Annotated in this window: 74 protein-coding genes, 1 tRNA gene and 1 pseudogene; 30 read left to right on the top strand and 46 right to left on the bottom strand. The window is 70.9% G+C overall.

Annotation, left to right across the window (positions count from 1 at the left end):
- Positions 1–365: 365 nt before the first annotated feature.
- Positions 366–674, bottom strand: a complete 309-nt coding sequence (locus ACFSOX_RS19480) for a hypothetical protein (RefSeq protein WP_378479483.1) — start codon at positions 672–674, stop codon at positions 366–368.
- Between the two features lie 133 nt (positions 675–807).
- Here ACFSOX_RS19480 and ACFSOX_RS19475 point away from each other — a divergent pair, with 133 nt between their 5' ends.
- The 4 genes from ACFSOX_RS19475 (at position 808) to leuD (ending at position 3006) form a co-directional block, all read left to right on the top strand.
- Entirely contained in the window at positions 808–1236 is a 429-nt protein-coding gene (locus tag ACFSOX_RS19475; protein ID WP_378479482.1) for a metallopeptidase family protein, read from the top strand.
- A gap of 126 nt (positions 1237–1362) precedes the next feature.
- Positions 1363–1809, top strand: a complete 447-nt coding sequence (locus tag ACFSOX_RS19470; RefSeq protein WP_378479481.1) for a DUF6152 family protein — start codon at positions 1363–1365, stop codon at positions 1807–1809.
- 20 nt (positions 1810–1829) lie between these two features.
- Positions 1830–2288 (top strand): DUF6644 family protein, encoded by a 459-nt coding sequence (locus ACFSOX_RS19465; protein ID WP_378479480.1) that lies wholly within the window; start codon positions 1830–1832, stop codon positions 2286–2288.
- Positions 2289–2400: 112 nt separating this feature from the next.
- Positions 2401–3006, top strand: a complete 606-nt coding sequence (gene leuD, locus ACFSOX_RS19460) for a 3-isopropylmalate dehydratase small subunit (RefSeq protein ID WP_378479479.1) — start codon at positions 2401–2403, stop codon at positions 3004–3006.
- Between the two features lie 178 nt (positions 3007–3184).
- Here leuD and cysK read toward each other — a convergent pair whose 3' ends face one another.
- The 3 genes from cysK to ACFSOX_RS19445 all read right to left on the bottom strand — a co-directional run bounded on the left by cysK (position 3185) and on the right by ACFSOX_RS19445 (position 6897).
- On the bottom strand, positions 3185–4174 hold the full coding sequence (cysK, locus tag ACFSOX_RS19455) for a cysteine synthase A (RefSeq protein ID WP_378479478.1): 990 nt from the start codon (positions 4172–4174) through the stop codon (positions 3185–3187).
- 280 nt (positions 4175–4454) lie between these two features.
- On the bottom strand, positions 4455–5930 hold the full coding sequence (locus tag ACFSOX_RS19450) for a M48 family metalloprotease (RefSeq protein ID WP_378479477.1): 1476 nt from the start codon (positions 5928–5930) through the stop codon (positions 4455–4457).
- 67 nt (positions 5931–5997) lie between these two features.
- Positions 5998–6897 carry a thermonuclease family protein gene (locus tag ACFSOX_RS19445; RefSeq protein ID WP_378479476.1) on the bottom strand — a complete coding sequence of 300 codons (900 nt, stop codon included), beginning with the start codon at positions 6895–6897 and terminating at the stop codon, positions 5998–6000.
- A gap of 215 nt (positions 6898–7112) precedes the next feature.
- Here ACFSOX_RS19445 and ACFSOX_RS19440 point away from each other — a divergent pair.
- Positions 7113–7189: transfer RNA gene (locus ACFSOX_RS19440), tRNA-Arg, on the top strand.
- Between the two features lie 40 nt (positions 7190–7229).
- Here the strand turns inward: ACFSOX_RS19440 and ACFSOX_RS19435 are convergent.
- From ACFSOX_RS19435 to ACFSOX_RS19425, 3 genes are all read right to left on the bottom strand, one after another.
- The gene (locus ACFSOX_RS19435; RefSeq protein ID WP_378479475.1) at positions 7230–9263 is read right to left on the bottom strand and encodes a DEAD/DEAH box helicase; all 2034 of its coding nucleotides are present in this window, start codon (positions 9261–9263) and stop codon (positions 7230–7232) included.
- 209 nt (positions 9264–9472) lie between these two features.
- Positions 9473–12724, bottom strand: coding sequence for an efflux RND transporter permease subunit (locus ACFSOX_RS19430; protein WP_378479474.1), 3252 nt, complete (start codon positions 12722–12724; stop codon positions 9473–9475).
- A complete protein-coding gene (locus ACFSOX_RS19425) occupies positions 12721–13932 on the bottom strand; it encodes an efflux RND transporter periplasmic adaptor subunit (protein ID WP_378479473.1) in 1212 nt (403 codons plus the stop codon). Before ACFSOX_RS19425 ends, ACFSOX_RS19430 begins: the two co-directional genes overlap by 4 nt.
- 290 nt (positions 13933–14222) lie before the next feature.
- Between ACFSOX_RS19425 and ACFSOX_RS19420 the strand changes: the two genes are divergently transcribed.
- From ACFSOX_RS19420 to ACFSOX_RS19380, 9 genes are all read left to right on the top strand, one after another.
- Positions 14223–15323 (top strand): YeiH family protein, encoded by a 1101-nt coding sequence (locus tag ACFSOX_RS19420; protein WP_378479472.1) that lies wholly within the window; start codon positions 14223–14225, stop codon positions 15321–15323.
- A 66-nt stretch (positions 15324–15389) separates the two neighbouring features.
- Positions 15390–15848, top strand: coding sequence for a cupin domain-containing protein (locus ACFSOX_RS19415; protein WP_378479471.1), 459 nt, complete (start codon positions 15390–15392; stop codon positions 15846–15848).
- A gap of 190 nt (positions 15849–16038) precedes the next feature.
- Entirely contained in the window at positions 16039–18054 is a 2016-nt protein-coding gene (locus ACFSOX_RS19410; protein ID WP_378479470.1) for a tetratricopeptide repeat protein, read from the top strand.
- A gap of 187 nt (positions 18055–18241) precedes the next feature.
- Positions 18242–19429, top strand: coding sequence for an ABC transporter substrate-binding protein (locus ACFSOX_RS19405; RefSeq protein WP_378479469.1), 1188 nt, complete (start codon positions 18242–18244; stop codon positions 19427–19429).
- A gap of 260 nt (positions 19430–19689) precedes the next feature.
- Entirely contained in the window at positions 19690–20019 is a 330-nt protein-coding gene (locus ACFSOX_RS19400) for a metal-sulfur cluster assembly factor (RefSeq protein WP_378479468.1), read from the top strand.
- A gap of 328 nt (positions 20020–20347) precedes the next feature.
- A complete protein-coding gene (locus tag ACFSOX_RS19395; RefSeq protein ID WP_378479467.1) occupies positions 20348–21508 on the top strand; it encodes an acyl-CoA dehydrogenase family protein in 1161 nt (386 codons plus the stop codon).
- Positions 21509–21646: 138 nt separating this feature from the next.
- The gene (locus ACFSOX_RS19390; protein ID WP_378479466.1) at positions 21647–21922 is read left to right on the top strand and encodes a DUF3551 domain-containing protein; all 276 of its coding nucleotides are present in this window, start codon (positions 21647–21649) and stop codon (positions 21920–21922) included.
- 179 nt (positions 21923–22101) lie between these two features.
- Positions 22102–22383 carry a DUF3551 domain-containing protein gene (locus ACFSOX_RS19385; protein ID WP_378479465.1) on the top strand — a complete coding sequence of 94 codons (282 nt, stop codon included), beginning with the start codon at positions 22102–22104 and terminating at the stop codon, positions 22381–22383.
- 34 nt (positions 22384–22417) lie between these two features.
- Positions 22418–23233: an alpha/beta hydrolase gene (locus ACFSOX_RS19380; RefSeq protein WP_378479464.1), complete on the top strand. Its 816-nt coding sequence runs from the start codon at positions 22418–22420 to the stop codon at positions 23231–23233.
- A 135-nt stretch (positions 23234–23368) separates the two neighbouring features.
- Here the strand turns inward: ACFSOX_RS19380 and ACFSOX_RS19375 are convergent, their stop codons facing one another.
- From ACFSOX_RS19375 to purE, 5 genes are all read right to left on the bottom strand, one after another.
- Complete coding sequence (locus ACFSOX_RS19375; RefSeq protein WP_378479463.1) at positions 23369–24214, bottom strand: tetratricopeptide repeat protein; 846 nt, start codon at positions 24212–24214, stop codon at positions 23369–23371.
- A gap of 291 nt (positions 24215–24505) precedes the next feature.
- Complete coding sequence (gene rpsU, locus ACFSOX_RS19370; RefSeq protein WP_378479462.1) at positions 24506–24811, bottom strand: 30S ribosomal protein S21; 306 nt, start codon at positions 24809–24811, stop codon at positions 24506–24508.
- A gap of 607 nt (positions 24812–25418) precedes the next feature.
- Positions 25419–25892, bottom strand: a complete 474-nt coding sequence (locus ACFSOX_RS19365; protein WP_378479461.1) for an NYN domain-containing protein — start codon at positions 25890–25892, stop codon at positions 25419–25421.
- A 49-nt stretch (positions 25893–25941) separates the two neighbouring features.
- A complete protein-coding gene (locus tag ACFSOX_RS19360; RefSeq protein ID WP_378479486.1) occupies positions 25942–27036 on the bottom strand; it encodes a 5-(carboxyamino)imidazole ribonucleotide synthase in 1095 nt (364 codons plus the stop codon).
- Positions 27036–27533, bottom strand: coding sequence for a 5-(carboxyamino)imidazole ribonucleotide mutase (gene purE, locus ACFSOX_RS19355; protein ID WP_378479460.1), 498 nt, complete (start codon positions 27531–27533; stop codon positions 27036–27038). Before purE ends, ACFSOX_RS19360 begins: the two co-directional genes overlap by 1 nt.
- A 190-nt stretch (positions 27534–27723) precedes the next feature.
- Between purE and ACFSOX_RS19350 the strand changes: the two genes are divergently transcribed.
- Entirely contained in the window at positions 27724–28461 is a 738-nt protein-coding gene (locus ACFSOX_RS19350) for a GGDEF domain-containing protein (protein ID WP_378479459.1), read from the top strand.
- Between the two features lie 4 nt (positions 28462–28465).
- Here the strand turns inward: ACFSOX_RS19350 and ACFSOX_RS19345 are convergent, their stop codons facing one another.
- On the bottom strand, positions 28466–28669 hold the full coding sequence (locus ACFSOX_RS19345) for a YdcH family protein (protein WP_111358688.1): 204 nt from the start codon (positions 28667–28669) through the stop codon (positions 28466–28468).
- A gap of 289 nt (positions 28670–28958) precedes the next feature.
- On the opposite strand from ACFSOX_RS19345, the gene ACFSOX_RS19340 reads away from it, so the two are divergent.
- On the top strand, positions 28959–29135 hold the full coding sequence (locus ACFSOX_RS19340; RefSeq protein ID WP_378479458.1) for a YdcH family protein: 177 nt from the start codon (positions 28959–28961) through the stop codon (positions 29133–29135).
- A 172-nt stretch (positions 29136–29307) separates the two neighbouring features.
- On the opposite strand, the gene ACFSOX_RS19335 is transcribed toward ACFSOX_RS19340, so the two are convergent.
- A complete protein-coding gene (locus tag ACFSOX_RS19335; RefSeq protein WP_378479457.1) occupies positions 29308–29991 on the bottom strand; it encodes a PadR family transcriptional regulator in 684 nt (227 codons plus the stop codon).
- A gap of 157 nt (positions 29992–30148) precedes the next feature.
- Here ACFSOX_RS19335 and ACFSOX_RS19330 point away from each other — a divergent pair, with 157 nt between their 5' ends.
- Together ACFSOX_RS19330 and ACFSOX_RS19325 are read left to right on the top strand one after the other, a co-directional pair.
- Complete coding sequence (locus ACFSOX_RS19330) at positions 30149–31168, top strand: Bug family tripartite tricarboxylate transporter substrate binding protein (RefSeq protein WP_378479456.1); 1020 nt, start codon at positions 30149–30151, stop codon at positions 31166–31168.
- 390 nt (positions 31169–31558) lie between these two features.
- Positions 31559–32593 carry a Bug family tripartite tricarboxylate transporter substrate binding protein gene (locus ACFSOX_RS19325; protein ID WP_378479455.1) on the top strand — a complete coding sequence of 345 codons (1035 nt, stop codon included), beginning with the start codon at positions 31559–31561 and terminating at the stop codon, positions 32591–32593.
- Between the two features lie 250 nt (positions 32594–32843).
- On the opposite strand, the gene ACFSOX_RS19320 is transcribed toward ACFSOX_RS19325, so the two are convergent.
- The gene (locus ACFSOX_RS19320; protein WP_378479454.1) at positions 32844–34472 is read right to left on the bottom strand and encodes an acyl-CoA synthetase; all 1629 of its coding nucleotides are present in this window, start codon (positions 34470–34472) and stop codon (positions 32844–32846) included.
- A 139-nt stretch (positions 34473–34611) separates the two neighbouring features.
- The gene (locus ACFSOX_RS19315; protein ID WP_378479453.1) at positions 34612–35379 is read right to left on the bottom strand and encodes a sulfite exporter TauE/SafE family protein; all 768 of its coding nucleotides are present in this window, start codon (positions 35377–35379) and stop codon (positions 34612–34614) included.
- Positions 35380–35749: 370 nt separating this feature from the next.
- Between ACFSOX_RS19315 and ACFSOX_RS19310 the strand changes: the two genes are divergently transcribed.
- Positions 35750–37690 (top strand): propionyl-CoA synthetase, encoded by a 1941-nt coding sequence (locus ACFSOX_RS19310; RefSeq protein ID WP_378479485.1) that lies wholly within the window; start codon positions 35750–35752, stop codon positions 37688–37690.
- 201 nt (positions 37691–37891) lie between these two features.
- Here the strand turns inward: ACFSOX_RS19310 and ACFSOX_RS19305 are convergent, their stop codons facing one another.
- The 21 genes from ACFSOX_RS19305 to ruvC form a co-directional block, all read right to left on the bottom strand.
- On the bottom strand, positions 37892–39094 hold the full coding sequence (locus tag ACFSOX_RS19305) for a low temperature requirement protein A (RefSeq protein WP_378479452.1): 1203 nt from the start codon (positions 39092–39094) through the stop codon (positions 37892–37894).
- Between the two features lie 142 nt (positions 39095–39236).
- Positions 39237–40265 (bottom strand): DUF4424 domain-containing protein, encoded by a 1029-nt coding sequence (locus ACFSOX_RS19300; protein WP_378479451.1) that lies wholly within the window; start codon positions 40263–40265, stop codon positions 39237–39239.
- Positions 40266–40452: 187 nt separating this feature from the next.
- Entirely contained in the window at positions 40453–40812 is a 360-nt protein-coding gene (locus tag ACFSOX_RS19295) for an AzlD family protein (RefSeq protein ID WP_378479450.1), read from the bottom strand.
- The gene (locus tag ACFSOX_RS19290) at positions 40796–41602 is read right to left on the bottom strand and encodes an AzlC family ABC transporter permease (RefSeq protein ID WP_378479449.1); all 807 of its coding nucleotides are present in this window, start codon (positions 41600–41602) and stop codon (positions 40796–40798) included. Before ACFSOX_RS19290 ends, ACFSOX_RS19295 begins: the two co-directional genes overlap by 17 nt.
- A 144-nt stretch (positions 41603–41746) precedes the next feature.
- Positions 41747–43672: an ATP-dependent zinc metalloprotease FtsH gene (gene ftsH, locus ACFSOX_RS19285; protein ID WP_378479448.1), complete on the bottom strand. Its 1926-nt coding sequence runs from the start codon at positions 43670–43672 to the stop codon at positions 41747–41749.
- A 175-nt stretch (positions 43673–43847) separates the two neighbouring features.
- The gene (gene tilS / locus ACFSOX_RS19280) at positions 43848–45083 is read right to left on the bottom strand and encodes a tRNA lysidine(34) synthetase TilS (protein WP_378479447.1); all 1236 of its coding nucleotides are present in this window, start codon (positions 45081–45083) and stop codon (positions 43848–43850) included.
- Complete coding sequence (ybgF, locus tag ACFSOX_RS19275) at positions 45067–46134, bottom strand: tol-pal system protein YbgF (RefSeq protein WP_378479446.1); 1068 nt, start codon at positions 46132–46134, stop codon at positions 45067–45069. Before ybgF ends, tilS begins: the two co-directional genes overlap by 17 nt.
- Positions 46135–46323: 189 nt before the next feature.
- Positions 46324–46818, bottom strand: coding sequence for a peptidoglycan-associated lipoprotein Pal (gene pal / locus ACFSOX_RS19270; protein WP_378479445.1), 495 nt, complete (start codon positions 46816–46818; stop codon positions 46324–46326).
- Between the two features lie 463 nt (positions 46819–47281).
- Positions 47282–48616, bottom strand: a complete 1335-nt coding sequence (tolB, locus tag ACFSOX_RS19265; protein ID WP_378479444.1) for a Tol-Pal system beta propeller repeat protein TolB — start codon at positions 48614–48616, stop codon at positions 47282–47284.
- Positions 48617–48733: 117 nt separating this feature from the next.
- Entirely contained in the window at positions 48734–49705 is a 972-nt protein-coding gene (locus ACFSOX_RS19260) for a hypothetical protein (protein WP_378479443.1), read from the bottom strand.
- Between the two features lie 4 nt (positions 49706–49709).
- Complete coding sequence (tolR, locus tag ACFSOX_RS19255; RefSeq protein ID WP_378479442.1) at positions 49710–50156, bottom strand: protein TolR; 447 nt, start codon at positions 50154–50156, stop codon at positions 49710–49712.
- A gap of 132 nt (positions 50157–50288) precedes the next feature.
- Positions 50289–50981, bottom strand: a complete 693-nt coding sequence (gene tolQ, locus ACFSOX_RS19250) for a protein TolQ (RefSeq protein WP_111359639.1) — start codon at positions 50979–50981, stop codon at positions 50289–50291.
- A 489-nt stretch (positions 50982–51470) separates the two neighbouring features.
- Positions 51471–51887, bottom strand: coding sequence for a DUF2852 domain-containing protein (locus ACFSOX_RS19245; protein ID WP_378479441.1), 417 nt, complete (start codon positions 51885–51887; stop codon positions 51471–51473).
- A 512-nt stretch (positions 51888–52399) separates the two neighbouring features.
- The gene (locus ACFSOX_RS19240; protein ID WP_378479440.1) at positions 52400–53071 is read right to left on the bottom strand and encodes a TetR/AcrR family transcriptional regulator; all 672 of its coding nucleotides are present in this window, start codon (positions 53069–53071) and stop codon (positions 52400–52402) included.
- 79 nt (positions 53072–53150) lie between these two features.
- Entirely contained in the window at positions 53151–53615 is a 465-nt protein-coding gene (ybgC, locus tag ACFSOX_RS19235; RefSeq protein WP_378479439.1) for a tol-pal system-associated acyl-CoA thioesterase, read from the bottom strand.
- A 100-nt stretch (positions 53616–53715) separates the two neighbouring features.
- Entirely contained in the window at positions 53716–54585 is an 870-nt protein-coding gene (locus ACFSOX_RS19230) for a DUF6869 domain-containing protein (protein WP_378479438.1), read from the bottom strand.
- Between the two features lie 140 nt (positions 54586–54725).
- Positions 54726–54947, bottom strand: coding sequence for a type II toxin-antitoxin system HicB family antitoxin (locus ACFSOX_RS19225; protein ID WP_378479437.1), 222 nt, complete (start codon positions 54945–54947; stop codon positions 54726–54728).
- Positions 54947–55996 (bottom strand): Holliday junction branch migration DNA helicase RuvB, encoded by a 1050-nt coding sequence (ruvB, locus tag ACFSOX_RS19220; RefSeq protein WP_378479436.1) that lies wholly within the window; start codon positions 55994–55996, stop codon positions 54947–54949. The genes ACFSOX_RS19225 and ruvB overlap by 1 nt, the downstream gene beginning before the upstream one ends.
- A 301-nt stretch (positions 55997–56297) precedes the next feature.
- Positions 56298–56741, bottom strand: a complete 444-nt coding sequence (locus tag ACFSOX_RS19215) for a cytidine deaminase (protein ID WP_378479435.1) — start codon at positions 56739–56741, stop codon at positions 56298–56300.
- Complete coding sequence (gene ruvA / locus ACFSOX_RS19210; protein ID WP_378479434.1) at positions 56738–57355, bottom strand: Holliday junction branch migration protein RuvA; 618 nt, start codon at positions 57353–57355, stop codon at positions 56738–56740. Before ruvA ends, ACFSOX_RS19215 begins: the two co-directional genes overlap by 4 nt.
- A 142-nt stretch (positions 57356–57497) precedes the next feature.
- The gene (gene ruvC, locus ACFSOX_RS19205; RefSeq protein ID WP_378479433.1) at positions 57498–58019 is read right to left on the bottom strand and encodes a crossover junction endodeoxyribonuclease RuvC; all 522 of its coding nucleotides are present in this window, start codon (positions 58017–58019) and stop codon (positions 57498–57500) included.
- A 202-nt stretch (positions 58020–58221) separates the two neighbouring features.
- Between ruvC and ACFSOX_RS19200 the strand changes: the two genes are divergently transcribed.
- Positions 58222–60033 carry a GGDEF domain-containing protein gene (locus tag ACFSOX_RS19200; protein WP_378479432.1) on the top strand — a complete coding sequence of 604 codons (1812 nt, stop codon included), beginning with the start codon at positions 58222–58224 and terminating at the stop codon, positions 60031–60033.
- 314 nt (positions 60034–60347) lie between these two features.
- Here ACFSOX_RS19200 and ACFSOX_RS19195 read toward each other — a convergent pair.
- From ACFSOX_RS19195 to dctP, 4 genes and pseudogenes are all read right to left on the bottom strand, one after another.
- Positions 60348–61670, bottom strand: a pseudogene (locus tag ACFSOX_RS19195) (malonyl-CoA decarboxylase); the annotation flags it as partial.
- A 370-nt stretch (positions 61671–62040) separates the two neighbouring features.
- Positions 62041–63366 carry a TRAP transporter large permease gene (locus ACFSOX_RS19190; protein ID WP_378479431.1) on the bottom strand — a complete coding sequence of 442 codons (1326 nt, stop codon included), beginning with the start codon at positions 63364–63366 and terminating at the stop codon, positions 62041–62043.
- The gene (locus ACFSOX_RS19185; protein ID WP_378479430.1) at positions 63363–63887 is read right to left on the bottom strand and encodes a TRAP transporter small permease; all 525 of its coding nucleotides are present in this window, start codon (positions 63885–63887) and stop codon (positions 63363–63365) included. The genes ACFSOX_RS19190 and ACFSOX_RS19185 overlap by 4 nt, the downstream gene beginning before the upstream one ends.
- Before the next feature lie 85 nt (positions 63888–63972).
- Positions 63973–64980, bottom strand: coding sequence for a TRAP transporter substrate-binding protein DctP (dctP, locus tag ACFSOX_RS19180; RefSeq protein ID WP_378479429.1), 1008 nt, complete (start codon positions 64978–64980; stop codon positions 63973–63975).
- 176 nt (positions 64981–65156) lie between these two features.
- Between dctP and ACFSOX_RS19175 the strand changes: the two genes are divergently transcribed.
- The 4 genes from ACFSOX_RS19175 to ACFSOX_RS19160 all read left to right on the top strand — a co-directional run bounded on the left by ACFSOX_RS19175 (position 65157) and on the right by ACFSOX_RS19160 (position 69504).
- Positions 65157–65852, top strand: a complete 696-nt coding sequence (locus tag ACFSOX_RS19175; RefSeq protein WP_378479428.1) for a substrate-binding domain-containing protein — start codon at positions 65157–65159, stop codon at positions 65850–65852.
- A gap of 227 nt (positions 65853–66079) precedes the next feature.
- On the top strand, positions 66080–67291 hold the full coding sequence (locus tag ACFSOX_RS19170) for an MFS transporter (RefSeq protein WP_378479427.1): 1212 nt from the start codon (positions 66080–66082) through the stop codon (positions 67289–67291).
- A 290-nt stretch (positions 67292–67581) separates the two neighbouring features.
- Positions 67582–68499: a tRNA glutamyl-Q(34) synthetase GluQRS gene (gene gluQRS, locus ACFSOX_RS19165; protein WP_378479426.1), complete on the top strand. Its 918-nt coding sequence runs from the start codon at positions 67582–67584 to the stop codon at positions 68497–68499.
- A 66-nt stretch (positions 68500–68565) separates the two neighbouring features.
- Positions 68566–69504: an efflux RND transporter periplasmic adaptor subunit gene (locus ACFSOX_RS19160; RefSeq protein ID WP_378479425.1), complete on the top strand. Its 939-nt coding sequence runs from the start codon at positions 68566–68568 to the stop codon at positions 69502–69504.
- 241 nt (positions 69505–69745) lie between these two features.
- Here the strand turns inward: ACFSOX_RS19160 and ACFSOX_RS19155 are convergent, their stop codons facing one another.
- From ACFSOX_RS19155 to ACFSOX_RS19145, 3 genes are all read right to left on the bottom strand, one after another.
- Positions 69746–71905: an AsmA family protein gene (locus ACFSOX_RS19155; protein ID WP_378479424.1), complete on the bottom strand. Its 2160-nt coding sequence runs from the start codon at positions 71903–71905 to the stop codon at positions 69746–69748.
- Between the two features lie 249 nt (positions 71906–72154).
- Positions 72155–73894, bottom strand: coding sequence for a hypothetical protein (locus ACFSOX_RS19150; RefSeq protein WP_378479423.1), 1740 nt, complete (start codon positions 73892–73894; stop codon positions 72155–72157).
- Positions 73895–74039: 145 nt separating this feature from the next.
- Positions 74040–75662, bottom strand: coding sequence for a B12-binding domain-containing radical SAM protein (locus tag ACFSOX_RS19145; RefSeq protein WP_378479422.1), 1623 nt, complete (start codon positions 75660–75662; stop codon positions 74040–74042).
- Positions 75663–76011: 349 nt separating this feature from the next.
- On the opposite strand from ACFSOX_RS19145, the gene ACFSOX_RS19140 reads away from it, so the two are divergent.
- The 5 genes from ACFSOX_RS19140 to ACFSOX_RS19120 all read left to right on the top strand — a co-directional run bounded on the left by ACFSOX_RS19140 (position 76012) and on the right by ACFSOX_RS19120 (position 84133).
- A complete protein-coding gene (locus ACFSOX_RS19140; protein ID WP_378479421.1) occupies positions 76012–77595 on the top strand; it encodes a caspase family protein in 1584 nt (527 codons plus the stop codon).
- A 526-nt stretch (positions 77596–78121) separates the two neighbouring features.
- Complete coding sequence (locus ACFSOX_RS19135) at positions 78122–80083, top strand: outer membrane beta-barrel protein (protein ID WP_378479420.1); 1962 nt, start codon at positions 78122–78124, stop codon at positions 80081–80083.
- Positions 80084–80543: 460 nt separating this feature from the next.
- Complete coding sequence (locus ACFSOX_RS19130) at positions 80544–81218, top strand: OmpA family protein (RefSeq protein WP_378479419.1); 675 nt, start codon at positions 80544–80546, stop codon at positions 81216–81218.
- 307 nt (positions 81219–81525) lie between these two features.
- Entirely contained in the window at positions 81526–83622 is a 2097-nt protein-coding gene (locus ACFSOX_RS19125; protein WP_378479418.1) for a caspase family protein, read from the top strand.
- 103 nt (positions 83623–83725) lie between these two features.
- Positions 83726–84133, top strand: coding sequence for a hypothetical protein (locus ACFSOX_RS19120; RefSeq protein ID WP_378479417.1), 408 nt, complete (start codon positions 83726–83728; stop codon positions 84131–84133).
- A gap of 107 nt (positions 84134–84240) precedes the next feature.
- On the opposite strand, the gene ACFSOX_RS19115 is transcribed toward ACFSOX_RS19120, so the two are convergent.
- Together ACFSOX_RS19115 and ACFSOX_RS19110 are read right to left on the bottom strand one after the other, a co-directional pair.
- Positions 84241–84519, bottom strand: coding sequence for a hypothetical protein (locus ACFSOX_RS19115; protein ID WP_378479416.1), 279 nt, complete (start codon positions 84517–84519; stop codon positions 84241–84243).
- A 139-nt stretch (positions 84520–84658) separates the two neighbouring features.
- Positions 84659–85705: a S1C family serine protease gene (locus ACFSOX_RS19110; protein WP_378479484.1), complete on the bottom strand. Its 1047-nt coding sequence runs from the start codon at positions 85703–85705 to the stop codon at positions 84659–84661.
- A gap of 356 nt (positions 85706–86061) precedes the next feature.
- Here ACFSOX_RS19110 and ACFSOX_RS19105 point away from each other — a divergent pair, with 356 nt between their 5' ends.
- Positions 86062–87084 (top strand): Gfo/Idh/MocA family protein, encoded by a 1023-nt coding sequence (locus ACFSOX_RS19105; RefSeq protein ID WP_378479415.1) that lies wholly within the window; start codon positions 86062–86064, stop codon positions 87082–87084.
- The last annotated feature ends 88 nt before the right edge of the window (positions 87085–87172 follow it).

Raw genomic sequence — 87172 nt, 5'->3', positions numbered from 1 at the left:
CCCGGTCGGATCGAGCGCCCCGCCCCGCTCACGCCTCCCAAAACAAACACTGCCGTAGACAGGGCCATGTCCTGCCCGTCGGACGCGCGCTGGTCGAAGCCCGCGGACGGCGACGTCGCCGACCGCCGGTCGTCCCCGATCGGGCATGCCCGCGGTCCCGAGCCCTGACCCGTCATCGCGAGGAGTCCCGCGAAGCCGCGACTCGAAACCGGCGACGTCGCGTCGGCCGCACGACGTGATCCGTGCGCAGGGCCGGAGCGTCGTTGGTCCCGGCAAGCCGCTTCCCTTTTCCTCAAGGCGATCGCGTCGCGCGTGCGGAACACGGCGCGGCCGCGGAAGTCGGCCCGCCCGACCGGACCGACGGCTCAGCGATAGCCCCACCGGCAGCGCATCTTCGGCACGATCGCGCTGCCGCTCGGCCGGTTCTCGACGTCGAGCCAGTCCTCGCAGATGCGCACCAGCGGACGCCGCGGCGTCACCTCGAGCCGGGTCGGGACGCCGGCCGCGCGCCGCGCGCGGGTGACCTCGCGCTCGTCGGTCGCGGGTGGGGTGTAGTAGCCGCCGGACTGCGCCGCGGCCGTGCCGCCGCGCGACCCGAGCAGGTCCGGCACGGCGATCCCGACCAACACGACGCCGAACGCGATCATTCCGGCCGATACGCGGGTGATGCGCATGTCCGCCCTCCTGTCCCCGTCGAAACCTCGCGCAACCGCGCGCGCCGTGTCAATCTGGGGCGACGAAGATGTGGCGCCTGTGCCCGGCGCGCCGCATCACCGCGCCTCCCTCGTCCGATCCGGCAGCTTCGAGATGAGCAAGTCCCCCCTGTCCGATCCGCTCGCCTGGCGATCCGTCGCGGCACCGTCGCTGGCCGAATTCGAGATGATGGCGCGCGACGTGTTCGCGCGCCTGCCGGCACAGTTCCGCGCCATGTGCGAGGGATTGGTCATCCAGGTCGACGACTTCCCGACCGACGAGGTTCTGGACCACATGGGGCTGGAGAGCGAGTTCGATCTCCTCGGCCTGTTCCAGGGCATCGGCCTGCCGTTCCGCTCCGACAGCGCACCCGTCCAGATGCCGAACATGATCTGGCTCTACCGCCGGCCGATTCTCGACTACTGGGCCGACCACGAGGAGACGCTCGGCGCCATCGTGGCGCATGTGCTGGTGCACGAGATCGGCCACCATTTCGGCCTCTCCGACGACGACATGGCGGCGATCGAGAAGGCGGCCGGCTGAGCCGCGCGTCGCTGCGGGACGGCGCGGCGCCTCGTGGCGTGTCGCTGCGGGGGCTTCCGTCGCCGCCGTCCGCTCCCCATCTCGAAGCGACCCCCGGCGCCGTGGCGCCTTCGACGGAGACCAACCATGCCCCCGATCGCCCGCCTGCGCGCCCGCGCGTCGTCGACCCGCCCGTGGTCCGCGCGCCCGTGGTCCGCGCGTTTCTGGTCCACGCGCTCCTGGTCCACGATCGCCGCCGGCGCGCTCCTCGCCGGCCTCGTGCTGATGGCGCCGCCGGCGCTCGCCCATCACGGCTGGGGCTCCTACGACGCCGACAAGCCGATGACCGTGGAGGCGACCATCGACGAGGTCACGATCGGTAACCCGCACGGCAGCCTGTTTCTCGTGCACGACGGCAAGCGCTGGGAGATCGTGCTGGCGCCGCCCTCGCGCATGAACGCGCGCGGCGCCACGGCCCAGGTGGTCGCCAAGGGGCGCCCCGTGAAGGTCCACGGCTATCCGCGTCGCGACGGCACGGCCGAGATCCGGGCCGAATGGATCGAGATCGACGGCAAGCGCTACGAGCTGCGCTGATCGGCACCGACGCCGCCGACGTGACCGCGCTCTGGGCCGCGCTGGAACAATCCGGCCTCGCCGCGCAGGTGCGCGAGTCGACGATCCTGTATCCGGCCGCCAACGTCCTGCACGTGCTCGCCGTGCTGGTGTTCTTCGCCTTGGTCGCGGCCATGGACCTGCGCATTCTGCGCGTGCTGCGCGGTCCGCCGCCGGCCGACGTGATCGCACGCCTGCGACCGGCCGCGACCGGCGCTCTCACCGTGATCGTTGCCACCGGGGTGCTGCTGCTGCTGCCGGAGGCGACCCGGATCGTCCGGAATCCGGCCTTTCTGGCCAAGCTCGCCGTGATCGGCCTCGCCGTCGTCAATCTCGTCGCGAACGATCTCGCCCTGCGGCGCGGCGCCGACCGCTCGGTCGCCGTGCAGGCGACCGCCGGCGTGTCGCTCGTCTCGTGGCTCGTGGTCGCGGCCCTCGGCCGGCTGATCGCCTATGTCTGAGGCGTCCGCCGGCGCCGCGCCCTGCGGCCGGCCGCCGGCTTGACCCAGGGCCGACGAGCGTCCATCAAGCAGGCCGCATCCGTCGAATAGCCACGATCGCAGGACGACCCGCATGGACAAGTTCACGGTTCTCGAAGGCATCGCCGCGCCGCTGCGGACCATCAATGTCGACACCGACGCGATCATCCCGAAGCAGTATCTCAAGACCATCAAGCGCACCGGCCTCGGCGCCGGCTTGTTCGCCGAGAAGCGCTTCCGCGACGACGGCACCGAGAACCCGGATTTCGTGCTGAACAAGCCGGCCTATCGCAAGGCCACGATCCTGGTCGCCGGCGACAATTTCGGCTGCGGCTCGTCGCGCGAGCACGCGCCGTGGGCGCTGCTCGACTACGGCATCCGGGCCGTGATCTCGACCTCGTTCGGCGACATCTTCTACAACAATTGCTTCAAGAACGGCGTGCTGCCGATCCGGGTGTCGCCCGAGGAACTGGAGAAGCTGTTCGACGACGCCGAGCGCGGCGCCAATGCGCGGCTCACGATCGATCTGGAGAAGCAGGAGATCCGCGGTCCCGACGGCGGCTCGATCCGCTTCGACATCGACCCGCACCGCAAGCACTGCCTGCTCGAAGGCCTCGACGACATCGGCCAGACGCTGGAGAAGGCGAGCAAGATCGCCGGCTTCGAGGGCAAGATGAAGGAGCTGCGCCCCTGGGCGTGACGCCGCGGGCGTGATGGGCGTGACGCCGCGGGCGTGAGCGCTCTCGCGCGAGATCACGGTCCGGGTGAGGGGGCCGAGGCAAGCCAACCGGCGCCGTAAACCCTCACCCCGGAGCGCGCTGACACGCGCCCGGTCCCTCCCCCTCGGGGGGAGGGCGTCGCCTGCGCCAACCGGCTGATCACAGCCCTTCGAACAGCGCGGTGGACAGATAGCGCTCGGCGAAGGACGGCAGCACCGTCACGATGGTCTTGCCGGCGAACTCCGGCCGCGCCCCGATCTTGAGCGCCGCCGCGACGGCCGCGCCCGACGAGATGCCGGCCGGGATGCCCTCGTAGCGGGCGAGCGCGCGGGCCGTCTCGAAGGCGGTCTGGTTGCCGACCGTCACCACCTCGTCGATCACCGAGCGGTCGAGCACGTCCGGCACGAAGCCGGCGCCGATGCCCTGAATCTTGTGCGGGCCCGGCTTGCCGCCGGACAGCACCGGGCTGTCCTCCGGCTCCACCGCGATGATCTTCACGGAGGGTTTGCGGGCTTTCAGCACCTGGCCGACGCCCGTGATGGTGCCGCCGGTGCCGACGCCCGACACGAAGGCGTCGATGGCACCGCGGGTGTCGTTCCACACCTCCTCGGCCGTGGTGCGGCGGTGGATGTCGGGGTTCGACGGGTTCTTGAACTGCTGCGGGATGATGGCGTTCGGCGTCTCGGCCGCGAGCTCGGCGGCACGGGCGACGGCGCCGCTCATGCCCTGTGCGGCCGGTGTCAGCACCAGCTCGGCGCCGAGCAGCGCCAGCATCTTGCGGCGCTCGATCGACATCGACTCGGGCATCACCAGGATCAGCCGGTAGCCGCGCGAGGCGGCCACGAAGGCGAGCGCGATGCCGGTGTTGCCCGAGGTCGGCTCGATCAGCACCGAGTCGGGCGTCAGCCGGCCCTCCGCCTCGAGGGCGTCGATCATGGCGACGCCGATGCGATCCTTGACGCTCGCGATCGGGTTGAAGAACTCGAGCTTGGCCAGGATGGTGGCCTTGACGCCCTGGAGCTGCGGGAGGCGGTCGAGCCGCACCAGCGGCGTGTCGCCGATCGTCTCGGTGATCGAATCGTAGATGCGTCCGCGACCCGCGGTCCGGAACTCGGACGACGACTCCGGCTTCAGCGCGGCTTCGGCCATGGCAGTTCTCCACTGGACAGTTCGAACGACGATGTCTCGGTGTGCGGGCCGCCGGCCCGGCACTTCGACAGCCTGGATAGAATAACGATCCTGCCGCGACAATCTGCGGACCGAAAAACGAAAAATCCTGCTCCGCCGCGCGAGGGGCAGGGGATTTCGGTCTCGCCGGGCGGGGCTCGGCAGACGATTGTCCCGCCCCTCCGAAACGCCTGCGCGGCGCACTCGGATCCGCCCGGACGGCGCGGTCCCTCGGAACCCGCCGACGGGCGCCGGCACGGTGCTACTCGACGACGATCTTGACCTTGTCGCCCGGCTTCACCGTGTCGGTCGGCCCGAGCCCGTTGAGGACGCGGAAACGCTCGACCTGGCGGTCGAGCAGGGCCATGCGGCCGGCGAGCTTGTCCACCGTGTCGCTCGGCCGCACCGTGACGACGCGCAACCGCAGCGGTCGCGCGTTGCGCGCCTCGGCGAGCGACAGCCGGCGGATCGAGCCGACCGATTCGCGGAACGCCCGGTCGATCTCCGGCGTGCGCGTCTTGCTCGCGAAGACGAAGCGGTAGACCTCGGCGCCGTTCTTCACCAGCACGATGCGGAAGAACCACGGGTCGCCCTTGGCGGTGGCCGTCACGGCTTCGAAGCCGCCGGCCGAGGTCTCCTCGACCGAGCCCGGCTCGATGTTCTCGATCCAGCCGGCGTTCAGGTAGCCGGTCAGGCTCTGGTCCGCCGCCGGCCGCACGATGTCGAGCCGCAGCGCCTGGTCGCCGCCGGCGCGGCTGCCGAGCACGGCCTGCGCCGTGTTCTCCAGCGTGAAGCCGTCCGGCGCCGTGAAGGCGAAGCCGAGCTTCGGGTGGATGAACCGCCGGCCCCGCACGAACCCCTCGATCGGATCCTCGCCGTAGACGAGACCGTCGATCGCCGCCAGGAAGGCGTCGCGGTCGCGCGATCCGGCGGGGTGCTGGCGGGCGTTGGCGAGCGCGTTCTCGATGCGCTCCGGAGTCGCCGGATGCGACGAGAGGAAGTCGAGCGAGCGCGGGTCGCTGCCGCTCGCCGAGCGCAGCGCCGAGAAGCGGCCCATCGCGGCGAGGATGCGGGGGGCGCCGTGCGGGTCGTAGCCGGAGCGTGACGCGATGCCGACCCCGATGCCGTCGGCCTCGAACTCCTGGGCGCGCGAGAAGCTCGCGAGCGCCAGCTTGGTCTTGGCGAGCGCCAGCGCGCCCGTCGTGTCGGTCGGGTCGGCGGCGGCGCTCGCCATCGCGACGCGGCGCGCCTGGTCCTCGCGGATCGCCGCGTGGCGGGCCAGCACATGCGCCATCTCGTGCGCCAGCACGGCGGCGACCTCGGAGGTGTCGTTGGCCAGCCCGATCAGCCCACGGGTGACGTAGAGATCGCCGGTCGGCAGCGCGAAGGCGTTGACGGCGGGCGAGTTGAGGATCGTCACCTTGTAGCGCAGGTCGGGCCGCTCGGAGGCGGCGACCAGCTTGTCGACCAGGCCGGCGAGCGTCGCCTCCAGCTTGGCGTCCCGATAGGCGCCGCCATAGGAGGCGAGGATGCGGCGGTGCTCGCGCTGCGCCGGGGTCAGGGGCTCGGCGACGGCGGCGCGGCGCGGCTGCGCCGTGCTGCCGGTCTGGTCGTCGAGCGTCGCGATCCAGGACGAGCAGCCGGGCAGCGCGAGGCCGAGCAGCAGCGCCGCGACGAGCCGCGCCCGCGCGCCGCGCCACCGAGCCGAGTTCCGGCCGCGGATTTCGTCCGACCTCACCGCTCCACCCCTGTGACACGGCCCCCGCCGTGCCGCGTCATCGTATACCGCCGTCCCGCGGCCGATTTTATGGCCCCATCCGGGGCGGTCGCGGGCGGTCCGGTCGCCGCTCCGGCGCCTCGTGCATCCCGGGCGCATCGCCTCCGGGCGCGTCGAGCGCCAGCTGCTCGGCCCGCAGGATCTCGATGCGCGGTCCGCCGCCGCGCTGCTCCACCACGCCGCGCACCTCGACCCGGCGGCCGGCGAGCCGGCCGGGGACGAGCCCCGCTACGGCGAGCGTCCGCTCGATCCGCTTGGGGATCGTGGCGGCGAAGCCCTCCGCCCAGCGACGGCCGAAGTTCAGATAGATCGTCCCGCCGCTCTCGCGGACCGAATCGACCGGCCCGACCACCACGGCGAAGCGACCGCGCCGCTTCAGAATTTCCGCCGGCTGCGCAGCCGGCACCGCAGCATAGACGGGGTCGGCCCACAGGCCAAGATTGGCGGCCCGGGCGGCCCGCTCGGCCGCCCGCAGGGCCGGCCGGCAGGCCTCGTCCTCGACCCGGGCCGCGACCCGGGCATGGCCCTGCGCCAGGAGGGCGAGCTGGAGCGTGCCGAGCCGGAGCGGGCCGGGTGGGTCGCCCGCGACCGTCACCCAGGCGACCGTCCGGCCCCAGCGGTCGGGAATCGGCGTTCCTTGCGCCAGGACGACCGGGCGGCCCTCGACCAGGCCGGCGAGGGCGGCGCGCGCCGTCCGGCCGGCCGGCGTGTCGGCGGACGCCGGCGCGAGCCCGGCGAGCAGCACCTCGCGCCCGTCGGCGAGCAGCAGCGTTCGTGCGTCCGGCACGGCGGCGACGGTCGCCCGGGCGACGGTCGCGCCGGCGCCGGTGGCGGGCTCGATCTCGGCGAGGCCGCAGGAAAGGCCGGCAGGCTCGGCGACGGCCGGCGCCGGGCGGACCGCCGGGACCATCGCGAGCGCCGAGGCCATCGCGAGCGCCGCCAGGGCCGCCGTCGCAGCCCGGGCCGACGGTCGCGGCCGTGGACGAGGCAGGGGCACGCGCGGTTGCTCCGTGATCGGGGACGCCGTGCGGCGGGGCGCGTGCCGGCCTCGCATCGCCGTTCGCCGCGCCCCTCCGGGACGCATCGCCACGCCGCATCCGGCAGGATGCACGCCGCCTGCGATTATGCTAGTCGGGGGCCGACGGTCCCGTAGCTCAGCCGGATAGAGCAGCGGTTTCCTAAACCGAAGGTCACAGGTTCGAGTCCTGTCGGGACCGCCACCGGCCGGCGAGAATTCCTTTGGAGGATCCCCCTGACGGCTCAGGCGCGGTCGCGCTGGCCTGTCGGCTTGCCGACCGTGCGCCGCGCGGCTTTGCCGCCGCGGGCGGGCTTGCTCTTGCCGGGGCGGAACGGCTTGTCCTTTCGGAACGGCTTCTCCTCGCGGAACGGCTTCGCCTGCCGCGACGTCTGGCCTTTTCGCGACTCTCGGCGCCACGGCGTCTCGGCGCCTCGCGGCGTCGTCTCGGGCGCGGCCGGGCCGTCGGCGGACGGCGCGGGCTCCATCGCCCCGCGCGCGTGGCGGGATCGGTCGGCGCACCGAGGTCTGCCGCCGTGCGGCCGGGTCCGGCCGGCGGGCCGGTCGGGCCGTCCGGAGAAGGCCTGCGGGCCGTCGGGCAGCGGCTCGAGGCGGATGTTCGATTCCTTGTCGGGCCGGGCGATGGCGGCGGCGAACAGCTCGGCGGCGTCGGCGGAAATCTCGAATTCGCTGTGGCTGTCGCAGATCCGGATGGCGCCGACGGCGCGCTTGTCGATGCCGCCACGACGGCAGATCATCGGCAGCAGCCAGCGCGCTTCGGCGTTCTTGTCGCGCCCGACGCTGGCCCGATACCAGACGCTGCCGCCCGCGAGGCCGGCGTGCCGCCTCGGCCGGGCGTCGATCGGATCCCATGCGGTGTCGGACGCGTCGGCGTGCGCCCCGGCCATGCCCGCGGGCGCATCCCTCCACGCCTCGTCGCGATCACGCCGCGACCGGCCGGCGCGCTCGCCGGGGTCGACGATGTCCTCGGGGGAGGGCAGGCCGGCGCGAAGAATCCGGGCCAGTGCGGTCGCGAGCTGCTCGGGGCTGCGCTTCGCGAGCAGCGCCTGCGCCCAGAGCAGGTCGTCCTCGCTCGGCTCCTCGGCGAGCCTGGCGTCCTGCAGGACGCGCTCGAGGTCGAGCCGGCGGATCTCCTCCGGCTGCGGCGCGCTGCCCCACGTGGCGTCGATGCCGGCCTGGAACAGCATCGTCTCGACGCGGCGGCGGCGGGCGTTCGGCACCAGCAGGATGCTGACGCCCTTGCGGCCGGCCCGGCCGGTGCGGCCCGAGCGATGCTGAAGGACGGCCGGATCGTTCGGCAACTCGGCGTGGATGACGAGGCCGAGATGGGGCAGGTCGATGCCGCGCGCCGCGACGTCGGTGGCGACGCAGACGCGGGCGCGCCCGTCGCGCAGCGCCTGCAAGGCGAGGGTCCGCTCGTTCTGGGCCAGCTCGCCGGACAGCGCGACCACCGAGAATCCGCGTTCCAGCAGGGCCGCCTGCAGGTGCCGCACGGCGTTGCGGGTGTTGCAGAACACGAGCGCGCCCGGCGACTCGAACCAGCGCAGCAGGTTGACGACGGCATGCTCGACGTCGTGCGCCGCGACCCGGACGGCGCGGTACTCGATGTCGGCATGCCCGCTTTCGTCGCCGGCGACGTCGATGCGCACGGCGTCCTTCTGAAATTGCCGGGCGAGCGCGACGATGCCACGCGGAAGAGTCGCCGAGAACAGCAGCGTGCGGCGGCTGTCCGGCGTGGACTCGAGGATCAGCTCCAAGTCCTCGCGAAAGCCGAGGTCGAGCATCTCGTCGGCCTCGTCGAGCACCACGGCCTTCAGGCCCGAGATGTCGAGACGGTGCCGCCGTAGGTGGTCGCACAGCCGCCCCGGCGTTCCGACCACGATGTGGGCGCCCTCGGCCAGCTCGCGCTGCTCGCGGCGCGAGTCGGTGCCGCCGACGCAGGAGAGGACGCGGGCGCCGGTGTGGCCGTAGAGCCAGGCGAGCTCGCGCTGCACCTGCAAGGCGAGCTCGCGTGTCGGCGCCACCACCAGAGCGAGGGGGGCGGCGCCGGGCTCGAAGTGCTCCGCGTCGCCCAGCAGGTCGTCGGCGATCGCCAGCCCGTAGGCGACCGTCTTGCCGGAGCCGGTCTGCGCCGACACCAGGAGATCGCGGCCGACGGCGTCGTCGGCCAGCACGGCGGCCTGCACCGGGGTCGGATCGTCGTAGTTGCGCGCGGCGAGGGCGCGGGCGAGCGGCGGACGGGTCGGCAGGAATGTCACGGGAGGTCGGACCTGGGTTGGATAGAGGCCGCGGGCGGCTCGGCGGTGGAGGAGCGAGCCGGTTGGATCGCGCGACATCGGCGATCCGAGGTGGCGATCCGAGGCGGCGACGTGGGTCGGCAGCCGTCGCGTTGGAGGGGCGGCTGCTCGCCGGGCGCCCTTGTAGCAGGCCTCGGCCGTGTCCGCCACGTCCGCCGCCGCCCGCCTCGCTACGGGGTCGTCGCGCCGGTGGACGCCGCCGCACCGGGCGCCCGGATCGAGGTCGCTTCCGCCGCCGCCGGCACGTCGTCCTGCGGGCCGGAGGTGAGGAGGCGGCCGAGCCGGCGTCCGAGCGTCTTCTGGAGGTCGTCCATCAGCGTGAACACGCTCGGCACCACGACGAGGCTCAAGAGCGTCGAGGTGATCAGGCCGCCGATCACGGCGACCGCCATCGGGGCGCGGAAGCCACTGTCGACGTCGAGGCCGAGCGCCACCGGGATCATGCCGGCCGTCATGGCGATGGTCGTCATCACGATCGGCCGCGCACGCTTGTGGGCGGCGTCGAGGAGGGCCGCGTCGCGCGGCATGCCGGCCCGGATCGCCTCAATGGCGTATTCGACCAGCAGGATCGAGTTCTTGGCGACGATGCCCATCAGCATCAGGACGCCGATCACGGCCGAGATCGACAGCGCCTTGCCGGTGACGAGCAGCAGCGTCATGGCGCCGCCGACCGCGAGCGGCAGCGCCATCATGATGGTGAGCGGCTGCATGAAGCCGCCGAACAGCACCACCATCACGACGTAGACGAGCAGCACGCCGGCGCCGAGCGCCACCGCGAAGCTGACGAACAGCTCGACCATGATCTCGGCGTCGCCGGTCTTCTGCTCGCGCACCGAGGCGGGCAGCTCGCGCATGATCGGCAGCGCGTGGATCTGCGTGAGCGCCTGGCCGAGCGGCAGGCCGTTGAGCTCCGCCTCGATCGCCGCCTTGCGGGTGCGGTCGAGCCGCTGGATGGTCGCCGGGCCGCTGGCGAGCCTGATCTCGGCGACCGCCTTGAGCGGCACGCTGGCGCCGCTGGTGGTGGAGACCCGCAGGGTCTCGATGGTCGGCAGGCTCGCCCGCGACGCCGGGTCGATCTGCACCCGGATCGGGATCTGGCGGTTCGGCAGGTTGAACTTGGCGAGGTTCTGGTCGGCGTCGCCGAGCGTCGCGATGCGGGCCGTGGCGGCGATCGCGGCGACCGAGACGCCGAGCTCGGCGGCGCGCTCGGGCATCGGCACGATCTGGATTTCGGGTCGCCGCAGGCTCGCCGTCGAGGCGGCGGTCGGGAACGACGGCAGCGTGCGCATCTGGCGCTCGAGCGCGGTGGCGGCGCGGTCGAGCTCGACCGGGTTGTCGCCGACGAGCGTGATCGTCACCTTGGCGCCGCCCATGCCGTCGGCGCCGAAGCGGAAGCGGGTGCCGGGAATCTCGGCGAGCAGCGGCCGCAGCGCCGTCTCGATCTGCTGCTGGGTGAGGGGGCGCGAATCGGCTGGCACGTAGTTGATGTAGACGATGGCGTTGCGCGGATCGCCGCCGACCGAAGGGGCGCCCGGCCCCTGGCCGGCCGCCGCGACGCCGATCGCGGCGAACACGCTCGTCACGTCCGGCCGCGCCTTGGCGATGTCGGTGACGCGCTTCACCACGGCCTCGGTCTGGGCCAGCGTCGCGCCCGGCGGCAGCTCGACGCCGAGCGCCGAGCGGCCGGTGTCGCGCGCCGGCATCAGATCGGAGGGTACGAGCGGAATGAGCGCGATCGAGCCGGCGAAGATCGTGAGCGCGCCGATCACGGTGAGCCAGCGGTGTCGGATCGAGGCGGCGAGGAAGCGCAGATAGGTGCGCATCACGATGCCGTCGCGCGGGCCCTTCTCAGGCTTCACCTTGAGAAAGTAGGCGCCCAGCAGCGGGGTGAGCATGCGGGCGACGACCAGCGAGAACAGCACCGCGACCGACACGGTGACGCCGAACGGGAAGAAGAACTGGCCCGGGATGCCGGGCATGAAGGCGACCGGCACGAACACGGCCACGATGGTCAGCGTCGTCGCCACCACGGCCAGCCCGATCTCGTCGGCGGCGTCGAGCGCCGCCCGGTACGGCTTCTTGCCGTCGCGCATGTGGCGGACGATGTTCTCGATCTCGACGATCGCGTCGTCGACCAGGATGCCGACGACCAGCGACAGCGCGAGCAGGGTGACGCCCGACAGCGCGAAGCCGAACGCCTTCATCACGAAGAAGGTCGGGATCAGCGACAGCGGCATGGCGAGCGCGGCGATGAAGGTCGCCCGGAAGTCGCGCAGGAACAGGAGCACGACCAGCACGGCGAGCGCCGCGCCCTCGACCAGCGTCTCGATGGCGCCGCGGTAGGATTCTTCCACGAACCGCACCGTCGACGACACCCGCCGGATCTCGACGCCGGGCGTCGCCTGCTCCAGCGCCTCCAGCCGGGCCGCCACCTTCTTGGCGACATGCACCTCGCTGGATCCGACGGTGCGCAGCACCTCGAAGGCGACCACGGGCTGGTTGTCGAGCTTGGCCGACTGGCGCTGCTCTGCCGCCGTGTCCTCGATCGTGCCGAGCTCGGAGAGGCGCGCCTTGCGGCCGCCCGGCAGCGTGATCAGGCGGGCCCGCAGGTCGTCGACCGTCTCGGCGCTGCCGACCGTGCGGATCGACTGCTCGCTCGCCCCCAGCGTGCCGCGCCCGCCGGGGCTGTTGAGGTTCTGGTTGCGGAGCTGCGTGTGGACGTCGACGGCCGTGATGCCGAGCGCGACGAGCCGGGCCGGATCGAGCTCGATCCTGATCTCGCGGTCGACGCCGCCGACCCGGTTGACCCGGCTGACGCCGGCGATCGACAGGAGCGCGCGGGCGACCGTGTCGTCGATGAACCAGGAGAGCTGCGCCGTCGACATCGCCGGCGCCCGCACCGTGTAGGTGACGATGGCGCCGCCCGAGATGTCGACCCGGGCGACGATCGGCTCGAGAATGTCGGCCGGCAGGGTGGCGCGGGTCTGGGTGACCTTGTCGCGCACGTCGTTGACGGCGCGGTCGACGTTCTTGCCGATGTTGAACTCGACCACGGTGTTCGAGGCGCCGTCGTAGACCGTGGAGGTGATGTGCTTGATGTCGCCCAGCCCGGCGACCGCGTCCTCGATGCGGCGCGTCACCTGCGACTCGAGCTCGGCCGGCGCGGCGCCCGGCTGCTGCACCGTGACCACCACGGCGGGCAGGTCGATGTCGGGATTGTTGTTGATGCGCAGGCCCGGATAGGCGACGAGGCCGGCCATCGTCAGCACGACGAACAGCACCACGGTGGCGACCGGGTGGCGGATCGCCCAGGCCGAGATGTTGTTGCGGCCGTGGACCACCGCCCGCGCCGGGCGGGGCGCGGCCGGATCGCCCGTCCCGGGATCGCCCGTCCCCGCGTCGTCGTTCGGCGGCGTGCTCATTCGGGCGGGCGCGCGTCGGCGCTGTCGATGCGGACGAGGTCGCCGTCGTTGAGGAAGCCGGCGCCGGCGAAGACGATGCGCTCGCCGCGCCCGAGGCCGCCGCGCACCTCGACCCAGCCGTCCTGGCGGGTTCCGGTGTCGAGGAGCTTCACGGCGACGCGGCCGTCCGGACCGACCGCGAAGGCGGCCGGCCGGCCGTCGCGGAACACCAGCGCCTCCTGCGGCACGGCCAGCACCTCGGCGCTGCCGGTCACGATCTCGGCATTGGCGAACATGCCGGGCTTGAGCCCGCTGTCGGCGGGCAGCGCCACGTAGACGGTGCCGAGCCGGGTCGCCGGATCGACCACCGGCGCGACCAGCCGGACGCGCCCGGCCACCACGGTGTCGCCGTGCACGACCTTCACGGGCTGCCCGACCGCGACGCTCGCGAGATCGAGCTCGGGCACCTGCGCCTGCAGCTCGACGCGGCCGTCGCGGATCATCTTGAACAGCTCGGCGCCGACGCTCGACACGGTGCCGACCAGCGCGGTGCGCTTGGCGACGATGCCGTCGGTCGGCGCCCGCACCACGGTCTGGGCGATGCGGGCCTTCACCTCGTCGCGCTGCGCCCGGATCATGCCGAGCCGCGCCTCGGTGGCGCGCGCCGTCATCTGGCGCTGCTGGAAGGTCGCCTCGGCGATGTTGCGGCCGGCCTGCAGCTCCTGGGCGCGGCGCAGCTCCGCTTGCGCGTTCAGGGCATTGGCCTCGGCCTCCAGGGCGGCGGCCTCGTACTGGGCGTGCTGCGCCTGCAGGATCGCATCCTCGAACCGGGCCAGCACCTGGCCCGCCGTCACCCGGTCGCCCTCGTCGACCGTGACCTCGACGATGCGCAGCCCGGCGATCTCGGCCGCGACGGTGAGCGGCTGCCAGGCGGCGACCGAGCCGGTGCCGACCACGCTGCGGGTGATGCGCCGCGTCTCGACGCCGGCGACCGAGACGGTGAGGGCCGGCCGCGCCTCGGCGCGGGCCGGGACGGCCGTCGAAGACTGCGCCGGCGCGGAGGCGGGCGCGGCCGCATAGGCGGCGAGGCCGGCGGCGATCAGCACCAGCGGCAGCGCGATCGTCACGGTGCGCCAGTGCCGGCGTGCGCCGGCCGGTGCGGGGATGCCGTCCGTGTGGGAGTTGGCGTCGGCGCCGGTCGGGCGGTCGGTCGGAAATCGCTCGGTCACGTCGAAAATCTCTGCTGGTCCCGGCCGGTCGGGGCCTGGTCGCCCACGCCGGGACATACGCCCGACCAAACCATCCAAAATTGTGTCGATTCGACGGTGCAGGCCGCCGATTCGGGACCGTCTTCGAGCGGGCGGAGCTGCGTCGGCCGGCGCCGGCCGTCGGGGGCGTTGCGTCGGACGCGGCTTGCGGCCATCGTCGCGATCCCGCACATCGGGGATCGCGATCGTGACGAGCCGCCCGCCGGCTCGCTGGTCGCGGTCGCCGCGCCGTCCCCCAGCACGAGGCCCTCGTGTCGTCCGCCGATCGTTCCGACGCCGTGAAGGGCGCACCGTCCGCCGAGCCTGCACGGGCCGCCACGGCGCCGGCCCATCCGGCAGCAGCCGTCCTGCGCCGCTACGCGCCCGGCCTGGTGCTCGCCGCCGCGGTGGCGCTCGCGGCGCTCGCCGCCGAGCCGCTGGTCGGCCGGGTGCTGCCGATCCCGGCCATGGTGATCGCGCTCCTCGTCGGCGTCGCCTTCAACCGCGTCGCCGCGCGGCCGCTGTTCGAGCCGGGGCTGACCTACAGCGTCAAGAAGCTCCTGCGCATCGCCATCGCGCTGCTCGGCACCCGCATCGCGCTCGGCGACATTGTCGCACTCGGCGTGCCCGTCGCCTTGCTGATCGTCGCCGCCATGGCCGCGACGATCGCGTCCGGCGTTTGGCTCGCCCGCCTGCTCGGGCTCGACCGGCGCTACGGCGCGCTGGCCGGTGCCTCGACGGCGGTGTGCGGCGCCTCGGCGGCGCTTGCCACCGCGACCGTCGTCCCGAACTATCCGAGCAAGGCCGCCGACGTCGCCTTCACGGTGATCGCCGCCAACGCCTTCTCGACCCTGGTGATGATCCTCTATCCGCCGCTCTGCGCGCTGCTCGGCCTCGACGCCCAGGCGACCGGCATCATGCTGGGGGGCACGGTCCACGACATGGCCCAGGTGGTCGGCGCCGGCTACGCCGTCTCCGAGCCGGTCGGCAACACGGCCGTGATCGTCAAGCTGTTCCGCATCTTCCTGCTGCTGCCCGTGGTGCTGATCGTCGGCTGGTGGCTGCTGCCGCGCGACGGCGCGCAGGTGCACGCCAAGGTGCCCGTGCCGGTGTTCGCGCTGGTGTTCCTGGCGCTGTGCCTCGTCAACAGCGTGGTGCCGGCGGTGCCGGGCGCCGCCGCCCTCTATGCGCCGGTGAAAACGGCGTTTCACGTCGCCTCGACGGCCGGCCTGTTGCTCGCCATCTCGGCGCTCGGCCTGCAGACCTCGCCGGCCGCGATCCTGCGCATCGGCTGGCGGCACGTCGCCGTGTTCGTCGGCGCGACGCTGGTCATTCTCGCCGTGGTGACGGGCGGCCTGCTCGCGCTGCACTGACGGCCGGCCCTGCACTGACGACGACGCGACCACCGCGACCCGACCATGCGACCCGGAGGAGAGACCATGCCCAAGATCGACATCGACGCCGTCCCGCTCGACACCGGCATCGGCTATCCGGCGCAGTTCCGCGGACCCGTCGAGGGCCGCGTCCGCCAGCGGCTCGGGCGGGCCGCCGGGCTCACCCGTTTCGGCGTCAACCTGTGCCGCCTGGCGCCCGGCGTCGCCTCGTCGCTGCGCCACTGGCACAGCGACGAGGACGAGCTCGTCTACGTGCTGGAGGGCGAGGTGGTGCTGGTCGAGGACACCGGCGAGACGGTGCTGAAGGCCGGCGAGGCCGCCGCCTGGCCGGCCGGCACCGGCCTCGGCCACTGCCTGGTCAACCGCTCGGATCGCGACGCCGTGGTGCTGGAGATCGGCAACCGCGCCGCCACCGACACGGTCGAGTATCCGGGGCTCGACCTCAAGATCGAGCGCACCGAGGGCGCCGGCCGCTACCTGCACCGCAACGGCGAGCCGTACTGAGCGGCCCGCCCCCCGGCGCGACCCTGGCTCGGCGCGCAAGCCGCAGGCGGTGGCCGGCCTGCTTGCGCGGGCTGGGAGCATCAGGACGCCTCTTCCGAGGCGTCTTATGGTACCTCAACTAAAAATTGCAATTTGAGGAGCGGCGTGTTAGCCTTTTAGCTATTGTCATACTTCCGTTTCGGGGGCTGTTGTGCAGAAGCTCGCCGTTCTTTTCATTGCACTCGTCATTACCGCCACGCCGACGGAAGCTCGTCGTGGAAGCGTTGACGGCGGCTGTACCTCTGACGATCCCGACGTGCAGATCGCGAGCTGCACTCGAATCATCGAACGCGGGTCGCGGGAGACCATGTTGACCCGCGCTATTGCCTTTACGAGTCGGTGTCTCGCCTACTCGAAAAAGCGGATGTACGATCGCGCCATCGCCGACAGTGAAGAGGCTGTGCGGTTGCAGCCGACATTCGCGCCGGGATTCACCTGTCGCGGTACGGCCCGTGCGGAGAAGGGCGAGCACGAGCGAGCGGTCCGCGACTTCGATGAAGCAATCCGCCTCGATCCCAAATCTGTCTGGGCCTACAACGGTCGCGCTACGTCCCATCTTCAGATGAGGAACTACGATCGCGCAATCGCCGACTTCGGCGAAGCGTTCAGGCTCAATCCAGGGTATCCCGGCCACGTATACAACCGTGGGAATGCTTATTTGGCGAAAGGCGAGACCGATCTCGCTCTTCGAGATTACGACATAGCGATCGGCCTGAATCCGAAGTCCAGCTGGTTTTGGTCCGCGCGGGGTAATGCGTTTGTGTTAAAGGGGGATATTGAGAGGGCGATCGAGCATTACGACAGCGCAATAAGGTTGGATCCGAAATACGTTGCAGGCTATTATTATCGTGGTCGGGCTTATGTGAAGAAAGGCGAGCCCGAGCGAGCGGTCCGTGACTACGATGAAGGACTTCGGATTGCACCGACCTCGGCCTTGATGCTTGCTGGCCGCGGCGCGGCCCACGTCGAGCGTAAAGATTACGAAAGTGCAATTAAAGACTTCGATGAGGCGATCAGTCTGGATTCGAGCTTAGGTGATGCATATGTCGGGAAAGTTAGTGTATTAATCCTGCAGAATAAAGCCGCACAAGCTCTTTCGGTCATCGAGGGTGTCGTCCTTCGCCATCCTGACAGCTCGCAACTGCAGAATGCACTTGCTTGGACTCTCTTCAAGTTGGGTCGCGACCGAGAAGGACTGCCGGCCGTCGAACGGGCGATTATGCTCGATCCGACGAATGCCGCCGCCTTGGACACCCGGGCCAACATCAGAGAGGCCATGGGCGACCTCGAAGGGGCATTGGACGACTTTAGGGCAGCCCTCGCCATTCATTTCATCGCCGAGTCGCAGGCAGGTGCGGAAAGAGTCGCAGCCTTGTTGGCGCGACAGAAGCAAGCCACGATGGTGGTGGAAAGGCCGTCGCCGCCGAGCCCGTCGCCCGGTCCTGTCTCGGCGATTGCCGAGCGCGGCCCGCGGGTGGCGCTGGTGATCGGCAATGGCGACTATGCGGCCGTGACGACGCTGCCCAATCCGCAGAACGACGCGCGCGACATGGCCGGCGCCTTGCGCGACCTCGGCTTCAAGGTGATCGAGGGCTACGATCTCGATGGCACCGCGATGCGGCGCCGCATCGGCGAATTTGGCGCGGCGCTTCCCGGCGCCCGCGTGTCGCTGTTTTACTATGCCGGCCACGGCCTGCAGGTTGCCGGCAAGAACTACCTGCTGCCGGTCGACGCCAAGCTAGAACGGCCGTCCTCACTCGGCGTCGAGGCGGTCGAGATCGGCACCGTGCTGGCCGACATGGAGGCGGAGAAGCGGGTCAATCTCGTGTTTCTCGATGCCTGCCGCGACAATCCGCTGTCGCGCAGCCTCGCCCGCTCGCTCGGCACCCGCTCGGGCAGCGTCAGCCAGGGGCTCGCCCAGCTCAATGCCGGCATCGGAACGCTGATCGCGTTCGCCACCAGCCCCGACACCGTGGCGCTCGACGGCGACGGCCGCAACAGCCCGTTCACGGCGGCGCTCCTTAAGCACATCCGCACGCCCGCGCTGGAGATCCGGTCGATGCTGACCCGGGTGCGCGCCGACGTGATCAGGGCGACGGGGGACCGCCAGGTGCCGTGGGACCACTCCTCGCTCACCGGCGAGTTCTTCCTCAGGGCCGAGCGCTGAGGCTGCGACGGACGCGCGACGCCGGCGGCGCGTCCGGGCCCGCTCACCGGCGCCCGGCCGGGCGAGGTCGGCCCGCGCCGCTTGCGCGCGCCCGCGGCAGTGGGCAAGATCGGTCCCCCGACAACACCAAAAAGACGTTCGGGATGGAAACAGCCTGTCGCTCGCGACGCCCGGGAGGAGCCCCCGCATGCGTGTCTCACGTCGATTCGTCTCGGCCGCGGTCGTGTCCGCCGCCGTCGTGTCCGCCGCCGTCGCGCTCGGCCTCACGGCTGTCGCGGCGCCCGCGCGCGCCGACGTGAAGATCGGGGCGGTGCTCTCCACCACCGGGCTCGCCGAATATCTCGGCGCGCCGGAGAAGCGGACCCTGGAGCTGTGGGTCGAGGCGATCAACGCGGCCGGCGGCGTCAACGGCGAAAAGCTGAACCTGATCCTCCACGACGACGGCGGCGACCCGGAGACGGCCCGCAAGCTCGTCGAGCGGCTGGTTCGCGACGACAAGGTGGCGGCCGTGATCGGCGGCACCACCACGGCGACCACGCTCGCCATGATCCCGGTCGTGGAGGCCGCACAGGTGCCGTTCGTGTCGCTGGCCGGCGCCGTGCAGATCGTCGAGCCGGTGCGCAAATGGGTGTTCAAGACCCCGCACACCGACCGCATGGCCTGCGAGAAGATCTTCGCCGACCTCAAGCGCCGCAAGCTGACCACCATCGCGATCGTGTCGGGCACCGACGCCTTCGGCCGCTCGATGCGCGAGCAGTGCGTCAAGGCGGCGCCCGGCGCCGGCATCACGGTGGCGCACGAGGAGATTTACGGCCCGGCCGACACCGACGTCTCGGCCCAGATGGCGGCCCTCAAGCGCACGCCGGGCCTGCAGGCCGTCGTGGTGGCGGGCCACGGCCAGGGGCCGGCGATCGTCACCCGGGCCTATCGCCAGGCCGGGCTGACCCTGCCGCTCTACCAGAGCCACGGCGTCGCCTCGAAGCAGTTCATCGCGCTCGCCGGCCCGGCCGCCGAGGGTGTCCGCCTGCCGGCCGCGCCGCTCCTGGTCGCCGACAGGCTCGCCGACGGTGATCCGCAGAAGGCGGTGCTGCAGGACTACGCCAAGACCTGGCAGCGGAAGACCGGCCAGCCGGTGTCGGCCTTCGGCGGCCACGCCTATGACGGGCTGATGCTGGTGGTCGAGGCGGCCAAGCGGGCCGGCGGCTTCGACCCGGCGAAGCTGCGCGACGCGCTCGAGGCGACGCGCGGCCATGTCGGCACCGGCGGCATCGTCACCATGTCGCCGACCGACCACACCGGCCTCGACCTCTCGGCGCTGCGCATGCTCGAGATCCGCAAGGGCGACTGGGTGCTGCTCTCCGAGCAGGGCTCCTGAGCTTTTCTCAAAGGTCTGGGCCGAAACGAGAATTGCTCCAAACGGGGCGGACTTTGACCTAGGACAAAGCCGCTCGGGCGCCCCCCCGCCCAATCTGCGCGCGGGGACCGGCGCCGGGTCGGTCCCGCGGCGGTGCGACCCGTGACGCGACCGGTGTGACGCCACACCCGTCGCGAGGAGTCGGGCGGCCGCCATCCCGTTTCGACCTGCCGCGGCCGGCCTCGTCCGGGCTCGTGTGGTCGGCACCCGCGAGGACGTTCATGCTCGACCACGACATCATCAGCGCCCTCAAGCAGGTGCTCGATCCCGAGATGGGCATCTCGATCGTCGATCTCGGCCTCGTCTACCGGGCCGACTGGACCGCCGAGGGCATCGTCGTCGACATGACCACGACGGCGCCGACCTGCCCGTTCGGCGAGGTGATGGCGCGGGCCGCCAAGGCGGCGCTGCGGCGCGCCTTCACCGAGACGCCGCGCGTCCAGGTCCGGCTGCTGTGGGATCCGCCCTGGAGCCCGGAGCGGATGACAGAGGAAGGCCGCTTCGCGCTCGGCTGGGAGTTCGGCGAGCCGTTCTCCGACACGCGGCACTGACCCGTATCGACGGCGCATCGCCTGTCGACGCGCCGCTCTCCGTGCGGCCGGCACGGCGTGTCCCGGCTCTCCGGGAGGCGTCGCGATCACGTTTGTGTACAAATGATCGCACCCCCCGTCGAACCGGTTGCCCTCGCCGGTCCCGGGATGGTTGACTGGCCGCGCCGCGGCACGCGCGGTCCGCCGTGGCGAGCGGCCGGCACGTGCCTCCACTGATCTGCCGATCGATCGACCGGACCCGTGCGGCGGGCCCGGCCGTGCTCCGGCGCGGGTGGCCGGGGTGCGGGCGACCACGTCATCCACCCTGGCACGTCAACACGGGACTCCGATGCATTTCGATCTGACCGACGAGCAGCGCATGGTCCAGGAGACGGCGCGGCGCTTCGCCCTCGAGGACATCGCGCCGACCCTGGCGGAGGAGGAGAAGGCACACGCCTTCAAGACCGATCGCGTCGCCCGCATGGGCGCGCTCGGCTTCTTCGGCTGCGCGCTCTCGGAAGAGCTCGGCGGCACCGGCATGGGCTTTCTCGAATCCGTGCTGATGGCCGAGCAGATCGCCAAGATCTCGGCGTCGTGGCGGCTGCCCTTCAACATGCAGAATCTCGGCCCCGCCTTGACGGTGGCGAAGTTCGGCACGCCCGAGCAGAAGCGCCGCTACATCCCGGGCTGGGTCGCCGGCACGCAGCTCGGCTTTTTCGCCATCACCGAGCCGAACACCGGCTCGGACGTCGCCTCGATGAAGACGCATGCGATCGACAAGGGCGACCACTTCGAGGTCCACGGCAGCAAGATGTGGATCTCGCAGGCGCATGTCGGCGACGCCGGGCTCCTCTACGCCTACACGGACCGGACGGCCGGCAACAAGGGCCTCACCGCCTTCCTGATCGAGCCGAAGGCCTGGGCCGGCGTCTCGGCGCGGGCGATCGAGACCAAGCTCGGCCTGCACTGCGCCCCGACCGGCGAGTTCGTCTTCGACGGCATGAAGGTGCCGAAGGAGAACGTGCTCGGCAAGCCGGGCGACGGCTTCCGCATCTGCATGTGGCAGCTCAACCAGACGCGGATCGGCTGTGCGGCCGGCGCGCTCGGCGTCGCCGGCGGCTGCCTCGACCTCGCGGTCGACTACGCCAACGGCCGCACCCAGTTCGGCAAGCCGATCTCGCAGCACCAGATGGTGCAGGCCCAGATCGCCGACATGGCGGCCGAGCACGCCGCCGCCCAGCTCCTCGTCTACCGGGCCGCCTGGCTGAAGGACCAGGGCAAGCCGAGCCAGTACGAGACCTCGGTCGCCAAGCTGTTCGCCTCCGAGGCGGCCGTGCATGCCGCCAACGAGTGCATGAAGATCTTCGGCTCGTTCGGCTTCTCCACCGAGTATCCGGCCGAGCGGTTCTATCGCGACGCGAAGTCCCTGCAGGTGGTCGAGGGCACCTCGAACATCCAGCGCATGATCATCGCCGGCATGGCCTGCGGCTTCACGCCGAACCGGGAGTGACGGGCGCCGGCGGCCAGGGCGGCGCGGCCGCCGCGCCGTGACCTTCGGTCCATCGAACCAAACACGCCGTCCGGAGTTCTAAGAGTCGATGCTGCGGCGGGCGATTCTCGCCCGTCCCGTCACGCCATGGAGGCTTCGATGCGGTCCGCCCTCCTCGCCCTTGCGGCACTGTGCGCCGTCGCGGCTTTCACCCCGTCCCCGGCTCGCGCCCAGCTCGGTCCGATCTATCCTTGGTGCGCCGACTATGGTGGCCGCGGCGGGGGCGGCACGAATTGCTATTTCTCCAACCTCTGGCAATGCCAGCAGGCGATCAGCGGCAATGGCGGTTGGTGCTACCGGAACCCGTTCTCGGCCTACGGGTCGGAGCAGCCGCGCGACCGCCGGCGCACCCGTCAGGACTATCGCCCGTACTGATCCGGCCGACCGGTCGGATCAGTCGGGCCGTCGGTCTCGCCGATCTCCGTGCCGCTCGTCGGCGGACGCACAGCGCCGCCCGCAGGGCGGCTCCGCACGCGCTCGTGATCGCGGCGCGTGCCGCGGCCTGCGGCGCCATGCTAGCGTGCCCACCGTCGAATCGGCGCAAGGAGGTCGCGATGCGCGCGCTTCTCGTGACGGCGGGGCTCGCCGCCGCAATGGTCGTCGCCGGCGCACCTGCGAGCCGCGCCCAGGTGCCGTCCTCGGTCGGGCCGATCTATCCCTGGTGCGCCCAGTACGGCGGCGCCTGGGGCGGCGGCACCAACTGCTACTTCGCCAATCTGTGGCAGTGCCAGCAGGCGGTCAGCGGCAACGGCGGCTATTGCTACGAGAACCCGTTCTCGTGGGGCGTCAACACGGCGCCCCCGCCGCGCAAGGCCCGCAAGAGCCGGGCCGGCTGATCCGGCGGGCGCGGTGGACGACGCGGCGGGCGGCATGATCCCTGTGCTGGTGCGGCTCGCCCTCGGCGCCGTCCTGGTCTATGCCGGCCTCGTGCTGGTGCTCTTTCTCGCCCAGCGCACCCTCATGTATCCGGCCGAGACGCGGCGGACCGCGCCGGCCGCGGCCGGGCTGCCGCAGGCCGAAGAGATCACGCTTTCGACCGCCGACGGCGAGCGGATCGTCGTCTGGCACGTCCCGCCGCGCGGCGACGAGCCCGTCATCCTCTACCTGCACGGCAATGGCGGGGCGCTGCGTCACAGGGTGCCGCGCTTTTCCGCTCTGACCCGCGACGGCGTCGGGCTCGTCGCCGTATCGTTCCGCGGCTATGGCGGCTCGACCGGGTCGCCGAGCGAGGCCGGGCTGATCGCCGACGCCGAGACCGCCCACGCCTTCGCGGCGGAGCGTTACGGCACGGGCCGGATCGTCGCGTTCGGCGAATCGCTCGGCACCGGTGTCGCCGTGGCGCTCGCCGCGACCCGGCCGGTGGCGCGGCTCATCCTGCAGGCGCCTTACACGTCGACGGCCGACGTCGCCCGCATCGCCTATCCGTTCGCGCCGATCGGGCTGTTGATGAAGGACCAGTTCCGCTCGGACCTGCGGGCGCCCTCCGTCACGGCGCCGGTCCTCGTCCTGCACGGGACGCGGGATTCGGTGATCCCGATCAGCTTCGGCGAAGCGCTGTTCGCGGCCTTCCGCAGCGACAAGCGGCTCGTCCGCCTGCACGGCGGCGACCACGAGGATCTCGACGCGTTCGGTGCGCTCGACGCCGTGCGGGCGTTCCTGGCGGGGGAGTCGCAGGCGGCGGAGTGATGCTGCACGGCCATTCCGGGAGACGCGCACCGCGCGACCCCGGACTCCCGCGACATGCTCCCGGCTCCCGGCCGGAGTCCGGGTTCGGACCTTCCGCCCGCCCCGGACCGACCGCGAGCCGATGCGGGTGTCCGCTCAGTTGAACGTCGTGTAGACCTTGCCGGGCTCGCCGCCGACGCGTCGAAAGCCGTCGGCGGCCGCCTGGTAGCCCTGGCGCAGGGCGAGGGCGCGGGCATAGGAGCCGGCGGCCTTCTCCTTGTCGTTCATCCGCTCGTAGGCGAGGCCGCGGCTGGTCCAGGCCTGGACGTTCTCGGGCTCGAGCTCGACCGCGTCGTCGAGGTCGCCGGCGGCGGCCTTCAGGTCGCCGACCGCCAGATAGGTGAGGCCGCGGGCGATGAACGGCTCGGCCTGCTGCTGCGACAGGCCGATGGCGGTCGAGAAGTCGTCGATGGCGAACTGGTACTGGCGCTGGCTCTGATAGAGGAGCCCGCGATTGTAGTAGGCCTGGGCGTTGTCGGGGCGGATCTGGACCGCCTTGTTGAAGTCCTGCAGGGCGCGCAGGAGCTCGCCCTTGTCGCGATAGGCCATGCCGCGGCCGACATAGGCGACCGCATAGGCCGGGTCGATCTGCAGGGCGCGGTCGTAGTCGGCGAGCGCCTGGTCGAGCTTGCCGGTCTGGCGATAGGCGAGGCCGCGATTGGCGTAGGCCTGGGCGTAGTTGGGGTCGATCTGGATCGCCTTGTCGAAGTCGGCGAGCGCGTCCTGGTAGCGGCCCGACTGCCCCAGCACCGAGCCGCGCATGTTGTAGGCCTGCGGGTCGTTCGGGTTCTTCGACAGCACCGCGGTGAGGGAGGCGAGATTCGCCGGCGAGGCCGCCGAGGTCGCGTCGTCGACCATGGTGGTCGGCATGTTCATGATCGTCGAGCAACCGCCGAGCGCCAGCGCGCCGGCCGCGAGGCCGATCAGAACCGTCTTTCTCATCAGCGATCCGGCGCGGGAGGCGCGGAGCCCGGGACCGGCGCTGCGACGGCGGTTGGACCAGCCGAGACTTTCGCTACCGGAACCCATGGTCTTCCTCGTGACGCGCATCGACACGGCCGCGGGACGGGGCGGCCCAGCCCTGGGTCACGGACAATCGCGGCGATCTTGCGGCGGTGGCTCGGTCGGGCGCGAATAGCCGCGCGGCGTCGGCACCCCGTCACGCGAAACAAGCGGGCGGCCGGGCCACCCGCTCGCGAAACGCCGTCCGGTCTCGACCGGCCAGCGCGCGGATCAGCGCGGCGCGCTGCTGCGGAATCCACCGCCGGCGCCACCCCCCATGCCGGGACGGGCGCCGGGGCCGCCGGCCCGCGGAGCGGGCTTCGGCTTGCCGGGGATCAGGCCCTCGCGCTGGGCGCGCTTGCGGGCCAGCTTGCGGGCGCGGCGGATCGCCTCGGCCTTCTCCCGCGCCTTGCGCTCGGAGGGCTTCTCGTAGTGACCGCGCAGCTTCATCTCGCGGAAGATGCCCTCGCGCTGCATCTTCTTCTTCAGCGCCTTGAGGGCCTGGTCGACGTTGTTGTCACGAACGAGTACCTGCACGAAGCGTCCTCTCGAAGGTCTTGTCGGTTGATCTGGCGGGCCGTCCGCCAGCGGTCGAACGATCGCGCGGGCTCCCAGGTGGGCGGGCGTTTAGCAGAATATCCGGGCGAAGTCCATCATGCGTCGCGCCATTTTGGACGAGGGACGTGGCTGATCAACGGCTCGGCCGCCGGCGCCGGACCGCGCGGGAGAAAAGCTCCCGCACCTCCCGGCGTTCCGACGGTGTGAGATCGCGCCCGAGCTCGGAGCGGCACGCACCGAGGAGCCGGGAATCGAACTCCTGTGGAACGCCCCGTCGGGACGACCAGTACGACAGGACGGCGTCGATCTCCGCCTCGCCCAGCCCGTCGACCATCCGGACGGCCTGCCGTGCGAGCACGCCGTCGCCGGCGTGGATCGCACCCCGCTCGGGCGTCTCCTCGAGGCGAGCGGACGATCCAGGTGCCGTGGTCGTCGGCTCCGGCTGGCGAACCCGAAGAAAGCCCGATACCAGCGTCCTGTCCCATTCGGCGGTCGTATCGGCTTCCTGCTGCAGGGCTTTCGACTGGGAGCCGCGGGCCGGGGTGATGCCGATCAGATGAACGCGGACTCCATAATTCTGGGCGATCTATACCCCGACCCGAACGTCCTCGTCGCCCGACAGCAGAACCGCGTCGCAGATCGCCCCGAGCCGGGCCAGCTCGATCATGTCGGTGACGATCAGGGAATCGACGCCCTTCTGCTCGCCGGCGCTGTTCAGGAGTCCGAGCCTGAGCTTGACGTTGTCGAGATGCGCGATCCCGTCCTGTTCGATCGTCAGGCCTTTGAAGCTGGCTCCGTCGTACCAGTAGGCCCGCAGGAAGTCGCAGCCGGACGCCCGCTCGCAAGCGAAGTTGGTGATTGCGGCAATTGCGCGTGGCGCATCCAGAACGAGCGACGATCGTGGTTGGCGGGCGCCGGTCAGCGCGACGGAGCCTTGGGCGAACAGATATCCGGGTCGACAAACGCTGCCACGCGGTTCACGCGCGTCCCCAAATAGAAAGGGCCCCCGCAGGGGCCCTTCGTAGGCCCGCGACGACCGGAGAAATTTAGAGATCACCACGGGGTGGTGCCTATATAAGCCCGCAACCCTGCAGGCGCAAGCGCGCTCGTCAGTCCACGAACACCCGGTTCACGTGGCCCATTTTTCGCCCCGGCCGGACGATCGGCTTGCCGTAGAGATGCACGGCGGCGCCCGGGACCGTGAGCCAGGCCTGGTGGTCGTCGACCTCGGCGCCGATCAGGTTGATCATCTCGGCCCGGCCGTGGCGGACCGGCACGGCGAGCGGCCAGCCGGCCACCGCACGGATGTGCTGCTCGAACTGCGACACCGTGCAGCCGTCCTGGGTCCAGTGGCCGGAATTGTGGACGCGCGGCGCGATCTCGTTGACCAGCACGCGCCCGCCGGCGCCGCCGCTCTCGGCCACCCAGAACATCTCGACGGCCATCACGCCGACATAGCCGAACGCGTCGGCGATGCGCCCGGCGATGTGTCGCGCGGCCTCGGCGATCTCGGCCGGCACGGCGGCCGGCACCCGGGTCACCTTGAGGATGTGGTCGCGGTGCTCGTTCTCGCACAGGTCGAAGGCCTGAACGGTGCCGTCGAGGCCGCGGGCGACGACCACCGACACCTCGCGCTCGAACGGCACGAAGGCTTCGAGAATCGCCGGCTGCCGGCCGATCTCGTCCCAGGCCGTGCCGGCATCGTCGCCGGCCCGGATCGTCACCTGGCCCTTGCCGTCGTAGCCGAACCGCCGCGTCTTCAGCACGGCCGGTCGGCCGAGTGCGGCGAGCGCCGCGTCGAGCGAGGCGCGGTCGTCCACGGCGGCATAGGGGGCGGTGGCGATGCCGAGCGCGGTCACGAAGTTCTTCTCGGTGAGCCGGTCCTGGGTGGTCGCGAGAATCGTCGGGTCGGGCAGCACCGGCTTGCGGGCGGACAGGAACGTCGCCGTCTCGGCCGGGACGTTCTCGAACTCGTAGGTGACCACGTCGACGTCATTGGCGAAGCGGTCGAGCGCCTCCTTGTCGGTGTAGTCGGCCTCGGTGACCCGGCGCACCACGTCGAAGGCGCAGGACTGCGGGTCCGGGCACAGCACGTGGCACTTGAAGCCGAGCCTTGCGGCGGCGAGCGCCAGCATGCGGCCGAGCTGGCCGCCGCCGAGAATCCCGATGGTGGCGTCCGGCCCGAGCGGACGCGGCGCGACGATCACGCGGAGGCCTCCTCGGACGGCGCCTCGGCGACCGACTCGGTCTGGCGGCGGCGCCAGACGTCGAGCCGGTCGGCGAGATCGGCGTCGTGCAGCGCCAGGATCGCGGCGGCGAGCAGAGCCGCGTTGACGGCGCCGGCGCGGCCGATGGCGAGCGTGCCGACCGGCACGCCGGGCGGCATCTGGACGATCGAGTAGAGCGAGTCGACCCCCGACAGCGCCTTCGACTCGACCGGCACACCGAGCACCGGCAGCGGCGTCATCGCGGCCGTCATGCCGGGCAGGTGGGCGGCGCCGCCGGCGCCCGCGATGATCACCTGAAAGCCGTCCGCCTTGGCGCCCTTGGCGAAGGCGATCAGCCGGTCGGGCGTGCGGTGGGCCGAGACGATGCGGGTCACATGGTCGACGCCGAGCGCGGTCAGCGTCTCGGCGGCGTGCCGCATGGTGGCCCAGTCGGACTGGCTGCCCATGATGATGGCGACCGGGCTCGCGGCCATGGCTCTCTCGGACAATGGCTCTCTCGGATCGGGAACAGGACCGCCGGGCGGTCGACGCGCGGTTTTATCCACTGGGGTTTCGGGCGGCAAGCGAGCCGGTCGGCGGCGCGTGCCGGAGTGGACGCTGCTTCGGCCCGAGTCGCGAATCACGTACAGCGGAGAGCATCACAGGGCGTGCGGCGACCGGCTCATGCGGGGCAAGACGGCGGGACGGCAGATGCGGCGGACCGGGTCGGCCGGCGGCAAGACCGCGCCGCCGCGGGCGCCCGAGGAGCCGTCGTCCCCGGTGGCGAGCGGCGCCGGGCCGGTGCGGTCGCAGCCGGGACGGCTGGCGGACGAGGCCGACCGGCTCGGGGCCGGCGTCGCGACAAAGCTCGCCCGCGAGGTCGCCCGCCTGGAATCCGAGCTCGCCGCGATGCGGGACCGCCTCGCGGAGCTCGAGGCGCATGCCGACCGCGACCCGCTGACCGGCCTCCTCAACCGCCGCGGCTTCGAGCGCGAGCTGTCGCGCGCGAGTGCCCATGTCCAGCGCTACGGCGGCCGGCTGGTGCTGGTCTATCTCGACCTCGATGGCTTCAAGCCGATCAACGACACCCACGGCCACGCCGCCGGCGACGCCGTGCTGCAGACCGTTGCGGCGGTGCTGCAAGGCCATGTCCGCGCCTCGGATCTCGTCGCCCGGCTCGGCGGCGACGAGTTCGCGGTGCTGCTGTGGAACCTCGCCGACGCTGACGCGCAGGCCAAGGCGACGGTTCTGGAGGCGATGATCGCCGCCGCCCGGGTGCCATGGGGGGAGGGCGAGATCGCGGTCGGAGCCTCGGCCGGCACGGCCGCCCTGACGGCTCCGGAGGCCGTCGCCGAGGCTCTCGCCCGTGCCGACGCGGCCATGTACACGCGAAAACGCCGGCGCGCCGGCCGGAGTGGCTAGCCCGTCAGGCGATGATGTCGGGCGTCATCTGGTCTTCGATGAAGGAGATGCGGTCCTTCAGCCACAGCTTGCGCTTCTTGAGGCGCTGCACCTGGAGAATGTCGGAGCCGGGCGTATCCTGCAGGACCGAGATCGCGACGTCGAGGTCGCGATGCTCCTGGCGCAGGCGCTCGAGCTGTCCCTTGAGGTCGGCTTCGTTCTCGTTCATCGGACCGCGTTCGCCACCGGACGGTCGGTCACCGGACCGTCGGGGACCGTGGGACCGCTGCACCGGCCGCGGTCCAGTCATGCCCGGGTCGAACGTGATCGCGGCCTGTCGCCGCATGTATCGCCCGGGAGCGTCGTTTTTTCAAGGTTCCCAAGGTCGCCCGCCGCGGTCACGGCAACGATCACGAAACGGTGTCGTGCGAGACGGTGTCGATCCTCGTCGACACCAAAGTGTCATCGTGGCAGACTGTCAATGTCAGGCAGCAATCTGACATGAGGAGAAAAGGCACATGGCCACGCTCTCGCTTGCTGAACTCGAACAACGGCACCGGATGCTGGAAGCGGAACTCAACGAAGCCCTCCAGCATCCGTCAGTCGATGATCTCCAGCTCGCCGAGTTGAAGCGTCGGAAACTGCAGCTCAAGGACGCCATCGTTCGGATGCAGCACCTGAGCAGCGTACACTGAGGATTAGTTCGGAATAATTCATCGTTGTGTTTGGTAGAGCCGCCGGCTCTCGGAAACGAGGCCGGCGGTTCTGTTTTCGAAGGGCCACCCGGCGGTGGCCGGTGTGCGGATCGTCTCCGCATCTGTTGCGATCGACCGTGCGATCGACGGCGCGATCGACGGCCGGGGGCGGTCAGATCTTGCGCAGCTCGGCCGCCGCCCGCGCCAGGATCTCGACGATGCGGGCCTCCGCCTCGGCGTCGCGGCCGAACCGTTCGGCGGCGATGTCGCGCAGATTGTCGACCGCCGCATCGACCAGGCGGGACACCCGGGGACCGCGCTCGCCGTCCTCGCGCTCCGCCCGCTGCCGCCAGCGCTCGGCCTTCTGGGCGATCGCCGCGAGACGCTCCGCCACGGCGTCCACCACGGCCTGATTCTCGGCCAGATGGGCGCGGCCATCGTCCGTGATGGTGTACAGCTTCTTGCTGCCCTCGGTCTGCGCCGTGACGTGCCCGGCCTCCTCCAGGAAGGTCAGGGTCGGGTAGACCATGCCGGGGCTCGGCGCGTACCAGCCGCCGGTCTTCTCCTCCAGGATCTTGATGATCTCGTAGCCGTGGCGCGGCTGCTCGGCGATCAGGGCGAGCGCCAGCAGGCGGAGGTCGCCCTGCGCCAGCATGCGCCCGATGCGGGCGACGTCGCCGCCGCCGAAGCCGCCGCCGAAGCCGAACCCGCCGCCGAAGCGGCCGCGTCCGAAGCGGCCGCCGCCGCCGTGCCGGCCGGCCGCCCAATGGCCCGGGTGCATGTCGTCGCGCCCGCCGTGATGGTCGTGATGGCGCGGTCCGCGGCTGTCCCGGGGGTCACAATGATGTCCGTGCATTTCGTTCTCCGTGTTAAGATATATCTTGAGATAGAGCGTGCTTCGTTATAGCGCAAGATATATCTTACATATTTTCAGGTTGCCGCAGTCCGTGCGCTTGCGCAGGCGCTCGCGGACTGGTTCGCTAAGCGTGCGAGGAACTCACAAGGAGATAAAAATGCGCGGGGATGTCTCGCGGCGCCGGGGGCTGGCGCTCGCGATCATGTCGTTGTTCGGTCTCACGGTTTTCGGTCTGCCGGGGGCGCTGTCCGGCGGTTCGGCGGTGGCTCAGGACGCGGCCTTTCCGACCCGGCCCGTCACCCTGATCGTCCCGTTCCCGGCCGGCGGCGGCAACGACGCCACGGCCCGGGTGGTCGCCGACAAGATGTCGGGGGCGCTCGGCCAGCAGGTGATCATCGACAATCGCGGCGGCGGCGGCGGCAATATCGGCACCCGGGCGGTCGCCCGCGCGCCGGCCGACGGCTACACGCTGCTGCTCGGCTACACCGGGACGCTGTCGATCAATCCGAGCGTCTATCGCAATGCCGGCTACGACCCGCGCAAGGACTTCGCCCCGATCGGCATGATCGGGGTGTCGCCGAGCGTCTTCGTCGTCCATCCCAAGGTGCAGGCGACCTCGATCGCCGAGTTCATCGCCCTCGCCAAGGCGAGCCCCGGCAAGCTCGATTATGCCTCGTCGAGCGCCGGCACGGTCGGCCATATCATGGCGGAGCTGTTCGCCAAGGAGGCCGGGATCAAGCTGTCCCACATCCCCTACAAGGGGACGGCGCCGGCCTTGAACGACCTGATCGGTGGCCACGTGGCGATGATGATCGTCCCGATCGTCCCGGTGCTCGGCAGCGTCAAGGGGGGCACGCTGCGCCCCCTCGGGGTGACGAGCAAGACGCGCAGCGCGCTGCTGCCGGACGTGCCGACCGTCGCCGAATCGGGCCTGCCGGGCTTCTCGGCCGAGCTGCAATACGGGCTGCTGGCGCCCGCCGGCACGCCGCCCACCGTGGTGGCGAAGCTCAATGCGGCACTGAACGCGGCGCTCGCGAACCCCGACGTGAAGGCCCGATTCGCCGCCGAGGGCCTGGAGCCGCGGCCGATGACGCCGCAGCAATACGCCGACTATATCGACACCGAGGAGAAGACCTGGGGCACGCTGGTGCGCGCTCTCGACATCAAGGTGGAGTGAGGCCACGCCGGCCGGCGCCGGCGCGCCGTCTTCGCTCCGTCGGTGCGTCGTCGGTGCCGGCCCTTGTCGTTCGAATACAGGTCCAGACGCCCCGGGGAGACCGTCGACACTCCCTCGTCGGCATTCCGGACGCCGCGAAGCGGCTGTCCGGAATCGGGAGAGGGCTATGGGTTCCGGGCTCCGGCCTTCGGCCGGCCCCGGAACGACCAGAATCGGAATTTCAACAGCCTGCTGGGGAGCCGGTGAAAACGTTTTCACCGCCTTTCGACGAGCTGCCGTTCCGTGTCGACGCCGGGCCGGTTTCGCATCGTGTCGCCCGGCCGCGATGGCACGAGCGACCCAAGACAAGACGATCACGACAACCAGACCGACAACAAGCAGGAGACGACCATGCGTGCGGATCACCCCCGTCGCCGCACCCTCGCGGCGATGCTCGCCCTCGCCGGCCTCGCGCTGGCGGGACCGGCCCCGTCCGCGTCGGCGCAATCCGCCGGCGCGACCCCCACGGCGGCCGGCGAGGCCGCCGGCTGGCCGGCCCGGCCCATCACCCTGATCGTCCCGTTCCCGGCCGGCGGCGGCAACGACGCCATGGCCCGGATCGTCGCCGACAAGCTGTCCGGCGCGCTCGGCCAGCAGGTGATCGTCGACAATCGGGGGGGCGGCGGCGGCAATATCGGGACGCGGGCGGTCGCCCGCGCGGCGCCGGACGGCTACACACTGCTGCTCGGCCACACCGGGACCATCTCGGTCAATCCGAGCCTGTTCGCCACGGCCGGCTACGACCCGCGCAAGGACTTCGCCCCGATCGGCCTGATGGCGACCATGCCGGTGGTGCTGCTCGCCCATCCGTCCTTCCCGGGCAAGACCGTCGCCGACGTGATCGCCGCCGCCAAGGCGGCCCCCGGCAAGGTGAGCATCGGCACCTCGGCGGTCGGCACCGGCGGCTACATGACGGCGGAGCTGTTCAAGGCGAGCGCCGGCATCGATGCGACGCTCGTGCCCTACAAGGGGACCGGCCCGTTGATGAACGACCTGGTCGGCGGCCACGTCCCGATCGCCTTCGGGATCCTGGCGCCGGCGCTCGGCAACATCGAGGCGAAGACGCTGCGGGTGATCGCCGTGATGAGCCGCGAGCGGTTCCCGCTGCTGCCCGACGTGCCCACCGCCGACGAGTCCGGCCTGCCGGGTTTCGAGTCGGTCCTGCATTACGGCCTGCTGGCGCCGGCCGGCACGCCGGTCCCGATCGTCGCCAAGATCAACGCCGCCCTGCAGGCGCTGGTGAAGACCGAGGACGTCGCCAAGCGCATCCGCGCCGAGGGCGGCGCGCCGCTGACCAGCACGCCGGACGAGTACGCCGCCGACATCGACCGCGAGGAGAAGAAGTGGAGCGCCTTGGTGCGTCGGCTCGGGCTGAAGGGGGATTGAGCAGAGCGCCGTCACGACGGACCTTGCCCGGGGCATCCCCCTCCTCATCCCTCCCCCACAAGGGGGGAGGGAGCAGCGCCGGGCTGATGCCTCGCGCCTTTGCTCGATTTCGAGTCCGATCGGCAGGGCTTCGCAACTACGGCACCTCGCGTCCAGCGTTTCCTCACCCCTTGTGGGGCCGGGAGCGGGGTGTACGGCCCATCCGGATCGGCCGCCGACGATCGGTCGGTTCCCGCCGCGACGCGAGGCCTCACGCCTCCTTCGCCATCTCGCGCAGCTTGAACTTCTGGATCTTGCCGGTCGAGGTCTTCGGGATCTCGGTGAACACCACGTGGCGCGGGCACTTGAAGGCGGCGAGGTGCTCCCGGCACCAGGTGATCAGATCCTCGGCCGTGGCGCTCTTGCCCTCGCGCAGCTCGACGAAGGCGCAGGGCGTCTCGCCCCACTTCTCGTCGGGCTTCGCCACCACGGCGACGGCGGCGACGGCCGGGTGCTTGTAGAGCGCGTCCTCGACCTCGATCGACGAGATGTTCTCGCCGCCCGAGATGATGATGTCCTTGGCGCGGTCTTTCAGCTGGACATAGCCGTCGGGGTGCATGACGCCGAGGTCGCCGGAGTGGAACCAGCCGCCCGCGAAGGCCTCGTCGGTCGCCGTCTTGTTCTTCAGGTAGCCCTTCATCACGACGTTGCCGCGGAACATCACCTCGCCGAGCGTCGTGCCGTCGGCCGGCACCGGCACCATGTGGGCCGGGTCCATCACGACGAGGTCGTCGAGGCCGACGTAAGGCACGCCCTGGCGCGCCTTGAGGGCGCCCCACTGGTCGATCGGCAGCGCGTCCCAGTCGCGGTGCCAGTCGTTGATCACCGAGGGGCCGTAGGTCTCGGTGAGGCCGTAGAGATGCGTCACCTCGAAGCCGGCCTCCTTCATGGCGACCAGCACGGATTCGGGCGGCGGTGCCGCCGCGGTGAAGAACTGCACCGGGCCGGCGAGCGGCCGCTTCTCGTGCGGGGCGGCGTTGAGCAGCGTCGACATCACGATCGGGGCGCCGCACAGATGGGTGACGCCGTGCGTCGCCATCAGCTCGTACATCAGGCCGGCGCGCACCTGGCGCAGGCACACATGGGTGCCGGCGACCACCGAGATCGACCACGGGAAGCACCAGCCGTTGCAGTGGAACATCGGCAGGGTCCACAGATAGACCGGGTGCTTGCCCATGCCGCAGTTGACCACGTTGCCGGTGGCGGTGAGCGCGGCGCCGCGGTGATGATAGACGACGCCCTTGGGATTACCGGTGGTGCCCGACGTGTAGTTCAGCGAGATCGCGTCCCACTCGTCGCCGGGATGTTTTCGCACGAAGTCGTCGCTGCCCTGCGCGACGACGTCCTCGTAGTCGAGCGTGCCGATGCGCTCGCCGGCGCCCGTGAACTCGGGATCGTCGTAGTCGATCACCAGCGGCTTCACCGTGGCGGCGTCGAGCGCCGGCTTCATGACGCGCGAGAACTCGCGGTCGGTGATCACCACCTTGGCGTCGGCATGGTCGAGCGAGAAGGCGATGATGGCGGCGTCGAGCCGGGTGTTGAGCGTGTTCAGCACCGCCCCCGTCATCGGCACGCCGTAGTGGCATTCGAGCATGGCCGGCGTGTTGGCCAGCATCACCGAGACGGTGTCGCCGCGCCCGATGCCGTGCTTCGCCAGCGCCGAGGCGAGCCGTTTTGCACGATTATGAAAATCCCGATACGTCCGGCGCAGCGGCCCGTGCACCACGGCGAGGTGGTCGGGATGGGTGCGGGCGGCCCGCTCGAGGAAGACGAGCGGCGTCAGCGGCTGATGGTTGGCGGGATTGCGGTCGAGATCGGTGTCGTAGGCGTTCGCGGCCATCGGGCAATGCGCTCCCTGGAAAACCGTCCCACGTTAGCGAAGCCGCCGAAGCCCTCCAATACGCCGCTCGGCGGAGACGATGTCGCGGCCCGCCGGGCGCGGCCGGCTCGTCGCGGCGCATCGACCCGACGCCGCGGCCTCAGCCGCGGCCGAAGACCAGATGCGCGCCGCCCTGCCAGATCAGCGAGACCGAGATCAGGAAGATCAGCGCGTAGCTGATCTTGTAGAACAACTCGGTCGGGGTGCGGCGCACCAGCCAGATGCCGAGGAAGTTGGTGGCGACCGCGAGCGGCAGCAGCAGCACCGACGTGCCCAGCGCCTCGCCGGTGAACTGGCCGAGCGCGAAATAGGGCAGCACCTTGAGGGCGTTCACCACGGCGAAGAAGATCGTCGTGGTGCCGACCAGGCGCAGCTTCGGCAGCTTCTGGGGCAGCACGAACACCTGGAAGGGCGGGCCGCCGCCCTGCGACAGCGTCGAGGTGAAGCCCGACAGGCCGCCCCAGAACACGCCGGCGGCCGGATTCGGCGCCTTGCCCGCCTTGGGCGGCCGGCCGAACCAGACGTTGAGCACGAAGCCGAGCCCGATCAGCCCGACCGCGATGCGGATCATGTCGTCCGACACATGCGCCGCGATCGCCCAGGCGATCCCGACCCCGATCGCCGCGCCCGGCAGCAGGATCTTCAGGTTCCACGGATCCCAGTCGCGGCGATAGACCCACACCGAGATGAGATCCTGGACGATGACGATCGGCAGCAGGATGGCGGCGGCCTGCAAAGGCGGCGCGTAGAGCGCGAGCAGCGGCGTCGCCATGGTGCCGACGCCGGCGAAGCCGCCCTTGGAGAGGCCGATCGCGGTCACGGCCGGCAGGGCGACGAGGTAGAAGATCGGGTCTTGGATGATGTCCACGGTCGACAGGCGGCGTGAGGCGGGAAACGGGGGCCGCGCATCAAAGCCGATCCGGTCGCGTCACGCCAGCATGGATTAGTCCGTGCGGCTGCGCGGCGCGCCGATGCTGCGATCCGCCCGTGGCGACCGGCCGATGGCGATCCCGGATGTGGCGATCCGCCGCCCGTCCGCCGCGCCGCCGCCGCGCTCGACGACCAAAGGCTAAGGGGCAACACTCTTGCAAACCGGTGCGAGTGCGGCACAATCGCGGCCAAAAGCCCCCGGGACAGAAACACGGCAGCCGCGTCCGGCTCCTGCGCTCGCGCGTCGGAGCCGAAGGGCGTGCCGATCAGGAGGAAGCGACGTGACGAATTCCGCATCCGCATTGCATCTGGAGACCGCCCGGCAGGACACCGGCGCCGGCGCCACGCGTTATCACGAGGTCTATGCGCAGTCGCTGAAGGATCCGGTGGCGTTCTGGGGCGAGGCCGCCGAGGCGATCGACTGGTACGAGAAGCCGAAGACGATCTTCGATCCGAACCTCGGCCCCTACGGCCGCTGGTTCGTCGGCGGCGTCTGCAACACCTGCTACAACGCGGTGGACCGTCACGTGCTGAACGGCCGCGCCAACCAGCCGGCCATCATCTACGATTCGCCCGTCACGGCGACCAAGCGCACGATGACCTACGGCGATCTGCTGCAGGAGGTGCGCACGCTCGCCGCCATCCTGCGCGACTTCGGCGTCGGCAAGGGCGACCGCGTCATCCTCTACATGCCGATGGTGCCGGAGGCGCTGATCGGCATGCTGGCCTGCGCCCGCATCGGCGCCATCCATTCGGTGGTGTTCGGCGGCTTCGCGGCCAAGGAGCTCGCCACCCGCATCGACGACGCCAAGCCGAAGGTGATCCTCACCGCGAGCTGCGGCATCGAGCCGGGCCGCGTCGTCGCCTACAAGCCGCTGCTCGACGCCGCCATCACGTTCGCCTCGGAGAAGCCGTCCGCCGTGCTGGTGCTGCAACGGCCGCAGACCCAGGCCGAGCTGATTCCCGGACGTGATCACGATTGGGCGACGCTGCGCGCCACCGCGCTCAAGTCGGGCCGCGTCGCCGAATGCGTCCAGGTCGCCGCGACCGATCCGCTCTACATCCTCTACACGTCGGGCACCACCGGCAAGCCGAAGGGCGTGGTGCGCGACAACGGCGGCCACATGGTCGCGCTCAAATGGACGATGCCGAATCTCTACGACGTCGCCCCCGGCGAGGTGTACTGGGCGGCCTCCGACGTCGGCTGGGTGGTCGGCCACTCCTACATCGTCTACGCGCCGCTGCTGCACGGCTGCACCACCATCCTCTACGAGGGCAAGCCGATCGGCACGCCGGACGCCGGCGCCTTCTGGCGGGTGATCGCCGAGCACAATTGCGTGACCATGTTCACGGCGCCGACCGCCTTCCGGGCGATCAAGAAGGAGGATCCGGACGCCAAGCACCTCGAGCGCTACGACCTGACGAAGCTGCGGGCGCTGTTCCTGGCCGGCGAGCGCGCCGACCCCGATACCGTGATGTGGGCCGAGCGCATCCTCGGCGTGCCGGTGATCGATCACTGGTGGCAGACCGAGACGGCCTGGGCGATCGCCGGCAATCCGGTCGGCCTCGGCCGGCTGCCGGTGAAGCCCGGCTCCCCGACCGTCGCCATGCCGGGCTACGACGTGCGCATCGTCGACGAGGGCTGCCACGAGCTGCCCGCCAACAAGATGGGCTCGATCGTCGTCAAGCTGCCGCTGCCGCCGGCCTGCCTGCCGACCCTGTGGCAGCAGGACGACCGCTTCGTCGAGAGCTATCTCCACGAGTATCCGGGCTACTACAAGACCGCGGATGCCGGCTTCAAGGACGAGGACGGCTATCTCTACATCATGGGTCGCACCGACGACATCATCAACGTGGCCGGACACCGGCTGTCGACGGGCGGCATGGAGGAGGTTCTGGCCTCGCACCCGAACGTCGCCGAATGCGCCGTCATCGGCATCAAGGACGAGCTCAAGGGCGAGGTGCCGTGCGGCTTCGTCGTCCTCAAGGCCGGCGTCGACAAGAAGCCGAGCGACATCGAGCAGGAGATCGTCAAGCTGGTGCGTGACAAGATCGGCCCGGTCGCCGCGTTCAAGATCGCCATCTGCGTCAACCGCCTGCCGAAGACGCGCTCCGGCAAGATCCTGCGCGGCACCATGAAGAAGATCGCCGACCACGACCCGTGGACCATGCCGGCCACCATCGACGACCCCGCGGCGCTCGACGAGATCGACGCGGCGCTGAAGGGCCACGGCATCGGCGGCGGGTGAGGCTGCGCGGCGGCGACGCGTGATGCGCCATCCCTCTCCCTCCCCCGCCTGCGGGGGAGGGTCGGGATGGGGCCGTGGCACGGAGGCCACCGGAGCGCGTGGTCAGGACGGCCGGGGCGCGCCCCGGCCTTTTTTCGTTCCGGTCGATCGATCGGGCCTGGTCCGGTCGCCGCATCCGCGGTCCCGGATCGATGGCCCGCGTCAGACCTCCACCTCCACCTCGGCCCCGGCTTCGACCGCGTCGCGCAGCGACCAGGTTTCCCACGCCGCCACCACGATCAGCACCAGGTTGCCGGCGGCGGCCAAGGCGAGCGGCGACATCAGCACGGCGGCCGGCGCCAGCAGTGCGAGCAGGCCGAGCCCGATCATGTGGGACAGCGCCGGGCGGCCGAACAGGATACGCTTGAACAGAAGATTGCCGAGCAGGAAGAGCGCGTTGCCGCCGATCACGGCGGCCACGGTCTCGACATTGGCCGGGCCGGTCGGATGCGCCAGCACCAGCTCGTCGCTGACCGCCGAGACGATGATGCCGGCGACCGGCAGCAGGTGCACATACGTGTAGGCGACGCGTGCGAGCCGTCCCGGATCGTCGGCCTCGGCGATCCGCTCGGTGCCTTTCTCGGCCCCCATGTTGAAATAGATCCACCACATGGCGACGCTGCCGACGAACGCAGTGACCGCGGCCGCGATCGTCGGGGCCGTCCACTCCATCTTGCCGAAGGTCGCGCCGGTGACCAGGATCGACTCGCCGAGCGCGATGATCACGAACAGGGCGCAACGTTCGGCGAGGTGATGGCCTTCGACGTCCCAGTCGCCCGACACGGAGCGGCCGAGCCCGGGTGTCCAGAAGCCGGTGGCCGGCGCCGAGAACTCCAGCACCAGCGCGGCCGCCCAGGCCGCGAGCCGCATCTCCCCGTCGAGGATCGCGCCGGCGATCCACAGCGGAGCGCTGAGCACCGCCCAGGCGGTGATGCGTTGGAAGTTGAGAAAGTTGCCGGGGCTGGCTCGGCGCGTCGCCCACAGCATGAAGAGCGGCCGACCGAGCTGCATGGCCAGGTAGGCGCCGACGAAGATGTGGGCCCGCGTCTCGAATGCGAGCGGCAGCGAGGTCGCCAGCACCAGGCCGGCCAGCATCATCGCGAACAGCAGGATCCGCACCGGCACGGTCTGCGGATCGACCCAATTGGTCACCCAGGAGGTGTCGATCCACACCCACCAAACGGCCGAGAGCAGCATGGCGACGTGCAGCACGCCGAGCGGCGTCGGCTGCTCGAGCAGCAGATGCGAGAGCTGCGTGACTGCGAAGACGAAGACGAGGTCGAAGAACAGCTCGACATAGGTGACGCGCTCGTGGTCGCCGCTGCGGATGCGCAGCACGCCGGCACGCGGCCGTGCAGAAGTCATGCGGGGGTCACCTTCCGACCCTTCGGTTCGCCGAAAGGGTAGCATCACCGCCGGCGAAACGCCACCACGGGTGGCGACGCCGCGACCTCGCCGTCAGCGGCCCGCCGCCAGCACCCGTCGTCACGGCGCGGCCGGCGCGGCCTCACGGCGGCGGCTTGATCTTCTTCAGGATCAGCACCGAAAGATCGCCCGTCGGGGTGAAGTCGGTCTTGCGCATCTCGAACGTGGTCGGGCCGATCTTTTGAACGCCGGTGCCGCAGAAGCTGATCAGGCTGTCGGGATCGCCCTTGTCGACGACCAGGCGAAAGTCGCGGATCGGGCCGGACCAGTTGGCGCCGGTGGAGAGCACGTAGTCGATGCGCTGCTCCGAATAGGGCGGGCCGAACTCCGCCTTCGCCGTTTTCCGGGCGCGCTCCAGGGTCGCGAGAAGATCGTTCTCGATGCAGTATCTCTTGATGTGCGCGACGATCTCCGGATCACGCGCCATCGACGGCGCGCCGAGCGAGGTCTGCACGCTGGCGCCCACGCTCGGCGTGTAGCGATGCTCGATCACGGTCTCGCCGCGGGCCGGAAAGATTTGCTGCCAGTAGAAGGTCGTCTTCAGGCTCCAGCGCGGGGCGAGGTGCCGCTCCATGCCCTTGCCGGCGTCGTACTCGTCCACATAGGCGAGGTCGAGCTTCAAAAGCTCGTCCCATTTGTCCTTGGGCAGCCGGTCGAGCGCCGCGCCGGTCGCCTCCAGATGCGGCGCGAGCGGCACCCCGAGGCGCCGCAGCAGGGCCGTGCGATCGACGCCGTCGGCGCCGGTGACGCGCTGCTCGACATCGGTGCGGACGGGCGCGCCGTTCACCGTGGTCGAGAAGCCGAGCAGGTTGACCGGATCCTCGGTCGGCACCGCGATGTTCTGATCGGGGCCGTCGACCTTGATGTCCGGCATCGGGAAGGCGACGTGGACGGTGACGTCCTGGGCGCTGCGGTTGAAGAAGCGGTAGCGCACCTTGATCTCGGTGGCGGAGACGAACAGATCCTCGGCCAGCATCTGAATGGCGTCGTTCTTCACGAACACGAGTCCGCCGGTGGCGAGCTCGGCCGTGGAGTCGTTCGCCCGCGCGCCGCCCGCGGCGAGGCCGAGCGCCAGCGTCAGCGTCAGCGTGACGGCGTGTTTGGTCCGCATCGTCGTGATCTCCGGAAACGAGAAGCTCGTATCGGGCCGTTCTATCACGTCTCGCCGGCGCGCCCCCGCCCCTCCGCTCTTGCCCGCGAAGGCGGGCATCCAGGGCGCCACGTCGTGTCGCCCTTGGGTTCCCGCCTTCGCGGGGACGAGCGGATCGACGCGTCGCCGGACCGCGTCCAGGCCGCGGCTACGCCAACCCGGCCGCGCGGGCCGCGGCGGCCACCGCCATGCCGACCATCACGGCGAGGAAATCGTTGCGGGCGATCCACATGGTGAGCACGCCGGCGCCGACTGCCGCGGCCGCCACGGCGCCGCCGTTGACGACGATGGGCAGCACCGTCGCGGCGACGATCGAGCCGGGCAGGGCGGCGAGCATGCGCTGCACGCGCGGCGTCAGCGGCACCCGGCCCATCATCCAGAAGCCGCCGGCCCGCATCGCATAGGTGACGAGCGCCATGGCCGCGACGGCGATCCACACGCCGAGATCGCCGTCGGCGAGGCCACTCGCGGCGAGGCCCGCGGTCGCCGGATCAATCGCGCCGGTCATCGACGAGCCCCCCGGTGATCGCTCCCGCGAGCGCGCCCGCGACGATGAAGGTCCAGCCGCCGAGGAGCCGCTCGACGACGAGCGCGACGGCGCCGGCGACCATCCAGGGCAGCGCGGCGCGCCGCCCGCGCCACAGCGGCACCAGCATGGCGCCGAAGAACACCGGCATCACGAAGTCGAGACCCCAGCGCCGCGGGTCGGCGATCAGGGTGCCGAGCGCGAAGCCGAGCTGGGTGAAGCCGAGCCAGAACGAGGCGAGCAGCACGCTGGCGCCGAAGAACACGCCGGCGTCGTTGCCGCCCTCGGCGCGGTAGCGCATCGAGACGATCCAGCTCGGGTCCGAGGTCAGATGCAGGACCGGATAGATCCACGGCGGCATGGCGCCGAACCACGGCCGCAGCGTCGCCGTGATCAGCAGCATGCGGGCGTTCACGGTCAGCGCGATCAGTGTCAGGCCCAGAACGGTGCCGGGAGAGAACTCCTTCGGCCACAGCTCCAGCACGACGAGCTGCGAGGCCGACGCGAACATGGTCACGCACATCGCCAGGTTCTCGCCGAAGGAGAGCCCGACACGCGCCGCCGAGGCGCCGGTGGCGAGCGCAATCGCCATCATGCCCGGCATCACGGGCAGCGCGAGCCGCATGCCGTGCAGAAAGCCGGCGCGGGTGACCGGCACCGGACCGGCGGGGGCATCGGAGGTCGGAGGCGGACGGGCCGTCATGTCGGGGTGGAGCTCGAACGTGGAGAGCTGACGAAGAGTGCCGAGCAGCAGGAGCGGTGAGTGCGTCACCTCTCCCCGCAGGCGGGGAGAGGGACGTCGCAGCGCCGGGGGGTCGGCTCGAGGCGCTGCGAACGATCCTCGCCGCGTGCCTGCGGCTCAAAAGAAAACGCCCGCGACAGGCGGGCGTTTTCGCGTCGTTGGCTCTCGCCCGGATCAGCCGGTCGGCTGGGGCTCCATGTCGCCGGCGCCGGCTTCGGGCCGCGGCCGCGGCTTGCCGGCGGTGGGCACGGCGGATCCGCGCGGACCCGACGGCTCGATCGCCGACTCGCGGTTCGGCCGCTTGCCGTTGAGCAGATCCTTGATCTCGTCGCCGGTCAGCGTCTCGAACTCGATCAGGCCCTTGGCGAGCGTCTCGAGCTGGTCGCGCTTCTCGGTGAGGATCTTGGTCGCCTCCTGATGGCCCTCCTCGACCAGGCGCCGCACCTCGGCGTCGATCTTCTGGGCCGTGTTCTCGGAGACGTTCTGCTGGCGGGCGACCGACATGCCGAGGAACACCTCGTCCTGGTTCTCGCCGTAGGCGACGGCGCCGAGCTCGGGCGAGAAGCCCCAGCGCGTCACCATCATGCGGGCGAGGCGGGTGGCCTGCTCGATGTCCGACTGGGCGCCCGACGTGACCTTCTCCTTGCCGAAGATCATCTCTTCGGCGACCCGGCCGCCCATCATGATGGCGAGCCGCGAGGTCATCTGCTCGAAGCTCATCGAGAGCTTGTCGCGCTCGGGCAGCTGCATGACCATGCCCAGTGCCCGGCCGCGCGGGATGATGGTCGCCTTGTGGACCGGGTCGGTCGCCTTGACGTTGAGGGCGACGATGGCGTGGCCGCCTTCGTGATAGGCGGTGAGGAGCTTCTCCTCCTCCGTCATCACGAGCGACTTGCGCTCGGCGCCCATCATCACCTTGTCCTTGGCGTCCTCGAACTCGACCTGGGTGACCATGCGCTTGTTGCGCCGGGCCGCCATCAGGGCCGCCTCGTTGACGAGGTTCATCAGGTCGGCGCCGGAGAAGCCGGGCGTGCCGCGGGCGATCGTCTTGAGGTTCACGTCCGGCGCCAGCGGCACCTTGCGGACATGGACCTTGAGGATCTGCTCGCGCCCGATGACGTCCGGGTTCGGCACCACGACCTGGCGGTCGAAGCGGCCGGGACGCAGCAGCGCCGGGTCGAGCACGTCGGGACGGTTGGTCGCGGCGATCAGGATGATGCCCTCGTTCGCCTCGAAGCCGTCCATCTCGACGAGCAGCTGGTTCAGGGTCTGCTCGCGCTCGTCGTTGCCGCCGCCGAGGCCGGCGCCGCGATGGCGGCCGACCGCGTCGATCTCGTCGATGAAGATGATGCAGGGCGCGTTCTTCTTGGCCTGCTCGAACATGTCGCGCACGCGCGACGCGCCGACGCCGACGAACATCTCGACGAAGTCGGAGCCCGAGATGGTGAAGAACGGCACGTTGGCCTCGCCGGCGACGGCGCGCGCGATCAGCGTCTTGCCGGTGCCGGGCGGACCGACCAGCAGCACGCCGCGCGGGATGCGCCCGCCGAGCCGCTGGAACTTGCCCGGGTCACGCAGGAACTCGACGATCTCCTGCAGATCCTGCTTGGCCTCGTCGACGCCGGCGACGTCCTCGAACGTCACCCGGCCGTGCGCCTCGGTCAGGAGCTTCGCCCGCGACTTGCCGAAGCCGAGCGCCTTGCCGCCCGCCCCCTGCATCTGCCGGGACAGGAAGATCCACACGCCGATCAGGGCGATGAAGGGCAGCCAGGAGACCAGCAGCGAGACGAACCAGGGCACGTTCTCCTGCTGCGGCCGCGCCGTGATGGACACGCCCTTCTTGTAGAGCTTGTCGATCAGGGTCGGGTCGTTCGGCGCATAGGTGTTGAAGTTGCGACCGTCCGTGAAGGTGCCGTGGATCTCGGGCCCCTGGATGACGACGTCCCGCACCCGCCCCTGGTCGACCTCGTTCAACAGTTGCGAGAAGGCGATGTCCTGCGACACCGAACGCTGCGCGGGATTCTGGAACAGGGTGAACAAGGCGAGCAGCAGCAGGACGATGATCACCCAGAGGGCAAAGTTCCGCAGATTTGCGTTCATCAGGCGTCCTCGTGCCCCGTGGCTCATGTGACCGTGGGCGGTTGGCAGGCGAATTCCAGGCCGCACGCACCGGTAGGTCGGGGCATGACGCCAATGTAAGAGCCTCGTCCCCGCCCCACAAGCACACAGGCCCGGATGCGACGACGTGGCGGATCCCGTGGTGAACGGGATTTCTTCACGTTTGCGCAGGCCTAGTCCCCGGCGTTCCGGGGCCGCCCGCGGCGTTTCGCCTGTCCCGGCGGGCCGGGGCGGGAGCGATGGTGAGTCGGCCGTTCGACACCGTCACCATGGCACCGGCGAGCGTGCGGCGAAACCGCGCATCGGGCGCCACCGGCGTGCCGCTCTCCGCCGTCGTGGCGGAGCCGGCCAGCGCCGCGGCGAGCGCCGTCGCCACGATCTCCAGCTTCCCGAGCTCCACCGGCCCCTCGGTCGCGGCCGCCGCGACGAGCCGGCCGAGCAGGCGAATTCGCAGCTCTTCCGGGGCCTTGGCCCAGGCGATGGCGTCCACCCGAAGGGCCGTGCCGAGGGGGGGGGACGCGACCTCCGGGGCGATGCCGAGGGTGGCCGCGAGCCGGTCGGTCGCCTCCTCCAGCGCCGCGTCGGCCCGGCGCATGCGCGCGGCGAAACGAGCGAGGCGCGCCGGCGACAGCCCCTCGGCGGCCAGAGCCGGCGCGAGGCGGCGCAGCCGCGAACGAGTGAATCGTGGATCACGATTCGACGGGTCGTCGGCGAACGCAATGCCGGCCGCGCGCAGCGTCGCCACCAGCCGGGTCTTCGGGATGTCGAGGAAGGGGCGGAGGAGGAGCGCCTTGGCCCTCTCCCCGCACGCGGGGAGAGGTGAAGAGGCACACGGCACCGGCGCCACCCGCGCCATACCGGCGAGTCCCGACAATCCACTGCCGCGGGCGAGGCGGAACAGCACCGTCTCGGCCTGGTCGTCGCGGGTGTGGGCGGTGAGGATGTGGCCGGCGCCGGCCTCGCGGGCCGCCGCGGCGAGCAGGCGATAGCGCGCCGCGCGGGCCGCTTCCTGCAGGCCGGCCGTCGGCTTGTCGCCGGTCCAGCGCAGCACGAGGTGCACGACGCCGAGCGTTTCGGCGAGCGCGCCGACCGCGGCGGCCTCGGCGGCGGCGGCGGGCCGCAAGCCGTGGTCGACCGTCACGGCGACGAGGCGCGGCCCGTCGGCCAGCGCGGCCCGCCAACGGGCGGCGAGCCACAGCAGCGCGACGGAGTCGGGGCCACCCGAGACGGCGAGGATCAGGGCCGGGAGAGGCGCGAGATCGGCGAACAGCGCGGCGGCCTCGGCGTCGCCGATCGGCGCCGCGTCGACGGGGCCGAGGTCGGGGCCGAGGTCGGGGCCGAGGTCGGCGCCGAGGTCGCCGGCAGGGTCCGGTGGCTCACAGGCAGCGGACACGCTTCTGTTCGCGCTCGACCGTCTGCTTGAGGTTGACCGAGGCGCGTGGGTAGCGGGCGCCGACCTGGGCGAAGCTCGCACAGGCCATGTCCTTCTGGTTCAGGGCGGCGAGCGACTGGCCGAGCCGCAGGAAGGCGTCGGCGCCCTTCGGGTGGTTGCCGGCCTTCTGGGTCAGCACCAGGAAGGCGTCGGCGGCCTCGCGGAAATTCTTCTGCAGGAAAAGGCTCTCGCCGAGCCAGTACTGGGCGTCGAGCGCCAGCCGGTCGCCGGGATATTTCCGCAGAAAGTCCCGGAAGGTCTGCTCGGCGAGCGGGTAGTCCTTGCGCAGCACGTAGCCGTAGCCGAGGTCGTACTCGTCCTTCGGTCCGCCGCCGGGCGGCAGGGTCGCCATCTGGGCGCCGGTCGCGTTCGGGTTGCGGGGCGGTGGGGCCGGCAGTGCTCCCCCGGCGCCGGCGGCCGCGCCGCGGGCGAGCGACGGGTCGGCGCTGGCGGCGGCCGCCATGCTGCCGAGGTCGAGCGGCGCGCCCGGCTGCCCGAGCACCCGCGGCGCGCCCGGCGCATCCGGCCGCTGGGTCGGGTCGAAGGCGTCGCGGCGCCGGCCGCGGCCGGTCGGGGCCGGCGCCGCGGCGGTCGCGCCGGTGTCGGCGGAGGCATAAGCGGGCGAGCCGCCATAGGGCTGCGGCGCGGCGGCCGGCGGCGGCAGCTCGGTCGCGCCGGCGGGCGGCGCATAGGCCTGCTGGCCCGGCGCGGGCGCCTCGGCGCGCCGGCCGGCCGCCGCGGTGCCCGCCGGCGCCGCCCGTCCGCCGCCACGGCCGAGCTCCTGGAAGCGGAACTCGTAATCTTCCTGCATGCGCTTGAGCTGCTGCTCGAGCTGCTGGTTGCGGAACTGCGCCTGCTCGAGGTCGCCGGTCATCCGGCGCATCTGGCTCTCGAGCTGGTTGAGCCGGACGATCAGGTCCGACTCCGACATCTGCGCGACCGCCGGCCCCGCCGCGACGGCGACGCCGAGCACGGCCGCTCCGGCCATCAGGGCAGAGGACACGCGGCTCATCAGGCTCACCCGGACTCGTTCGAAGGAAACGACGCCCACCATACACCGGGCTGCGTCGAATCTGTGACCCGGACGGGGGCGGTTACGGTGCGGGCCGGCGCCGTGTCGCCCCGAAAACCGGGATGACCGGGACAAGCCCGGCCATGACCAGTGTCACGGCGGCCCGCGACCCTCGGCGAGAGCGATCGCTCACGAGCTGGCGTTGAGCACCGTGACGGCGCGGCGGTTCTGCGACCAGCACGAGATATCGTTGCAGACCGCGACCGGGCGCTCCTTGCCGTAGGAGATGGTGCGCATCCGCTGGGCCGAGATGCCGCGCGAGATCAGATAGTCGCGCACCGACTGGGCGCGCCGCGCGCCGAGCGCGATGTTGTACTCGCGGGTGCCGCGCTCGTCGGCGTGGCCCTCGATCGTGAAGGCGTACTGGCTGTAGGTCTGCAGCCACTGCGCCTGGCGATCGAGCGTCTGGCGGGCCTGCGCGGTGAGGTCCGTCTGGTCGCTCTCGAAGAAGACGCGGTCGCCCACGTTGACGACGAAATCCTGTTGGCTCCCGGGCACGGCGGCGCCGCCGAGGCCGGCCGCGTTCGGGTCGTTCGGCTTGTTGGCGCATGCCGCGATCAGGAGAACCCCCGCGAGCGCAGCCGCGATCCGGGCCCCTGTCCGCAGACGTGAAAGCTTCGGCATGCCGTTACTCCTCATAGACCTGCTCGGCGCCGGGCGGCACCCCGGCGTGAGACGTGCCTCCTGGTCTAGCCCCGCCTTCGTTAAGCGAAGGTTCCGTCAACCTTGACGCGGCGTTGCCGCGGCCCCCTGGAGTTCCGGAATCGGCGGAAACCGTTTGGAATGGTTAATGCGTCGTGAACGCGGCGGCAGCGTGGCGAGACGGGGCAGCGGAGGGGGTTCGGCTGGCCGCCGTGTCCTTCTCCCCGCGCGCGGGGAGAAGGTGGCTCGTCGCGTCAGCGGCGAGTCGGATGAGGGGGCGTTCCGGTGGGCGCTCGGCCTCGCGGCGGCGCCCCCTCACCCGGACTTCGCGCGCGAGCGCGCGAAGTCCGACCTCTCCCCGCGCGCGGGGAGAGGTTCAGGGGCCGCGTGCGGGGAGAGGTGAAGGGCGCCGAGCCAGCGGCGTGAAGACGGGGCGGCGCGTGCGTCAGCTCAGCAGCGGCGACCAGGCCGGGTCGGAGGCGAAGCTCGGGGTGCGGACGCGCTGCTCGTTGCGGCCCGTGATGTCGACCGTGTAGAGGGCCGGGCCCGAGCCGGGATCACGGAAGAACATCACCACGCGGCCGTTGGGCGCGAAGGTCGGCCCCTCGTTGTGGTAGCCGTCGGTCAGCAGGCGCTCGCCGGAGCCGTCCGGCTTCATGATGCCGATGCCGAAGCGGCCGCCGCCCTGCTTGGTGAAGGCGATGAAGTCGCCGCGCGGCGACCAGACCGGGGTCGAGTAGGCGCCGTCGCCGAAGCTGATGCGCTGGGCGCCGCCGCCGGTCGCCGCCATCACGTAGATCTGCTGGCGGCCGCCGCGATCCGACTCGAAGCAGATGCGCGTCCCGTCCGGCGAGTAGCACGGCGCCGTGTCGATCGCCGGCGCGTCGGTGAGCCGCGTCGTCGCCTTGGAGCGCAGATCCATCACGAACAGGTTGGAGTTGCCGCCCTGGTTGAGGCTCATGATGACGCGCTGGCCGTCCGGCGAGAAGCGCGGCGAGAAGGTCATTCCGGGGAAGTTGCCGACGATCTCGCGCTGGCCGGTCTCGACGTTCAGCAGGAAGACCCGCGGGTCGCCCTGGCCGAACGACATGTAGGTGATCTCCTGGGTCGTCGGCGAGAAGCGCGGGGTGAGAACGAGGTCGTCGCCGCGCGACAGATAGCGGACATTGGCGCCGTCCTGGTCCATCAAGGCGAGCCGCTTGATGCGGCGCTCCTTCGGCCCGGTCTCGTCGACGAAGACGATGCGGGTGTCGAAATAGCCCTTCTCGCCGGTCAGGCGCTCGTAGATGGCGTCCGAGATGATGTGGGCGATGCGGCGCAGGTTGTCGGGCGAGGTGAAGTACTGCTGCCCGGTCATCTGGGTGCCGCCGTAGACGTCCCACAGCCGGAACTCGGCCTTGAGCCTTCCGTCCGGCTGGCGGGTCAGCCGGCCGGTCACCAGCGCCTGGGCGTTGATGGCGCGCCAGTCCGGGAACTTCGGCTGCACGTCGATCGTCGTGATGCGCTCGATATAGGCGGCCGGGTCGATCGGGGCGAACAGGCCGGAGCGGCGCAGATTGGCGGTGACGATCTGGCTGATGCCGCGGGCCGCCTCGACGTCGCCCGGGCTGCCGCCGACGAAGTCCGGAATGGCGATCGGCACCGGCTGGACATTGCCCTGGGTGACGTCGATGCGCAGCTGGGCGACGGCGTCGGAGGCGGTCAGGCCGTACAGCGCCCCGGCGCCCGCCGCGGCGGCGGACGCGACCAGCAGGCGGCGTCGAGAAAAACGCTCGAGCATCGGGATTCATCCTTTTGCGCCCCACGGGCGTCTGGCGGCCGTGGGCGAAGCCGGGGACGGCTCTAGGACCGGATCACGGCAAGGAAACGGCGAAATCGCGCGGCGGCGGGAGCGCCGTCAGCCCCGGAACATATCGCGGGGATCGAACGTGACTTCAACATCCTTCCACACATCGTACTTGGCGACGGGGAGGCGGTAGGGCTGGCAGCGCCGAATGGCGCGCAGCGCGCTCTCGGCCGCGACCTGGAAGAACGGGTGGCTGCCGCGGTTCATCAGGGTCGGGTCGGCCTGCAGCGAGCCGTCCTGGCGCAGCCGCAGCCGCACCTGGACGATCAGCTCCTTGCCGTCGATGGCGCCGGCCGGCGGGTTCCAGCAGGCCTGGATCTGGGCGCGCAGCGCGTCGATCTCGCTCTGCGACAGAGTCGCGGCGCGGCCGCTGGCCAGCCCGAGCGACGCGGTCTGGTTGAGCGTGTCGCCGGTCGCCGCCTCGCGGCGCGGCGCCTGCTTGTCGAGCAGGGCGGCGATCTTCGAGGGATCGAAGGCATCGCGCTGCTGCTGCTCCTTGCGCTTCTGCTCCTCCGCCTTCCTCTTCTGCTCCTCGAGCTTCTTCTTCTGCTCTTCGGCCTTCTTCTTCTGCTCCTCGACCTTCTTCTGCTCCTCGGCCTTCTTCATCGCCTCGGCGATCGGGTCGGGCTGCGGCGCCTCGGTCGGCTTCGCCTTCTCGGGCTCGGGCTTCGGCGGGGCCGGCTCGGCCTTGGCCTGCTGCGGCTTGGTCTCGGGCTTCTTGGGCTCCGGCGGGATCGGCATCGGCTCGGCCGAGGCGGTCTGGATCGGCGGCTTCTTGTCGACCTTGGTGAGCTCCTCGACCGGCTTCTGCTCGCCGAGCTTCTCGACCAGCGGCTTCGGCGTGTCGGCCTTCTTGGCGGTCTTCATGCCGGCCGTGATCTGCGAGAACTCGGCGTCCGAGATCACGTCGATCGGCAGCGACTCGGCCGTGTTGGCCTCCAGCGGCTTCACCACGAAGGTGATCATGCCCCACAGCAGGAGCACCGCATGGCCGATCGCCGATATGGTCAGCGCCTTGCGCAACCCGTCACGACCCCTGCTCGACCTCGGTGACCAGCGCCACGCGCTTGAAGCCCGCCGCCGAGAGCCGCCCCATCACCTTCATGACGGTGCCGTAGTCGACCTTCTTGTCGCCGCGCACATAGACGCGCTCTTCCATGCCGCCGCGCGCCGAGGTGACGGCGGTCAGCTTGGCGACCAGCTCCTCGATCGGAATCTCGCTGTTCTGCAGGAAGACCTTGCCCTGGGTGTCGACCGAGACGGTGAGCGGCTCCTTGTCCTGGTCGAGGCTCTTGGCCTGGCTCTGCGGCAGGTCGATCGGCACGCCGACGGTCAGGAGCGGAGCCGAGACCATGAAGATGATGAGCAGCACCAGCATCACGTCCACCATGGGCGTGACGTTGATGTCGGCCATCACGGCGTTGCGGTGCCCGCGGCGCTTCCGTCCGCCGCCCCCCGCCATCATCATCCCCATTCCCGAACCGTCCCCGTGCCTGAGGTCGCCCCGGTCCCCGCCGGGCCGCCAGAAACCACCGTTGTGTCAGCGCCTTGTCGCGTCGGACGGGATCGTCCGGGGCGGCGCCTGAAGTCCTGCCGGGCCCGGTCGTCAGGCCCGCTCGTCGATCTGCCGCGACAGGATCGCGGAGAACTCGTCGGCGAAACCCTCCAGCCGGGAGGCCTGCTTGTTCACCTCGGAGGAGAACTTATTGTAGAAAATGGTCGCCGGTATGGCGGCGACGAGGCCGATCGCGGTCGCGAACAGCGCCTCGGCGATGCCCGGCGCCACCACGGCGAGCGACGTGTTCTTGGACGCGGCGATCGACTGGAACGAGTTCATGATGCCCCAGACGGTGCCGAACAGGCCGACGAAGGGGCTCGCCGAGCCGACCGTCGCCAGCACCAGGAGCCGCTTCTCCAGCCGCTCGACCTCGCGTGCGATGGTGACGTCCATCACCTTCTCGATGCGCATCTGCAGGCCCGCGAAGGACCGGCTCGATCCTTCGAAGCTGCGCTTCCACTCGCGCATCGCGGCGACGAACAGGGCGGCCATGGAATGGTTCGGGCGCTGCGCGAGCGAGCGGTAGAGCTCCTCCAGCGACTGGCCGGACCAGAACGCCTGCTCGAACTTGTTCATCGCCGTGCGGGTCTTCTGCAGCAGCACGAACTTCTCGATGGCGATCGCCCACACCCACACGGAACAGGCGAGGAGGCCGGTCATCACCAGCTTGACGACCCAATGGGCCTGCCAGAACAGGCCGAAGATGGAGAGATCGGCGGCTACGCCGGCAGCTTCAGGCATCGTTCGTTTCCAAGGCTCTCCGGCGCCGCGCCCAGGGCGGCACCGCCGGGCGGTCGCAAAAAGAGCGCGCCGGCAGAAAGCGTCGCGCTCCTGCCGCCGCGTCCCCTACGGGCATGGATGCGAGCCGTCCCCATTCCCGGCCGACCGAGTCCAGGCGAAACGTGACCAAATAAGGGCACCGCCCCGCCGTCCCGCCGGCCAGTACGGCGCCGTGGCGGTTAATGCTCGGTAAACGGAGCGAAGTTTGGGCAAGTTCTAGAGATTGTCGCGGTCCGCACTGCGCCGGCGCGGCGTGCCGTTACGCACGAATGCTTGCGGTGGCGCCGCGCCGCCCGTGTGACGACTGCACGATGACGACGCCCGGCTTCCCGGGATCGGAGGTCGACGCGACCGCTCGTCGCGCATGACGAAACGGCCGCCGTCTCGGAGAGACGACGGCCTCGTCGGAAGCCCGGCCCGGCGCCGGGCGGGCGATCGATCCGGCGGGCGTCAGCCCTGCTGCGGCTGATGCACGTCGGCCGAGGAGCGGCCACGGCGCTCGGCCATGAACTGGTCGAACTCGGCCTTGTCCTTGGCCATCCGCAGGCGCTCGAGGAAGTCCTTGAACTCGCGCTGCTCCTCCTCCAGCCGGCGGAGCGTCTCGGCGCGATAGTCGTCGAAGGCGCGGTTGCCGCTGCCCGGCGCGCCGAACCAGTCGCCGCTGCCGCGATCCATGCGATCGCGCATCCGCTCCATCTTGGCCTGCCAGCGGGACATCCCGCGCCCGTTCCAGCAACTCATGCGTCCGCTCCAGAAGGTGAAGGCGAGAAGCGCCAGGCCCATCGGCCACCAGAACACGAAGCCGAGGATGGTCAGGGCCATCCAGGCACCGGTACCGAGCTCGTCCAGTTTCGCAACCAAGGGCATGGCGGGCCTCGCAGGGATCCTCGTGGTGAATGTTAATTACATTTACATAGATACGAAGGCGGCCGGGGTTTGTCAAGCGGAGGACGCGGGACAGCGCCGGATATTCGGTCGCACCGGCCGCACCGGCCGCACCGGTTGCACCGGCCGTATGTCGTATGGAGGGCCGGGCCGCCCCTCGGTCGGCCCCCGGTCGCGACACCGTCCATAGACGTGGCCCCGGGTCGAAAGGTTACAAGCCGGCGACGGCGGTGAGGCGGCGGTCGGCCATCAAAGACCGGTGAACCGGGCGCGCTCGCGCCTGACGCGACCGGGTCGTCGGCCGGCAGGTCGACGTTCGGTGAAAACGTTTTCATCGCCACGGGCGGAGGCGTCCGACACCGATGGTCCGGCAGAAGGCCGACGTCGTGAGGGATGGACGCGGGCCCGGAGGCGACACGGGATGCGCTCCGATCGGCCATGCGGGATTCCGGCTCGTGCCGCGCCGCGCCGCGTCCGGGACACGCGGCGTTGCCTCAGCCCGGCGGGCGAAGGCCGAGACCCTGCAGGTAGACCAGCACGCCGGCCTCCAGGAGATCCTCGGGCGACATCGGCACCGGTCGGCGGGCGGCGTCGCCGCGGCCGAACAGGGCCGCGATGCCGTGCGCCATCGACCAGATGTGCAGGGCCATCATGAGCGACGGCGGCCGTGCCGGGCCGGGAAGGGTCGCGGCCAATGCCTCGCAGGCGGCGCGCAGCACCCCGAAGGCGCGATCGCCGGCGGCGCGCAGCTCCGGCGTCGCGTCCGGCCGCACGCCGGCCTCGAACATCGCCGCGTAATAGGCCGGCTCGCTGCGGGCGAAGCCGAGATAGGCCTTGCCGAGCCGGTCGAGGGCGGCCGAGGGGGTCGGCCGACCTGCATCCCAAGCGCGCGCGAGTGCCTGCTCGAAGGCCTCGAAGCCGCGCCGGGCGACGTCGGCCATCAGCTCGTCGCGGTCGCGAAAATGCCGGTAGGGCGCCGCCGGGCTGACGCCCGCCCAGCGTGCGGCCTCGGCGAACGTGAAGCCGGCCGGCCCCTTCTGGGCGATCAGCTCGAGGGCGGCGCGGATCAGCGCCTCCTTCAGGTTGCCGTGGTGATAGCCGCGCGGCGCGTCGCCGGAAGCGCCGTCGCGCTCGGACCCGTCGCGACCGGATTTGGACCAGCTCATGCCTGCGACCCGCTCATGTGAAGCGTCTTTACATGAGGGGGCCGGGGCCGTCGAGCGCGGCCGCGCGTCCGGTCGGTCGCTACGCGCGCTCCTGGTCGGCCTTCATGGCGATGCGCAGGGCTTTCGGGATCGGGCGGGCGCGGCCGCCGGACACGAAGGCGACCTTCACGGTCGCCTCGACCAGCACGGTGTCGTCGCGGGTCACGGTTTGGCGCAGCGTGATCGAGGCGCCGCGCACCTCGGACGGCACCGTGGTGACGACCACGATGTCGTCCATGCGGGCGGGTTTCAGGTAGTCGATCGCCAGCGACCGCACCACGAAGGCGAAGCCGGGTGCCTCGCGCTCGGTCTCCTCGAACAAGGCGCGCTGGTCGGCGCCGAGGAGGCGCAGATAGTTGGTGCGGCCACGCTCCAGGAACTTCAGGTAGTTGGCGTAATAGACGACGCCCGAGAAATCGGTGTCCTCGTAATAGACCCGCACCGCGAGACGGTGCCGGCCGTCGCGGATCTCGCCGTCGAGGCCCGCCGTCGGGATATGGCTCATGAAAATCGTCCGTCCGGCGCCGCCCGGTCAGGCGGCCGTCGCGGGCGGTTTAGACGCTCGCGGCGGGCCGGACAACGTCCGGCGCGCTGCCGCGGGGAGCCTACGCCCGCGCGTCGTTGACGATGGCGTCGAGCCGGGCGCGCAGATCCTCGGCCTCGTTATGGTACCAGACGCCGCCGAGCAGCGACCGGAAGCGCGGGTTCGCCTTCGCCTCGCGCTCGACCCGGGCGATGGTCTCCGGGCCGATGAGGTCTTCCAGAAGGCCGGCGGCGAGCAGCGAGAGGAGGTTCGGGTCGGTCTCGATCTCCAGCACGGCGAGCACCAGGTCGAGCGCCCGGTCCGGGTCGCGGTCGAGCAGCGTGCGCTCGTAGTCGGCGAGGGCGTGCCAGTTGGCGTCGCGATCCTTCTCGGGCTTGCCGTGCTCCTCCACCCAGGCGCGGGCGAGCGCATCGAGCGACAGGGTCGCGTAGTCGACGCGCAGGGCCGGCGTGTCGCGAAGGCCCTCGTCGGCCCGCCAGGCGGCCTCGTCGGCGAGGCGGGCGAGGCGGGCCTTGAGGTCGCGGCTCGGCGCCCACCAATGGACGCCGCCGAGCAGCCAGCGCAGGCGCTCGTTGCCGGCCGCCTCCGCCTCGATGCGGTCGATCAGCCGGGCGGCATGATTGTAGACCAGCGAGGCCATGAACTTCTCGCCGAGCATCATCTTGACCCGCGTCTCGGCATCGGAGGCGAGCACGGCCAGCGCCATGTCGAGGGCGCGGTCGGGTGCGTCGTGTGGGAGATGGTCGAAATAGAGCGTGGCGCCCCAGGACTCCTCGGTCTGGTCCTTGAGGCCGAGCCCCTGCAGCCGGCACCACAGCGCCGCGAGATCCGCGATCGGCATCGCCTCGTAGAGGGCGTCCTGTGCGGCGCTGCGGGCGCTTCCGGGCACCGGCATGGTGGCCCAGTGCTTGGCGTCGTCGATGAAGCTCATGCCCCACCCCCTGTGGTCAGCCGCTCTTGCGGGCGTCCTTCCGTCAGGGATTTGGTCGCAGCGGCCGTCGAAGAGGTTCGAGGATTCCCAAAGGTGATTGATATTTTGATATATTTCAGTGTGATATGCCGAGGTCGCTCCTACCCGGCGCGGGCCAGGGGCGGGGATGGACGGGGAATTTCTGTGTTCCACGCCCTCGCCGCCTCGATCCACGAGGCGATCGCCTCCTGGACGTTCCGGAGCGCCTCCTCGGGTGTCTCGCCGTCCGACATGCAGCCCGGAAGGTCGGGGACGGTCGCGACATAGCCACCGCCGTCCGTCTCGGCGAGCCGTTCGATCCGAACCGCGTATTCGAGAGTCATCACGGATCCTCCGGCTCCGAAAAAAGGCCGAACTGGCCGGGGTCGCGGCTCGGCTCGGCGAGGCCGAGATGGCGGAAGGCGTGGCCGGTGAGGAGGCGTCCGCGCGGGGTGCGCTGGATGAAGCCGCACTGGATCAGGTAGGGCTCGATGATCTCCTCGAGCGCGTCGCGCGGCTCGGACAGGGCCGCCGCGATGGTCTCGATGCCGACCGGCCCGCCGCCGTAATTGAGCGCGATGACCGAGAGATAACGCCGGTCCATCGCGTCGAGCCCGGAGGCGTCGACCTCGAGGGCCTGCAAGGCCCGGTCGGCGACCGGCCGGTCGACGGCGGCCGCCTTCTCGTACTCGGCGAAGTCGCGCACCCGGCGCAGCAGCCGGCCGGCGATGCGCGGGGTGCCGCGGGCGCGCCGGGCGATCTCGTTCGCCCCCTCCCGGGTCATCGGCACGCCGAGCAGGCGGGCGCCGCGCGACACGATCAGCTCGAGCTCGGCCTCGGTGTAGAAGTTGAGCCGGATCGGGATGCCGAAGCGGTCGCGCAGCGGGTTGGTGAGGAGGCCCGCCCGCGTCGTCGCGCCGACCAGGGTGAACTTGGCGATGTCGATCTTCACCGAGCGGGCCGCCGGGCCTTCGCCGATGATCAGGTCGAGCTGAAAATCCTCCATGGCCGGGTAGAGGATTTCCTCGACGGCCGGGTTGAGCCGATGGATCTCGTCGATGAACAGGACGTCGCGCTCCTCCAGATTGGTGAGGAGGGCGGCGAGGTCGCCGGCCTTGGCGATCACCGGGCCGGAGGTCGAGCGGAAGCCGACGCCGAGCTCGCGGGCGACGATCTGGGCGAGGGTCGTCTTGCCGAGCCCCGGCGGCCCGACGAACAGCACGTGGTCGAGCGCCTCTTTTCGCCCGCGCGCCGCCTCGATGAACACACCGAGATTTTTGCGCGCCTGCGCCTGGCCGACGAAGTCGTCGAGCTTTTGGGGGCGCAGCGAGGTCTCGGCCGCGTCCTCGTCGCGGCGCTCGGCGGTGACCAGCCGGCGAGGGGGAGGGGCCATCAGCGGATCTCGGGCTCACCTCTCCCCGCGCGCGGGGAGAGGTCGGGGGGCGCACCGAAGGCGCGACGTCCGGGTGAGGGGGCGCCTCCGTATCCCCGAGGCGCCCCCTCACCCGTCACGCCGCGTCGCCTCTCGCGTTCCCTCCCCCCCTGTGGGGGAGGGACAGGGAGGGGGGTGAGCCGCGAATTCCGAGCCCGGGGCCTACCCCCCTCCCCACCCCTCCCCCACAAGGGGGGAGGGAGCAGGCTGTGCCCCGGGGCGGCTCCCTCGCCCCAAATCGACTCGCGACGCCGGTGCACCGTCACAGCCCCGCTCCGCGATTGTACTTGTTGGGCAGCAGCACGCCGATCGGCACCACGACGGGGCCGGTCTCGCCCATGATGATGACGCGGGCGTCGGGGTCGTAGTCGCAGATCAGTTCGCGGCAGCTGCCGCAGGGCGAGACGACCCGGATCGTCTGGTCGGGCTCGTGCGGGCGCGGGTGGCGCACCGCCACGATGGTGTCGATGCCGGTCTCGCCGTGGTCGGTGACGAGCTTGCCGAGCGCCACCGCCTCGGCGCACACGGCCATGCGGCCCAGATACGCATCGAGATTGACACCGGTGATGACCTGGCCCGAGCGGCTGCGCAGCGCCGCGCCGACCTCCTGCCAGTCGTTGCGGTAGCGTCGCTTGATCGCGTCGGCGGCGGCCGCGATCAGGGTGCGGTCGGCGACCGTGAGCTCGGTCGCGCGGGCGTCCATCATGTCGCGAGCTCCTTCAGCCCGAAGCGGATCAGCTTGGCCGTGTCGGCGTCCTCGCCCGCCGCCCGCACGGCGGCCGCGACGGCGGCGGCGGCCTGCGGCTGGCCGTAGCCCAGATTGACCAGCGCCGAGACGGCGTCGGCGACCGGCTGCGGCGCCCGCTTGTCGGCGAGCGCGCCGGACAGCTTGGCCACCGTCGGATCGACCGACGCATAGGCCGGCGCCTTGTCCTTCAGCTCGGTGCAGATGCGCTCGGCGACCTTCGGACCGACGCCGGGGGCGCGTGCCACCATGGCCTTGTCGCGCATCGCGACCGCCGAGGCGAGCTCGGCCGGCGGCAGCGTCGAGAGCACGGCGAGCGCCACCTTGGTGCCGACCCCCTGCACGGTCTGGAGGAGCCGGAACCACTCCCGCTCGACGTCGGAGAGGAAGCCGAACAGCCGGATCTGGTCCTCGCGGACATGCGTCTCGATCGCCAGCGTCGCCGCCTCGCCCTCGGCCGGCAGCGCCTGCAGGGTGCGGGACGAGCAGTGCACCACGTAGCCGACGCCGTGCACGTCGAGGATGACGAAGTCCTCGCCGTAGGAATCGACGACGCCCTTGAGCTTGCCGATCATGGGACTCGGTCCGACAGCACCACGGGAACGGTGCCTGTTGTCGGGGTTCCCTCCCCCCTTGTGGGGGAGGGAGCAGGGCGGGGCTGCCGCTCGTCGAAACGCGAAGCGGTCGCCCGTCGAAGCGCTTTCGGCAGACCTGCCCTCATCCCCCGGCGGCCTTCGCCAGAGCCGCCCGGGCGACCGCGCTGGTGCGGTGGTGGGCGTGGCAGACCGCGATGGCGAGCGCATCGGCGGCGTCGTGGGTCTGCGGCGTCGCCTTGGGCAGCAGCATGCCGATCATCATGCGGATCTGGTCCTTCTCGGCGTGGCCGGCGCCGACGATGGTCTTCTTCACCAGGTTGGGGGCGTATTCGGCGACGGCGAGCCCGGCGAGCGCCGGCACCAGCAGGGCGACGCCACGCGCCTGGCCGAGCTTCAGCGTCGCGGAGGCGTCCTTGTTCACGAAGGTCGCCTCGACGGCCGCCTCGGCCGGGGAAAAGTCGCCGATCACCCGGGCGAGCCCGTCGTGAATCGCCACCAGCCGCGCCCCCATGGCGTCGCGCTCGTCGCTCGCCACCGAGCCGCAGGCGACGTAGGCGAGCCGGTTGCCCTCGACGTCGATCACGCCCCAGCCGGTACGGCGGAGGCCGGGATCGATGCCGAGGATCCGAATCGCTGCGCGCATGGTCGCCAGTCTTACACCAGGGTGCGTCGGAATCGACCGATCCGGTTCCGTCGAAGCCCCGGCAACCGCCGAGAACATGGCGTAAACCCTTCGTCAACCACGCGGGAAGTCGTCGTGGAACCGTCATGTGTCGAAAAGGCTCGCGGGCTAGTCTCCCGCCGCAGCCGCCGACCGAACCGGCCGGCTCGCGAGGATACCTGCCATGACCATTCCCGTTTCGGCGCTGTCTGCGACCACCGTCCCGGCGCTGCCGCGTCTCGGCCGCGATCAGATCGTCCCGCTCGCCAAGCTGGTGGTGGACTACGCGTTGCAGCCGATCGTCGAGATCAACACCGGCTACGTCTACGGCTACGAGGCCCTCATGCGCGGGGTCGACCGCCTCGGTCTCGACACGCCGATCGCGCTCCTGGATCTCGCGGCCGAGGCCGACGTGCTGGTGCCGCTCGAGCAGATGCTGCACGCCCGCGCCATCGCCAAGTTCGCGAGCCTGCCCGACGCGGCCGGCAAGAAGCTGTTCATCAACCTCGACGGCCGCGCGCTCGTGGCCGGTCACCAGATCCTGGGCGCCGTCGCGAAAGTGCTGGAAAGAAAGCGGATCCCGGCCTCGACCCTGTGCTTCGAGCTGTCCGAGCGGTTCGACAACGACGCCGAGCCGACCTTCGGGGCCGTGGTCGGCACGCTGCGCACCATGGGGGGCCGGCTCGCCATCGACGACTTCGGGCTCGGCGTCTCCGAGCTCAAGCTGCTCTGCGACCACGGCATCGACTACATCAAGATCGACGGCCACTTCATCCGCGGCATGGCGCAGAGCCAGCGCAAGCGCCTCCTGGTGACGACCGTCGCCAACCTGGCCCATGTGCTCGGCATCCGGGTGATCGCCGAAGGGGTGGAGACCGAGGCCGAGTACATCGCCTGCCGCGAGACCGGCTGTGACCTCGTCCAGGGCTGGTTCGTCGCCCGGCCGACGTGCGAGATCACGGAAATCCTGTCGAACTATCCGCATGTCGTGACGGCGCGGGCCAAGCACCGGCGCGACCGCAAGACCGACGAGCTGCTGATCCGCAACCAGATGGCGGCGCTGCCCTCGGTCACGATCGACGCCGAGCTGTCGGCTGTTTTCGAATTGTTCCGCAAGTCGCCGCGCGAGACCTTCTTCCCGGTGGTCGACGACGCGGGCGAGCCGCGCGGCATCATCCACGAGCGCGACCTCAAGCAGTACATCTACCTGCCGTTCGGCCGCGATCTCCTCACCAATCCGGCGTATCACCGCCGCATCTCGTCCTTCGTCACCGCCTGCCCGATCGTCGACATCGCCACCGACGCCGAGCAGATCCTCGAGGTGTTCGCCAACGCCCACGGCAGCGACGGCGTGATCGTCACCGAGAATCTGAAATACATCGGCGTCCTGTCCACGGCGGCGCTCCTGACGGTCATCAACGACAAGAAGATCCAGCAGGCCCAGGATCAGAACCCGCTCACCGAGCTGCCCGGCAACCTCTCGATCACCGACTTCGTCGCCGTCGCGGCGCTCGACGGCGACGTGCGGCGGCACTTCTGCTATTTCGATTTCGACGACTTCAAGCCGTTCAACGACCGCTACGGCTTCCCGCACGGCGACCGCGCGATCTCGCTGTTCGCCACCCTGATGCGCCGGCTGCTCGGCGGGCCCGGCACGCTGCTGGGCCATGTCGGCGGCGACGACTTCTTCGCCGGGTTTCGCGATCGCGATCCGGCGCAGCTGCGCGCCTCGCTGACGGAGCTGCTCGACGCGTTCCGGCGCGAGGCGCGCAAGCTCTACGGCGCGGAGGACCAGCGTCTCGGTTTCATCACCGGTCGCGACCGCGACGGCCGCAGCCGGCGCTTCGACCTGCTCCGCTGCAGCGTCGCCGTGCTGGAGCTGCCGTCCGGCATCGTGACCGGCGACCTCGACCAGATCCACGCCGTGATGGCGCAGGCGAAGTCGCAGGCCAAGCGCGATTCGGCCGCCATGGCGTGGTGCGTTTTCGCGGCGTGAGGCGAGGCTGCGCGCTCCGCCTCCGCATAAATCGCGTCGGCCTCACGCCGTCGTCGGCCTCACGCCGTCGTCGGTGTCTCGACCGTCTTGCCGGTCTTGCCCACCGCGGCCGGCGGTGCGGCGGCCGCGGCCTCGGCGGGTGCGTCAGCGGGAACGTCCGACGGCGCGGCCGCGCCGTCGTTCGCCGGCTTCGGCAGCGCCTTCGGATCGACGGCCTTGGCGTCGAGCTTGGCGCCGGCCGTCTTGTCCGCCTTCGCGGCGTCGGCCTTCTTGTCGCCGCCGATCAGCTTGGTCGGGACGAGCGCGCGCGGCGCCTTGGCGAGCTTCTTCACGGCGTTCGCCGCGATCACGGTGCGGCTCTCGGCATAGGCCTCGTGGTTCTGCTCGATGTCGCCGAGATCGTAGAGATAGTTGACCATCAGGCCGTAGGACTGGGCGCGGCCGCGGGTCGAGAGATCGGCCGGCCAGTCGAGCCGCTCCAGCCGCGCGCCGTTGCCGAGATGGAAGCGGGCGACCGAGTCGACCGGGCGGCCCTTTCGGTCGCGGCCGTTGATGTAGTAGTTGGCGGCGGCCCGCATCATCGGGTCGCGCAGCTCCTCCAGCGTCGCCTTGTTCTCCCACCAGCCGTCCTCGTCGAGACGGGCGAGCGTGACGCGGTCGGCCTCGCTCAAGAGCGACGCCTCGGCGGTGCGCTCGCGCTTGAGCCAGGCGGCGAAGTTCGGCGCCGGCGACAGCGTCACGAAGGTGGTGAGCCGCGGGAAGTCACGCGAGATGTCGGCGACCACCTGCTTGATCAGGAAGCTGCCGAAGGAGACGCTGGCCAGCCCGCGCTGGCAGTTGGAGATCGAGTAGAACACCGCCGTGGTCGCCCGCTCCGGGTCGATCGGTTCGCGCTCGGTGGCGAGGATCGGCCCGATGGCGCCGGGGATCTCGCGGGTGAGCGCCACCTCGACGAAGATCAGCGGGTCGTCGACGAGGGCCGGGTGGAAGAAGGCGTAGCAGCGCCGGTCGGGCGGATCGATGCGGGCACGCAGATCGTTCCAGTCGCGGATCTCGTGCACGGCCTCGTAGCGGATGATCCGCTCCAGCACGACCGCGGGCGTCGACCAGTCGATGCGGCGGAGCACGAGGAATCCGCGGTTGAACCACGAGGCGAACAGGTGGCGGAAGTCGGCGTCGATCGGCTCCAGATCGGGACGGCGGGTCATCGCGGCGAGCAGATGCTCGCGCATGCGCACCAGCGCGGCGGTCCCGTGCGGGGCGAGGTTGAGCCGGCGGAACAGCTCCTGCCGGCGCGGCTCGGCGGCAATGTGCAGGACATGCGCGGCGACGTCGCTCGGGTCGGCCCGGAACGCCTCCATGGCCTTGTCGAGCCGCTTGCGATCGGGGCCGAAGCGGGTCGCCAGCGCCTCGAAGAAGGCGATTCGCGGCCCGGTCTTCAGCTCCTCGTAGCGTTGCAGGATTTCTCGCGCCAGCGCCGTGCCGGAGGCCTCGCCGCGGCCGGTGAGCAGCTGCTCGCACAGGTCCGCGAGGCTCTCCGAATGGACCTGGCCGGGCGGCTCGCGCCGGCGGTCGAGCAGCCCGCGGCCGCGCTCGCTGATCGTCTGCAACAGCTCGCCGAAGAACGACGTGTTCATCTGCCTCGTCCTGTTGGCCGCGGGGGGCTTCGACCCGCGACATCCCCGGACGACCGGAGGTGGACGACCGGGGGCTGGTGTCCGAGCGGGAGCATAGCAAGAACGGCCGCCGGGATCACCCCGCGCCGCGGCACGACAGCTTTACGCAGCAGCGCGGAACCGTCACGGAGAGGACATGATCCGAGCGACGGCCGCCGCTCGATCCGGGTCGCGCGATCGGTGCGGCGTGTCCCGGACAAGGCCGGTCGGGCCGCGGAGCCGGACCCCAGGGGCGTTCGGACAGCGTCGGCGCGAGCGCTTCGCCCGGTCGCCCTGGATCCCGGGTCGCGGCGCGGTGCGCCGCGCCCGGGACACGAGGTTTCGCGTGTCCTCACCGCCCTCCCGGCGCCGGGCCCATCAGGGTGTCGGGCAGCCAGGTGGCGACCTCGGGGAAGACGCAGAGGATCACGATCGCCAGAATCATGGCGCCGACATACGGGATCGAGCCGAGCAGCACGGTGCGGGTCGGCACGTCGGGCGCGATGGCGTTGACGACGAACAGGTTGAGCCCGACCGGCGGGGTGATCAGCCCGATCTCCAGGTTGATGGTGACGATCACGCCGAACCACACCGGATCGAAGCCCGCATGGGTGATGATCGGCAGCAGGATCGGGCTCGTCATCAGGATGATGCCGGCGGGCGGGATGAAGCAGCCGGCGACCAGCAGGAACAGGTTGATCAGCCCCATCAGCACCCAGCGGTTGACCTGCGCGTCGGCGATCGCCTGGGCGAGCGTCTGGGTGATGTAGAGCGAGCTGAGCATGTAGCCGAACAGCACCGCGGTGCCGATGATCATCAGGATCATGACGGACTCGCGCGTCGTCTCGCGCAGGATCCGCCACCAGTCCTTCGGGCTCCACATCCGGTAGATGGTGACGGCGAGCACGACGCACAGCGCAGCGCCGACGCCGGCCGCCTCGGAGGGTGTCGCGATGCCGCCGTAGAGCACGACCATGACGCCGACCACGATGAGGAGGAACGGCGCCACCTTGGGGATCGAGGAGAGCTTCTCGGCCCAGGTGTAGCGGAACTCCGGCGCATAGGCGCGAAAGCCCTTCCACCAGATGTAGAAGATGGTCCAGGCCATGAACAGGCCGGTGAGCAGCAGGCCCGGCATCACGCCGGCCAGGAACAGGCGGCCGATCGAGGTCTCGGTGGCGATGCCGTAGAGGATGAAGGTGATGGAGGGCGGAATCAGGATCCCGAGCGTGCCGCCGGCGCAGATCGAGCCCGTGGCGATCTCGCCCGGATAGCCGCGCTTGCGCATCTCCGGGATGCCCATCTTGCCGATCGCCGCACAGGTGGCGGGCGACGAGCCGGTGAGGGCCGCGAACAGCGCGCAGGCGCCGAGATTGGAGACGACGAGGCCGCCCGGCACCCGGTAGAGCCAGCGGTCGAGCGCGACATAGAGGTCGCGGCCGGCCGGCGAGGCGCCGATCGCCGCACCCATCATGATGAACATCGGAATCGACACGAGCGTGAAGTCGTGCAGGCCGGAATAGAGCGTCTCGGCGACCACGCCGAGCGAGTCCGCGCCCTGGAACAGCACCAGGAACACGATCGACACGACGCCGAGCGCGAAAGCGACGGGCGCGCCGGTGAGAAGCACCAGGATGGTGACGACGAGCACCAGAACGCCTTGCACGGCGGGGCTCATATGCCGCCCTCCAGCGGGGCCTCGAGGCCGAACGGCCGGACCCGTCCGGTGGAGAGCTCGACGAGATCGGCGACGTATTGGAGCGTCAGCACGCCGAGCCCGATCGGCATCGCCGCATAGGGGATCCACAGGCGCACCCGCCACATGGATTCGGACACCCAGCGGTTCTCCCACGCCTCCATCCAGAACATCGCGGTGAGCACCGTCGCGGTCGCCGCGAAACCGAGCGACAGCACGGCCGCGACGATCGCGAGCCAGTACCGGCCGGTCTCGCCGAGCGCCAGCGGCAGCACGTCGACGGCGACGTGGCCGCGCGTCATCAGCACATAGGGGGCGCCGACGAAGGTCGCGCCGACCAGGCTGAAGGTGACGAAGTCGGTCTGCCAGATGGTGTTCTGGTTCAGGACGAAGCGCACGAACACCATCTGGCACACCACCACCACGGCCGTGGCGGTGAGCGCGGCCGCGACGATGCCGCACAGAAGCGAGAGGCCGCGAACGGCCCTGATCGCGAAATCCATGACAGTCCCCCGGGACGCGTGTCCCGTCCCCTTGGCGGAGCCGACCGGCATCGCGGAGCGGCGCCGGCCGGCCTCCCGCGCCGCCTCACTTCACCGCGAGCGCCTGGTCGATCAGCGCCTTGCCGTCCGGCACCTCGCCGGCGAACTCCTTGTAGGAGCTTTCCCGCGCGACCTCGAGCCACGCCTCGTACTCGACCGGCGTGAGGGTGACGACCTCGACATTGTTCTTCTTGAAGGTCTCGATCATCTGTGCGTCGAGCTTGCGGCTGGCGTCGTCGAAGAACGCCTCGGCCTTCTTGCCGGCGGCGAGCAGCGCCTCCTGCTGCGGCTTGGTCAGCCGGTTGAAGCTCTTCTTCGACATCAGCACCGGCTCGTACATGAACCACAGGGCGTTCTCGCCCGGCGCCGTGATGCACTTCACCTGCTCGTAGAGGCGAAACGAGACGAAGCTGCCGGTCGAGGTGTCGGTCGCCTCGGCGACGCCGGTCTGCAACGCGTTGTAGACCTCGTTGCTGGGGATCGAGACGATCGAGCCGCCGGCCTTCTGCCACATCGCGGCGAAGGTCGGCCCGGCCGAGCGCACCTTCACCCCCTGCATGTCCTCCGGCTTGCGGATGCAGCCCTTCTTGGAGGCGACCGCGCCGGCGAGCCACGCGTCGGCCAGCACGATCACGCCGGCCTTGTCGATCTTGGCGCGGATCTCCTTCATGAAGGGCGAGTCGTTGAGCCGCTTCGCCCGCTCGTGGCTGCGCACCAGGCCGGGCATCAGCGTGGCGCCGAAGGCCCGCACCTTGCCGCTCGCGTAGTCGAGCGGGAACGAGGTGATGTCGAGCTGGCCGTTGACGATCGCGTTCCACTGGTCGTTCGGCTTGAACAGCGAGGCGCCGGGGAAGACCTGGATCTCGAGCCCGACATTGGCGGCCTTGGCCTCGCGGGCGATGATCTGCACCATCTCGTCGCGCGCGTCCCCCTTGCCGCCGGGGAACTGGTGCGAGGCGCGCAGCGTCACCTGCGCCGACGCCGCCTCCGACAGAGCCATGACCGGCGCGACGGCGAGAACCCCCGCCAGCGCGAGGCTGCGGTACCACTCCATTGCATTCCTCCCGGGATGTTATTTTTTGTCGTCGTGTTCGAAACACGTGTATGGAACGGCATGCCGGGGCGCTTGTCAAAGCGGGCGCGAGGGGACAGGTCGTGGCCCCGACGAAGGCCGGCCCGGGACGGTATTGCGAGACGGGCGGCGGGGCGGGACCACCGAGGGAGAGACACATGACCGAGCGAGCGACCGTGGTGCGGGTGCTCTCCACCCGGGCGACGCGCGGCGTGCTCGAGGCGCTGGTTCCGGGTTTTTCACGCGACACCGGGATCGCGGCGGCGATCGACTACGGGGCGACCAACGAGCTTGTGCCGCGCATCGCGGCGGGCGAGGCGGCGGACCTCGTGCTCTTGTCACGCGCCGCCATGGACCGGCTCGTCGCGGACGGCGTCGTCGTGCCGGACAGCCGCACCGACATCGCCCGCTCGCTGGTCGGCATGGCCGTCAAGGCGGGTGCGCCGCATCCGGACATCTCCACGGTCGAGGCGCTGGTCGCGGCGCTGCGCGCCGCTCGCGCCGTCGCCCTGTCGAAGACCGGGGCGAGCGGCCTGCACTTCGCCCGCGTTCTCGAGCGGCTCGGGATCGCGCGGGAGATGGCCGCCAAGACCATCGTGCGCGACGGCTTCACGGCCGAGCGCGCCGTTTCGGGCGAGGCCGATCTCGCCGTCCAGCAGATGAGCGAGCTTCTGGCCGTGAAGGGCATCGAGCTGGTCGGTCCGCTGCCCGACGCCGTGCAGGAGGTGTCGTATTTCTGCGGCGGCATCCTGGCGCGGGCCGAGAACCCCGACGGCGCCCGTGCCCTGCTCGCCCATCTGGTCGCCCCGGAGGCCCGCGCGGCGCTCGAAGCGAGCGGCCTGTCGGCGTTGTGAAGCTCGGTCATGACACGCATCGGTCGTTCCGGGGCGCGGACCACCAGGTTCGCGAGCCCGGAATCCATAGCCCCCGCGTCGGTGGTTCACGATAGACAGGGGTTACGGGTTCCGGGCTCGGCGCTTGCGCGCCGCCCCGGAACGACGGAGCACATGCCGAGATCTTTCTCCAAGCAAGACCCCGCGCCCGTCACCGTCACTCCCACGACAACCCGAAAGAAGGGCCGATGAGGGCTCCACCATCCAGCACTGACGCGCCCGGGCTCGGGCATCTCGTCACGGCCGTCGCGCTGTTGTGGCTCGCCGGCACCGGGCTGCGCATGACGATTCTCGCCGTGCCGCCCGTCATCCCGATGATCCGCGACGACCTCGCGCTGTCGGCGACCGAGGTCGGCATCCTCACCGGCATCCCGTCGGTGCTGTTCGCGCTCGCCGCCATTCCGGGCTCGCTGCTGATCGCCCGCTTCGGCGCGCTGACGACGCTGCTCGTCGGACTGCTCGCGACCGCCGCCGGCTCGGCGTTGCGCGGTGTCTCGCCCGACATCTGGCTCCTCTACGGCGCGACCGTGGTCACCGGCTTCGGCGTCGCCGTGATGCAGCCCTCGCTGCCGCCGCTGGTGCGCGCCTGGCTGCCCGACCGCATCGGCTTCGGCACCGCCGTCTACGCCAACGGCCTCTTGGTCGGCGAGGTCGCCGCGGTGGCGATCACGCTGCCCGTGATGGTGCCGCTCGCCGGCGGTTGGCGCGGCAGCTTCCTCGCCTGGGCCGTGCCCTGCGTCGCCATCGCGATCCTGATCGCGGTCGCGGCGCCGCGCCGGCGGGGCGACGCGGCGACCGTGGTGACGAACCGCAAATGGTGGCCGGACTGGAAGAGCGGCCTTTTGTGGCGGATCGGCATCATGTTCGGCACCGTCAACGCCATGTACTTCACCACCAATGCTTTCATCCCGGAGGTTCTGACCCGCACCGGCCGCCCCGATCTGATCAGCTTGACGTTGACGGTGCTCAACGTCGGCCAGATCCCGGCCTCGCTGATCCTGCTCGCCGTCGCCGGCCGGCTGGTCCGCAAGGTGTGGCCCTACGTGGCGTGCGGGCTCGTCTCCTTCGTGGCGCTCATCGGCCTGATGTTCGGCTCGCCGGCCGTGATCGTGATCTCGTCGATCGTCATCGGCTTCTGTGACGCGACCGTGCTGATCCTGATCTTCGCGCTGCCGACGATCCTGGCGCGACCCGACGACGTCCACCGCCTCGCCGCCGGCATGTTCACGATCAGCTACTCCTGCGCCGTGATCACGCCGATCCTCTCCGGCCTCGCCTGGGATCTGTCGGGGGAGCCGCTCGCCGCCTTCGTGCCGATCCTGATCGGTGCGCTCCTCCTCGCCGCGCTGGCCCCGAGCGTCACGGGGATCCGGCACCACGCGGAGGCGGGGAGGAGCTGAGGAACCGAGAGGGCGATGACGGTGCCGTCGCGACAGGTCAGCAAATCGATCATGACTCCGAGTGCGTGGCTCACCCCCCTCCTGTCGCGCGTCGCGCGAACCTCTTCCCCACAAGGGGGGAGGGAGCGGGCTGCGGCGAGCCGCCGGCCGATTGCCATCTCCAAGGTCGATCGGCCTTGGTCCGATCACGAGGAGGTCGCGGCCCCAGCGGTCCCTCCCCCCTTGTGGGGGAGGGACAGGGAGGGGGGTAGCTCCGAGCCGTGGATTCAGTTGGGAACGGGGCCGCACCCGTGACGGAGACGTTCCGCTTCGCCCCGAGCCCGAACGGCCTCCTGCATCTCGGCCACGCCTGTTCGGCGCTGCTCAACGCCGCGCGGGCGCGCGAGACCGGCGGGCGCTTCCTCCTGCGCATCGAGGACATCGACGTCGCGCGCTGCCGACCGGAGTTCGAGGCCGCGATCTACGCGGACCTCGCCTGGCTCGGGCTCACCTGGGAGACGCCGGTGCGCCGCCAGTCCGAGCATTTTCCGGAGTACCGCGCGGCGCTGCAGACGCTCGAGGCGCTGGGCGTCCTCTATCCGGCGTTCGAGAGCCGGGCCGAGATCGCTCGCCTGGTCGCGGACCGCGATGCTGCGGCGGCTCGCGAAGCGGCGGCGCCGTGGCCGCGCGATCCCGACGGCGCACCGCTCTATCCGGGGACCGCGAAGCACATGCCGGCGGCCGAGCGCGCCGCCCGCATCGCGGCGGGCGCGCCGCACGTCCTGCGGCTCGATCTCGCCGCCGCCCTCGCCGTCCTCGGGCCGCGGGGGAAAGACCTTTGCTGGGAGGAGCGCGGCGCAGGCCCGGCCGGCGAGACCGGGACGATCGCGGCGCGGCCGGAGGTCTGGGGCGACGTCGTCGTCGCGCGCAAGGACGTGCCGGCGAGCTATCACCTCGCCGTCGTGGTCGACGACGCCGCGCAGGGTGTCACCGAGGTGGTGCGCGGCCGCGATCTGTTCGCCGCGACCTCGATCCATCGCGTCCTGCAGGCGCTGCTCGGGCTGCCGGCGCCGGTCTATCGCCACCACGGGCTCATCCTCGACGCCGACGGCCACAAGCTGTCGAAGTCGACCGGGGCGACGGCCCTTCGGGCGCTGCGCGCCGCCGGCCAGACGCCGGCCGACATCCGTCGGCTGATCGAACCGTCGACCGTGTCGGCGCACCCTTGATCGGGGGGCGCGCGCGTGCAGGAATGGCGCAATTGTCGCCCCTTCGCGGAGCATGACGAGGCGAACATGGCTTTCCAGCACGACCTGCATCGTCGTCGTCCCGATCGGTCGCGGCCCTCTGGTCCGGCCGGTCGCGGCCGGGGGGCCCGCGCCGCGGTCCTCTGTCTCGTCGTCACGCTCGGCGCGGTCGTGGCGCCCCCGGCCCGGGCCGCCGAGGAGCAGGCCGGCATGTCGGTCTCGGTGATGCGGGCGAAGCGCGCCTGCTTCGCCGACACGGTGCGGGTCGCCGGCACCGTGGTGGCACGCGAGGAGTCCCAGGTCCGGCCCGACATCGAGGGCGTGCGCGTCTCCCAGATCCTGGTCGAGAACGGCGATCTCGTCACCTCCGGCCAGGTGCTGGCGCGGCTCGCCAAGATCGAGGGCATGAACGCGCCGGCCGCGGCCTTCGTCATCCAGGCGCCGGTCGCCGGCGTGGTCGGCCGCACCATGACGCAGGTCGGCGCCATGGTGTCGACCCAGGGCCCGCCGATGTTCCTGATCATCGCCGGCGGCGAGGTCGAGCTGCAGGCCGACATCCCGTCGACGCGCATGGGCAAGATCGCGGTCGGCCAGCCCGCCAAGATCGACGTCACCGGGCTCGGCACCGTCATGGGGCGGGTGCGGGCGGTGTCGCCGGAGATCAACCCGCAGACCCAGGCGGGCCAAGCCCGCATCACGCTCGGCGACGACCGCCGCATCAAGATCGGCACCTTCGCGCGGGCGACCGTCGAAGTCGGGTCGAGCTGCGGGACCAGCGTGCCCCTGTCGGCGGTCCTGTTCGGCCCGCTCGGCGCTGTCGTCCAGGTGGTGCGCGACAACCGGGTGGAGACGCGGCCCGTGCAGCTCGGCCTCATGTCCGGCGGCGACGTCGAGATCCGCCAGGGCGTCGCCGACGGCGACCAGGTGGTCCGTCGCGCCGGCACCTTCCTGCGCGAAGGCGACCGTGTCCGCGCCGTGCAGGAGTGAGGCGCAAGCCCACGTTCACGTTTGAGATTTGGCGCTGTCCTTACCTCTCCCCGCCGCGCGGGGAGAGGTCGACATTCGCGCGCTCAGCGCGGATGTCGGGTGAGGGGGCGTCTCGTGGATACGGCGGTGCCCCCTCATCCGACTCGCTGCTGATGCGCCGAGCCACCTTCTCCCCGCATGCGGGGAGAAGGAAGCAGCGCCAGCCGACGACGCTCGGAGTTGATCGAGAGGCGACTTTCGCCTACCGCCCGAAGAAGCCCTTCAGGAACTCGCGCGCGCCCTCCTCGAGCTCGCGGACGGTGGGCTCGGGCGGCGGCTTCGGGCGGGTCTCGCGGGTCGGCGGGGGACTGGTCCGGGGCGCCACGCCGACCTCGGGCGGCGGCGGGGGCGGCGGTGCCGTGGCGGTCACCGGGGGCACGGCCGGTCGCGGCGTGGTGAGGTCGCGTGGCGCCGGCGCCGGGGCCGGCAGGGACGGGGCGAGCGACGGTGGTGCGGCGCCCTTGAGCGCCTTCATGATGTCGTCGGCGAGCGTGCTCGGCTCGCGCGCCGGCTCGCCACCAGGCGGGGTGATGCCGGGCGCCGTCACGCCCGGACCGGGGCCGGGGGCGAGGCCCTTGAGCCCGTCGATGAGCTTGCCGATCTGGGCGCCGCCGCCGGGGCCGAGGGCGTCGCGCAGCGCCTTCAACGCGCCGTCCGGATTGGCGAGCACGTTCGGCGTGTCGGCATAGATGCGCGGCGCCGACCACGGTCCCTGGATCGCCACCGGCACCCCGATGCCGAGCACGCTGCTCGCCTGACCCGGCGTCGTCGGCGCCGCGACGAGCCGCGGGTCGGCGCGCAGATCGAGGGTCTTGGCGCGCAGATCGATGTTGCCGGCGGCGCTCATCACCATGTACGGCCCCTGGAAGGCGACGTCGGTGGTGCGCGCGACGCCGCTGGCGACCGTGAAGGAGCCCTTGAAGGTCGAGAAGCGGGTCTGCTCACCGGAGCCCGCCTGCCAGCCGGCCAGGATGGCGTCGAGCAGCGAGCGCAGCATCGCCGGCATGTCGATGCCGCGCACCGCGCCGTTCTCGAACAGAAGGTCGCCGCGCCCGGCGAGCGAGCCGACGATCTCGCGCGGGTTCTTGCCGGTGCCGCGCACCTCGAGGCTGCCGCGTGCCTTGCCCTCGATGTACTCGAAGGCGACGGCGTCGCGCAGGAACGGCAGCGCGTCGAGCCCGGAAAAGCTCGTCTTCACCGACACGGCCGGGGTCGCGGCGGTGCGGTCGATCGTGATCTCGCCGGTCGCCTGCCCGCCGTAGACGCCGGACGGCGACAGCTCGACCTTCAGCGTGTCGGCGAGCAGCGAGGCCTCGATGACGGCCGGGGCGATGCGGATCCCGTCGATCGTCACCTCGCGGGCGGTGAGCGCCACGTTGGCGTCGACGAGCCCGAGCCCGAACAGGTCGAGCGGCGCGTCGCTCCACGGCGCCGGGGCCGTGGTGCTGCGCGGCCGCGCCGGCGGGGTCGGGCCGGTGACCGCCTCGACCAGGCTGGTCAGGTCGAGCCGCTCGGATTCGAGCGTCGCGTCGACGAACGGCCGGGCGCCGGCGAACGACACCGAGACGGCGCCGCGCAGCCGGCCCTGGTCGACGAGGCCGTTGAGATTGTCGGCCTTCAGCACCGGCCCGGCGCTGGTCAGCGTCGTGCTGATGGTCGCCGGCGTGCGGAACAGGGTCGGCGCGTCGATGCGCGCCTCGATCGGCACGGCCTTGCCGTCGGCGAGCCGGGTCGGCGTGTCACCGGGCGCCGTGACGCGCAGATTGGCGGCCCCCACCTTGGCGTCGAGATGCAGGTTGGAGCGGCCGCCCGCCGCCGGCAGGCTGGCGAGCCGCAGCGACTCGATCTTCACCTCGGCGGTCTGGCTGCCGTCGCGCACCACGATCAGGCCGTCGTCGATCGCGACTCGGCCGATGGCGACCGCCTGGTCGACCGGCAGGATGCTCTCGTTGGTGCCGCCGGCGCCGAGGCTGCGCGACTTGCGGGCGGCGGCGCCGCGCGCCGCGCGGGCGAACATCGGGTCGGTGTGGACCACCGGCCGGGTCAGCGTCAGGTCGGCGATGTCGACCTTGCCGTTCCACAGATTGCCGAGCCCGATGTTCGCCCGCACCCCGTCGATGCGGGCGATCTCGTCGGTCGTCTTGGCGTCGCGCAGCCGGACGTCGCCGAGCGTCAGCCCGGTCTCCGGCCAGAGGGTCAGGCGGGCGTCGCCGCCGATGTCGAGAACGAGGTCGTGCCGCGCCAGGACGTCGCGGCTGAACGTGTCGACGAGGCCGCGGGCCGGGACGCCGTAGACGGCGACGGCGCCGCCGGCGAGCAGCACGGCACCGACCGCGACGGCGGCGATCGTCTTCGAGATCATGTCCGGTGCCTCCCGCGCCCGCGCGGCGCTCGGTGACGGAGAATCAACAGACTCGAATAGAAGTTCGTGGGCCGACCGTATGTGATGTCTATCACTTTCGCCCCCGCGATTGCCATGCGGCCCGCCGCCGTCCCCTCCGCCCGCCGGCGGGATCGTGGCGAACGAATGCGTTCCTCCCGGGGCGGGCGATCGCAGGCAGGGGGCCGAGGCGGGGCCGCACCGATTGGTCCGTCCCGGCGGTGCGCCGGTTCAGTGCGCTCCCGCGAGAACCGCCCGTGCGTGCGACAGCGCCGAGAGCACGAAGGCCGAGGTGACCTCCGGGCCGCCGACCAGGATGCGGGTCGGGGTCTTCATCTTGTTCCACTCGTAGGCCTTGTACGGCCCCTTGCGGCCGCCCTCGCCAAAGGCCTCGACCATCGCGGCGACGGCAGGCGCGAAGCGGGCGCGGTCGCCGCCGAGCTTGGCGAGCGCCAGGAGGGCGAGCGCCGCGTCGAACGGGTTCATCTCGTGCGCGGCGAGGTCGTCGTGGACATAGGCCAGGATGGTCTCGCGCATCGCCGCGAAGCGGTCGGCCGGGTCGATGGTCCTCTGGATCGTCGTCGGCATCGCCCGGAAGGCGGCGAGGCAGCGGCCGAAATAGGCGGCGTAGAGCTCCGGCAGATAGTAGATGTGGGCGCGCGGATCCGCGAAGGCGCCGGAGCCGATCAGGCGGTCGTGGAAGTCGACGACGCCGCGCAGGACGGTCACGCGCCGCTCGGTGCCGACGATGTCCCAGCGCGCGTGATTGCGGAACGCCGCCTCGAGGACGTCGAGATTGAGGGTCGGGTCGAGGTCGTTGCCGAAAGGGTTGTCGCCGGCCGCGTTCTCGATCCAGGTGACGATGCCGCCGGTGAAGTCGACCGGCGCGTTGATGTCGACCGAGGGCGGCGGCCGGTTGGTGCCGGGCCGCACCTGATAGCCGGCGTAGTAGTCGAGGAACGGCTGGTCGAGCATCGGATGCTCGACGCCGAACTGCGTCGCGGCCGACAGCGAGCAGGCCGTCGTGTCGCAATCCGGCACGTACAGGCCGAAGCCCAGGTCGCTCTTGAGCCTCCAGAAGAACTTGCTCATCCGCACATGCGGCGGCCGGACCAGCGCCGTGACGACGTCGAAGGGCGTGCCGTCGATCGGGTGCTTCACGGTCTCGCGGCTGGTGGTCAGGCAGAACGCGATCATGCCCGAGATCGCCGTCCTGGCGCGCGCCGTCTCGTCGCTCGTGGCGAGGCCGGTGCCCAAAAAGTCCATCAGGGCCTCGGCGAAGAAGGCGTCGTAATAGGCCGAGCGGTGCTTGATCTGCACCGGCTCCCACATCGGCTCGGCGAAGCCCGACCAGCCGGGATTGAGCAGGCCGGCGATCGGCGCGTTCGGCAGGATGAAGGCGCGGGCGAGATTGAACAGCAGCGTCGCGTTCTTGTAGGTGCGGGCGTTGAGCCCGACCAGGGCCGTGACGAGGTCGCGGCCGTGGAAGTCCGGGTCGCCGATCAGATTGAAGGCCGCGTAGGCCGGGATGAAGCCCTGGTTGCGGGTGTAGGATCCGAGCAGGTCCGTCGCGCAGCCTCTGATGACGCGGTCGATCTCCGCGAGCGGCGGCATCGAGGCTTTGCCGGCGAGCGGCGGGCGGCGCGGATGCTGCTGTGGCACCGCGTCGATCAGCGGCGCGACCGCGCGGCCGATGGCGGCCCAGTCCGGCGTGGCGTCGTCGCGGGCCGAGCGGATCGCGCCTTGCAGGGCGGCGAAGCGGTCCGGATCGGTGAGCGCCGGAAGGCCGGCCCGGCCCATCAGCGGGCGAAGCACCGGATTGGCGACGGCGGTCTTGTAGAAGGTGCGCAGATGCGCGTCGCCCGGCCCGGCGCCGCGCAGCAGCGGGTCGCAGAGATCGTAGAGGCTCGGGCCGGACTTTTCCGCGGTGAGGGCGGCGAAGGAGGACTTGATCAGATCGGTGACGGGCATGACTCGGACTGACACGCAAAGAGCTGGTCGTTCCGGGGCGCGGCCGAAGGCCGCGAGCCCGGAATCCAGCCGCGCACTCTGGGGGTGTTGCTGGAGTCCGGGTTCGCACCTGCGGTGCGCCCCGGAATGACGGATATGGATGGCGCTACTCCGCCGGCACCGGCACCTCCTGCGGGCGGGCCGAGTAGTGCGAGGCCTTCTGGCGGCCCTCGACGGCGTCGCGGCCGCTCATCACCAGATGGTGGGCCATCACGCCGATGCGGATCAGGTGCTCGATCTGGCCGCGCTTCAGGCATTCGACCGCGACCTTCCAGAACGCGGCCCGGTAGTCGGCCTTGACGCCGACCTCCCACAGCACGGCGCGCAGCATCTTCAGGCCGCGCACGACGTCGCGCCAGGGGACGTGGCGCTGGCGGAACGGCACCTTCAGCCGGTTCGGATAGGTGTGCTCGAGCTGATGACGATAGCGTGACAGCACCGCGGCCGGCGAGAAGGCGCGCTCCATGCAGTCCCGCCACATGGCGAGAACCTCGTCGTAGGGCATCCGGAAGTCGACATTGGACTCGCGGTCCTCGTCGTCGATCAGCCGGCCTTCCTTGACGAGCCGGTCCCACAGCGGGGTGCGCGGCAGCGCCTGCAGGAGATTGATGGTCAGCATCGGGATGCGCGAGCGCTCGATGAAGTCGATGACGCGGGCGCCGGTGTCGGGCGTGTCGGTGTCGAGCCCGAGAATGATGCCGGACACCACCTCGAGGCCGTGGGCGTTGAGCGTCTCGACCGCCTCCAGCAGCGGGACCATCATGTTGTGGTCCTTGGCGATCGCCTCGAGCGCTTCGGGCTCGGGCGTCTCGATGCCGCAGAACACCGTCTCGAACGACGCCTCGCGCATCAGGGCGAGGATCTCCGGCCGCTTGGCGATGTTGAGGGTCGCCTCGCAGGAGAAGATGAACGGATAGCCGCGCGCCTTCTGCCAGTCGACCAGGGCCGGCAGCAGCTCGCGCACGGCGCGGCGGTTGCCGATGAAGTTGTCGTCGACGAAATAGACCGGCCCGGTCAGGCCGCAGGCGAGGAGCTTGTCGAGCTCGGCCGTCACCTGCTCCGGCGTCTTGAGCCGCGGATTACGGCCGTACAGGGCCGGGATGTCGCAGAACTCGCAGTGATACGGGCATCCCGACGAGTACTGGATGCTGCCGGTGAGATAGCGCGACAGCTCGGCGAGCTCGTAGGCCGGGAGCGGGAAGTCGGTCAGCTCGCGGCGCGCCTTGGTGGTGAGCACCACCTGCCGCTCCGGCCGGGTCGGGTCGGCGGCGAGGCGGGCGAACAGCGCCTCGGTGGCGTCGCCGAGCTCGCCGACATGCAGGTAGTCGTATTCGGGATAGTTCTCCGGACAGGCCGACACCGAGGAGCCGCCCAGCACCGTCACCCGGTCGAACATGTGGGCGCGGTGACAGATCGTCTCGATCTGCCGGCGCTGCGCGTGCATGCCGGTGACGAACACGGCATCGGCCCAGCGGAAGTCGTCGTGGGTCGCCGGCCTGATGTTCTCGTCGACGAAGCGCACCTCCCAGCCGGGCGGCACGGCGGCGGCGATGACCAGGAGGCCCTGCGGCGGCATCAGGGCGCGGACGCCGTCGGTGAGCGGATAGGCATGCTCGAACATGCCGAACGAGGACGTGTAGCGGGGACAGACGCACAGGATGCGGCGACCACCATGGTCCGTCCCTGCGGTGTCCGGGTGGTCGGTCGAGATCGAATGAACGGTACGCATTCCAAGATCCTGTGGCGGCCTTCGTGACGGGGGTGAACGATCCGGGCCTGCCAGATCACAACGTTCAGGGAAGCCCGAAGGGTGTGTCAAGCGCAGCGGCTTTTTGATGACCGCGACGGCGACCTGCGCTCCGGCTGCCCGGGGGCTTCGAGTGGTCGCGGCGGTGCGCGGTTCGATCGCGCGTTTCAGGTGTGTGGCGGCCGTATTGAGATTGCAAGGCGAGGTAACTATTGTGTGCGCGCGCAGTCTTTGGGCGCCGACGTCGCTCCCACAGCCGCGACCATGTGCGCGCGTGACCGGGCTGAACGCGCCCCGGCGCGACCGCGTGGTCCGGCGCCGAGGTCCGGACATGAAGCCTTCCGTTCTCGCCCGTTTCGTCTTCTCGGTCGCCGTTCTCGTGTTCGCCGCGCGGCCTGCCGCGTCGCTTCCCGCCGAGCCGCACGGATCGGAGGGCCTGTCGCATCCGGCCCGGCGGGCGGCGGTCGGGGCGACCGTCACGGCCCCGGAACCGGCGGCCCCGGCCGCCGCTTCGGCCGCGTCGGTGCCGCTGCGGCTCGCGCAGGCCTCGGGCGGGCGCGTCGCGCTGGTGATCGGCAACGCCACCTATCCGGACGACAACCAGCCGCTGCCGCAGCCGCTCAAGGACGCCCGTGCGGTCGCCGAGGAGCTGCGGCGCGCCGGCTTCGACGTGACGACCGGCGAGGATCTGACCAAGCAGCGGCTGCGCAGCGTGATCGACACGTTCAAGGCGAAGATCAAGCCGGGATCGGCCGCGCTCCTTTTCTACTCGGGCTACGGCATCCAGACCGGCAAGCAGTCCTACATCGTGCCGGTCGACGCCCAGATCTGGACCGAGGGCGAGGTACGGCGCGACGGCGTCAGCATCGAGTCGGTGCTCGCCGCCATGAACAGCGCCGGCGCCTCGGTGAAGATCGTCATCGTCGACGCCGCCCGCCGCAACCCGTTCGAGCGGCGCTTCCGCGGCTTCTCGGCCGGGCTCGCCGCACTCAACGCGCCGGCCGGCACGCTCGCCATGTACTCGGCCGCCGCCGACAAGGTGGCGAACGAGTCGGAGGGCGAGAACAGCCTGTTCGTCGGCGAGCTCCTGAAGGAGATGCGCTCGCCGGGGCTGAGCGCCGAGCAGATCTTCAACAACACCCGCATGGGCGTCTCGCGCGCCTCCAGGAACGAGCAGGTGCCGTGGGTGTCGTCCTCGCTGATCGAGGATTTCTCCTTTTCGCGCGGTGGCGGGACGGTGCCGAGCGTGACGCCCCCGCCCCCGCCCCCGCCGCCGCCGGAGCCGAAGGTGTCGGTGGTGACCCCGCCGCCGCCGCCCCCCGAGCCGCCCGTGACCGTGGTTACGCCGCCTCCGCCGCCGCCCGAGCCGAAGCCGACGACCATCACGTCGCCGCCGCCGCCCCCGTCGACCGGGCCGCGCCGCGACCAGGTGATCCGCGACCTCGACGCCCAGATCGACAAGAACCCGCGTGACGGCGAGGCCTATTACAAGCGCGGCCAGGCCTGGGCGGAGCGGCGCGAATACGCCATGGCGGCGGAGGATTTCGGCCAGGCGATCCGGATCAACCCGTCCGACGCCGAGGCCTTCAACAACCGCTGCTTCACCCGCGCCGTGATGAACGAGCTCGACGCGGCGCTCGCCGACTGCGACGAGGCGCTGCGTCTGAAGCCGCAATACCCGGACGCGCTCGACAGCCGCGGCCTCGTCCATCTGCGGCTCGGCCGCCTCGACAAGGCGATCGCCGATTACGACCAGGCGCTGCGCATGAACCCGCGCATGGCCTCCGCCCTGTTCGGCCGCGGCAAGGCCAAGGTCCGCAAGGGCGAGACCTCGGCCGGCAATGCCGACATCCGCAGCGCCAAGGCGATCGACCCGACCATCGACCAGGAGTTCGAGAGCTACGGGGTGCGCTGACCGGCGGCGGCCGCGGGCCGCGCGCCGTCGCCCGACCGTGGCGTCCCGCGGCGGCGGTTCCGTCGCCGGTCCCGGTCTCGTCCGGAGCGGTCCGGCATGCCGGTGCCCGGCATCCGCCGGCGCTTCGCCGCGGGGCGCCCGAGGGGAGCGCCCGAGGGGAGCGCCGATCATCGACCTCGCGCCCGCCGAGTCGGCCGTGGAACCGATCTTGGTTCACACTCCGAAACAAACCATGCGGCGTCACGGCCGTCCGGACCGTGCCCGGCGGGGCGGTCGCGCGAGCCTCGTCCGGATTCTAGCCCGAACGAACTATGCATGACCTATCAATGACATAAGTCTTCGCTGCCGATCGATGTCGGCAACGTAATGGTGTGTTGCTCAAAGAGCACGCGCCGCCTTCAAAACGCCCGGTTGAGCCGCCGGACCGCCCGGTTTCTGTTTTCGGGCGTCGCGGTTGTCTGTTTAATCGGGGTCCGAAGAGGCGTGAAACGAGCGTTGCGAATTCGTCGGGGGACGGGGGACGACAATGCACATCATCACTTCGCGGTCGAGGATCGACCGAAAACGCATCCTGCTCGGCAGCTCGGCCCTGTTGGTCGCGATGGCGATGTCCGGCGCCGCCCAGGCGCAGTGCACCAACACCAGCGGCGGGTTCGCCACCGAGCTGCTCGCGGCGGTCACGCCGGCGGCACGCGGCGCCGCGATTAATTCGCTCGTCTCGGTTCTCAATACCTCGACGAGCGTATACCAGGCGCAGACGGGCTCGGCCTTCGTCAGCAGCCCGGCCAATCCGCCGCCCGGCGAGAACGGCGGCGGCGTGTGGGGACGCGCCCTCGGTGGCTCGGTCGAGACCAAGAACAGCAGCACGACGAACCTGACGGGCACGTTCCGGGGCGGAGCGTTCTCCGGTGGGATCGCGTGCGACACGGAGACGCGCCAGGACTTTGTCGGCTATCAGGTCGGGCGCGACATCGCCAAGCTGAACTGGAACGGCTGGAACGTCCACATGGGCGCGACGGCCGGCTACATGTCTTCGCGGGCGCGTGACAAGACGAGCGACCCGGTCACGCCGGCGACGTTCAGCTCGACCACAGAGGTGCCGTTCTTCGGAAGCTATCTCGCGGTGACCAGGGGTGGCTTTTTCGCCGACGCCCAGGTGCGCTGGGACTTCTACAACATGAACCTAAACGATCCGGCCAACAGCATGTTCGGTCAGGGTCTCAATGCCCGCGGCTGGTCGGTCGGCGGTGGCATCGGCTACAACCTCGCGTTGCCAAACAGCTGGTTCATCGAGCCTTCGGCGGGCTTCATCTACTCGAAGGTCGAGGTCGATCCGCTCGGCCTGTCGGGCCTGAACGCCGCCGGCATCGTCACGGCGATCCCGGGATTCGTCCAGGTCGACGACATCAAGAGCGAACTCGGCCGCCTCAGCCTGCGCATCGGCACCAACGTCGCGACGCCCTATGCGGCGCTGCAGCCCTTCATCACGGGCAGCGTCTTCCACGAATTCGCCGGCGACGTGACGACCCGCGTCGCCTCCAACGCCAACAACTTCATCGACACGGCCGGCGTGATCACGACGAGCCGCGTCGGTACCTACGGGCAGATCTCGGGCGGCGTTGCCGGCCAGGTTTTGAACACCGGCTGGCTCGGCTACGTCCGCGGCGACTATCGGTTCGGCGAGAACATCGAGGGCTGGGCCCTCAACGGCGGCCTGCGCTATCAGTTCACGCCCGAGCCGCTGCAAGCGGCCCTGGTGGGCAAGAGCCTCGTCTACAAGGCGCCGCCGGCGGCAGTCGCGGCTCCGGTCGTGTGGCGCGGCCTCTATGTCGGTCTGAACGCCGGCACGATCTATGGCAAGAACGACTATACCGAGTCGGCCTTCGGGACGCTCTACGGGTCCAATCTCAAGTTCGGCGGCGCGTTGCTCGGCGGTCAGGCCGGATACAACTTCGAGTACGGTAAGTTCGTTTTGGGCCTGGAAGGCGATATCGCCTGGAGCAACACGAAGGGCCACGGCTCGAATCCGATTGCCTTGGTGCTGACGAGCGGTGGCTTCCAGGCGACAGCAACCGGCACGGCCTTGACCGACGAGACCACGATGGACTGGTTTGCGACGATCACGGGCCGTCTCGGGTACGCCTGGGATCGCACGCTGTTATTCGTCAAGGGGGGGCTTGCGGCAGCGGATGTGACCCAGACAATCTCGTCGAACGTCACGCCGGTGGTTCTGGCTTCGCCCGGCTCGTTCTCGAAGATCGCGATGGGTTGGACGGTCGGCGTCGGCGCCGAATACGCTCTCTCCGCCAACTGGTCGGCCAAGGCCGAGTACCTCTACTACGATCTCGGCTCCAATCAGTACACCGGCTATACGCTGCTTGGGAGTCCCGTTGCCGTCGATACCGACGTGACCGGCGGTCTCGCCCGGATCGGCCTGAACTACCGGTTCTCGCCGGTGCCGGCGGCGCCCGTGATGGCCAAGTACTGAGCCAAGTACCGAATGGCCAAGGACTGAGCGACGGACCTTCCGAGCGGCACGCCGCTCACAGGGATCGCGCGGCCGCCGCCAAACCCGGCCGCGCGACGACGGGCCCGGCCTTCCCGCGAAGGCCGGGCCTTCGTTTGTTCAGGTCCGTCCGGCCGCCGTCTCGGGGGCTGCGGTCGGCCAGGGCGGCCGCACATCGACCGCAGCGGTCGGCCAAGGCCGGCGATCGGCTTTTTGTCCGGGCGCATGGCGCCGACCGAACGGACCGCGCAGGCTCCGACACCAATAGACGAGTGGGACGACGGCCTCGCCGTCGTTTCCAGGGTCACAAAAAAGTGAGTTCCTTGCTCGGTCGTCGGAGGCGCGTAACGTGTGTGAGGTCGCTCACAGTATCAGATCGTTAGCGCGCTATTCTGACGGCGACAGGCAGACACCGCCTAGACGAGTGCCGGAGGACAAACAGATGACACGCCAGAACACCACGCGCCCGACCGCGACACGCCGGCCCCCCTCGCGATGGACCAAGCTCGGAGCGACCTTCGCGACGCTTCTGCTCGCGGGCACGCTCGTCACCATGGCCGACCACGCCGCGTTCGCGCAAGCTCGGCCGAGCTCGACCGACATCCTCGAGGCGCTGAAGCCGGCCCCCAAGACCCGCGGGCTGACCACGACGCCGAAGCAGATGGAGGATCAGAAGTTCCTGCAGACGATCCGCGGCAAGACCCGGGCCTTGACGCTCGACGAGCGCACCAAGGTCGCCGACATCGCCAAGGACAAGCAGAAGATCGATCTCGAGGTCTATTTCGACTACAACTCGGCCGAGATCGTGCAGCGCGCCGTGCCGGACCTGATGGAGCTCGGCAAGGCGCTGTCGAGCCCCGAGCTGCGCGGCGGCACCTTCCTGCTCGGCGGCCACACCGACGCCAAGGGCGGCGAGGAGTACAATCAGAAGCTCTCCGAGCGGCGCGCCGCCGCGGTGAAGAAGTTCCTGCAAGAGAAGTTCCAGATCGCCGACGAGAGCCTGGTCACGGCCGGCTACGGCAAGGAGCAGCTCAAGAAGCCGGGCGAGCCCTTTGCGGCCGAGAACCGCCGGGTGCAGATCGTCAATCTCGAGGTCAAGCAGTCGGCCTCCAAGTGACGGGCCATGCCCGGGACGGGCGGCCGGTCCGGCCTCCCGTCCGGTTCCCGGCGGCCGGACCGTCCGGGATGGTCGCTGAAACGGCGTCGCGGCGAGCGGCGCGGGCGCCATCGCGCTCGCGAAAGGTTGAACCAATCTCGCGGCGTGTAAATTGCGTCGTTCCGACCGGGCGGTTAGGCTTTCGGCCGTGGCCGGCCCGGCGTTGCGAACAGGGAAACGACCCATCCTGAGCAGGGGTGTTCCGGAACAGGGGCGGTCCTGGACGAGAGCGATCCTGACAGGGGGTCCAAGGCGCGGGAGGCGACAGATGCTCGGACGTTTGCTCGTCACGATCGCGCGCCGCGTCGTCACCACGGCGGTCTCGCGGATCGTGCCCCGGCAACGAATCGCGTCCGCCCTGTGGATCGCCGTTCTCGGCCTCGCCGTGCCGATCGCCGACCCGGCGCTGGCCGACCGACGGGTCGCGCTGGTGATCGGCAACTCGGCCTACGAGAACGTCGGCAAGCTCGACAATCCGCACAACGACGCCGCGGCCATCGCCGAGATGTTCCGCAAGGCCAAGTTCGACCTCGTCGAGCTCAAGCGCGATCTCGGCGTCATCGAGTTCAAGCGGGCGCTGCGCGACTTCTACAACACCACGCGTGACGCCGACGTGGCCGTCGTCTACTACGCCGGCCACGGCATCGAGGTCGGCGGCGTCAACTACATGGTGCCGGTCGACGCCAAGCTGCGCAGCGACTACGACGCCGAGGACGAGGCGGTGGCGCTGGAGCGCATCTTCCGCTCGATCGAGTCGACCCGGCGGCTGCGGCTCGTGATCCTCGACGCCTGCCGCGACAATCCCTTCATCCGTGGGATGCAGCGTCAGATCGCCACCCGGGCGGTGAGCCAAGGCCTCGCCAAGATCGAGCCGATGGGCACCGACACGCTGGTCGCCTACGCGGCCAAGGCCGGCTCGACGGCCGAGGACGGGGCAGGGCGGAACAGTCCGTTCACCCAGGCGCTGGTCAACAACCTCACCACCCCGGGCCTCGACATCCGCATCGCGCTCGGGCGGGTGCGCGACGAGGTTCTCAAGCGGACCAACAATCGGCAGGAGCCGTTCGTCTACGGGTCGCTCGGCGGCGCCACCGTGTCGCTGGTGCCGGAGCCCGAGCGCGCGGCCACCACGGATCCGCGCGGCGATTACGAGCTCGCCGAGCGGGTCGCCACCGTGTCGGCCTGGGACGCGTTCCTGGCCGTCCACGGCACCGGCTTCTATGCCGAGCTCGCCCGTCAGCAGCGGGCCAAGCTCGCCGCCGCCGCCAAGCCCGACGCCATGGCGGTCGCGGCGCTCGACCGCGCGACGCCGTCGCGTCCCGCCGAGGATCCCGACCGCACGAGCCCCGACCGGCTCGCCTGGGAGAAGCTGCAGGACACGTCGGACCCGGCCGCGATCCGCGCCTTCATCAAGAAGTTCCCGGCTTCGCCGCTCGCCGTCGTCGCCCAGTCGCGGCTCGAGGTGATCGAGCGGGCGATCGCCGACCGCAAGCGTGAGGAGGCCGAGAAGCAGCGCCAGGAGGCGGAGCGCCAGCGCGAGGCCGCCCGTCTGCGCGAGGAAGAGGAGCGCCGGGCCAAGGCCGCCGCCGCCGAGGAGGCGCGTCGCGCCAAGGCGGCCGCCGAGGCGGAGGCGCGGGCCCAGCGCGAGGCGGCCCGGCGGCGCGAGGAGGACGCGCGCATCGCCCGTCTCGCCGAGGCCGAGCGGGCCAAGGCGGAGCGCGAGGCGGCGCAGCGACGCGCCGAGGAGGAGCGCCAGGCGAAGGCGGCGGCCGAGGCCGAGCGGCAGCGGCAGGAACGCGAGGCCGCCCGGCTGCGCGACGAGGAGGAGAAGCGCGCCAAGGCGGCGGCCGAGGCGGCGCAGAAGGCGCAGCGCGAGGCGGCGCTCCGGCTCGAGCAGGAGAAGGAGCGGACCCGCGAGAGAAGCCAGGAGGAGATCATCCGCTCGGCCCAGATCGAGCTGCGCCGCATCGGCTGCTACGAGGGTGACGACAACGGCGTCTTCAACGACGCCACCCGCCGCGCCATGCTCGCCTACCGGCTCGGCACCGCCCAGCGGCGCAGCGACGCCGCCCCGGACGCGGTCGACCTCCTGGAGCTGCAGGCGCAGCGGCCGATCAAGGCCTGCCTCGCCGCGCTGGATCCGCAGAAGGGCATCGACAAACCGGCCGAGAAACCGCCGGTCGCCGAGCGCCCGTCGCGCGACAAGAAGGAGACGACGACCCGGCGCGAGAAGCCCGAGCCGAAGCGCGAGCGCGAGGCCCGCCCGGCGCCGCGGCGCGAGCCCGCCCCGGCCCGCGCCCAGGCCACGGCGCGCCCGGCCCCGCGCGCCGGCGGGGCTGCCGTGATGCACGGCATCGGCTTCTGACGACTTGCCCGGCCGTGCCCGCGGCCGGGCTGAAACGCCCATCGGCCGGAAATCGACACAATCGTGTCACATCATTTTGTCGTCCGATGAAGGGAGTGAGCCGATGATCCGGTCACGCGTCCATCAGGTGCTGCTCACCGGTGCCGTCGTCGGCGCCGTGACCGTCGTGACGTTATCCACCGGGGCGCTCGCATCGGCGGCCGACCCGGCGAGCGCCGGCGCCGCCCGGGCCGACACCGTGGTGCAGGCGCAGGCTCCCGCGGTGCCCGAGCCGTCCGTCCGTCCCGTCGCGCCGTCCACCCCGCCCGTCGCCGGGGCGCCGGCGACGCCCTCGCACACCGCCGCCACGCCGCCCGGGAAGCCGCCTGTCGTGCGAACTCCGGCCGGGCAGCCGCGTCCGCAGCGTGTCGTGCGCGCCGTCGCGCCGCGGCCGGCGCCGCGCAGCCCCTGGATGGTCGCCTCGCGGCTGGAGCGCGCCTGGTTCCCGGTCTATATCGGCATCGGCTGGTGACGGCGCCGCGACGCGGCCGCGAAGCCGCTGGTCGAATCAGAAAAGGCCGCGCATCGCGCGGCCTTTTTCGTCGGGCACGGCCGTTGTCAGGCCGGACGTCGATCTGATCAGATCGTGCCGTTGCGCTTCATCACGGTCCGACAGGCCGGGCTGAGCTTGACGCGCTCGGTCTTCAGGCAGGCGATCACCCGGGTGGCGTCCGGGATGGCGCTGCTGCACAGGCGGAACGCGTCGGGGATGCAGGCCGAGCGTTCCTCGTCGGTGCCCATGGCGGCCCCGGCCGTGACGGAGACGGCGAGCAGCACGACCGCGGCAGAGAGGCGGCGGACGGCGCGTCCATACGGGACCGAGCGACGATTCGAAAGCGAGCGGGGTTGCGGCGACATGGCGGTTTCCTCCGGTTCGCCGGCGTCGTCGCGCCGGCCGTGACACGGAGGATCGCGCCGACGCGCGCGTCGTGACTGTGCGTCACCTCACATGCAAGGTGGCGGGTGGAGCTCGCGGGCGCGACGTCGTGCCGTCACGTCACGGCCGACCGCCGATGTCGGCGACCTCGACCGTAAGCGTGACGGTGCGGCCGCCGCGCAGCACGGAAAGCGTGATCGTGTTGCCGACGCCGACCTGCTCGAGCTTGTCGCTCAGATCGACGAGGCGGCGGATCGGCTCGCCGTTGCAGGCCGTGATCACGTCGCCGACGACGCCGCCCGTGCGGTCGACGCCGCGAAGCCCGGCGCGGTCGGCCGGCGAGCCCGGCACGGTGCGCACCACCACGAGCCCCTCGTAGCCGAGCCGGGTGGCGAGCGACTCGGGCGCCGCGACGATGCCGATGCCGGGCGTCGGCACCCGCCCGTTGCGGATCAACGCCGGCACGACGCGATTGACCGTGTCGACCGGCACGGCGAAGCCGATGCCGGCGTTCGATCCCGACGGCGAGAAGATCGCCGTGTTGACGCCGATCAGGCGCCCGGCCGAATCGAGCAGCGGGCCGCCCGAGTTGCCCGGATTGATCGCCGCGTCGGTCTGGATCACGTTGGTGATCTCGCGCCCCGTCTGGGTCGGCAGGCGCCGCTTGAGCGCCGAGATCACGCCCGTGGTGAGCGACTGGTCGAGCCCGAACGGGTTGCCGATCGCGAACGCCGCCTGGCCGACCTGCAGGTCGCCCGAGCTGCCGATCGGGATCGGCGGCGGCAGCGCCCGGGCCGGGATGCGCAGCACCGCGAGGTCGTAATTCGGCGCCATGCCGCGCACCGTGGCGCGGGCGACCTCGCCGTTGGCGAGCCGCACCGCGATCTCGCTCGCGCCCTGCACCACATGGGCGTTGGTGACGATGTGGCCGGCGGCGTCCCACACGAAGCCGGTGCCGGTCTGGGCGCCGCCGTTCGGCTCGTCGGGCTCCGCCCCGGCGAAGAAGTCGCCGCCCGCCCGGCCGGCGACCTGCACGACCGAGGGTGACACCCGGTTGAAGATCGCGATCGTGGTCTTCTCCCAGTCGGCGAGATTGCCGCGCGGCTCGATCGCCCGCGGCTCGGTGGCCGAGTAGAAGAACTGCTGGATCCAGGGCTGCGCCAGCATGACGGCGAGCACCAGCACGACGGCGAGGAGAACGTAGCGAACGGTCCGGTCCACGGGGCACTCCGATGACGACGACGACGGCACCGGAGCACGATCGTCCCGAACGGTGGGCGCGAGCTTCGGACCGATCATGCTTCGGCAGAAGCATCATAAGACCACCCCGCCTCGTGAATAAGGCCGTGCCCGGGGTCCGGTTCCGTTGCGGCGGCCGGTCGCAGCCATGGTCGCAGCCACGCGGGCGGCGGGGCAGCCCGGCGTTCCCCGCGTGTTGACGCCGCACCGAACGCCGTGTCCGAGTCGGGGACGGCCCGCGCGGGCCGCGTGACGTCACAAGAAACGACGACGGGGGAACGCACATGCTCAGGACCGCGATCGCGGGGCTCGGCTGGTGGGGCCGGACGCTGGTCGAATCGGTGGACGGGTCGGACGTGATGACGATCGTGGCGGCCGCGCAGCCGCGGGTCGCCCCCGAGATGGCGGAGTTCATGGCGGCGCGCGGCCTCCGTCGGGTCGCCACGGTCGACGACCTCGCCCGCGACGACGGCATCGACGCCGTGATCCTGGCGACGCCGCCGTCCGGCCACGCCGCCGAGGTGACCATGCTGGCGCGCGCCGGCAAGCACGTGTTCTGCGAGAAGCCCTTCACCTACGACAAGGCTTCGGCCGAGGCGGCCGTCGCCGCCGTCGCGAAGGCCGGCGTCGCGCTCGGCATCGGCTTCAATCGCCGCTTCCATCCCGAGATGATCGGCCTGACGGAGCGCATCCGCTCCGGCGGTCTCGGCGTGCTGGAGCACATCGAGTGCATCATGACGGTGCCCAACGCCCTGTTCATGGCGAAGACGGCGTGGCGCGCCAAGCCGGAGGAGGCGCCGTGCGGGGCGCTGGCGCCGCTCGGCGTGCACGCGATCGACGCGTTCATCCAGCTCGCCGGCGAGATCGACACGATCTACTGCCAGAGCGTCCGCCGCGCCGTCGACCTGCCGACCGACGACACCACGTCGGCGCTGTTCCGCCTGAAGAGCGGCGCCTCGGCCTATCTCGGCATGATGATGGCGACGGCGCCGAGCTTCGTGGTCCAGGCCTACGGCTCGAAGGGCTGGGTTCGCCTCGACGGCATGACGCATGTGGCCGGCGCCTCCTCCGAGGAGCGCCGCACCGGGCTGTTCGGCGAATGCCGGTTCCAGCCCGTGAAGGGCGAGGCCGAGACCTGGACGGCGGCGCGCGTCGACACGGCCCGCGCCGGGCTCGAGGCCTTCGCCCGCGCCGCCCAGGGCGGGCCGGCCTTCCCGATCACGCCGGCCGAGATCGTCCACGGCGCCGCGGCGAGCGAAGCCCTGATCCGCTCCGCCGCGACCGGACAGGTGCAGACGGTGGGGTAGGGGCGGTCTGACCCTTCACCTCTCCCCGCTGTGCGCTACGGCATGCACACATTTCGGGTGGGCAAGAGCTTGTCTCGGAGGATCCAGC

Origin of the sequence: Rhodoplanes azumiensis, from assembly GCF_042682915.1 — a bacterium.
Taxonomy (GTDB): domain Bacteria; phylum Pseudomonadota; class Alphaproteobacteria; order Rhizobiales; family Xanthobacteraceae; genus Rhodoplanes; species Rhodoplanes azumiensis.
Note: the sequence above shows the minus strand (reverse complement) of the source record. Positions and strands in the feature narration are given on the sequence as shown.

What these genes read in the sequence shown, in the direction of transcription:
- ACFSOX_RS19480 (WP_378479483.1), bottom strand. Translation starts at nt 674, where the DNA reads ATGCGCATCACCCGCGTATCGGCCGGAATGATCGCGTTCGGCGTCGTG.
- ACFSOX_RS19475 (WP_378479482.1), top strand. Translation starts at nt 808, where the DNA reads ATGAGCAAGTCCCCCCTGTCCGATCCGCTCGCCTGGCGATCCGTCGCG.
- ACFSOX_RS19470 (WP_378479481.1), top strand. Translation starts at nt 1,363, where the DNA reads ATGCCCCCGATCGCCCGCCTGCGCGCCCGCGCGTCGTCGACCCGCCCG.
- leuD (WP_378479479.1), top strand. Translation starts at nt 2,401, where the DNA reads ATGGACAAGTTCACGGTTCTCGAAGGCATCGCCGCGCCGCTGCGGACC.
- cysK (WP_378479478.1), bottom strand. Translation starts at nt 4,174, where the DNA reads ATGGCCGAAGCCGCGCTGAAGCCGGAGTCGTCGTCCGAGTTCCGGACC.
- ACFSOX_RS19445 (WP_378479476.1), bottom strand. Translation starts at nt 6,897, where the DNA reads ATGGCCTCGGCGCTCGCGATGGTCCCGGCGGTCCGCCCGGCGCCGGCC.
- ACFSOX_RS19430 (WP_378479474.1), bottom strand. Translation starts at nt 12,724, where the DNA reads ATGAGCACGCCGCCGAACGACGACGCGGGGACGGGCGATCCCGGGACG.
- ACFSOX_RS19415 (WP_378479471.1), top strand. Translation starts at nt 15,390, where the DNA reads ATGCCCAAGATCGACATCGACGCCGTCCCGCTCGACACCGGCATCGGC.
- ACFSOX_RS19405 (WP_378479469.1), top strand. Translation starts at nt 18,242, where the DNA reads ATGCGTGTCTCACGTCGATTCGTCTCGGCCGCGGTCGTGTCCGCCGCC.
- ACFSOX_RS19400 (WP_378479468.1), top strand. Translation starts at nt 19,690, where the DNA reads ATGCTCGACCACGACATCATCAGCGCCCTCAAGCAGGTGCTCGATCCC.
- ACFSOX_RS19395 (WP_378479467.1), top strand. Translation starts at nt 20,348, where the DNA reads ATGCATTTCGATCTGACCGACGAGCAGCGCATGGTCCAGGAGACGGCG.
- ACFSOX_RS19390 (WP_378479466.1), top strand. Translation starts at nt 21,647, where the DNA reads ATGCGGTCCGCCCTCCTCGCCCTTGCGGCACTGTGCGCCGTCGCGGCT.
- ACFSOX_RS19385 (WP_378479465.1), top strand. Translation starts at nt 22,102, where the DNA reads ATGCGCGCGCTTCTCGTGACGGCGGGGCTCGCCGCCGCAATGGTCGTC.
- ACFSOX_RS19380 (WP_378479464.1), top strand. Translation starts at nt 22,418, where the DNA reads ATGATCCCTGTGCTGGTGCGGCTCGCCCTCGGCGCCGTCCTGGTCTAT.
- ACFSOX_RS19375 (WP_378479463.1), bottom strand. Translation starts at nt 24,214, where the DNA reads ATGAGAAAGACGGTTCTGATCGGCCTCGCGGCCGGCGCGCTGGCGCTC.
- purE (WP_378479460.1), bottom strand. Translation starts at nt 27,533, where the DNA reads ATGGCCGCGAGCCCGGTCGCCATCATCATGGGCAGCCAGTCCGACTGG.
- ACFSOX_RS19350 (WP_378479459.1), top strand. Translation starts at nt 27,724, where the DNA reads ATGCGGGGCAAGACGGCGGGACGGCAGATGCGGCGGACCGGGTCGGCC.
- ACFSOX_RS19345 (WP_111358688.1), bottom strand. Translation starts at nt 28,669, where the DNA reads ATGAACGAGAACGAAGCCGACCTCAAGGGACAGCTCGAGCGCCTGCGC.
- ACFSOX_RS19340 (WP_378479458.1), top strand. Translation starts at nt 28,959, where the DNA reads ATGGCCACGCTCTCGCTTGCTGAACTCGAACAACGGCACCGGATGCTG.
- ACFSOX_RS19335 (WP_378479457.1), bottom strand. Translation starts at nt 29,991, where the DNA reads ATGCACGGACATCATTGTGACCCCCGGGACAGCCGCGGACCGCGCCAT.
- ACFSOX_RS19330 (WP_378479456.1), top strand. Translation starts at nt 30,149, where the DNA reads ATGCGCGGGGATGTCTCGCGGCGCCGGGGGCTGGCGCTCGCGATCATG.
- ACFSOX_RS19325 (WP_378479455.1), top strand. Translation starts at nt 31,559, where the DNA reads ATGCGTGCGGATCACCCCCGTCGCCGCACCCTCGCGGCGATGCTCGCC.
- ACFSOX_RS19320 (WP_378479454.1), bottom strand. Translation starts at nt 34,472, where the DNA reads ATGGCCGCGAACGCCTACGACACCGATCTCGACCGCAATCCCGCCAAC.
- ACFSOX_RS19305 (WP_378479452.1), bottom strand. Translation starts at nt 39,094, where the DNA reads ATGACTTCTGCACGGCCGCGTGCCGGCGTGCTGCGCATCCGCAGCGGC.
- ACFSOX_RS19300 (WP_378479451.1), bottom strand. Translation starts at nt 40,265, where the DNA reads ATGCGGACCAAACACGCCGTCACGCTGACGCTGACGCTGGCGCTCGGC.
- ACFSOX_RS19295 (WP_378479450.1), bottom strand. Translation starts at nt 40,812, where the DNA reads ATGACCGGCGCGATTGATCCGGCGACCGCGGGCCTCGCCGCGAGTGGC.
- ftsH (WP_378479448.1), bottom strand. Translation starts at nt 43,672, where the DNA reads ATGAACGCAAATCTGCGGAACTTTGCCCTCTGGGTGATCATCGTCCTG.
- ybgF (WP_378479446.1), bottom strand. Translation starts at nt 46,134, where the DNA reads ATGAGCCGCGTGTCCTCTGCCCTGATGGCCGGAGCGGCCGTGCTCGGC.
- pal (WP_378479445.1), bottom strand. Translation starts at nt 46,818, where the DNA reads ATGCCGAAGCTTTCACGTCTGCGGACAGGGGCCCGGATCGCGGCTGCG.
- tolB (WP_378479444.1), bottom strand. Translation starts at nt 48,616, where the DNA reads ATGCTCGAGCGTTTTTCTCGACGCCGCCTGCTGGTCGCGTCCGCCGCC.
- tolR (WP_378479442.1), bottom strand. Translation starts at nt 50,156, where the DNA reads ATGGGGATGATGATGGCGGGGGGCGGCGGACGGAAGCGCCGCGGGCAC.
- tolQ (WP_111359639.1), bottom strand. Translation starts at nt 50,981, where the DNA reads ATGCCTGAAGCTGCCGGCGTAGCCGCCGATCTCTCCATCTTCGGCCTG.
- ACFSOX_RS19245 (WP_378479441.1), bottom strand. Translation starts at nt 51,887, where the DNA reads ATGCCCTTGGTTGCGAAACTGGACGAGCTCGGTACCGGTGCCTGGATG.
- ACFSOX_RS19240 (WP_378479440.1), bottom strand. Translation starts at nt 53,071, where the DNA reads ATGAGCTGGTCCAAATCCGGTCGCGACGGGTCCGAGCGCGACGGCGCT.
- ybgC (WP_378479439.1), bottom strand. Translation starts at nt 53,615, where the DNA reads ATGAGCCATATCCCGACGGCGGGCCTCGACGGCGAGATCCGCGACGGC.
- ACFSOX_RS19230 (WP_378479438.1), bottom strand. Translation starts at nt 54,585, where the DNA reads ATGAGCTTCATCGACGACGCCAAGCACTGGGCCACCATGCCGGTGCCC.
- ACFSOX_RS19225 (WP_378479437.1), bottom strand. Translation starts at nt 54,947, where the DNA reads ATGACTCTCGAATACGCGGTTCGGATCGAACGGCTCGCCGAGACGGAC.
- ruvB (WP_378479436.1), bottom strand. Translation starts at nt 55,996, where the DNA reads ATGGCCCCTCCCCCTCGCCGGCTGGTCACCGCCGAGCGCCGCGACGAG.
- ACFSOX_RS19215 (WP_378479435.1), bottom strand. Translation starts at nt 56,741, where the DNA reads ATGATGGACGCCCGCGCGACCGAGCTCACGGTCGCCGACCGCACCCTG.
- ruvA (WP_378479434.1), bottom strand. Translation starts at nt 57,355, where the DNA reads ATGATCGGCAAGCTCAAGGGCGTCGTCGATTCCTACGGCGAGGACTTC.
- ruvC (WP_378479433.1), bottom strand. Translation starts at nt 58,019, where the DNA reads ATGCGCGCAGCGATTCGGATCCTCGGCATCGATCCCGGCCTCCGCCGT.
- ACFSOX_RS19200 (WP_378479432.1), top strand. Translation starts at nt 58,222, where the DNA reads ATGACCATTCCCGTTTCGGCGCTGTCTGCGACCACCGTCCCGGCGCTG.
- ACFSOX_RS19190 (WP_378479431.1), bottom strand. Translation starts at nt 63,366, where the DNA reads ATGAGCCCCGCCGTGCAAGGCGTTCTGGTGCTCGTCGTCACCATCCTG.
- ACFSOX_RS19185 (WP_378479430.1), bottom strand. Translation starts at nt 63,887, where the DNA reads ATGGATTTCGCGATCAGGGCCGTTCGCGGCCTCTCGCTTCTGTGCGGC.
- dctP (WP_378479429.1), bottom strand. Translation starts at nt 64,980, where the DNA reads ATGGAGTGGTACCGCAGCCTCGCGCTGGCGGGGGTTCTCGCCGTCGCG.
- ACFSOX_RS19175 (WP_378479428.1), top strand. Translation starts at nt 65,157, where the DNA reads ATGACCGAGCGAGCGACCGTGGTGCGGGTGCTCTCCACCCGGGCGACG.
- ACFSOX_RS19170 (WP_378479427.1), top strand. Translation starts at nt 66,080, where the DNA reads ATGAGGGCTCCACCATCCAGCACTGACGCGCCCGGGCTCGGGCATCTC.
- ACFSOX_RS19160 (WP_378479425.1), top strand. Translation starts at nt 68,566, where the DNA reads ATGGCTTTCCAGCACGACCTGCATCGTCGTCGTCCCGATCGGTCGCGG.
- ACFSOX_RS19155 (WP_378479424.1), bottom strand. Translation starts at nt 71,905, where the DNA reads ATGATCTCGAAGACGATCGCCGCCGTCGCGGTCGGTGCCGTGCTGCTC.
- ACFSOX_RS19150 (WP_378479423.1), bottom strand. Translation starts at nt 73,894, where the DNA reads ATGCCCGTCACCGATCTGATCAAGTCCTCCTTCGCCGCCCTCACCGCG.
- ACFSOX_RS19145 (WP_378479422.1), bottom strand. Translation starts at nt 75,662, where the DNA reads ATGCGTACCGTTCATTCGATCTCGACCGACCACCCGGACACCGCAGGG.
- ACFSOX_RS19140 (WP_378479421.1), top strand. Translation starts at nt 76,012, where the DNA reads ATGAAGCCTTCCGTTCTCGCCCGTTTCGTCTTCTCGGTCGCCGTTCTC.
- ACFSOX_RS19135 (WP_378479420.1), top strand. Translation starts at nt 78,122, where the DNA reads ATGCACATCATCACTTCGCGGTCGAGGATCGACCGAAAACGCATCCTG.
- ACFSOX_RS19130 (WP_378479419.1), top strand. Translation starts at nt 80,544, where the DNA reads ATGACACGCCAGAACACCACGCGCCCGACCGCGACACGCCGGCCCCCC.
- ACFSOX_RS19125 (WP_378479418.1), top strand. Translation starts at nt 81,526, where the DNA reads ATGCTCGGACGTTTGCTCGTCACGATCGCGCGCCGCGTCGTCACCACG.
- ACFSOX_RS19120 (WP_378479417.1), top strand. Translation starts at nt 83,726, where the DNA reads ATGATCCGGTCACGCGTCCATCAGGTGCTGCTCACCGGTGCCGTCGTC.
- ACFSOX_RS19115 (WP_378479416.1), bottom strand. Translation starts at nt 84,519, where the DNA reads ATGTCGCCGCAACCCCGCTCGCTTTCGAATCGTCGCTCGGTCCCGTAT.
- ACFSOX_RS19110 (WP_378479484.1), bottom strand. Translation starts at nt 85,705, where the DNA reads ATGCTGGCGCAGCCCTGGATCCAGCAGTTCTTCTACTCGGCCACCGAG.
- ACFSOX_RS19105 (WP_378479415.1), top strand. Translation starts at nt 86,062, where the DNA reads ATGCTCAGGACCGCGATCGCGGGGCTCGGCTGGTGGGGCCGGACGCTG.